Here is a 115,343-nt window from a genome sequence, read left to right as displayed (position 1 = left end):
TAGCATATGTAAAGCAGCATCCGTCAGGAAAAGTAAAACTCGCCGTTGCCGATATTGATGGCGTTTTAAGAGGCAAGTATATCTCTGCCGAAAAGTTCACTTCTTTAGCAGAAGGAAGATTAGGATTTTGTGATGTTACTTTTGGGTGGGATATGGGTGATGTAGCTTACGATAATGTGAAATTTACAGGCTGGCATACCGGCTATCCCGATGCACTGGTAAAGCTTGACCTAAGTACATTCCGTAAAATACCCTGGGAAAATGATATTCCTTTTTTCCTGGGCGACTTCGTAGATGATGATGAAATACCAGGATATACCTGTCCGCGGCAGTTACTGCGTAAGGTGTTGGCAGATACTGAACAAAGTGGCTTTTCACCCTATTTTTCACAAGAATTCGAATGGTTCAATTTTGCAGAAACACCAGAAACAGCACACCAAAAAGGCTATCAAAACCTTACACCCTTAACTCCTGGAATGTTTGGTTACTCCATTTTACGGAGTACCTTAAAAAATGAATACATGACAGATCTTTTTGATCTGCTTTGCAAATTCGGAATACCTATAGAGGGCTTACATACAGAAACCGGGCCAGGGGTTTACGAAGCAGCCATTAAATATGCGCCTGTTTTGCAGGCGGCAGATCAGGCGGTATTGTTTAAAACTGCGGTCAAGGAAATTGCCTATAAGCACGGGGTTATGGCTACCTTTATGGCAAAGATTACTGAACATCTTCCTGGTTGCAGCGGACATGTTCATCAGAGTTTGTGGGATAAGGATTCGAAACATAACCTGTTTTACGACGAAAAGGATCCGCACAAAATGAGTGAACTGATGAAAAGCTATATAGCTGGGCAATTGCATTGTTTGCCGCAAATATTGCCAATGATTGCTCCGACCATTAACAGTTATAAACGATTGGTTGAAGGGGCCTGGGCCCCAACTACCCTAACCTGGGGTATCGACAACAGAACGGTTGCCTTAAGGGCATTGCCTTGCAACGCAAAAGCAACGCGTCTGGAAACAAGGGTAGTAGGTTCCGATACTAATCCATATCTGGCTTTGGCTGCCTGCCTTGCTGCGGGTTTATATGGAGTTAAAAACAAAATGAAACTGGAAAAGGAGGCTACCGAAGGAAATGGTTACCGGGATCTTTCAAACGGAGTATTGCCGGCCAACCTTTATGAAGCTACCCAAAAAATGAAACAATCAACAGTAGCAAAAGAGCTGTTTGGCGATCAGTTTGTTGAGCATTTTACGTTAACAAGAGAGTGGGAATGGAAGCAGTACGCCAAAGTAGTAACAGATTGGGAGCTTAAACGCTACTTTGAAATTATTTAACCTCAGGTATAATTTGATTAATAGTAACCATACATATGACATTCGATAAAGTATATCAGTATAATTTCCCAACCACCATTCGTTTCGGAGCTGGGGCTATAAAGGAATTGCCCGCTTATTTGCAAAAGAATGGATTAAAACGGCCAATGATCGTTACCGATCCAACCATAGCTTCATTGCCATTTTTTAAAGCCATTGTAGCCGATTTACAAGCGCATAACATTTCAGTAGAAGTATTTAACGACATTCACAAAAACCCTGTAAAAAGCGATGTATACAAAGGGGGCGATGTGTGGGATAATACTTCCAGAGATAGCATTATTGGTATTGGTGGCGGTGCAGCATTGGATGTGGCCAGGGCAATTGTGTTAAGGGTAAATCACCGCGAGGATCTGTTTAAATACGATGACCTGATTGGTGGGGATGTTTACGTTACCAACGATGTCCCACATTTTATTACCATTCCAACCACCTCGGGAACCGGAAGCGAAGTAGGCAGAAGTGCTATTATCGCTGATGATGAAACACATCAGAAAAAGATCCTGTTCTCTCCAAAGTTAATGGCACAAATTGTATTTGCTGATCCGGTACTTACTATGGATTTACCTCCATTTATAACGGCAGCAACAGGTATGGATGCGCTTACCCACAATATGGAGGCGTTTCTGGCAAAAAATCCGCAACCGCTGTGCGATGGTATAGCACTAGAGGGCATTTCGTTAATAAAAGACGCGCTCGAAAAAGCGACAAACAAACCTGATCTGGAAAGCAGAAGTAAAATGCTGATGGCCTCTATGATGGGCGCAATTGCTTTTCAAAAAGGACTTGGTGTGGTGCATTCTCTCGCACATCCACTTTCTTCCTTACTCGATACGCATCATGGTTTGGCCAATGCGGTAAACATCCCATACGGAATGGAATTTAATATTGCCGGCTTTGAAGACAAATTCCGCAGGATAGCCCGGACGCTTGAATTAAAAGAAGAAACAGGCGAAGCGGTGGTAAAATACCTTTTTGAACTGAATACTAAAGTAAATATCCCGCATCATTTAAGAGACATCGGTGTAAAACCCGAACATATAGAAACACTAGCAGACCTCGCCCTTGCCGATTTTGCACATCCTAACAATCCTAAACCGGTAAGCCGCGAAGATTTTAAACAACTGTATTTAAAGGCGCTTTAATGATATTCTAATGAAAAAAAAGATTGGAATAAGCTATACCGAAACCAATTTTCAGAACTATTGGAATTGGTTTACCTCGCAGGAATTGGGAGATGAAATTGAACTCATAGAGCTTTCTTTTCAAAAGGATAATATTTACGATTTTCAGTTATGTGATGGCTTTGTTTTAACCGGGGGAATAGACGTAGTTCCTGAATTGTATGGTGGGGTACAAGATTATCCACATAAGCCGGATGTGTTTTTACCCGAAAGAGATCAGTTTGAACTACAGATTTATACCTATTCACAAGATCACAAAGTACCTGTTCTGGGAATCTGCCGGGGCATGCAATATGTTAATATCCTTGAGGGGGGCAAAGTATTTGAAGACAATGGCGAGCAGGTGAATCAAATCCACAAAAAAGGTGCTGAGGACAAAGTACATGGCGTAAATGTTAAAAAGGAAAGCTTGCTGTATAGCGTAACCGGTGTAGAAAAAGGAGAAGTAAACAGCGCCCACCATCAGGGAATTAATCCGAATTACCTTGGTGAGAATTTAATGGTTAGTGCGTATTCAGATACCGACGACGGTATCATTGAAGCCCTGGAATTTAAAGATAAAACCGACAAAGCTTTTATGCTAGGCGTACAATGGCATCCTGAAAGAATGAAAGAAAAGGAATCGAACCCACTCTCTCAAAAAGTTAAAGAACAGTTTATAGAAGCAGTAAAAAATCATAAAAGATGAATGTTGTAAATCCGGCTACAGAGGAAATTATTACCATATTAATAGAAAACGACAAGGCATCGTTAGATAATAAATATAACCTGCTTAAAGCTGCTCAAAAACACTGGGCAAAGCAATCATTAAAAGGACGCATTGCCGTTATCCATCGGTTTTACGATTTGCTGGATTTAGAAAAAGAAAAACTTGCGGCAATACTTACTTCTGAGGTAGGCAAGCCCTTACAGCAATCGCGCAATGAACTTAACGGGGCCAGAACAAGGATTCAATGGATGATTAGCAATGCAGAGAAATACCTTTCAGATGAGTGGGTTACTGATACCGATGAACTGAAAGAAAAGATCTCTTATGATCCGCTTGGTGTAATCTGTAACATATCGGCCTGGAACTATCCATATCTGGTTGGGGTAAACGTATTTGTGCCAGCCCTGCTTGCTGGAAATGCAGTAATGTATAAACCTTCGGAATATGCTTCTTTAACAGGACTGGAAATTGAGCGCCTACTTAAAAAAGCAGGTGTACCTGAAAATGTTTTTCAGATCGCTATCGGGGCTAAAGAAACAGGAGAACATTTATTAGATATGGATTTCGATGGTTATTTCTTTACCGGTTCCTATAAAACAGGAAAACACATTTACGAACGAGTAGCCAAAAAGATGGTTCCTTGTCAGCTGGAGCTTGGCGGTAAAGATCCGCTCTATGTTGCAGATGATGTAAAAGATATTGTTGCAGTAGCTGCGGGTACCGCTGATGGGGCCTTCTATAACAACGGACAAAGCTGTTGCGCGGTAGAGCGTATCTACGTGCATGAAAATGTATATGACGATTATGTGGCCGCCTTTGTAAAAGAAGTAAAATCATGGAAATCGGGCCCACCAACAGAAGATGGAGTTTATATAGGCGCTTTAACCAGAAAGGAACAAATTGATGTACTAAAGCATCAGGTAGAAGATGCTATAGAAAAAGGAGCTACTCTATTGCAGGGGGGTAAACGCAAAGGCCATATCGGGCATTATTTTGAACCTACTGTTCTCACCAATGTAACTAATGATATGAAGGTGATGCAGGAAGAAAGCTTTGGGCCTATAATTGGAATTATGAAAGTAGCGGATGACGATGAAGCATTGGAGATGATGAAGGATACGGCCTATGGGCTTACAGCTTCCGTTTATTCTGATAACATAGATAGGGCAGAACACATTCTTTCGCAAATTGATTCCGGTACGGGATATTGGAATTGCTGCGACAGGGTAAGTGCGGGCGTGCCATGGAGTGGCAGAAAACATTCGGGTATAGGTGCTACCTTATCCCACCAGGGTTTGCGTGCTTTTGCCAAGCCTAAAGCCTGGCACTTGAGAAGCTAGTGCCATAGTAAAAGCAGGCTGTTGTCGCTACAATTGCCTGCTTCGTCTACTCTTTATTTCGTTACATGTATGAATAAGTAGCTTTGTAATTTGTTACTAGAGGCTAATGAAAATATCTGTTAAATTCCAGCACATCAGTATTGCCCTTCATGTATTTGTCTGGGGAATGATCCTCTTGTTACCTTATTTTGTTTCCTCTGCAGAACACGATTATAAAATAGGGCCTATACCAGGGCCTTTCTTTACCCTTGCGGGTTTTATTCATCTTTTTATATTTTATTTTAATGCCTTTTACCTCATACCCCGGTTACTAAACCGGCGGTGGTGGTGGTTATACATTATTGCATCGGCAATTCTTATAATCAGTTCCTTTCAGTTAAAATACCACCTGCTTTTATGGTGGTTCCCCGATGTCCTAAACGACATGTCGGCTTATAAATTTGTCTTTGCACCTTCTATCGGAATATTTGTAATTAGTATTGTTTATCGTAAGGTAGTTGATAAGATCATATCCGACAGGAAACAGCAAAAGATCGAAGCAGAACAGCTGTCTACCGAATTAAAGTTTCTGCGCTCTCAGATCAGTCCACATTTCCTGTTCAATGTGCTTACCAACCTGGTATCGCTGGCCAGAAAGAAATCAGATCAAATGGAACCTTCTCTGATCATGCTTTCTGAACTCATGCGCTATATGTTGTACGATACACAAGGGAAAAAGGTAGCGCTGGGCAAAGAGGTTTCTTATCTTAATAACTATATAGAATTACAGAAATTGCGTTTTGGTAACGATGTTGAAATCAACTACAACGTAGATCCTGGCATAGAAAATGGAGATTATTCCATTGAGCCAATGCTGCTCATCCCTTTTGTCGAAAATGCTTTTAAACATGGTGTCGCCCACCAGGGGTATCCTAAAATAAGCATAAGTACGTCCGTAAAAAATGATGTGCTGCTATTTGAAGTAGAGAACCAGATTGATGATCAGCCCAACTCCAGTAAAGATGAAAATTCGGGCATCGGACTGGCCAATGTTAAATCCCGATTAGATCTGCTTTATAAAGGCAAGCATAACTTAAAAATTAAAACGGAAAACAATTTGTTCCATATTACCTTAACTTTAATGCTTAAATGATCAAATGTATTGCCATTGATGACGAAAAACTGGTTCGGGATCTTTTGGAAGATAACATCCGGCAGCTGCCATTTTTAGAGTTAATTAAAACCTGTAAAAATGCACTCGAAGCCTATGAAGTTTTACAAACCGAACAGGTGGACCTCATTTTTCTGGACATACAAATGCCCGGTCTAAGCGGACTGCAGTTCCTGCAATCCTTGCAGCATCCGCCAATGGTGATCCTGGTAACAGCCTATGAACAATATGCGTTGGAGGGGTTCAATCAGCAGGTAGTAGATTATCTGTTAAAGCCCTTCAGTTTCGAACGTTTTTTAAAAGCATGTAACCGCGCCAATGAATTGTTCCGTTTGCAGCATAATCAGAACAACGATGTAAATGAGATTCAGGACTTCTTTGTAAATGTAGAGTATACCCTTGTTAAAATTGTAGTAGCAGATATTGAATATATAGAAGGGTTAAAAGATTACATCAAAATTCATTTGTCGACCAGCGATAAGCCGGTGCTTACCCGCATGACCATGAAGGCAATGGAAGAAAAGCTTCCTGCAAATTCCTTTGTAAGAACCCATAAATCTTTTCTTGTAGTTGTGCAAAAGATAACCGCCGTTAAAAGGGATTTTGTCTGTATTGGCAATAAAGAAATTCCGGTAAGTGAGTTTTATAAAGAGAATCTCCGGTCTCGTCTACAAAATTTCTGATGTAGTCTACTCTCCAAAAACTGCATTGGTTTTCAGCATAAGTTTGCCTGTAAGTTATACAAAACCCGCAGGCAATGAAAACAAATTTCGCAACATACATAATCATAATTTTGTTGGTATCGGCCTTCTCTTTTGCCTTTGGCCAATACCGGATTTCAGGAACTGTAAAAAGTGATAAAGGAAATGCTATTCCACTTGCAAGTGTTTTATTAAGCCCTTCAAATAAAGGAGCTAAAACAGATAGCACAGGTAAATTCAGTATTGAAGGTTTAAAAGGAAAACAAGTGCTATCTGTATCCTCAATAGGTTATAAACTGTTCAAAAAAGACATCAGCTTAGATTCATCCCTTTATCTGGACATTGTTTTAAAGCCAGATACCAGAACGCTGAACGAAGTAACCATTAGTGCCGGGTCTTTTGAAGCAAGCGATAAGGCTAAAGGGGCCTCTCTTACCGCAATGGATGCCTTTACTGTTGCCGGGAGCATGGCTGATTTATCCTTAGCCCTGCGGTCCTTGCCGGGCGCACAACAAGTCGGCGATTTGGATGGCTTGTTTGTCCGCGGCGGAACAGGCGACGAGACTAAGCAGTTTATTGATGGTACACTGCTCAAAAATCCAAACTATCCAAGGGTGCCTGGTATGCAGCAGTATGCACGTGTTAATCCGATTCTGTTTAAGGGTATACTTTTTAGTACCGGTGGTTATTCCGCATTATATGGCCAGGCAATGAGTAGTGCCCTGATTCTCGAAAGCAATGAGCTCCCTGAAAAATCATCGGCCTATTTTGCCATTTTTCCGCCAAGTTCCAATGCAGGTATACAACAGTTATCGCGCAATAAGAAAAGCAGCTATGGTGTTACACTGCGCTATAGCAATGCAACATTTTATAATTCTATTGTTAAACAAAAACCCGATTATTTTAGGGGGCCGGAATATATTGAGGGGGATGCGAATTTTAGAATAAAAACAGGGAAAACCGGAATGCTCAAGTTTTATACCAACTGGGACATCAGTGATGTTGGTATGCGTAATGCTGATATCGATAGCACAGCACTAAGATCCAGCTATCAGGTAAAAGGAAAGAGCATCTACAATAACCTTAGCTATAAAGATTATTTAACAGATAAATGGCAGGTTGATGCAGGTTTAGTCTATAGTTATAATGAGGATCATACCATTAATGGTCTTTTAAACATCGATGGACAGCCCGTAAATCTAGAAGATGACGCACTAAATTATAAGAATGCCCAAAAATTAATCAGATCTAACTTTGCGCAGGGTAGAATAGTATTTACCAATACACTTTCAAACAATCAGGCACTGCGTTTCGGAGCAGAGCACTTTTATAACCGGGACAGGGGCTTTTCCAACGATAGTACCCTTGCCATTATCGACAACCTATCGGCAGCTTTTGTTGAGGGCGATATTTACCTGGCAAAAAATCTGGCTGCAAAAATTGGAACCCGTATAGAGTACTCTTCTTTGTTAAATAAGGCAGTTGTGGCACCACGTGCAAGTCTGGCATATCGTTTAAAAGACGGCGGACAATTCAATCTGGCTTACGGCATTTTTTACCAGGAACCATTGAACGAAATCTTGTACCGGAGCACTGACCTGAAATTTTCAAGGGCAGCACATTACATGCTAAACTATACCAAAAAAGCAAACAACCGTTTCCTCAGGATAGAGGCTTATCGTAAGCAATACAACGATCTTGTAAAAACAATCCCTGTTATTAATAATGAAGGAAGTGGATATGCACAGGGGGTAGAGTTGTTTTTCAGGGATAAAAAAACGATTAAAAATCTTGATTACTGGGTTACTTATACTTACCTGGATACCAAACGCAATTACCTCAATTACCCATTTGCTTTGCAACCTGCTTTTGCTACGCCGCATACGGCAACCATTGCAATTAAACAAAATTTTCAGGACATCAATACCTATGTGAATGTATCCTATGCAATTGCTACAGGAAGGCCGTATTATGATATCAGATACAGTGCTGATGACAATGCCTGCAAGATCTTTGATCAGGGAAAAACAAAAGCATACAGTGTAATGAACTTACAGATTGCCCACCTTTTTTCAATCTTCAGCAGCTGGAAGCAAAGGCCCGTTTCCGGATTTAGTGTAGGGGTAAATAATATACTGGGCACTAAGCAGGTATTCGGATATAATTATAGTCTGGATGGCACCAATAAAGTGCCCATAACACTGCCTGCCACCCGATTTTTCTATGCAGGCATATTCATGAGCTTCGGGATAGACCGCACCAGCGATTTCCTCGACAAAAATCTATAAATATTTTTTAACCATTAAAAATCAATAACATGAAAAAGTTAGTATTAGCTATTCTGGCCCTGGTATCATTCTATTTTACTTCAGCGGCACAGGAACAAGGAAAACCAAATGCATTACAAAATGCGGTAACTAAATTAGATCAGGCAACTAAGGCCAAAGATTTTGAACTGCTGGAGAAAGAATTTTTACAGATTGCAGCCCAGCAGAAAAAAGATTGGCTGCCCTATTATTATGCCGCATTTTGCAATGCGAAAGTAGGTTTCATCAATCAGGACGATGGCGAAAGTATAGAGCCTTTTAGCAACCGCGGAGAAGAGCAGGTGCAAATGGCCAAATCACTGCTCGATACCGTAAAGCAAAAAAAGGAGCTTTCAGAGCTGTATACCGTGCTCAGTATGGTCTACCGTACAAAGGTGTTCATCAACCCAATGACATATGGAAGAAAATACGGAGTCCTTTCTCAGCAATACCGTGTAAAAGCACAGGAACTCAATCCTGAAAACCCCAGAGCAATCTATGTAAAAGCCTGGGAAATGTATAAGACCCCAAAAATGTGGGGAGGCGATAAAGAGGCTGGCAAGCAGTTGGCAACCAGAAGCCTTGCCTTGCTTCAGAAGGAGCAATCAAGTGTTCAACCACACTGGGGTAAAACAGAGAACCAGGAATTATTAGGTAAAAACAAATAATCATTAACAATTAAAATTTAAGATCATGGGATTCGCAATTATCATGTTCATACGAATACTTTTTGGTGTTTGTATGGTATTTATCATCGGTTATATTTTTGGTGGGTTTTCTAAAAATCCAACCCTTGTTTCACTAACAAAAGTTGCCGCCATACTGGCAATTATATTGTTCATTGCAGCAAATGGATTATTGATGCGTTTTGCATTCAGCAGGCATGCCAATGGTAAAGCTGGCTGGCAGTGTACAGAACATAAAATGAAATTGCCATAGTATTAAGCGATTTTGGCAATTTCAAAATTATCTGGTATAAACTGTTTAGTTTTAATTAATTGAACCAGATAAATCAATATGCACAATAAACCATCCAATAGAAGAGATTTTATTAAAAAAGCCGGCCTGCTTACGGCTAGTCTGGCAGCGGTACAGTTCCCGGTATGGGGTAAAAGTATATTTGCGTTAGACTATCCTCTTCACAACATACCCGAAAGTAAAGGCTTAGATCCACAATGGGTCAAATCTCTTTACAACCGGGGCGAAGAGACGGCTTATTATAAAAGTAAAAATGAATTTAAATATATTGGAATGCCTGTTGGCGGCCTTCACGCCGGAACCGTATATGTAGGTGGCGATGGACGGCTCTGGTTATGGCAAATTTACAATGAAACATTCGAAGGTGCACAAGAAGGGATAGAACCTAAAACCGTGAACTGGAATGACGGAACAGAAGTAAGAAAGATCCGTGCCAGAGATGGCTCGGCTTACATTGAGCCGGCCATTGCCAACAATAAACGGGTATTAGAGCAGGGTTTTGCCGTAAAGGCCGTTGTGAATGGCAAAACCTTTATTAAAGAATTAAGTGAAGAGCATTGGGATGAGATCGAATTTAAGCCAGCCTATCCAATAGCTACCATAAAATACAGCAGTAAAGATTTCCCTGTTTCAGTATACCTAAAGGTGTATTCACCATTTATTCCTTTAGATGCGCAGAATTCGGCTTTGCCTGCAACCATTTTACGAATAGAAATAAAGAATACCACCACCAGCAATATCAATGTTTCTGTATTGGGCTGGATGGAAAATGGGGTTAACAAGTTAAGCGGAAAACCAAATACCGGAAAAAGGAAAAATGAGGTGGTAACAGCTGAAAACTCGAGCAGCATCTTCTCTTCGTTTGACGCCCTTACTGATGATCTGAAAAATGCGCAAGACAGCGGAACCATGTGTTTTACCTTGCACAAAGCAAAAGGAAAAACATATGCTGCTATTGAGCCCTGGCCGGTTACGGGCAAGCATTTCAATGCTGCGGCTACCAGTTCTGCAGCTGCAGATGCACCTGAAAAACTGGTTGGAGGAATTGAATTTGGAGAGACTGTTAGTCCCGGAAAATCTCTTAAAGCCGATTATTCAATCAGCTGGCATTTCAACAATGCAAATGTTAACCTCAAGAAAATAGTTAAGGACGCAGAACAAGGGTTTCATTACGCTACCAGATTTAAGGACGCCGGTGCAGTAAGTGCATACCTGCAATCAAATTTTGAAAAGCTAACAAATACAACCGAGTTGTGGAGTACCACATGGAATGACGCTACGCTTCCACACTGGTTCCTGGAGCGCACGTTTATTAATATTGATACACTGGCAACGGCAAATACTTATCGTTTTGCTGACGGCCGCTTCTGGAGCTGGGAGGGCGTTGGTGCTTGTGCCGGAACCTGTACGCACGTATGGCAATATGCACAAGCGGTTGCCAGGATATTTCCTGAACTGGAGCGCGACCTGAGACACCGTGTAGATCTAGGTGTTGGGTTTAAGGAAGACAGTGGCGCCATTATATTCCGTGCAGAAAACGAAAACAGACCGGCCATTGACGGGCAAGCAGGCACTGTACTCAGGTTTTACCGTGAGCATCAAATGAGTGCCAACAATACTTTTCTGCAAACCAACTGGCCAAAAATCAAAAAGGCAACCCAGTTCATGTTAGACCAGGATAAGAATGGTGATGGTATGACGGATACACCAATGGAGAATACCCTTGATGCAGTATGGGAAGGTGAAATTGCATGGATTGTTGGTCTTTGTATTGCTGCGGCAAGAGCAGGCCAGGCCATGGCAGAGGAAATGAACGACACTGCATTTGCACAGACTTGTGAAACCTATGTAACCAACGGTCGCAAGAATATGGAACAAGAACTGTTTAATGGCGAATACTTTATTCATCGGCCAGATAAGGTTCAGGGTCGTAAAAACCTGGGCTCCTATAATACCTGTCATATTGATCAGGTATACGGCCAAAGCTGGGCGTTTCAGGTAGGATTACCAAGGGTATTGAGTAAAGACAAAGCCATTGCTGCTCTAAAAGCCTTATGGAAATATAACTTTACTGCCGATGTTGGCCCATACATCAAAACCCATGTTGGTGGCAGGCCATATGCCTTGCCAGGAGAGGGTGGAATGGTCATGAATACCAATCCGCATAACGAACCTAAGCCTTTTGGAGAGAATGTAACCTGGCAACTCGGGTACTTTCACGAATGTATGAGCGGATTTGAACATCAGGTTGCAGCACACCTGATGGCCGAAGGTATGGTACAAGAGAGCCTGATTCTTACACGATTTATTCACGACAGGTATCATGCAGCTAAAAGAAACCCATTCAATGAGATAGAGTGCAGCGACCATTATGCAAGGGCTATGGCAAGTTATGGGACCTTTATTAACGCATGTGGTTTTGAGTACCATGGCCCTAAAGGTTATATCAAATTCGCGCCTGCCTGGAAAGCAGAGGATTTTAAAGCTCCCTTTACTTCAGCTAATGGATGGGGCAGCTATACACAGAAAAAAACAGGCGCTAAACAATTACACACCATACACCTGAAATATGGCGAGTTGCAGTTACAGGAACTGGCTTTTAACAAAATAGGCTCAGGCACTGTAAAATCTGTTTCCGTAATGCTGGGCGCTCAAAATATTCCTGTCCAATTTAAACAGAACGGTGCCGAATTGCAGATTACCAGCAATAAGAAGATCAGCGTTAAAACCAATGAGCGTTTAAATATTACCTTTTCATAGATAGATAAGTAGCATGAAAAAATTAGATGATATGTTTAAAAAACTGCTTACAGTTTTATTGTTTACTACAGCAGTAATCTTGTCTGGTTGCCAGGAACCTGCAAGCAAAACAAACGGAGATGTTGCGAATAAGGATCAGAACTGGAAAGAACAACTTAATCAGAAACTGCCTATGCTGGGTCACAGGAATTGGATTCTTGTTGTCGATAAAGCCTTTCCAGAGCAAAATGCTCAGGGAATGGAATACATTTATATTAATGAAGGTTTGCTGCCTGTTTTAAAACAGGTACTTACACAAATCAATTTGTCTAACCATGTTAAACCGATTATCTATCAGGATAAGGAGTTAGGTTTTATTACAGAAAGTCAGGCCAAGGGGGTTAAGCAGTTTGTACAGGAATCAAAAACAATTTTTGGCAATCAAACTGTTCAAACGATGCTTCATGATTCCGTATTCAGGAAATTGGATACGGAATCGAAACTGTTTAAAGTTCTGGTCATTAAAACAAATGAGACCATTCCCTATACTTCGGTCTTTTTACAGTTGGATTGTGCTTACTGGAATGGTGATAAAGAAAAACAGTTGCTGGATGCATTGAATACTCAATAGAGCTATCTTTATAGCTATGAATTGTAATTTCGATAAAATAAAGTCGGCAATTTCTGGATTTGTAGCGCTTACTGATGAAAAGTGGAATGCCTTTTCTTCCGGTTTACTTTTAAAAACATTCAAAAAGGGCGATTTTCTAATCAGAGAAGGACAGACTGAAAATTATATCTACTTTCTGAATGCAGGTGCAACCCGGAATTACTTTTTGAAAGATGGCCGGGATTATACCGTAGATTTCCAATTTGAAGGCGATTTTGTAACCGCTTATCTCTCTTTCATTAGCAGAGAACCAAGCCCTATTTTTATTGAGCTTTTAGAAGAGGCTGAAGTAGTTGCTATTCCTTATAGACACTTACAGGAATTCTATAAAAAAGATCATGAAGGAGAAAGAATTGGCCGCTTAATGGCTGAATTTCAATACGTAAAACGCTTGCGAAAGGAAATGGATCTTCTTGCTTTTACTGCTGAAGAACGGTATGCGTTACTTTTAAGTAAAAATCCTGAGTTGATACAGAATATTTCTGTTAAACATTTGTCCTCCTATTTAGGGATTCAGCCCGAAAGCCTTAGTCGGATCCGTAAGCTTCAAGTGCGAAACTAACATATGTCATTTTTTTCGCAGCTATCATTCTGCAACTTTGTTGAACATTAAAACAAAGAACAATGAAGCCCCTATTTATATTATTAATAACTTTTTTATTGTATTCGATTATCTCGAGATTTATAACGGGAAACTGGAATTTTACATTCGGGGGCAATCTGGCAATGCTGGCTATGCTCTGCTTCACTGCAATAGGGCATTTCATTTATGCAAAAGGAATGGCCCTAATGATACCACCCGTAATTCCATTTAAAGATTCCATCGTATTTTTAACTGGAATTATGGAAATTGTTTTGGGAATAGCCTTGTTGTTCCCTGCAGTTAGGCCTTATGCAGGGTACTTCCTAATCATTTTCTTTATACTTCTTTTGCCTGCAAACATATATGCCTCAATGCATAGCATCAACTATGAAACTGCAAAGTTTGATGGGAAAGGGATGTCTTATTTGTGGCAGCGCATCCCTCTTCAATTGTTTTTTATAGGTTGGGTGTGGTACTTTTCTGTCAAATAACCAGGCCATACTTCTTATCCTAGATCAATTAACAGCTCATCTATTTAGGATAACTTTGTGTTATACTATCAAAAGGAGAATTAAAATGAAAAAGTTAATTGAAAAAATCGTGATAAATTCTGATCGCCCGCATATGGTTGGCGATGGGTTTAGGGTATTTAATTATATCCCGGGCGCTGGCATTCCGCAGGAGAGAATAAGTCCGTTTTTACTATTGGACTTTAATCCTGAATATGATTTTGGGCCTTCAGATCACCTTAGAGGTGTTGGTGTTCACCCACATAAAGGTTTCGAAACAGTAACCATTGCTTACAAAGGAAGTGTTGCACACCACGATAGTACCGGAAGTAGCGGAATAATCAATGCTGGTGACGTACAATGGATGACTGCCGGTAATGGAATCTTGCATAAAGAATATCATGAAGAGACTTTCTCTAAAAAAGGAGGACCTTTTGAAATGGTTCAGTTATGGGTTAACCTTCCTAAAAAGGACAAATCAACAGCTCCGCATTATCAGGAGTTGACCAAAGATGGCATGGGTAAAGTGCAGCTTGCAGACAATGGCGGCGAGGTAAATGTAATTGCCGGAAACTTCAATGGTGTTGCAGGTCCTGCAGAAACATATAGTCCGGTGAACCTGTTTGACATCAAATTGAATGAAGGAGCCGAAACGACTACCAGTATTCCGGCCGGTCATAATACCGCTTTATTAGTTGTAAACGGAAGTGTTCAGGTAAACGATGAAATAGTTGGAGAACATAGCTTTGTTTTATTTGAAAATAAAGGCGAAGAGATTCACATTAAAGCAAATCAGCAAAGTGTTGTTTTGTTGTTAAGCGGGGAACCTTTGAATGAACCTATTGTAAGCTACGGACCGTTCGTAATGAATACTGAAGCAGAAATCAGAGAAGCGATCACTGATTTCAACATGGGGAAATTTGGCGTGTTGGAAGATTAGAAATAGATTACCAATGACAGATGTTTAAAGCTGTCGTCATCTCGACGATAGGAGAGGTCTCTTGCCTGTGTTATTCAGGAGATCTCTCTCTTCTTTCGAGATGACGATTGTCATTACCACTTTTTTGTATTATTGTTACTCCCTACAATTCAAAGGAGTTTTTGAACACTTCATTACTTATTTTGTCCGTTTCATCAGTTTTTTGGAGGTGATGGTATACTAATACGATAATTTTGCGGTTAATTACCAAAACACTATGAAAGTATATCTCTTTTTCCTCTTATTTTCTATTACTTCAGTACCATTCTTCTTATCTGCACAGCAGCGTTTCGCCATTAGTGGTACGGTAAGGGATGCTTCAACCGGAGAAACCTTGATTGGAGCAACGGTTAGATTGCAAAGTGCCACGCAAAATTCAGGTATTGCTACAAATGCATACGGATTTTATTCCCTAACAGCCGATGGAGGCGAGTATAGCCTCATCGTAAGCTACAGTGGCTACCAGAGCAATACTCAAAAAATCACCTTAAACAAGGCCTTAAAACTAAATATAGAACTTGCTGCCGTTTCAGATTTGCAGGAGGTAGTAATAAGTGCCAGTGAAAGGAAAAATGAAAATGTAAAGAGCCCTCAAATGGGTCTCAACAAGATCAATATGGCCGATCTTGACAATGTACCTATTCTATTCGGCGAAAAGGATGTTCTGAAAACCATACAGCTTTTACCGGGAGTAAAGGCAGGAGGAGAGGGCAATACAGGTTTTTTTGTACGCGGAGGAGCTGCCGATCAGAACCTGATCCTTTTAGACGAGGCCACAGTATATAATTCATCTCACTTGTTGGGTTTCTTTTCAACCTTTAATGCCGATGCCATAAAGGACGTAAGTTTGTACAAAGGTGGCATGCCATCGCAATATGGAGGCAGATTGTCATCAGTGCTTGATGTTAAAATGCAGGATGGTAATGATAAAGAATATGGCTTTGAAGGTGGACTAGGGCTCATCGCCTCACGCATAAAAGCAGAAGGACCAATCGTTAAGAATAAAAGCTCTTTTATGATTAGCGCCCGACGCACCTATGTAGATCTTTTGCTTAAAGCCTCGGGCGATTCGGCATTAAAGAACAATACGTTAAACTTTTACGACATTAATGCCAAGGTGAATTACAAGTTTGACGATAAGAATACGCTGTTTCTTTCAGGCTATTTTGGGCAGGATAATATTGGTATCAAAGACCTTTTTGCAAACGATTGGGGCAATACAACAGCTACTATCCGTTGGAACCATGTATTTAACAACAGGTTGTTTTCAAATACATCTTTGATCTATAACAAGTACAACTATGCCATAGAACTGCTCGATGAAAATAGCAATGCCAAGGTAAAATCCTTGATCAGAGATTTTAATTTTAAAGAAGACCTGCAATATTATACCAGTAACCACATCCTAAGATTCGGATTGCAGGCCACACACCATAGAATAGCACCATCTGACATTACCGCATCGGCCAATTCGAGCTTCAACCCTCTTTCTATAGAGAACAGGTACGGATTAGAAATGGCTGTATACGCTTCAGACGAATGGACCATTGGCGATAAATTTAATTTATTATATGGTTTAAGATTAAGCCAGTTTTCCCTTTTGGGGCCCGGTACAATAAATACATATGACAGTTCAGGAGAAGTAAGTTCCTCATCAACCTATAAAAGCGGTGAATTTGTTAAAAATTACTTCAACCTGGAACCGCGTCTTTCGGCAAGTTACACCTTAAATGAGCGAAACTCTGTAAAGGCATCATACAACCGAAATACCCAAAATATCCATATCCTTAGCAATTCAGGCACCAGCTCTCCAACAGATCAATATGTAATGAGCAGCAATAACATTAAGCCCGAGATTGCAGATCAGGTAGCTTTAGGGTTTTTCAAAAATAGCGAAAGCAATGCTTACGAATTTTCTGCCGAGGTGTATTATAAATGGTTGCAAAATCAGATAGATTATAGAGATGCTGCTGAACTAACAGCTAATAAAGATGTTGAATCTGAATTGTTGTATGGCAAGGGCAGGGCATACGGACTTGAGCTTTATGGTAAAAAAACCAAAGGCAAGCTTACCGGTTGGTTGAGCTATACCCTTTCAAAAACCGAAAGGCAGTTTGATGAAATCAATAAAGGCAAATATTATAATGCAAAGCAAGACCGTACACATGACCTGGCTTTGGTTGCCATGTACAACCTTAGTCGCCGCTGGTCGGTATCAGCTAATTACATTTACAGCACTGGTAATGCCGTAACCTATCCGGCCGGAAAATATAATGTAGGTGGTCTTACCACTTATTATTATACCGATAGAAACGCCAACAGAATGCCATATACTTCCCGTTTAGATTTAGGGGCAACATTAAAGGCTAAGGAAACCAAGAAATTCCGTTCTAGCTGGACATTCAGTGTTTACAATGCATTGAACCGCAAAAACCCTTATTCTATCCAGTTCCGCGATAAAGAAAATGATCCAACACGTACCGAAGCAGTGCAAACCAGCCTTTTTGGCATTATTCCTTCGGTAACTTACAACTTTAAATTTTAATAGTGATGTTAAGAAAAATCAAATATTTAAGTCTGTTACTTGCAGTATCCTTTAGCATATGTTCATGTGAAAAAGTGATAGACGTTGAGCTTAATACTTCTCCAAATCAGTTGGTGATAGAAGGCAACATTACCAATAAATTGGGGATGCAAACCATTAAAATAAGTCAATCGGTTGCTTATACTGAACCTAACGATTACCCGGCTGTTCAAGGTGCCGTAGTAAATGTAACTGATGATCAGGGCAGTTCATGGATCTTTACCGAAAGCACACCCGGCAGCTATACTTTTGGTGCGTTCAAAGGAGAACCGGGCCGCACATATAGCCTTAAAGTAAATATAAATAATGTGCTTTATACTGCTTCTTCAACCATGCCAGATTCTGTAGGCATTGATTCGCTTGATGTTAAAGTATTTAATTTTGGTAGCGAAAAGCAAAAGCAGGCACAGGTACATTATAAAGATCCTGCCGGAATTGCCAATCAGTACCGGTTTGTGCTAAAAGTGAATGGTTTTCAATCGAGAAGTGTGTATTCTGAAAATGATCGCTTTACCGATGGAAACAATGTTCCGAGTGTGATGTTTTTTAATGGGAAAAATGATGATGACGATGAGCTGAAAACAGGCGATAACGTAGAAGTTGAGATGCAGTGTATAGATAAAAATGTATTTACTTACTGGAATACATTAAGTCAGCAATCACAGAATGGTCCTGGTGGTGGTGTTACTCCAGGTAACCCGCCTTCAAATATTAGCAATGATGCCCTGGGGTATTTCAGCGCACATACGGTTAGCAAAAAAGAAATGGTAGTGAAGTAGGGACAGATGGATATCACCCTTGACCGTCATTACTCTTCTCCGTCATCCCGAACGAAGAGAGAGATCCCTTGTTTAGGCGTAGTCCAAGAGATCTCTCTCTTCGTTCGGGATGACGTGAGGATGAAAAAAGTCCTGTATCATAATTATGATACAGGACTTTTTTTTATTAATAAATTTTTCAATTAATCTCCTTTTGTATAGCACTCAATATGTTAATGCTAGTACCTGGGTCTCGACTGAATCAAGGCAAATTAAGGACTGCGATAGGATTCTTTCGGAAAACAGGTACCTTTTTCCGAAGGAATGTCGATGCTGCCTCGATGCTGCCTCGACGCTGTCTTCAAGCTGGCCTTAGCAATCACACTATTATGTCCGGTGTTGGTACAGTAAACGTCGTCCTTGCCCTTCCCTTCATCGCCCTGCCTCGTCATCTCCTTTGGTTAACCAAAGGAGATGACGGGAGTTTTAGGATTTTAGCGAGAAAAATCGAGCGTAAAAATTCTTTCTCATTTTATTTATAATACTAATATTTTTAGTATTATATTTGTTTGTTCATTTGCATTGCTAATACAATGATTCAAGAAAGGGGATAACATCATGAACGCAAAACAGGAATTGGTTAGTAAATTACAACAGGATATTCTGCTGTGGCAGGGCTTTAAACTGCAAGGTAAAGAAGCTGCTGAGGCGATTGGCCTTGGTGAGCTGGAAAACGTATTTCCAAACGGGGTTTTTCCGAAAAAGGCCATTCATGAATTTATTACGGTGCTGCCCGAACATGCGGCAGCGAGCGATGGTTTTATCGGTGGCTTGCTTTCGGTATTGATGAAGGATGGCGCTGCTTGTGTATGGATCAGTACTGCAAGAAAGTTATTCCCGGTTTCCCTTTGTCTGTTCAACGTAGAACCCGAGCGGATCATTTTTATGGATGTTACCAGGGAAAAAGATGTGCTCTGGATTATGGAGGAGGCTTTAAAATGTGAAGGTCTTGCTGCTGTGGTGGCGGAGTTGAATGAACTGAGTTTGATTGAATCCCGTAGACTCCAGCTTGCGGTGGAAGGTTCTGGTGTGACGGGTTTTATTTTACGTAAAGACGCCCGTAAGGCCGTAAGTACGGTGGCTTCAGCGCGCTGGAAGATCAGCCCGGTACCCAGTGTAACCGAGGATGAAATGCCTGGTGTGGGTTTCCCTCGCTGGAAGGTGGAGCTGACCAAAGTCCGTAATGGAAATCCGGGAAGCTGGATCATGGAATGGGGAGGAGATCGTTTTGTGGAAGTACTTCCAGCCTTGAAAACAGCAGCATGGTACGATCAAGAGGAAAGACAAATTGGTTAAACGGCTAAAAAATGCAAAAGCGTTATGTTTCGATATGGTTCCGTCATTTGCTGGCAGACTGGCAGCTGATCCGCCGGCCGGAACTTTGTGACATTCCTTTTGTTTTCGCAGCGCCCGATCATGGGCGCAATATGATTACTGCGACAAGTCCTTTAGCTGCTTCGCAGGGAATTGAGATAGGAATGCGTGCAGCTGATGCCAAGGCCCTTTGCCCGGGACTGGAGGTTTTGGATGATAAAGCCGGGCGCACTACCATATTGCTGAAAGGACTTGGAGAGTGGTGTGTGCGTTATTCACCCGTGGTGATGGCCGATGATTTTTCGGTAGATGGGTTGTTCCTGGATGTAAGTGGCTGTACCCACCTTTGGGGCGGGGAACGGGAATACCTGAAAGAAATCGTATCCAGGTTAAAAAGCAAGGGTTATACGGTTCGTGTGGCGATGGCTGATACTGCCGGTGCCGCATGGGCAATAGCTCGTTTTGGAAAAGTAACTCCTTTGATTGCACCCGGGACGCATACAGAAGCCCTGCTTGCGTTGCCGCCAGAAGCCTTGCGTTTACCGGAAAATACACTGGCTAAGCTGAGCAAGCTTGGTTTTTACCGGATCAGGAGTTTTATAGGTATGCCGCGCTCGGTGCTGCGCAGGCGTTTCGGAGAGGATTTTTTGGCCCGTTTGGGGCAGGCTTTGGGTACAGTTGATGAGTTGATTACTCCTTTGCAGGTGCCTGTTCTTTTTCAGGAACGCTTGCCTTGTCTGGAGCCGATTAAAACCCGCATTGGCATTGAAGTGGCGATCAGCCGATTACTGGAGCATTTGTGTCTGCGACTGCAAAATGAGGGCAAGGGCTTAAGGACAGGGGTGCTGACTTGTTATCGTATTGATGGCAAGGTGGTACAAGTTTCTATAGGAACCAGCGGGGCAACCTGTAGCGTCAGTCATTTGTTTAAACTTTTCGAGTTGAAGATCGATCAGATCCGCCCGGCCCTGGGCATTGAACTGTTTGTGTTGGAAGCGCCTAAAGTGGATGATATTTTACCCGGACAAGAAGCGCTTTGGGCGGGTAAGCCCGGACTGGATGATCAGAGTGTGATCCAGCTGCTGGACAGGGTAACCGGTAAAATGGGGCCTGATGTGATTCATCGTTATGTCCCTGCAGCTCGCTATTGGCCGGAACGATCTGCGAACCGGGCAGTTTCCATTACTGAAAAACCGATAGCCCAATGGCATATTGACAGACCGCGCCCAACAGAATTGTTGAGTAAACCTGTCCCAATCGAAGTAATGGCCTTGATACCCGATCATCCGCCAAAGTTTTTTATTTATATGGGCATCAGGCATGTTGTGGTGAAGGCCGATGGTCCTGAGCGCATAGAACGGGAGTGGTGGTTAGATGTAGGAGAGCACAGGGATTATTACCAGGTGGAAGATGAACTGGGACAGCGTTACTGGCTGTTCCGTTCGGGTCACTATGGGGGCGAGCAGCGGTACCAATGGTTTATACATGGTTTTTTTGCATGAAGAATGAGATATGGAATACAGTGAATTACAGGTGACTTCTAATTTCAGCTTTCTAAGGGGGGCTTCCCATCCCCATGAACTGGTGGATCAGGCAGCTGCTTTCGGCTATAAAAAGGTAGCCATTACTGATCGCAATACGGTGGCAGGCATTGTTCGTGCACACGCTGCAGCTAAAGAAAAAAACATTCAGATCATTCCCGCCTGTCGCCTGGATTTACTGGATGGGCCAAGTTTACTGGCTTATCCTACGGACAAAGATGCTTATTGCAGACTTTCGGCTTTATTAACGGTTGGGAATCTGCGTGCGGAAAAAGGTTCCTGCCATTTGAATAAGGCGGATGTTTATGAACACGCTGAAGGGATGTTGTTTACCGTTGTGATGCCTGGTGTGCTGAACCGTCATTTCAATTTTGAGGATTCCTTTGTTAAGGATTTTGAGGAATATGGGGAAGCTTTGGGTAAGCAGTTATACCTTTCTGCAACACGTACGTACCTGGGTAATGATGATAAGTTGATCTTTCGCATCCAGCAGTTATCTGCTAGGTTTGGAATACCTGTTGTAGCCACCGGTGATGTGCATTACCACAATCCTTCCAGAAGGGAATTACAGGATGTGCTGACCTGTGTGAGAGAAAAGTGTACCATCAAGGAGGCTGGTTTCAGGTTGCATCAGAATGCGGAACGTTATATGAAACCGATTGCCGAAATGCACCGCTTGTTCCGTAATTATCCCGAAGCGATCCGCAATACGATGCACATCACTGAGGCATGTGCTTTCGCACTGGATGAACTGAAATATGTATATCCGGAGGAGATCAACAAAAGCGGTCGTTCGCCATTGGAAGAGCTGGAATACCTGTGTTTTAAAGGCGCACATGCATTTTATGGGGAGGTTATCCCGGAAAAAGTATTGAACATGATTGCCCATGAAATGGACTTTGTGCGGAAGATGGATTATGCGAATTACTTCCTTTTTGTGGAAGACATTGTCCGCGAAGCGAGAAGCCGAGGCATTTTATGCCAGGGAAGGGGATCAGCGGCCAATTCAGCAATTTGTTTCTGTCTGGGTGTAACCTCAGTAGACCCTATGAAGTTCGACTTGCTTTTCGAGCGTTTTATTTCTTCGGACAGGAATGAACCGCCCGATATTGATGTGGACTTTGAGCATGAACGTCGGGAGGAAATCATGCAGTACATTTATACCAAGTATGGCCGTGACCGTGCAGCGATTGTGGCGACGGTAACACAGCTGCACCAGAAAGGTGCTTTGCGAGATGTGGGCAAGGCCATGGGTTTATCTGTGGATACCATTAACAGGTTATCCAGTTCAGTATGGGAGTTTACAGACGAATGGTTTGAGGGCAAGCGTGTGACTGAACAGGATTTGAATCCCCGGGATCCGCATTTGATGAAGACCTTGCAACTGACCGCGCAGATGATGGGTTTCCCCAGACAATTGGGCCAGCATACCGGTGGTTTTGTGGTGACCAATGGGAAGCTGACTGATCTCTGTCCGATCCTGAATGCGCGTATGGAAGACCGTACGAATATTGAGTGGAACAAGGACGATATTGATGCTTTGGGTTTTCTGAAAGTGGATGTATTGGCTTTGGGTATGCTGACTTGTATCCGCAAGGCTTTTGACTTGTGCAAAGCGCATTATGGTTTAGATCTGACCCTGGCCAATATCCCTCAGGATGATCCGGAGGTCTATGATATGATTAGTGCTGCGGATACACTGGGGGTATTCCAGATTGAAAGCAGGGCACAGATGTCCATGCTGCCCAGGTTAAGGCCCAAATGTTTTTATGATTTGGTGATTGAGGTTGCCATTGTCAGGCCTGGCCCCATACAGGGAGATATGGTGCATCCTTATTTGAGGAGACGTAATGGTGATGAACTTGTGGAATACCCTTCCGCTGAATTAAAAGAAATTTTAGAAAGAACCTATGGTGTGCCGCTATTTCAGGAACAGGCAATGAAAATTGCCATTGTAGCCGCAGGATTTACACCCGCCGAAGCAGATGGACTGCGTCGCAGTATGGCCACTTTTAAGTATACCGGAACGGTTAATTTGTATGAACAGAGGCTGGTCGAGGGGATGATGAAAAAGGGATATACCGAGGAGTTTGCCAAACGGATTTTCAGGCAGTTGGAGGGTTTTGGGAGTTATGGTTTCCCCGAAAGTCATGCGGCAAGTTTTGCTTTGCTGGTTTATGTGTCCTGCTGGCTGAAACACTACTATCCGGATGCCTTCGCTACAGCCTTGCTCAATAGTATGCCAATGGGCTTTTACCAGCCTGCGCAGATTGTAATTGATGCACAAAAACATGGTGTGGAGGTTCGGCCAGTTGATATCAATTATTCTACATGGGATAATTTGCTGGAAGAAAAATCAGGGAAGTATTGTGCGATCCGTTTGGGTTTCCGGCAGATTAAAGGTTTAGGGCAGGAGGAGATGGATGTTTTGGTGAATTGCAGGGGAAATGAGTACAGGACAGTTACGGCCTTACGTGATGCAGGAATAGCGATTAATACACTGGAAAGACTGGCAGATGCTGATGCTTTCCGCTCGATTGGGTTGGACCGCAGAAAAGCATTATGGGAGGTTTCTGCCTTGCAGGATATGCCAGTGGTGATTTTTAAAGGGCAACCCTCAGAAAGTATGTTGGAGGCACAGGTGGAATTGCCGTTGATGAGCAAAGGAGAACATGTGGTTCAGGATTATGCTACCGTAGGCTTATCGTTAAAAGCACACCCGGTGAGCTTTGTGCGATCACAACTGGAGATGCTGCGCATCTTGTCCTGCCATCAGATCAATAAGGAGGCGCAGAACGGACAATTGGTGAAGGTTGCCGGGCTCGTGCTGGTTCGACAACGACCGGGAACTGCCGGTGGGGTATGTTTTATTACCATTGAGGATGAGACTGGCTTTAGCAATCTGGTGGTATTTGAAAAGTTTTTTGATACCTACCGGAAAGAGATTTTGCATTCCAGGCTGTTGATGGTGGAGGGGCGTTTGCAGCGGGAAGGAGAGGTGGTTCATGTCATTGTGAGCAAATGCGTGGATTTGACTAAACTGATGGGTAAATTGGTGCAGCGGGAGCAAGAGGATTTGCCAGTACTTACAACGGTTCCCGGGGAAGTTCCAAAGGGAACCTTTTATGGGGGAAGGAATTTTAAATAATTCAATTATGTATCTTTAAACAAACAATCTCTTTGATCATTACCTTTCTGATAATCTTAAAGCAATTATAGAAGATTAAGGATTACCGGAAGGTTTATTGAGATTGAAAAATACTTGAACCGCCAATTTTGGATCATTTAACAAAAAACACTTAGCACTTGTATATTCGAATTAAAAACCTCTCTAAATGACAAAGCCAAATTTTGATAAGTCGGAAACTTGTGGTAGCATTAAATTGCCTCTATCCAGCCGCGGTGAGGATCTTGAGACTATCTCAAGAAACAAATTGTCGTTGCTTTTTGATACCCGATATTTTGAGATTAGGCATGAACTTCAGAGAGGGTTTGCTGTTCAACTCAAGTCTACTGGATCAGTTAGAGTGAACAGGAACAGTTCAATTTCCTACCCAATAGAGGTAAGCAATATCAATTACTCAGTTATTCTTTTGTTGCTTATTTTTTGTAATTAATTGATTTTAAAATAGTTAATATTTGTGTATCGAAAAATAAGTTCTGTATGTTAGATTTCTATTTATTAGCCGATAATCAGAATATGCCGAACTATCCAGAAGAAGAGGAATGTAAATTAATAGGCAGTATAGATGATCAAATTTTTGACAGACTAAAAGTAAAGAAGATCATTCCTGAAAGGTTTGACTACCATTCGGACTTTAGATGGGACACATCTTTAATACGGCAAATCAGGGTGAATATTCAAAAGCATACTGTTAATGATAGCGATATACAATCCTTATTGCTATTACTGGATACGGCCAAATCGTATGATAGCGGACTAGTCGCCTATGCTGACTGATGTCATACTTTGTTTATTTCTTAGGCTCTAAGCTGGCTCGTATTTCCTTTACTAGGGTTGCCATCTCCAAGGTTGGCCAGTATGCCAAGCATTTTTACCTCGGGGTTCCTTGACCTGAGGAAGAGCTCATAATTGACTTCGGAAATTCGGACCAGTTCATAGTTGTATTTGAAATTGAGTGCAATTGATGAGCTGAGTAAAGTGGTAACTGCCGCCCCAAAATCATCTGACGCCACAGATATTAAATAAAAAGATAAAGCCATTGCCGATGCAATTATTAACCCGGCTGTTGAGGCTGCTAAAGCCAAAGACAAAATCCCTGACTGGAAAACAATAGCCGCATCGGTAACGCAAAAGCATGATGCCACAACTGCCGACCGGACTGTTACCAGAGTGAAACTGTTTTTTTACTACGGTAAGGACTGGAAAGCTTTTGCCTCAGCAATTGTAAACTACACCGAGAAATATGAAGATACAGCCAACCTGGCTACCATAAATACCAATGCCAACTTTGTATTAGAGTATAGTGCAGACAAAGAGGAGCTTGCCAAAGCATTGGCATGGAGTAAAAAGCTTGTTGAAAAGGAATCCGATAATGCGGATTATAAAAAGACCTATGAGGCATTGAAGGAGAAACTGTAATAAAGATCCTTCCGCCACCCTTGCGGATTGTTAGTTAATAGAGGATCAGGGAATGGTTAGCCCTGATCTGGCCATACCAATTTGGTTTAACACTATTTAGGCTGAGTGCTGTGTTGATCTGGATGGATGCACAGCATTCATAAACTTAGGGAGTTTTGTGAATTAGGTTAGAACAGTCGGAAGAAATATACGGCTGTTCTTTTTTATTTTAAACTGTTTATCCATTCCCTGATCAATTTAATTCCTTCTTTATGAGGAAGGGTCCTTGCAAGCTCAGGCATAGCAGTGCCCGGCTCTGTGCTATTCATTCTGTAAGCTAAAATAGAATGGGTAGCATCGCCAGGTATAATATCATAATTAAGCCCGCCAGCTCCACCTCCGGCCGAAACCGGGGCTTTTCTGATCCCTAAATGATTGGGGTTGGTTTGCTCATATTCTAGAAACAGACCTGTATTATAGGCGTCGCCTCCTTTGGTATGACAGTGGGCACAGTTTATATCAAGGTATGCTCTTGCGCGTTGTTCCAGACTGTAATGCTTAGCATCGGCCCAGTTCGGTAATTGAGCAACCGCTCCCGTATCTGGCAATCCTTTAAGTACTCCTTTTGCTGCCCATGCCTTAAGTTGATTGGTACTTTGTCCGACAAGGGTAATGTTAAGGTTTCTGGCTTTTGGACCAATAGGGATTAACACATCATTTTTAATGTGGCAACGCTTGCAATCATTGGTGTTTGGTACCTGGTAATTTGTAAAGAGTTTATTGCCATCATTATCCAATAAGATAATCGGGATTTTTGCTCCGGTAATGTGTTTGATGGCCTCTGTTTGTTCTTTGTTCCACAGATAATTCATCACCTTCCAGTTCTTATCGGAAGGGTCTTTAACCAGTAGCCTTGTTTCGATCATTATTTTCTGATGATTGACATTGGTATAAGCAAAGTTTTTAACGATGATGGTTGAGTCAGGGAATTCAAGCGCACCCTGTGCCGTGTACTTCATTGCAGTACCTTTTGGTAAAACAATGAAGCGGTCTTTAACGGCATAATCTGTAAAGAGAGCGGTACTGATATCATAATGCAAAACCCCTTCATTGGGATCAAGATCCTTTAGTTTGTTTTTAAAGAAACCATAATCAGATAGTTTTTCTTTAAATACAAAGCCACTGTTTTGCACAGCCTGGCCGGTTTTGTTTTTACAACCCTGCTCACTTAAAATGGAAAGTGAAATACTGAAAAGGAGGAGAAACCCCAAAAGATAAGTTTTACGCATTGATACTGATTTTTACTTGCAGATATAAGGGGTAATGTTTGTGTTTGGTTTCCAGTTTTTAGGATTGCTGATGTTTAAAAAGTCGGCATTTACAAATAGGTTGTCGCCCGTTTGCTTTATGCAAATAGAATCCGGATTAACTGCTGTACCCTTGGTTAAGATATTGCTCGAGATGCCATCGTACATAATGAAAGGGATACGTTTGTTTTTTCTTGCCGGATCACTGGCATTTAACTGCTGTTCAACGGCTACTAATATTTTTCCAATACGGTGCTCATAGGCTGGCTGCGGAAAGGCGGGGCCCATTTCAATAGTATTGTTGTGAATATTGATGTTTTTTGAAATGGGAAAGTAATTGTCGTTTATTTTCTCGGCAGCTTTTTCATCAACTGCAAAGCCCGAAGCAATGGTTATTGAGGATGAATTGTTGTTAATGATCCGGTTGTTATAGATCTCAATATCTGATGCCGCCAATATAATAATACCGCTTCCGGGTGAGGCATTACCCACACCCCATGAGGTGCCAAAGCTGCCTGCCTTTGCAAAGTTTCTGAAATTATTATCGTGGATGTAATTGTTGTAGGCTTTAACATGGCCGCCTTTCTTTGAAAGATCCGGTAAGTCGAATACCAGAAAGCCCGCGGTGTTGTTATAAAATTCATTGTCGTAAACCTGGGCATTAGATGTGTTCTCGATTTCACAGCCTGCAACATTTTTTGCTGCTTTACATTTTCTTACCACTGCACTATCCGTTTGACCAACATAAATGCCTGCATCTGACGAGCCCTCTGTATAACAGTTTTCTATCAATACATTTTTGCACATTACAGGGTAAATGGCATAGCCACCGCTGGTTGAGTCGGCTTTACTCCAAACCGCATGGAGGTTGGTAATGGTAACATCCCGGCTCTTGTTAATCTTTAGCAGATCGCCTTTAGAATCGCGAATGGTCATGCCATCAATCACAAAGCCTTTTACATCTGTTACCCTGATCCCTTCGCCGCCCTGGCTTTGTTCTTTAAAGTCGAGAATAGTTTTGTCATGGCCATCGCCCTGTATCATGATGTGGTTCACCTGTGCAATGCTCAGGTTGTCGAATTTATAGGTGCCCTGCTTCAATAAAATTTGTGTGCTGTCTTTTATCGACAGGAAAGCTTCGGCAATTTTCTGTTCTTCGCCAGGTTTAAAGGTTAACCTGGTTTTGTAGTTTCCCGCTTGCGTTGATTTGTTTCCTGTGCAGGAAAACAAAGAAAGGGTAACAAGAAGGGCAATTAGTAATGATGGGATGGTTTTCATATTAAAGGATATTATATGCATAAGTTACATAATAGACCGCGCCAATATTTGGGTTGGCAACGCCGGTTGAATAGTATTTGTTGGTAATGTTTGTAGCACCCAGCCTTATGCCGGAACGTGCTTTGATAAGTTTGTAACTTACCTGGGCATCTATAACTGCTGAACTGGGAACCCTGCCCTCAGCTAAGCCACCCGAAACAACATAGAAATAGCCGGGCTTGTAACGTAGGGTAGTGCCAAACGACCATTCTTGCTTTTTGCCGAAACCGCTGTTGCCAAATTCCATGTTAACGTGGTAATGAGGCGTGTTAAAGTTGTTTACCTGGCTGTTGTTTTTGTTCTTAATGTTGTCTGAAAAGTAGTTGACCTTAGCCAAAAAGTTATGCGACAGGTCTACACTTACACTGGCAGCGTAGCCATAAGTGTTTACGGTTTGTCCGCCATTAAAAGCAATATTGTACTGTACATATGTACTATGATCTTTAAAAGCAGTTACATCATCGGTTCCCGGAGTATTTGCCACATTGGCGTAGCCGATAAAGTTTTTCCAGGTAGAGAAATAGCCCAATACATCAAACATTACTCTTTTGCCAATTAAAGCTGCATAACCAAGCTCAAAGGCATTTACAGATTGCGGTTTAATGTCATTGTATTCAAATTTCTTTAATACGGAGGCATCGCCTGATTGCTGATAAGCGGATACACTTTCAAGTGTATATGGCGGAAACTGATTGAAATGGTAATTGTCATTTAACAGCAAAGAAGAGCCTCCTGAGGAGTAGCTGTTATATCCGTTAAGTGTGTTTTGCAATGCCTGAATGTTTGATGGAAAGCTATACGCATTTTGATAAGAGAAGCGGATAAAGTTTTCTTTAACGGGCTCATACACTGCCGAAGCTCTTGAGGTTACTTTAGGAGAAGAGAAAAGCGTGTTCTTGTCGTACCGGAAAGAGGTACTTAGGCTTAACCTGTCGGCTGCCAGTTTTTTTGCCAGTTGAATGTAGGCACTGTATTCTTTTACATTGATTGGTTTATCCTTATCAGGGAATAATGTGTTTTTACTGTTCAGGCTGTATAAGCGCCAGTTAACGCCGGCAATTACACTCATGAACTTAACCTTATCGGTAAAATTGTATTGAGCTTCTGCATTGTAGAGCTTACTGCGATCCAGAAATAAGGTGCCTCCTTCGGAAATAGGTGTATTGGAAATCTTTTCTTTAAGGGCGTTGAATTCCGGGGTGCCTAATTGTGCGCGACCCTGATCTGCAAATGCGCGGGCAGCTAAATGTGCATCATTTAAGCTGGCCCCTCCGGCAAGGGAAGCGAGTAAAGCACCGGTATATTCCGGATACCATCCTCCTGTAGCACCATCATAACTCGTTTTCCATCCTTCGTTGATGTACTGAGCGGTTGGGCCGGCAATTATGGTTCTTCCGGAATTTTCTGAAGTGGTATATGCGCGGACAAACCAATTGTCGCTTTTTAATTCTGCGCGGTATTGGCCAACTTTAAAGGCCTTAAGCTGGTAGCGGGTATCGTTGGTGTATACGATGTTTCCTGTACCGTATGTGCCCGACATGATTGCCTCTAGTTTGGGATTTATTTTATACCTGAACTCGGCATTTACTTTGAATAATTTTGCCTTGTTATCCAGATATCCATACTCCGGATATCCTGTTCTGGCCACGTAGTTAGGTTTGGCCAGTAAAGGTTCAATAAGGGGAGCCAGGGAAGGATCGCCTGCTAATGCCCCCTCTAAGAACGGATTAATATCTGTACTTGTAGCTCCACCATAATAGTTTACGCCATTATAATTTGGATCTGTAAACCTGCTGCCAGGGCCATTTTTATTGGTGCTGTCGGTAGCCACCCAATCGTTTGCCTGTGTATATTGAGAGTTAATTTTAAAAGCCAGTTTCTCGTTGATCTTTGTGGCATAGCGGATTGCCCAATCATAATATGGTGATGCACCTACAGGGTCATAACTGCCGCTGTTTTTAATGTGGTTTACTCCCTGTGTGATCAGCACGCTTAAACCCTGGTATTTAAATGGGTCTTTACCGGTCATTACCATGGTGCCATTTAAGCCCCTTGAACCGTAAAGTGCAGATGATGCACCCGAGAGTACTTCAATGTTGTCAACATCAAGTTGAGTTAAGCTGATGGCCGAACCCAGAGGGAAATTGAGCCCCGGTGCCTGGTTGTCCATCCCATCCACAATTTGTGTGAAATTGGTATTTCCGCTGGTGTTAAACCCTCTTGTAGAGATGCTGGTAAAGCCAATACTGGAAACGGTTACATCAACTCCTTTTAAACCCTGGATCATATCCATGTAGTTTAGCTGAGGGGAATTGCTGATGTCTTTACTGCTGAGCTGCTCTATGGTTACCGGAGAGGAGAGCTTTTTTTGTACCACCCTACTGGCCGAAACCACTACCTCTTGCCCAAGTATAGATGTGGGGTTAATGGTGATATCGAGCGCGGCAGAGGTACTTTGCACATCAACTTCTTTAGTTTCAAAACCGATAGAAGAGATGACAAGTATGATGGGTAATTTCTTTTTAATGGTCAGTTGAAACCTGCCCCTGTCATCAGAATAAGTTCCTTCCGAAGAATTCTTTACATGAATGGATACAGCCGGTACGGCCTCCTGTGTGGCGCTGTTTTTAATCGTTCCTTTGATAACCTGAGCGTTTAGGTTGGCAAATAAAAAATGAAAAGGGATCAATAAAAATAGTCTGGTTACTTTCATTGTGTTTGGTTTTGGTTAGTGCAATATAGATTGCAAAACCATCTGCATACAATGATTAGAACGTGTTTGGGACGAAATAGGGCTATAATGGGGTGAATGGGAACGTAGAGGTAGTACTGCTGAGGTATTGCTCAAATTGTTTTTGATGTGATGCTGAAACAGGAATCTGCAAGTCGGGCAATGGATCGAACTGAAGCACATAGCCTTTATGTGTTTTCTTTGAAGAAGAAACGGTTTTTATATTGATGGTATATGACCTGTGTACCCTTATTAAACCGGAATAGCTGCAGGTTGACTCAATCTTTTTTAATGTGGTACGGATAAGCTCTGTTTTAACTTCACCACCCAATAGGTAATGAACATCTACATAGTTGTCTTCAGATTTAAAGAACAATACATTGTTCGGGTGAAGGGTTAATATGATTTTTCCGTTCTCATCTCCGATCAGCAGGTTATCTGAAAGTGCTTTGTGTTCTGTTGCTACCAATGAAAGGTTGTGTGCCAGTTTGTATTGCTGTGCGCCAAATAAAATCAGTAATGAAATTACATAAGGGGGGATGGCAATAAGTATGGTATAATTGAACGTGTCGAGATAATTGCTTACAGACAGGTCGGGATGATTGTTGAGCAGCCAGTCGCAACCCATAATGCCAAAGGTTAAGATCAGTATTTCACCAAGAAACCAGAAGAAATATTGCCCGTAGGTAAGGTATTCGATACGCAGCCATTTCCGCAATCCAAATTGGGTGAGCAGGAGTGTGAATGTTCCGGCAAGTGAAAAGATGCTAAAGATTTTGAACAAGTCAAATTTGCTTGCATCCTCATACCACCTGTTGATGTTAAAAGGCACAAAGGTGTACATGAAAAGCAAGCTGATTACAGTAACCAGGCTAATAAATATTATTTTATTAACGGATGAGTTAAGTATAAGGAAACGTTGATCCAGTGCACTCTTAAGTACAGTGTAATTGACGGAAAGCGGTGTAGTTCTTGCCATACAACGGTATGCTTAATATTTGGTAATGAAATTTAAGCATTTATTGTGGAACTTCCTTCAGGTCTGATTTTTTTAACCAACCTTTTGTAACCTGCCCATCACTGTCGGTAAGTGTAACATAGATAAAGTTGCCCTGTTCATCAATTACCTCAAATTTTGATTTGACCCATAGTCCTAAGATACCTTTTCTGGGAGCATCATTATTTGGAGAATCATGAAAATAAAGTGTGGTTTTAGGGACTCTGTATTTTTTGCCCTCACTAAATATAACAGGTTCCTCTGGTCCTTCTTTAGGTTGTGTAACAGGAGGAGGAGTAGGCTTAGATGTATTTGCCGCGGTTTGGCGTTCAAACTCTTTTTTTAAGCTATCCTGATTGGCTTGTTGTGCCGCGGTATCTAAAATAATAGGTTTGATTTCCTCGGTGGTGTCAGGAATTATTTCTTCTGCCTGATGGGTGGTGTCTTGATGGACTATACTGCTGGAATCGGTAACCAGATCTTTTTTCGGTTCAAGATTTTTAAAAAACAAAGCATATGCTGAAAGAATACCCAGCATTAAAATGGCCATGATCATTAAAACAAATACTGGCTTTGCAACACGAACTCCTGATGAGGGTGCTGCAGTAACTGCGCTTGCTACTGTGGCCGCTGGTTTTGCAGCAGTTGCAGATACATTACTATGGCTATGGTGCAATACGGCATCCTGCAATTCCATTCCATTAGAGAATCTGTTTTCAGGTCGCTTCTCTAAACATTTCCTGATCACATCAAGTAGCCATGCAGGTACATTCATTTCTCGTGCCTTCACATCGTCAGACCAGTTTTCCGGCAATTGAGCTCTTCGCAGTGCTAATATGTCGGGCACCTGCTTTTCCATATGGGCAAGCATCACTGAGTTACGCGCTGATTCTCCTTTGTTGATCAATGGGAAAGGAACTGTACCGGCCAGAAGCTCATAGAGTATTATACCATAGCTATACACGTCGGTTTGGAAGAACATTTCGCCGTCATGCTGTTCCGGAGCCATAAACTCAACTGCACCCGCATGTCGCACACTGCTGCGGCGCTGCTCGTCGGACATGATTGCCAGGCCAAAGTCGAGCAGGATGTAATTCCCTGTATCCGTATTAAATTTTACATTATTGCTTTTTATATCCCCATGCTTAACCCCAACTCTATGGCAATGCGTAAGGGCATTTGCCAGCTGTTCGGCAAGTTTAATGGTCTCTCTGATTGTAAAAATTGGAGCGTGTGGTGATTTAAGCAGTTCTTCCAAATCTGGTCCTTCGATGTATTCCATTTCAATAAATGGGAAAGAGCCACTTTCGGTTAAGCCCGAATTAAGGATCTTAACTACATTTGGATTTGGTACTTCATTTACCTTTTTTAGTTTTTCAACCTCATTCTTGAAATTCCTGAAATTTCTATCGTCCGTATTTTCAGTATGAATAGGAGTTGGCAATATCTTTACCGCAGTAATAATGGCACCCATCCTTTTACCCTTGTAAACAGAACCCTGCCCACCTGTACGTAGGGCGCCCATGTTCTCTAATCCTTCTGTTATGGTAAATACTTTGCTCATAGTGTCTTTGTTGTTTTATTAAAATTCAGGAACATCATTAATCAATCCGTCCTTTGTTTTTTTAGTCGTTTTTGGTTTGATCGTATCCTTTTTAGCCGCCGGAACAGTTTGTAAGGTATCCGGATTCACTGTTGTAACTTTCTTGCCAGGTTCAGTTTTTGAACTGCTTTTTACTGGCAGTATTGGTTTACTTACAACGTTAGTGCTGTCTGTTTCAGTACCCTTACGTTGATTTAAGACCAAATTTATTCCAAATGTAGCTAAACAAATAAATAATATAATTCCGCCAATAAGAAATGCTTTTGCTTTGCCTCCTTTTTCGTACTTCTGAACCAAATCGGTTAGTCGTTCATTCTCGGCTTTCAGTTCATTTATTATTGTTGTAACCTGTTCGTTGTTAAGGATGTCCTGATTGCTATTGCTAACCGCTTCATACAGACCAACTCCATCGTGGAATCTTTTCTCCGGATTTTTCTCTAGGCATTTTTCAATAATCTGGAGTAACCAGGCCGGAGCCATCATTTCATGGGCTTTCTTTTCTTCTGACCATTCTACCGGTAAGCGGTTTTTACGGAGCTCCATCACATCAGGGATCTGCTTTTCGATATGTGAAAGCATCACCATATTTCGGGATGTTTCTGTTTTATTGATCAACGGAAAGGGGACCGTTCCGGCTAAAAGTTCATAAAGAATAATGCCGTAACTGTAAATATCAGATTGAAAAAGCATTTTGCCATCGTGCTGCTCAGGAGCCATAAACTCTACTGCACCTGCATGACGTAAACTGGAACGACGCTGTTCATCAGACATTACCGCCAAACCAAAATCAAGCAGTATATAGTTACCAGTATCCGTATTGAATTTGATATTGTTACTTTTAATATCGCCATGTTTAACACCTACTTTATGGCAATGCGCAAGGGCATTGGCCAGGTGATCGGCCAGCTTGATGGTTTCTCTTATGGTAAATATCGGGCTATGTGGTGGTTTCAGCAAGTCTTCCAGATCCGGGCCCTCTATGTATTCCATTTCTATAAAAGGAAGAGAGCCGCTTTCGGTAAGACCTGAGTTTAATATTTTGACCACATTGGGACTTGGATCTTCATTAACTTTTTTTAGTTTTTCTACTTCGTTTTGGAAATCCCTGAAATTCTTGTCCTCAGTGCTCTCTGCGTGGATAGGTGTAGGCAATAGTTTTACAGCCGAAAGAATGGCGCCCATTCTCTTACCCTTATATACAGATCCTTGTCCGCCGGTGCGTAGTGCACCCATATTTTCCAATCCTTCTGTTATAGTAAATACTTTTGCCATTTGTTTATAATTACTGATTAGAATGATAACTGAATTCTAAAACAGCTGATTCTCCTAAAATTATCTGATCTCCTTCTTGCAGTGCGTGCCCCAGTTCTGTGAAGGTAAGTTTTACAGAATTATGCTCCTTTACAGACCTTATTTTTACTTTATTTCGGGGAGGCACACCACCATCATCAGCAAAAAGCATAAAAGCTGCAGCATCATTATTCCATTCTATATGGGCATGTTGCCTGCTTATGTATTTGTTGCATTCATTTGTGCTGGAATCTGGAAAGGCAATGTTATTAACCCTGATAAAGCCGTCGCTATCCTGTGCCTGTTTTTCCCTGCCAATATTAATCTTGCCATCAGAAGAAGAGAGGGTATATTCGGCTTTCTCGGCCTCACCACTTAAAATTCTTATGTATGCTGTTCCTGATTTTTGTACTGCTGCATGTTCAGGTGTTTTTATGTAAAGGGCCACTTCCAGATTAGGCATTTTTATGGCTTGCTGAGGTAGCTCGTCCACAAAAACAGTTTCCATTGTCCAGGTTTTGGGAAGGTCTATTGCAAAATCATCAGCTATTCTTTGTACCTCATTTTTGAAATGATGCTCCTCTTCGGCAAAAACCGCCGATTCATACATGTATTTTTCTACAGGTATACAGGCAATGTAGAGCTGGAAACCTTTAATGTGTTTTCCTTCTCCGCCTTCCATTTTTTGTAGTTCCTGCTTAATGAAAACAAGTATAGCCTCCCTGATGGCTTTAACATCCTGTGGCTTTTCTGAGGTATTTTTACTAAATAGGTTAAACATGTTTTATCCTTTCTTTAACTAGTTGATGCTATCTTTTTTTACTACTATGTTTTCTTTTATAACAGGTTTTGCAACAGGCGGTTTAAAATCTTTGATATATCCAAGATCCAATAATGCTGGTACAACGTGTTTTCCGGCAAGTTGTACCGCTTTACTTGAGCCCCTGGTAGATTCTATACGAATACAAACAACAACGTGACCGGGACCTGATTTTTTGGGCGCAAAGAACACATACCAGCCGTCATTAATTCGCTCTTTTTTCCAGATCCTTTCTGGTGTTCCTGTTTTACCTGCTACAGTAATGCCCAATGTATACCGCTTATTGGCACTCTGCTTAAGCATGTAATCTGTAAGCAAAGCCGCGTATTGCGGGTCATTGGCCAACTTAATACCTGGCTTAACTTTAGTTGTAGAATCGCTGATCTTTAAAACATAACGATTAGCAACTAATGTGCCCTTATTAGCCACCCCGGATATTAGCCTTGCAACAGAGGCGGGGGTAGCAATTAACTCGCCCTGCCCCCAGGCCATCCCGGAAATACCTTTAGCCCTGGTGCGACGTATATTTGATGGATCATATCTCGGCTTAGTATTAAACTCAGTTTTACGCCAAAGATTCATCCACTTGTTCTCTTGTTTTGCATTACTGGTGTCCTTATCAAAGTAATAACCACCAACGCCTCTAAGGAACATTCCGGTTTTCATATATAAAGCGGCCATGTTTTCCTGCAAATGCTCTTCATTAGCTAATTTAATAAAATAAACATTGTTTGAGTTTACAATTGCACGCTCCAATGTAATATTTCCTGTTTCATCCGGTTCTATACCTTTGGTTCTGATCCTTTCATAGGAACTTACTGTAAAAGATCTTTTGGCTGCATTAATGCCCAGTTTGTTAAAGGCAGCCATTGCTGTTAAAACCTTAGCGGTAGAGCCTGGCTGTGTTGCGTAGGTAAACCCAAGATCTGCATTGGTATACCAGCCGGAAAGCTTGTTCTGTTCGTTGGTAGTCATGTTTAACAGCTCCCAATCCTTAACTGGAGGTAAGGGATAAACTGATGAAGCAAGTACATCGCCCGTTGAATCTTCCATGATTACCACGGAAACCCTGCTTTTTCTTAGTGAGGTATCCAAACCAACAGAATGCTGGATGGTTGACTGTAAACGTGCATCTATGGTGAGCTTAACATCTCTGTTTCTTTTTTTGAACGATTCAACCTCATTGCTGTTGATTCCTGCCAGTAGTAAAGGAGCCAGGGCGGCATAATCTCTTTTGCTTACCGTCATCTCTTTTACCCCTCTCGGCAGAAAGCGGTCTTCACGGTATTTATTCGCTTTTGTATTGAAGGAGGTAATAGGTGTATGGAAGCCTCTAAGCTCTGCTGCATGTTCATACTCGGCAAAATACCCGTTTGTGCTACCGTTAAATACTCCCGTGTTTGCATCACCTATCCAGAAAAAGGTTTGCTCTTCGAAAGGATAATACCTGTCGACCCGTTTATGCATGGCCGAATCGAGATTATAGCTAATGCCAGATGTTCTTAACGTGTCTGCCTGTTTCCTGACAAAGTCAGGATTACTTGTTGCAAGAACCCTTCCTTTTCTGTCGTATAACTGGCCCGCTTCTAATTTGTTCATTAAAATTGCAATGCGGGGATTATAGCTAAACATGCGTAAACCACTTCTATCGGCTACAAGCGATGGCTGTACTACCCATTTTTTATTATTGGCAATATATCTTGATATGGTGATGGTTAACAGAAGAACGGCGATACTGGCAGATAAAAGTGCCGGTACAAGGTTCTTATCTTGCTGTTTGGTAATAAATGCCATCTGTACATCTGTGCCTCTGATTAAAGAAACGGAAAGCAAAATGCCGGCTGCCATCATATTTGCTACCAGTGATGACCCACCATAGCTGATAAACGGTAATGCAACACCTGATAGGGGCAATGCTCCTGTAGAACCACCGGCAATGAGCAGGAACTGCACAAACATACTTATCCCAATACCTGCGCAGAGATAAAATAGAAATGGAGTGCCCGTTTGCCGGCCTATAATTATTGACCTGTTTAAGAAAATCAGGAACAACACAAATATGCTCACTATACCTGTCCACCCGAATTCTTCGCCTATGGCTGGCAATATCATGTCGGTGTGCGCCTCTGGTATTGTTTTGGCAAAACCTTCGCCTACACCCTGACCGGTTAAGCCACCACCAGACATAGCCCAAATGCCGTTTGCTACCTGGTCTCCGCCATAGACTTCGTTATTCCATGGGTCTTGCCATATAGATTTACGTTCTGTAAGCCGGTTAACAGGCCCCGGGATGAGTTTGTCGAGATAAGGAACCTGATCTATCAATAAGAAACCCGCGATGATCATGATGACCATTATTGCCGATTCGCTGGTCTGTTTTTTATTGATCAGCATGGCCAGGCCAATCAATACAACGGTAACCAGACTGGCTATCCAGATGTTCAAAAACCAGACAGTTAATGTGTAAGTAATGATGGCAATGAGCATCATCATGAAATCGCCACGCGAGAAAGAAAACAGTATGATAAATGTAAAACACACCACCATTGCAGGGCCCAGATCGCCCAGAACCAGGTACATCAGGATAGCGATGCCCATTGCCACAAGTGCGAATGAGAAGAAATACCATCTTTTTTGCCAGCTGCGGTATTCGGTGATAAAACGCTCGTTACTGGCAAAAAAGCCTGCAAGAAATAAAATGATGGCATATTTTACGATCTCACTGGGTTGTACACCAAACAGGTTTACTTTTACACCACTGCCCTCGGGGCCATTTCCGAAAATGATGGTTAAGGCCAGTAGCGCCAGTGCCAGCCCCGCCCATTGCCACCCGTTTGCTTTTCCTGAGTTTTTATTAAGCACAAGCATCCGGTAAAACCTGGAGTCGACATTAAACTTCCGGAATTTAATGAGCATTAATATAATGATGGCGAAAACGCCCATGCCAAAAAAAACAAGGGTATCTTTTGCTAAAAAACGATCTCGTAATGGATCCTGTAAACTGAGTAAGGCTATAAACGAGAACCCCGTCATTAGCATAATGATGGGTAAAATAAGCTGATCTGCCTGAGGAAACTTAACGCTTAGCAGGAAATGTAACAGGAAAAATCCTGCAAAAAAACTTCCGGTAATGATCCAGAACCATTTATTAAATTCATCAGGAGTACGTACTATCAGCGATTTTTCTTTCTTTAAGATTTTAAAATCCCTTGCAGAAAAAAGCCGGATAGTATGTTGTGTTTGCTTAAACGTAAACGAAGCATCTTTTTGAAGTTCCTGTATGCCCTGTGATCTTCCGAATTGAAAGCCGGGTTTTAGGGGTAACAGCTCAAAGGCTTTGTCTTCAGGTAAATTTAAAAATGCAAAATTCCCGTTGGCATCTGTTCGGACATATGATATTAATCCCGCTGATTTTACTTCTACCTCATCATCAACATAAGCACTGTCCTGAGGAACTATCATTTGTAGTTTTATCAGAACGCCGGATACGGCTTTATTGGCAGTATCTATAATCTTACCCGATATGCTATGGACCCCTAGTTTAAGGTCGGTTTGAGCAGGTAACTGAGGAGGCCGGTTTCTTTCCTGGGTAAAACGCAAAGAGTCGTCGCCGGTATACCCAAGTAATGCGCGCGAGTCGCTAGCTCTTTTTTTGAAATTTTGTCCTCCAGAGGCAAAAGCATAATCCGCCTCAACAAAGAATTTGCTTTTATTCAGCTCCCCAACGTTATCAAGCGGCTCTTTAAAAGACTTAACGCCTTTTGCAACAGTTTGTTCTATTAGGTTTACGTCTTTTTTGTCTTCAAAATAGTACCCCTTTTCAAGTAAGGTTTTTATGAGTTCACCTGGATTTTTAGCATTCAGGTTCATCATGGTTCCATTGTCCAAACGGAAACCCACGTCGGCAAAATTGCGCTGTAAGGTATTGAAAAGTGTAAAGAATAATGATCCTAACACGATGGTTATCAGTATAATAAAAGCACGTTCTATTTTCCTGCTCTCCATACTAATGACTTCCAGTGGTTGGTAATGAATCTGTTTTAAAAGAACTGGCAGGTATTTTTCCCTGGATATACATGTTCTGAGGCAAATTATAAGTAGCTTCTATGGAATTAACACAGTTGTTGAACCGTACATTTTTTAGCTGCAGTACATTGTTTTGGGATAATATGGCCGTATGGAAGTTTTCAAATGTGATGTTCTCTAAAAACACATACTTACTGATTGGTTTAATAGACACAGCACTGCCTTTATATGCTGAATCACTTCTGATGATAATAGGCGTTTTAGCAATGATGAAAAGCGTATCCTTATTAAAATGTATATCCTCATTAAGTATAATTGGCGATTTGAACAGGGAATCGGAAATGATTAGCGTGTTCCCAACCAATTTGTTAATCGTGTCCTGAAGTTTTGCTTCCTGCTCATTACGGACAGGTTGCAAAGCTGTCAGCTTTTGCTGCTTGATGGCATTTGAACGGACGTTATTTTGCCATAGCAGATAAAGTGCGAATGCCAGAAAAACAATGCAGAGTACAGACAACAGTGTTACCAAACCCTTATTGTTTTTTTGTACCACAGGAATAGCAACAGGAGTAATCTCTTTTTGCACCGTAACCTCTTTAGGGGCAGCATGGGTTATTGAAGGCTGGTGATTTACAATAGATTTTGGGCTTTTTACTTTTACTGCAGGTTTTGTTGCCTCATGTACCAGTGATTGTTTACCATTTTTAACCAAAACAACAGTTATATTGTCGCGTCCACCATTATTGTTAGCTGCTTGTATAAGCTCAGCTCCTTTTTCCTGTAAAGTGGTCTTTTTGGTCAGAATGTCTGTAATGCCTTGTCTGTTAACCATGTCGGAAAGGCCATCACTACAAAGCAATAACAAATCACCAGGAAGGAAAGGGGATTGGCCGGTTTCTATATAATCGTCCTGTGCTGCTATTTTTGCACCAAAACCCAAAGCTTTATTAATCTCGTTACGTTTGGGATGGCTCATGGCCTGTTCTTCGGTAAGGCGTCCGCTATCTTCCATGAAGCCTACAAAAGATTGATCTTTTGATATTTTAACCAATGATCCGTCGCGAAGTAAGTACAGCCGCGTATCACCAACATGCGCGTAATAGAGCAGGTTTTTTTGAAGATCGATAACTGCCAGTGTAAGTACACAGGCCATGTTTTCATGTTCCTTAACTTTTTGTTTTTCGGCCATTATCTGTCCATCGGCAGCAATAATAGCATCCTTCATCAGCGAAGGCAAGTCTTTACGCTGACTGTTCAGGTGTTGTAAAATTGACTGTCTGGCAATCGCCGAAGCAATTTCGCCTCCAGAATAACCCCCAACCCCATCTATCACACAGGCAATAACCAGATCGTTAGCTGCCGTAGTTTCGGCAATAAAGGTATCTTCATTATTATCTCTTACTTTTCCTGTATCGGTTAGTCCAAAGTAATTTCTATCCATTTTATTTGGGCGAATTTTTAATGTCTCTAAAATGTGCGATCAATAAAATGATGCATATAATGAATAACGCTATAGATAAGATATGCGACATATATCAGGATTTAAATATGTTAACACCAATAATTCCGTTCAATATAAGTCGAGAGTTAACAGGTAGTTCAGACCATTTAGGTCCGGTAATGTCACTTCTTTCAATTAGATTCTCGTTTAAAATGGTCTTTTCACCAAAAGAGGCTACATAGAACTTATCTTCGGGTCTGTTGTATCTTATTTTAAGATGAGGCGTATTTACCCACTCAGACGGAATCCTGAAAATATGATTTTCTTCCCTTGTTTCCTCGTTTCCGGAAACCACTATATCGTCTGCTTTCATCAGGTATTCTAATTTTTGTCCGGAGTAAGCTTTATCTGGAATAGTAGTTTCAAAACGTGCCAACACCACTCTTTGGCTATCATTTATTGTCTTTTCTTCAGGTTTCTGTATATCTACATAAGGGATCTCATAGTATCCTTCGCTGTAAAATATAAAGTCTTTTAGAATATCATTGTTTATGTCGAATGTTTGGGCCAGCCCTGTTTGCCGTGGTATAAAGGTAACTCTAAGATTTTCTTCTTTTTGCGTGCTGTCTGGCAATAATTTTCCTATAAAACTAATATCTCCAGGTTTATAATCCGGGTGAGATACAAATCTGAATACCCATTTATTACTTGACGGTTCTACCTTTTTACCATCTGCAACCTGTTTGTTTAATATTTCATAAAAGTTGTCGACAGATTCCTGAGATATTAGACCAAGAATACCTTTTTTGTTATCTATAAACTCACGATAATCGTCGGGATTAAGGCATATAATAAACTCATGATAAAATACCACACGTTCCGCAAATGACAATTCTGATATGGATTTCCGAAATTCTTCGATGATATATTTATAAACCTGGTTAGGTGTAAGCGGTTTCGACTTGCCCGATGATGTGGATCCATTATTGGTTAAGAACCAGTCCTGGATGCCCATGCGTTGCCAAATAGAAGGTTTTGTACTCATTTATAATTGCTGTAGTAAATATTAGATCGAAAGATAAGGAAAAAAAACATTGCCAAATGGCCCTTCATAGATTTAACAATTACAACGATGATTTTGTGTTGGGAGTATGAAGGAGTTGGTTAACTTTGCGGGAACTTATGAAATTATCTATTTTCTGTTTGTTTAGCCCTTTCTTCTTTTTGTTTTCGGGGTTTCCGGTTTTTGCACAGCAAGATACAATTGATTGCGTTAAAGTACTTGATACTGAACCCTATTTTGTTAAGCATAAAACTGCAGAACAAGACGTAATGCTGAAACGTGATATAGAGATTTTAAAACACTGCGGTAATTTTGATAGCATTGACAATGAGTTTTTTAAAGGGTCGATATTAGGCGCTTTAATGCTGGATCAGGTAAGATTGGGGAAACCGGCTACCTACAGAACGCTGATTGAGATGTTGACCGTTTTTAGAGAGACGGCATCCTATAAAGATTTTGCTGAAGGCATGGTATTATACAGAAACCTAAAAAAGAAGAAGGTAAGTCTGGAAGAATGGGAAACAGATAAAGAGCTATTTGTAAGAATGGGTTTTACGGTTAATGACCTTGAAGATTTTAAGGTGTTTCTAAGCAAGCCGGAACATATTAAGCTTACCTATGGCGAGGCTTTAACTCAATACATGGCGGAAATTGAGGCCATGAGTATCGACAAATAAGAAAGCGGATAGTATGTAGCGTTTTTGATATATTTTACGTTTAGTGATGAAAAGGATGTTTATGTTTAAGAAAATAGCGATGCTTGTTTGCGCAGTAGGGGTAATACTGCTGGCAGCATGTGATAAAACAGATAATTCAAATTGCCAGGATAAAATTTGCGATGAAAGTTTTGCTACTTTGGTATTGAAGTTCGTAGATAAAAATGGAGAAGGAGTAGCTGTTGATAATTATAGTGCTGTAAATCAACGTACGGGCGATACTTTAAGTGTTGCGACAAGTGATATCAATTCTGAAACTGGTATTTATATTGTGGCTAGCGACCGCCATATCAGCAAACTTTCAGAAAGTGGAGATAGTGTTAAAGTTACCGGAACGTATACCAAAAGTGCACAGACCAAGTCGGCAATTATAAAGGTAAAAGGAGGGAATTGTGCCTGCCATATATCAAAAATTGATGGGCCTGAGCAAATTAAGTTTGATTAATTTGCTGGTTCGGCAAAATACTCCCTCCTTTTAGCAGACCTTATTTATCTGCTTTAATTTCTACTCGTCTATTTAAAATTCTTCCTTCTTCAGTAGAATTTGAAGTTACTGGCTGACTTTCGCCAAAACCTTTAACGGTAAAGTTAGATGCATTTAAACCTGCATTAACAAGATAAGACTTAACTGAATTCGCTCTGTCAACAGACAAAGACATGTTTCTTTCCGGTGTACCTTCTGCTGAAGAGTGTCCGTTTAAGACAAATTTAGCTGTAGGGTCCTTTTTAATTTCGGCAACGGCTTTATCTAAAATTGGGAATGAAGCCGTTTTTAACACGTCAGAGTTAAATTCAAACTGAATGTTTTTGAAGTTAAAATCTGGTTCAGGTGCAGGAGCTGGTTTTTCTGGCTCTGGCGCAGGAGTTGGTGCAGGTTTTTCTGGCTCTGGCGCAGGTGCTGGTTTCTCAACCGGAACCGGATTTGGTTTCGCTACTACTTTCTTTGTTTTACACGAATACATCGAGATTGACAAAAGTCCGATGACTGCAAGGAGCGAAATTGTTTTTGTAATTTTCATTTGAGTTTTATAAAATTTAGTTCATTTGTTATGTGCACAAAAGGTATTAATTATATCTTAAAATGCAAATAAAATAACATACTAATAACGCCAGTTATATTAAGAACGTGTGTTCTACTAAATTTATTTAAAAAATGAAGTGTTTGTGCTCATGTAAATCCGCTGATTAAACAAGTCGTATTGAACGAACTTTTGCCCCTTTATTGTCGGATTTTAGTTTGATGTTAATAGGTTGTTAAATTATTGCGTCAAACACATTTATTTGGGCTTTTTTGTGTTTGTTCTTTTTGTTCACTTTTGCCTTTTTGGAGGTATTGAGTCTTTATAGTTGTAATTTTGGGCATACAAGAGCGTAGGATTATTGCTTTTTATTGTGTTTTTTAAAATGTTGTTGAAATATTTAGTTGAAAGCGCATAATTTTCTTGATATAGAGCTACTTTGAATAAAATCATGGTGCTTTTCTGTATAAAAATCCTGCTTCTGTAGAATATGTTAAATGATATTCGAAGAATACTCGAAGTTGAACCCTAATCATCCCTCAACAACATGAAAACTCCCATTATTATTGGAATAACTCCATTTGAAAGGCCTGATGTAAATCTTGCCTGTGCGGTGTCAAATGCGAAGGCGTTTCCTGTACTTCACCTCGGAAGAGATAAAGCCGTAGCTGCCGATGCGTTAGAGCAGTTGTCAGAAAAATGTTCGACAGGATTTGGCGTGTGCCTGATTTCGGACGATCTTAAGGATGTTGTTTTTCCTGAACAGGTAACTATGGTTATACTGCCGTATGGAATACAAATTACCAGAAAAAAACAGGTTAAGCTGTTTTATCAGGTTTGCAATGTTGAAGATGCCAAAAAAGCCCAGGCCGAAGGAGCTGACGGGATTATAGTAAAAGGTAATGAAGGTGCCGGTAAGGTAGCCTATGAGTCATCATATATCCTATTTCAACGCATTGTTAAAGAGGTTAAAAATATAAACATATATGTACAGGGTGGTGTTGGAATACATACTGCTGCTGCTTTAATTGCGTCTGGTGCAGCAGGAGTTGTATTGGACAGTCAACTTGCATTGTTCCCTGAATGCAGCGTTCCAGACCCCATAAAACAAATCTGCGAAAAATTAAGTGGTAACGAAACCAGACTGATTGGGGATTTCAGGGTATTGGTGCGACCGAATTCACCTGTACTTGCTGAAGAGGCCACAGCCAAAGATCTTGAACCTTATTTTAATGGGTTTGATCTGGAGCGCTCGTTCCTCCCAATGGGGCAGGATATTGCGATCTCAGCAGATCTTGTAAACCGGTACAGAAAATTAGACAAGTTAATATTTGGGATTCAGGAAGCTGTTCACGGACATCTTAATCAGGCTAAATCAATCAACGTGATTAGCGTTGACAATGCATTGGCAAGAGATTTAAATATTACCTATCCGATAGCACAAGGGCCTATGACAAGGGTTAGTGATGTAGCACCTTTTGCTAATGCTGTAGCTGAAGCGGGGGCATTGCCTTTTGTTGCACTATCATTGTTAAAGGGAGATCGAGCAAAGGAACTGATCAGTGAAACTAAGAGACTTGCGGGAAATAAAACCTGGGGCGTAGGCATATTGGGTTTTGCTCCTCAGGAGTTGCGTGATGAGCAGCTGGAATATATAAAACAAGAGATGCCTCCGGTAGTGTTAATTGCGGGTGGCAGACCGTCGCAAGCTAAACCGCTTGAAAAACTGGGTATCAAAACCTTTCTTCATGTGCCATCGGTTTCACTCCTGGATATGTTTTTAAAGGAAGGCGCCAGGCGTTTTGTTTTTGAAGGGCGAGAGTGCGGCGGGCATGTTGGGCCGTTATCGAGTATGGTTCTTTGGGAGAAGCAGATTGAGCGTTTATTAAAAGAAGATCAACCGGAACAGATCAGTGTGTTTTTTGCTGGTGGCATCCATGATGCTTTATCAACCGCATTTATTGCTGTAATGGCAGCGCCCTTAGCAGCAAAAGGTGTAAAGGTTGGGGTGTTGATGGGTACTTCATATTTATATACCAGAGAGGCAGTAGCTACGGGGGCTATTCAGGATAAATTCCAGGAACAAGCAATGGTGTCTAACGATACGATATTATTGGAAACAGCACCAGGTCACGAAACCAGATGTTTAAATTCTCCGTTTGCGGCATTCTTTAATGAAGAAAAAGAAAAGCTCCAGAAAGAAGGTGTAGATAAAAAGGAAATCTGGGCAAAGCTGGAAAGCTTAAATGTTGGTCGCCTGCGCATTGCAGCAAAAGGAATTGAACGCAAAGGTGATAAACTGGTAACCATTGATGAAAAGGATCAGTTGCACCTGGGTATGTACATGATTGGGCAAATAGCGGCAATGCGTAATGAGGTTGTTTCTATTTTAGATTTGCATAAAGATGTTGCTGTAGGCAACTATAAATATATTGAAAACGCAGCATTGGCTGCACTTCCTGAGGCTAACGGAAAATCACTAAACGTAGCCATTGTAGGAATGGCCTGTATTTTTCCGGGCGCAAAAAATATTGAAGAGTATTGGCGTAATATTATTCTGGGGAACGATTCGGTAACGGAAGTTCCGGATGAACGCTGGAATAAAGAGCTATACTATAATCCGGAATCAACGGAGAATGACATGTCGCATTCTAAATGGGGTGGTTTTATCCCTAAGATTGATTTCGATCCATTGGAATATGGAATTCCCCCACAATCGTTAGCGGCAATTGAGCCAACGCAGTTATTGAGCCTTATGGTAGCCAAACAGGCAATGGAAAATGCCGGTTATAGAGAGGGTAACTTTAATGCAGAGAACGTATCTGTAATAATAGGAGCCGAAGGTGGGAATGACCTTGCCAATAGCTACAGTTTCAGAGGTTTCTTTAAACAGGTATTTGGCGAAATGCCGGCTGAACTGGACGAACTGCTGCCGAAAACAACAGAGGATTCTTTTCCTGGAATTTTAGCCAATGTAATTTCAGGACGTATTACAAACAGGTTAAATCTTGGTGGGCGCAATTATACTGTTGATGCGGCATGCGCTTCATCTTTAGCGGCTATCGATTTGGCTTGTCAGGAATTGTTCCTCGATAAGTCGGATATGGTACTTGCTGGTGGGGCGGATGTACATAACGGTATCAATGATTACCTGATGTTCTCGAGTACTCATGCTTTATCCCGCAAGGGAAGATGTGCAACGTTTGATGCTGAGGCTGACGGTATTGCCTTAGGTGAAGGTGTAGCTATGGTGGTGCTGAAAAGGTATGAAGATGCTTTGAGGGACGGTGATAGGGTTTACGCTGTAATTCAGGGTATTGGTGGTTCAAGTGACGGGAAGAGCCTTGGTTTAACAGCCCCGCGTAAATCTGGTCAGGTTAGGGCGCTTGAACGTGCATATGGGCAGGCGGGCATCTCGCCATCAGTTCTTGGACTGGTAGAGGCACATGGAACGGGTACCGTAGTTGGCGACAGAACAGAGCTTAGTGCTTTAACTGATATGTTAAATGAATCAGGCGCGAGGGCAAATCAAACCCATCTGGGATCAGTGAAAACCCAGATAGGCCATACCAAATGTGCGGCAGGTTTAGCAGGTTTAATAAAAGCTGCTTTATCTGTTTATCATGGCGTAAAACCGCCAACCATTAACTTAACAAAACCTAACAGTTATTATAACAGTAGTACAAGTCCTTTCGCTTTTCATACCGAAGCCGGGTTGTGGATGGAAGATAAACGTTATGCAGGGGTAAGTGCTTTTGGTTTTGGAGGTACTAATTTCCATGCGGTTATTGAAAGCGATCATAAAGTTTCTGAACAGGCATCTGCATTAACTTCATTGCCGTCTGAACTGTTTGTTTTTAGAGGCGATACCTATGAGGAAGCCAAAAAACAATTGAGTAATGTAAAGGCTTTACTGGATGAAAACGACAATATAGATTTAAAGGACATTGCCTTTAGCTTGGCCATGGGAAATACTAAGCAGATACAGCTGAGTATTGTAGCTGATAGAGTTGAAGACCTGATTATGAAGATTGACCTGGCTTTATCGGGCGTTGAAAGTAAAGATACCTATATCACTAAGAAGAGAGCCGGTAAGGTAGCGTTTATGTTCCCCGGACAGGGTAGTCAGCGTATCAATATGGCAAGAGATCTTTTTGTGATATTTCCCGCCATGCGGAAACTGCTAAACAACAGGAGTAAATATGAACAAGTCCTTTTCCCAAATGCGGTATTTGATGAAGCTTCTTTAAAAGCTCAAAAAGAAAGAATTAAGGATACCCGTATGGCGCAGCCGCTTTTAGGTATTGTGGATCTGGCAATTGCTAATTTTCTTAAAGATTTGGGTATTGAACCTGACATGGTTGCAGGACATAGTTATGGTGAGTTACCTGCTTTGTGTTTTGCCGGTGCTTTTGATGATGATCAACTGGTGTTTTTGAGTGAACAAAGGGCCAAAGCGATTCTCGATGCTGTAGAAGATGGAGATACGGGGGCTATGATTGCGGTAACCAGTAAGGAGGATGAGATATTTAAGGTGATTGATGGCATGAAGGATGTTTATGCAGTAAACTATAATTCGCCAACTCAATTGGTAATTGCAGGTACAACGCCTGCAATTAAAAAGCTTGCAGAAATACTTAAAACTGCTAAAATTTCTTTCAGACAATTGGAAGTTGCCTGTGCTTTCCACAGTCCGCTGGTGGCTAAATCGAAAGCGATTTATAAGGATGTGTTAGATAAGGTTGAGTTTACAGATCTCAGCTTACCTGTTTGGTCAAACACGACCGCTGGATTATATCCGACAGGGGCGGAAGCAGTAAAGGAAAGACTTACCGATCACCTGGTGAAACCTGTGAAATTTGTAGAACAGGTAAAACAGATGTACCAGGACGGAGCAAGAATCTTTATTGAAGTTGGACCTGGAAAAGTATTAACAGCTCTAGCGAAAGCATGCTTAGGCAGAGATGAGTTGCTACTTTATGCAGAGGACAATAGCCACAATAAGATAACACATTTGCTTTGTACAATTGCGACTTACATAGCCACAGGGCGTGATGTTAAATTGGAGAAATTGTTTGAAGGCCGTAATGGCAGGCATTTAAACCTGGATGAACCAGAGCAGTACAAGAAGAGTAAAACAGTTTGGTATGTAAATGGGCAGCATGCAATTCCATCGGTAGGGAAACTACCTGCAAACGGGGCTTTGCCGATAATGCAACCACTTAAACTAAAAGGAACAGAAGTGAAAACAGAATATATAAATAACCCATCGAATGGGGCAGAACAAATGATGCAGGAATACCTGAACAGTATGAAAATGATGATTCAGGCACAACGTGATGTGATGTTAACGTTTTTAGCTCAGCAATCGCCAAATATGCAAATGCCTCAGCAAATGTATGTTCCTGCACCGGTTGTAACGCAATCAGCGCCATCGGTACAGATTGCAACCAGGCAACCTGTGTCCGAGATTCAGCCAGTGGCGACCGTTGTAAAACCTGTAGCATTAAAAGTTGATGTTAAAGCGGTTTTAATGAGTATTGTAAGTGATAAAACTGGTTACCCTCAGGAGATGCTTGGGATGGAAATGGACTTAGAGGCTGATTTAAGTATTGATTCTATTAAACGTATGGAGATTATAGGTTCCTTGCGCACTGAACTGGGTGGTTTTAGTAATGCAGATAAAAATGAAGATGCTTTTATGGAGCAGCTTGCAGGTATTAAAACATTAAGTGGTTTGGTAAACTGGATCAATGAAAATACTGCTTCGGCTGTTCCGGTTACAGAGGAAGTGACTGGTGTGAAATTTACGCTTGCAGATATTAAATCTGCAATTCTTTCAGTTGTAAGTGATAAGACCGGTTATCCGCAGGATATGCTGGGGATGGATCTTGATCTCGAAGCGGATCTAAGTATAGATTCAATTAAACGCATGGAAATTATTGGCGAGTTGAAGGTAAAGATCGGTTTTAGTAAAGGTGAGGAAAGTGGCGATGATCTAATGGAAAAACTTGCTGCGATTAAGACGCTTAATGGTCTGGTAAATTGGATTTCGGAGATAGAATCTGAAGGTACCGAAACCGTTGCTGAGGCTAAAAAGATTATTGAAGAGAGCGCAGTAAATGATAATTATGGTGAGTCATTGTCAAGACTTCGGTTTGAGCTTACCCCTTCGGAACTTTTAAATAAAGATACCTCATCATTAAAAGGAGTTCGTTTTGCGGTAACTGACGATGCTGGTTTGCAGGCCATGGCCATTAAAGAACTATTTGAGGCTCAGGGAGCAATTGTAGATGTTGTTTCTGCTAAAGATAGTTTAAAAGGTTATAAAGGTTTGATCATGCTGAACATGTTCAGTACGCCAGATAAGGCTACCATTATTGACAATATTGCAATGATAAAGGAGCTGGATTTTGAGGAGATGAAATGGGTATATCTAATTTCGGATACCAAGGGTTATATGGATAATGAATCTGATGCGGCCATGTTAAGGCACTTTCAGGGATACTCAGGCTTGTTTAAAAGTTTAGATAAGGAATATGAAAATACCAAATGCAGGGTTGTAAGTTTAACCACAAAATCTGCAGCATCAGAAATTGCTAAAATCACCTTGAATGAGATCCTGAATCCGGATGAGCCTTCTGAGGTTATATATGATGGCATTAACAGACAAACGCTTGAGCTTATTCCTTCGCAGCTGGTAACCGGATTGGCTGATTCCCATATTCAGCTGGATAAAGAAGCGGTGGTGCTGGTTCTTGGCGGAGCCCAGGGTATTACCGCTAAGCTGATGACACATTTTGCAAAGGATTATCCTTGCAGATATATTTTAGTTGGCCGTTCTCCTGATCCCAGAGCCAATGGATTGGACCAGTTTACTTTTATGAAAACCAAAGAAGAGATCAGAGCTTATCTAATCAAACAGGGTAATCTTAAAAAACCGTTAGAAATAGAGCAGGAAACAAACAAAATCTATAAAAACAACCAGATTCTGGAAACTATCGGCTCACTTGAATCAGAAGGGTCTATAGTATCATATGCATCACTTGATCTGCGTGACGAAGAAGGCTTAAGCAAATTTATTGGTCAGGTTTATGAAGAATACGGAAGGATAGATGGGGTGGTTCATGGCGCAGGCTTGCTGGAGGATAAATTGTTCCATGGTAAAACGGTGGAATCTTTTAGACGGGTTTTTGAAACCAAGGTAACTCCTTTACGTGTGCTTGCAGAGCAGCTAAGACCAGAAACGCAATTCGTAATCTTCTTCTCGAGCATAGCTTCGGTTTACGGAAACCGTGGACAAACAGATTATGCGGCAGCAAATAGCGTAATGGACAGGTACGCCTGGGCATTAAAAGCCAAGATAAATGGTAAGGTGATGGCGATAAACTGGGGGCCCTGGAAAGGCGCGGGAATGGTTTCGTCTACGCTGGAAAAAGAATATGAACGCAGAGGAATTTCGATGATACCCTTGCAGGATGGTATGGAAACCTTTGTAAATGAAGTTAAATACGGAAATGAGAGTCAGGTACTCATCATGGCAGGAAGTAACTGGTAGCCAGGGGACGTTATGAAAAAAACGGATGTAGCTGTAGTAGGAATGTCTTGCATTTTTCCCGGTGCGGGTGATGTGGAGACATTCTGGCAAAATATAATTAACAAGGTAGATTCTACACAGATTGTTCCTGCCAATAGAATTGATCAGGTACATTTTGAAAAGGGTTCTGCTGGAGTCGATCGTTTTTATTGTAACCGTGGAGGTTTTATCCCTGAAGTGGAGTTTGATCCTGCCGGTTTTGGGATATTACCATTAGCTGTTGAAGGTACAGAACCTGATCATTTGTTAACACTTAACCTGGTTCAGAAAGCATTGGAAGATGCAGGGGTGTTTGAAAAGAATGTTTCGCTTGATAAAACGGGCATCATTATCGGTAAAGGGAATTATGCCGGGCCGGGAGCTACCCGCGCCATAGAAATAGTGAGAACAGGCGAGCAGATTGCCAGTGTTTTAAAAGATCTTTTACCTCATTTGGGTGAAGAAGAAATAGATAAGGTAAAGAAAGAGTTTCAGGTTCGTAAAGGTCGTTTTGGCGCTGATACTGCAATGGGGCTTATTCCTAATCTTGTGGCTTCTTTAGTTGCCAACAGGTTAAATCTTGGCGGGGTGGCTTATACTTTAGATGCGGCCTGTGCGAGCTCTCTTATTGCCATTGATCATGCGGTGCAGGAGTTGAATAGTAAGCGTTGTAATATGGTTATTGCAGGGGGTGTTCATGTTGGCCAGAATGCTGCGTTCTGGAGTATTTTTACTCAACTGGGTGCTTTATCCAGAAAAGGAAAGATTGCTCCTTTTGATGAGGGAGCCGACGGATTACTTATTGGAGAAGGTTGTGGGTTTGTAGTGTTAAAATGCCTTGAAGATGCAATTGCTGATGGCGACAGAATTTATTCCGTATTAAAAGGTATTGGTGTTAGTAGTGATGGAAGTGGCACGAGTGTAATGAGCCCTTCGGTAAAAGGACAAATCAAAGCGATTGCCCAGGCCTGGGAAAATGCTGGTGTTGATTTAAAAGATATAGGATACATTGAAGCTCATGGTACCGGTACGCCATTGGGTGATAAAACTGAGATAGAGACTTTATTGCAATTTTTTGGTAGTGATAATTCATTGCCAAAGGCAGGTATTGGAACGGTAAAATCTAATATCGGTCATGCCATGCCTGCTTCGGGTATTGCAGGACTGATAAAGACATCATTAGCATTGTATCATGGTATTATTCCGCCGACATTGCATTGTGATGTTCCTCTAGCGCAATTAAAAGAAACGAGATTTAGTGCTGTGCAAGATGCGCAGAATTGGGAAACTTCAGGTTTACCAAGGATTGCGGGTGTAAATGCCTTTGGTTTTGGAGGCATAAATGCACATGTGGTACTTGAAGGTTATGAAGCTAATAAGCCGGAGCCTGCTTCTGTTTTAAAGAGTACACAGACAGATCAGGTATTGTTAATAGCGCGCCACAGCCACGAAGCTTTGTTGGATGCTTTGGAAACCAATGACAAAGATCCTGGTGAAGGCAAATATCGCATTGCGGTGTTTGATCCAACTCCCGAGCGAATAAAGAAAGCGCTTAAAATTGCGGGGAAAAATATTCCATGGCGCAATAAACAAGATATATGGTATAATAATGAGCCTCTTTTAAGCAAGGGTGGGAAAGTAGCTTTTGTGTTTCCAGGCCTTGATGGTTTGGCAGGTGGAGAGGTACTTAGTGTTGCTGAGCATTTCAATATTGCACATAAGGAGGTATCGACAGCTGGTGGTTTATTAGATGAAGCTTTGAAAATTCTGGAGAAAAGCAGCATTCTTGATACGGCCATTAAGCAATTAGGTGTACTGCCTGATATGAATGCAGGACATAGCTTAGGGGAATGGCTCGCGGCAAGATCTTCTGAGCTGGCAGAAGAATCATCGGTAATGCAATTGCTTAACTACCTCAACCCGGAAACATTTGAGTTAAAGGATTCCAAATTTATTGCCGTAGGATGTGGAATTGATAAGCTGCAGCCTATTATCGAAAACATAGATCAACTATATCTTTCAAATGATAATTGCCCGCAACAGGTTATTCTTTGCGGAAGTAATACGGCTCTTGATGAGCTGGTGCCAATATTAAGGACCAAGCAAATCTTTCATCAGATACTTCCTTTTCAGTCTGGATTCCATTCTCCTTTTGTGGCAGATAAACTGGACGTTATGCTGGAAGGCATGAAGGATATGCAGTTTAGAAAAACGAAGTTCCCATTATGGTCGGCAACTACTTTGGAGCTTTATCCGGAAGGTTTTGAAGCAATAAGACAGTTAAGTGTAGAACACCTGATAAAGCCTGTTCGCTTTCGTGAACTTACTGAGCGACTTTATAATGAAGGTGCAAGGGTGTTTGTGCAGATCGGATCGGGTGGTTTGATTGGTTTTATTGATGATACTTTACGCGGTAAAAATTATAGTGCGGTATCGTCAAACGTACCAATCCGTTCTGGTATTGCCCAGTTGCAACGTGTACTAGCGGCATTGTTTGTTGAGGGTAAGGAAGCCGGAATGCAATTCATGGGGTATGATAAGAAAAAAGTAGCTGCCAGAAAAGGTATTGTGCTTCAGCTTGGCTTACCCATAATTAATAATATTGCAGGCATTAAAGCACTGGCGCAAAAACAAGAAAAGACTGCATATCGGAGGGAGGCAGTTCTGGAGGACTCTGCTGCCTCACATCCTCTAATGAAGGCTTTTAATGAGAATGTTGAGGAGATGATTGATATTCAATCGGAATTACTTCAGTTATTTAAGAATGGAGTTCCTGCTAATCAAACTGCAAACGCCCCCGCTCCGGTTATGAGGGCCTCTGGTCGGAGGGTTCCATTTTCTAAAAAGCTGGATGTTAGTTTAGAAAACTGTCCGTATCTGGTAGACCATTCATTGCTCAGACAACCCAAAGGATGGCACTGTCTAGATGATATGGATCCCGTAATTCCAATGACAATGATTTTTGAACTGTTCGCTGAAATTGCAGTTGATCAGTCGCCCGAAGAGCAGGTGCAAAAGATCATGAACATAAAGGTGTTCCAATGGATGAATGTTGCAAAACCATTTGTAGAAACAGTTACAGGCGAGTGGAAAGATCACCAGTTGGTATATCTGAATCTGGAGCGCTTTGCAAATGCAGAAGTATTGCTGGCCGCTAATCTTGCTGATGCTCCTTTGAGGAGTTTTGATGTGGGTAAGATTTTGAACATCGACAGAACAACTGAGCAGATATATGATGGACATATGTTTCATGGACCCGGCTATCAGGGTATAAAGAAATTAATTGCTGTTGGTGAAAAAGGCATTACCGGTATCATTGAAGGTGATACTGGCAAGGGTTCTCTTTTAGATAATGCCGGACAGCTGTTTGGTTTATGGCTGCAGCTTACACTTACAAAAGATCGCATCGCTTTCCCTGTTAAAATACAGGAAATAGAGTTCTTTGGTGATTTTAAAGATCAGAAAGGAAGTTTTGAATGTACTTGTGTGCTCACGGAGTTGAATGATGAATTTGCTACCGCAGATTTTGTGATGAAGCGGGATAATAAGATCTGGGCGGTAATATCAGGCTGGCAAAACAGAAGACTTGAAATTGATGATGCGTTGTGGAGCGTTTCTATGTCGCCATTAAATAACAGACTTTCAGAAGAGATTGCCCCGGGAGTGTTCATGTTTCACAACGCTTACAGCAGGGTGGTTTCGTGGGACTTTATTTTAAAACGCTATTTCAATCAGGATGAGAAAAAACATCATAATTCATTATTGCCAAATAAGCGAAAAGAATGGATGATCAGTAGAGTTGCAGTAAAAGATGCTGTTCGAAATTTACTGAAGAAGACTAAACAAGAAGCCTACTTTCCGATTGCTTTTGAAATCAGATCAGACGAATTCAGAAAGCCCTACCCATATGGCAATATGACTGAGGATATACATGTTTCTATTGCCCATAAAGGGACTGATGCTGTTGGAATTGCACAATACGATAGATCTGTTGGTATTGACATTGAACGGATTGAGGAGCGAAGTGAAGGGTTTGCTGATCTCGTTTTCTCTGAGGAAGAGAAGGTACTGCTAGCAGATAAAGACAAAGCGGAATGGGCAACCCGTTTTTGGGTGGCAAAGGAGGCTTACGGGAAATACCTCGGGAAAGGCCTGCAGGGAAATCCAAAAGCATATACTATACAGGAGATCAGAGGAGAAGAATTAAGGATTCACGACATATTCATAAAAACAATAAAACATAAAAATTATATAATCGGATGGACGCAGTAGTATCGACAGCAAAACTGAACAGCAACGAGATCTTTGATCTTATGAAACAATTTATTACAGAGGTGATAGGAGAAGAGTTTGTGGAAGAAATGGATATCACGATGGAAAGCTCTTTCACTAAAGACCTTGAGATGGATAGTATTGAAATTGTATCCTTTTCTGAAAAAATTAAGGCACACTTTGGTGAGCAGATAGACTTTACAGGATGGTTGTCTAACATGGATCTTGATCAGCTTATCAATCTGAATTTAGGAACGATTGTAAACTACATAGAAGAATGCCAATAATAGAAGTAAATAACAGAGGAGTGCATATACAGGAACTGAATAAAGGGGCTGCGGAAACGGTGCTGCTTGTTCACGGGATGTTTAGCAACCTTTCTATTTACTATTTTAATATTGCGCCCATTTTAGCGAAACACTTTCATGTGGTTATGTATGATCTTAAAAGCCATGGCTTAAGTGAAAGAATAGAAAATGGCTACGACCTTAATAGTATGACCGATGATCTGGTGAATTTACTGGATAGTTTGGGGATTGATAAGGTGCACCTGGCCGGATATAGTTTTGGGGGACTTATTGCTTTAAAAATGGCTGCGCGCTTTCCCCGAAAGATAAAAAAACTTGCTGTTATAGAAGCCCCAGATCCTAATGATGATAAAACGAGAGATATTATAGATGATTACAGCAGGGAGTTTCTGGAGCATTATGTAACCAATTTTACAGATACCACGAAGGTGAAAATGGGAAAGCGACAGATGGAACGTAACCACCGTATGTACGAGTATCTTTTTCACGAAACCAGTATAAAGAGTGATATGATTCTTGAGAAGGAGTTTTTTAGCGCTGCTGAGATTTCGGATATACAGCAAGATACTTTACTGCTATATGGTGCAAATTCAAATTGCCTGGGAGCGGGTAAGAAATTGAAAAATAAGATAAGAGGAGCAGCATTGCTTGAGGTTAACGGCGACCATAATATTCCTATTCAGGAGCCGGTAAGTATTGGAAATATCATGGAAACATTTTTTAACAATGGCTAAATTGGTATTCATAGTTCCGCCTTTAACAGGGCATATTAACCCAACATTAAGTATTGGTGCTGTTTTATTGCATCGCGGTCACGAAGTGGCCTGGATTAGTCTGGATAAATCTTTGGCTTTGCGCCTCCCTAAAGGGGGGCAGTTACTGCTTATTGAGTATGATGAAAATGATCAGCAAAAACAGGACAGCGAGAAATATCTTGACATCATTACAAAGAAGATCGTTTATGGTATCGATAGCATCAAATTCCTTTACGAGGAAGTTTTGATCCCTTTGAACAAACACAGTTACGAAGGTATTGTGGGTTTGTTGGATAAGTTTAAGCCAGATCTGATAATTACAGATCATCAGATGTTTGCCGGAGCTATTGCTGCAGTTAATAGAAATATTCCTTATGCAACTTCTGTTACTGCACCGGCTGCAATTAAGGTGATGGATGAACTACCTAAGATCCATGAATGGGAGGTAAACCAAATTGTGGCACTTCAAAAGGATTTGGGTGTTGAAAGTGAAAATGCTATTGCCTGCTCGGACCTGTTAACAATGGTGTTGACATCTAAAGCTTTTTTTGGTGAAATGGAATTGCCTTCTAATTATCAGTTTGTAGGTCCTGTTATCCATAAGCGAGAAGGGCAAACGCCTTTTGATTGGGAAGGATTGGAACGGAGGACCCCGCAACCAAAAATATTGGTAAGTATAGGAACTACGTTTGATCACGAACATAAGAAGAGTTTTTTTGCTAAGGTGATTGAAGCTTTTGCTGAAGAACCTTTAACTGTTGTGGTTGTTTCTGAACCTTCGTTATTTGATGAATGGCCCGGGAATTTTATCGTTCAGCGCAATGTTCCACAGCTGGAGCTGCTACCTTATCTCGATGCAGTTGTTTGTCACGGAGGTCATAATACAGTATGTGAAACTTTAACTAATGGTTTGCCAATGGTAGTTGTGCCTATTGCGTACGACCAGTCGCACGTTGCCGGAAGGGTGGTCAGAGTGGGTGCCGGGTTGAGGTTAAATTTCAATCGGTTCAAATCAAAACATCTTAAGGAAGCTGTTGAGGAAATTTTAAATAATGAATCTTTCGGTAAGGCAGCACGACAGATGAGCTTGTCTTTTGAAGAGGCTGGAGGGACGGAAACTGCTGCTGATTTGCTTGTACAGTTAAGCGCGGTAAGATATGTTGAGGTATTAAATAATTAAAAGAGAATTATGTCAAAGTTTTTGTTCGTTGTGCCACCTTTTTTTGGTCATATAAGCCCAACGTTAAGTGTAGGAGCCAGTCTTATCGCTAAAGGTCATGAGGTGAAATGGCTTGGTGTTATACCGCTTTCGGATTCTCATATTCCTGAGGGTGGTGAGTACATCTATCCGCATGATGATTTGGTTGAACATCAGGAAGAACTTCAAAAAATATTAAAGAGACAGGATGATGGCCCGGCTTGTTCTGGACCTGAGGTAATGAAACTGGCACTTGAAGAAACTTACGTTCCTATTGCCCGCATTATGATGAAAGGCCTGGGTAGGTATGTTGATGAATGGAAGCCAGATGTAATTATTAACGATTGCATCACTTTTGCGGGGGCATTATGTGCTTACATTAAAGGAATTCCTTGTGTTACGACTACACCGGTGCCACCGGATGTGATGGGAGATACGGCGAACAGCGCACCTAAAATATTTGAATGGCAGGAAAACCTGATTAAAGGATTACAGCGGGAATTTGGTGTGTATGGTGAAGAGATTGTAATTCACTCACATAAAATGAACATCGTTTTTACTTCTGAAGAGTTTGCCGGAGCTCAGGACTCCATGCCTCATATGAAATTTGTTGGGCCTGTTAAAGGTCGGCCAAATCATGCTGACTTTGATTGGGAGAGGTTAGAAAAAACAACTACTCCTAAAGTATTTGTTTCGTTAGGAACTTTGCTGGTTGACATAAGAAAAGAGTTTTTTGGTAAGTTGATCGAAGCTTTTGCAGATGCCCCGGTAACTATAGTGGCAGCCACCAATCCAGATATTTTTGAGCAATGGCCTGATAATTTTATTGTTAATGGTTTTGTACCACAGGCTGAGCTGATGCCAAAAATGGATGCTGTGATTTGTCATGGTGGTTTTAATACCGTTAACGATACCTTCATTAATGGATTGCCAATGTTGATCACTCCAATTGCCTATGATCATTTTCATACCGCTAAACTTATCGAAAATGCCGGTTGTGGGATCAAGATCCGCTATAAGCGGTTACGCATCGAGGATATGAAGAGGGCAGTATTTGAGTTGCTTGAAAATCCGGTATACAGAAACGCCTCTTTGAGAATTAAAGAAACATTTATTGCTGCCGGTGGAAATGATAAAGCAGTACAGTTATTAGAAGAATTTGTATGAAAAGAAAGCTTCTATTTGCCGAAAGAATGCTTCATGGAAATGGGGAAGCGCCCTTTAATGCCGTGATCCCTATAAAGTTAAAAGGGAGTTTTGAAATAGAGAACTTGCGCTATGCATTGCGGAGGCTTCAGGAAAAACACCCATTTTTGAATGCTTTTGTAATGGATGACCAGAAATCGAGGCCCTGGTTTGTGGTTAGTGAAAAAATTGAACTTCAAATTCCTTTAAGGATTGTAGCCCGGACTACTGATGACGACTGGAAAACAGAGTCAATGAATGAGTGGTCGACCTTGTTTGATACCAGATCAGGGCCTTTAATGAGGCTGGTGTGGATAAAAGGTGAGGAGTTTTCTGAATTTATAATGGTTATCCATCATTGCCTTTGTGACGGGGGCTCGGCTATGGCAATTTTGGCTGAACTTTTACTATTACTAGATGATGGCTCAATAGAGATAGGTAAGGAAGATCCGATTTTAAGGATTGAAGATATTATACCGGTTTCAGTTCTTAATAACAAGAAGAAGATCATTAAAGCCAAATTAATTGGAGGTGTAGCAACCCTGTTTTTATGGCTGATTCCCGTTAAAAAGAAATTGATTGAAAGAAAGCGTGATTATATGATTCACTGGAAGCTTGAAAAGGAATTAAGCGACCGGTTAATCCATAAGTGTAAAACGGAAGGAGTTACGGTTAATACAGCACTATGTGTGGCAGTATTAAATGCATTTAAGGAAGTTCGAAAAGAAAACTTTCATAACAAAATCTCACTCCCTGTTGATATTCGCAGGTTTGCCCCAAAAATTAAGAGAGATAACATTTTTGCGTTTGGTTTGATGCTGGTGGTTTCTGCAGATAAAGACCTCGGCTTTTTTGCTGACGCTAAAAGAATGCAGGAAGATATTGACAAGAAAACCACAAAGTTAGATCCGTATGAAACGATTATGATGATGGAAGAGTCGCATTCATCATTAAATAACTTTACTAATTTTCTAAAGTATGGTAAGTCCAGTAACGATTGCATGTTTTCTAATCTGGGCAGAGTAGATATTCCTTATCTGTATAAAAATTTTGCTGTGGAAACCATTTTTAGCCCCTCTGTAATAGGTCCGTTGGGGAATACGACAACACTTGTAACCTCAACCTATCTTGGGCAAATGGATTTTACATTTATTGCCAGCGAAGGGTTTATCCCGTATAATGAAGCGCAGGCTATTAAAGAAAAAATGATGGAAATACTTAATGAGCTATGAGAAGACGGCTGATCATGGGAGAAAGAATCATGTATGTGGATGCTTCTACTCCTTTAAATTGTGTATTTGCAATTACTATTCGAGGGAGTTTTACGCTTGAAAGATTACGTAATGCATTACATAAAGTGCAGCAAAAACATCCTTTATTGCGAGCAAGTATAAAGGAAGATGCTGCGGGGGTTCCTTATTTTGTTTCGAGTAATAAGCTTTCTGAAATTCCGGTTAGAATTGGGGAAAGGGTTAGTGATGACGATTGGAAAGCACAATCTAAAGCTGAATGGAGAAAACTTTTTGATGGAAAGAGTGCGCCATTGGCAAGAGTTGTATGGCTTAAGGATGCCGAAGTTTCGGATCTGATTCTAGTTTGTCCGCATTGTATTTGTGACGGTACTACTTTTGTCGCTTTGATGAGTGAGATATTAGAAGTACTGGATGAACCGGAAAAGGAGCTATCCAGCTACCTGCCATTTAATTCTATGGAAGGATTACTTTCTCAATCATTTAAAGTCAGTAAAGGGAAGGTTTTAAAAGCGAAGTTTTTTTCAGTAGTTGCAAGGTTGTTTTTTCTTTTTAAATCTACAAAAAGTAAAAAGCCTGAGGGGCAGAACTATTTTTTGCATTGGCGACTGGATGCAGAGAAAACGGCAGCACTTGCTATTGAATGTAAAACAGCAGGTGTAAGTGTGTATTCTGCTTTGTGTGTTATTTTATTAAAAGCATTTCAATCTGTTAAAGGGAGTAAGGCTCGTGGTAAGGTAATCTGTCCGGTTGATGTGAGGCGATTTATCAGCGAAATAAAAGGGGATACCATGTTTGCTTTTGCACCCATTGCCGAACTATCGGTTGATGATAAGCTTGCCGGTTTTTGGGAAAAAGCAAAGAAAGTAAAGGAAGACCTGAATACAAAAATTGCTGCTATGAATGTTCATGAACTATTGATCATGAGTGAATATTTCCATGGCTCGGTAAAGAAGATGGTGAAGTATTTATTGACCACTGAAGGTAGTCATGATGTAACTTTTTCAAATATGGGCAGACTGGGAATTCCTGAAAACTACGATTCCTTTGAAGTGGAAGCTATATATAGTCCATCGGTCGGTTTCCCATGGCGAAATCCCAATACCATAGTTGTAAGTACTTTTAAAGGAGAAATGGATTTCACATTTTGCTCAAATGATGCTTTTTTACCTGAAAGTGAGGCAATAGCAATTAAAAATAAAGCGCTGGAACTATTACAGCAAGAGTTGATGGTAAGTTATGCTTAAAGATTTAAAAAGTGATGGCATGGTATTGAAAAGGCTTGTTCTGCGGAACCTGCCGCTTTACTTTATTCCCAACGTTATCGCTAACACTATTATCCCGTATTTTAGCTTTAAAAATCTCAATGCGGTTCACTTATTTGAAGGTGAGTATTGTATTGCGCGGTTTCTGCTACCTATGGCATTGTTGCTTCCATTTATAATCACTTTCGATATTTTAAAAAAAACAATAGCACTTTCTGAAGAGGGTAAAGCAGGATTTGTGCTGCCTGATAATTTTACTAAGAATAAATTTATGTTTAAAATGGCAGGTATTAACGGCGTAACTACCTCATCTGTTATTTTGTTTTGTATGTTGGCGGTCCAACTTAGTATCCCTAAAGATTATAGTTTTAATGGGAAATTGCTTTCTATTCTTTTGGGTGCCCTGGCCGGTACATTGTCGATAGTTTTTACTCTCTGGCCCATTAAAAAAATTAAAGAGTTAAAAAGTGCTTAATTTCTGGTCTGATAGCAACTACCTGGCGGTTAACAATCATTCTTTGTCAGAAATAAATTAAAAGCTGTATTTTTGCAAGAAAAAAGCAATTGGGAACTTTACTGGATCAAGGAATAAAAGGATATAGAAATTACGGAACACACCTCAAAGAGAAATACAATGGGCAACGTGTGTTTAAAGTAATAGTTGATGGTGGATTTACTTGTCCTAACCGCGATGGGAGTAAAGGTTATGGAGGATGTACCTACTGTAATGTAGACTCTTTTACCCCTGAGCTTTCCAGAAAGCTGCCAACCATACGCGAACAATTAGAGCAGGGTATGGAAAGAGGTAAGGGTTTTTATAAAGCCGATAAGTTTATTGTTTATTTCCAGCCTAATACGAATACTTATGCTCCTGTACATTATTTAAAAATGATGTACGATGAAGCACTATCTATAAATACAGAAGATGTTGTAGGCTTTTCTGTGGGTACCCGCCCTGATTGTATTGATGCAGAAAAGGTTGCTTTACTTGAAAGCTATGCTGATCGATTTGATGTGGATTTGGAAATGGGCATGGAGTCTATATACGACGAAACGCTTAATCAGATCAATAGAGGATGTAGTCATGGCGAGTTTGTTGAGGCCGTTAAATTACTTGAAAACAGTAAGCTTGACCTTTGTGTACATACTATTTTTGGCTTCCCTTGGGAAACAGAAGAAATGATGCTGGGTTACATCCATGAGATTAACCGGTTCCCTCAAATCAAATTTGTAAAATTCCATCACCTTCACATAGTAGAAGGATCAATTATGGGAGTAAAATATAAAAAGGAACCCTTTAAGCTGTTCTCGCTAGAAGAATATACCGATCTGCTTTGTAAATTAATTCCGTTATTGAGGCCCGATATTGTTATTCAAAGATTATTTGGGATATCAGATTGGGATTTGTTAATAGCACCTAACTGGGGGTTAAATAAATCTGCAATTCAAACATATATTGATAAGGAAATTGAACGCAGAGGTGTAGTGCAAGGATCAGAATACTTAGCTAAATAGATTACCAGACATTTTATGAATAACTTTATTACTTTGAAACTTAAGATCACCTTAGTTTTGTTTCTTTGTGTGCTTACAACATTCGCACAGCAAGAAAAGGCAGGTTATGCTATTATACCACAACCTGTGAAACTCATTCCTGCTGCAGGTAATTTTGAGTGGACAACTGCTACAAAACTGCTGTTGGCTGAAAACTCGGAAAGTCTGGCACCAGCCTTAACTGAATTAAAGGCTACTTTTGCGTTGCTTAAACAAGGAAAGACAGCCGCAAATACAGTTACTTTAGGTCTTGATCCTTCCATTGCAAATGAAGGTTATACATTATCAGTTGAAAAAAATGCAATTGTAATTAAAGCTGCCACAATACAAGGTGCCTTTTGGGCTGTAACCAGCCTGAAACAGTTGATGGGAACTGCGATATTACGCCGCAAGCAGGTTTTACAAAAATCATTGCTGAGCGCAATCGCTATTCCTTGTGTAAAAATTGAAGATGCGCCACATTTCTCGTGGAGAGGTATTCATTTGGATGTTTCCCGTCATTTCTTTGATCTTGCTTATCTGCGAACAATGATAGATAGAATGTCTTACTATAAATTCAATAAGTTTCATTTGCATTTAACAGATGATCAGGGTTGGAGAATCGAAATCAAAAAATACCCTGAACTAACATCAAAAGGCGCGTGGCGAGAGATGAATGGTCAGGATTCGAGTTGTATTGCACTTGCTAAAACAAATCCTGATTATGCTATTCCTGAAAAACATTTCAAAATGATTGATGGTAAGAAGATGTACGGAGGTTTTTATACTCAAGATGAAATGCGTGGGCTAATTGCGTATGCTGATTCTAAAGGAATAGAGATTATACCTGAAATTGATATGCCGGGACATATGATGGCTGCAACAAACCTTATGCCCTGGCTAACTTCTCATGGCAAAGGTGGACAGGCAAAGGACTTCTCTGAGCCATTGTGCCCATGTAAAGAAACAACTTTTGAATTTGCCGAAAATGTATTTACTGAGATTGCTGCATTATTTCCAAGCAAATATATCCATCTGGGTGCCGATGAAGTTGAAAAAAGCAGCTGGAAAAATGTGCTTGAATGTGAAGCGCTGATGAAGAAGGAAGGACTTAAAAGTGTGGATGAGCTGCAAAGCTATTTTGTGCGGAGAATGGAGCGGTTTTTTAACAGTAAAGGTAAAAAGCTAATCGGTTGGGACGAAATTCTTGATGGAGGTGTATCGCCAACAGCTACAATGATGTATTGGAGAACATGGGTGCCTACAGCACCTAAACACGCTGCGGAAAAAGAGAATGATGTGATTATGACTCCTGGTGAGTTTTGTTATTTTGATGCTCAGCAAGATGGTGGTTCATTACAAAAGGTATATTCTTTTGATCCATATAAATTTAACATCTCAGAAAGCGAGAAGAAATTTGTAATTGGAGTACAAGCCAATATATGGACGGAATATATTCCTTCTGAGAGAAGATTGGAATATATGGTGTTTCCAAGAATGTTGGCTATGGCGGAGGTAGCGTGGTTTAAAGGAGGTGTAGACTGGAATAATTTTGAAAATCGTGTACAGAAGCACTTTTCATTGCTGGATGCTATGAATATAAATTATCGGCTTCCAGACCTGGATGGATTTACTACCCAGAGTGTATTTGTTGATAAGGGCACATTACATATAAATAAGTCACTTGCAGGTTTAACAATAAGGTATACTACTGATGGTACCTTGCCTACTTTGCAGTCGAAAATTTTTAATGGAGATTTGACCATAACTAAGCCGGTGGAATTTAAAGTGGCAGGTTTTAGACCAAATGGTAACAGAGGGGATATTTATACCATTAATTATGTACATCAGGATTATATTAAGCCTGTACAGTTATCATCACCAGCAAAGGGATTAAAGTTTTCATATTATCCGCGCTTTTATAAGACTGTAAACGCTATAGACGAAAAAGATCTTACCAACGAAGGCATTAGCGCTGCAATTGAAATTCCTGTAGCAAAAACTGCGGAAAGTTTTGCTACCCGTCATAAAGGTTACTTTTATGCAGAAGAAACGGGTATTTATTCGTTCGCATTGCGCTCAGATGATGGAAGTGTGTTGAAATTAGGTGATAAAGTATTTATTGATAGCGATGGTATGCACACATCTATTGAAAAATCTGCTGAAATAGCTCTTGAGAAAGGGTACCACCCATTTGAACTTATGTTTTTGGAAGGTGGCGGAGGTTACACATTAAAGCTACAATATAAAACACCTTCTGGTAAGCTTAAGGATGTTGATGCATCTGTTTTCTTTCATTAGGGTGTAGTTTCTTATCCGGAGGTTGTTTTTAAATCTCCGGATAATCTTTAAATAGCTCTTTTTTTTGGGTAATCTGCCTGAAAAATCTCATTGGTAATCCATAAATGGTGTAATGCCAAAATTTGTTCCCCTTAAAACCATTGCTGGGTCAGGGATTCTGTCTTTTTCTTTTCGAAATTTATAATTTCTGCTTGAAAATAAGCCGATATGCGCCTATTGTGTGTCTGAAAGTGTACTAAATTTCGGGAAATCCCTTTTTTTATCCCGTTTTATCCCGTTTTATCCTGTTTTTTGCTTTTTTCTTTGCAAATCTTGTTTTTTGTTAATTTTTATGTTTTTGTTAAAAAATAAAGGTGTTTTTGTGTTGAATGTGAGAAATATTTAAAAATTTGATAGTGATTTTATTAAATTTTAATGTTTTTGGCTATAATTTTTGAATATTTTAATGTTTTGTGTTGTTTTTGTTTGATTAAAAATATGAATAATTGAAAATTTTGTCTAGTTTTATCAAAAAATCAGATAAAGTATAATTATAAACTAGTAAAATCTAACATTTATGGCAAAAGTTTTATTTAAACAGTGGGGTCCATTTGCAGTTTTATTGATAATTGCAATTTTGGCTCTTTTTATTCCCTTACTTCCTAACTTTGACGAGGGAAAATACAGTGCGCCTGATATTGCATTTGTATTAATTGCTTCAGCTCTTGTATTTTTGATGACTCCAGGACTCGCATTTTTCTATGGCGGTATGGTTCATCGTAAAAATGTTCTCTCTACCATGATTAAAAGTGTGGTGGCTGCAGGTGTAATTACCGTGCTTTGGATTGTTGTAGGCTTTAGCCTTGCTTTTGGAGAAACAATTGGTGGATTTATAGGTAATCCAACCACATTCTTGTTCTTCCAGGGTGTAAATTCTGGTCCGGCATGGGGAACTATTCCACTTTCATTGTTTGCGGTATTCCAATTGATGTTTGCTATTATTACTCCGGGCTTAGTTGTTGGAGCGGTTGCAGAACGTATCCGTTTTACCTCTTACATTTTGTTTATTGTATTGTTTGCCCTATTTGTTTATTCTCCTTTAGCACACTGGACCTGGTCTCCTGATGGATTCCTTTTAAAAATGGGTGTACTTGATTTTGCAGGTGGTACTGTTGTACACATCTCTGCTGGTATGGCTGCCCTGGCTGGTGCTTTGGTTCTAAAACGCAGGAAATCTCATATTGAGCATCAGGAAGTTCCACCAGCTAATATTCCTTATGTACTAATTGGTACTGGCTTACTTTGGTTCGGTTGGTTCGGCTTTAATGCAGGTTCTGCTTTGGGTGCTAATGCTTTAGCAGTTTCGGCTTTCTTAACTACTAATACTGCTGCTGGTGCTGCTGGTTTAGCTTGGATGTTCTTTGATGTGGCAAGAGGTAAAAAACCTTCTGTTTTAGGCTTCTGTATAGGTGCTGTAGTGGGTTTGGTTGCCATTACTCCAGGTGCAGGTTTCGTAAGCATTCCTTCAAGTATCTTTATTGGTGTAATTGCGGCTGTTATTTCTAATCTTGTTGTTTCATGGAAACAAAAAACCAGTTTAGATGATACATTAGATGTATTCCCTTGCCACGGTGTAGGTGGTATTGTTGGTATGCTATTAACCGGTGTATTTGCTACTAAAACTGTTAACAGCGCTGGTGCAGACGGGTTGTTTTATGGAAATCCTGAGTTCTTCTTTACTCAGCTTAAAGGAGCTGTAATTGTAATCATATTCAGTTTCGTAGTTTCTTTCATCATCTTTAAATTAATCAACGTAGTTCAGCCAATCCGTGTTACTTCAGAAGAAGAAGAAGAAGGATTAGATGCTTCTCAACATAACGAGAAATATTCTCAAGGTACTTTGATTGTTGCTTCAACAGGGGCAGAAATTGAAAATACATTTTAACCAACCACAAACTATCTGAATTATCAACCTCAAACCGAAAATTATGAAATTAAAATCAATACTAACTATAGCATTACTATCTATTGTTTCGGCTACCTACGCTCAGGAAGCCGCTGAAGCTCCATTGCAAATTTCGGGTTCAGTTGATACATATTTTAAATATGATTTTGCGAAAGCTCCAAATATTAAAACCTATTTTGCTTCAGAGCAAAACTCGGTTTCTATTGGGATGATCGATTTGGCTTTAAAGAAAACTACTGGTAAAGCTTCATTTGTTGGAGAATTATCTTTTGGACCAAGAGGACAATATCAATCTATTCCAAATGGACCTGATGATAACTCTTTCCATATCCAGAATTTGTACGTTAACTATGCATTTACTGATAAATTTAGCATGACTGCAGGTTATATGGGTACGTTTATTGGTTATGAGGTGATATCGCCGGTGGCTAACTTTAACTATTCTACTTCCTACCTTTTTGGTGCCGGCCCTTTTCAAAATGCGGGTATCAAAGGAACTTATGCCTTTTCAGAAAAAGCCAGTTTAATGGTTGGTTTGTTCAATGACTGGAATGTTTATCAGGATCTTAATGGAGTATCTCATATAGGTGCTCAGTTAATGGTGGCTCCTGTTGAAGGCTGGTCTGCTTACCTGAACTTCTTGTCTGGTTATTCGGCTGGTGCTGGAGGTACGGGAACTATTTTTGATTTAACAACAGCTTATCAGGTAACTGATAAATTCAAGTTAGGCTTAAATGCTGCTGATTATTCTGTTTCTAATGATAATGGTGGTTATACAGGTGTTGCATTGTATCCGCAATATGCATTTACTCCTGCCGTTTCATTGGGTTTAAGAGGAGAGTATTTTAATTACAAGGGTATAGGTGAGCTACCTGATGCAAGTATAGCAGCCATTACTTTATCTGGTAATATTAAAGCAGGTGGATTAACTTTTATTCCTGAAGTACGTTTCGATAGCGATAAAGATTATTCTCAGGAATTTGTGAAAAAGAGCGGTGCTCTGTCTAAATCAGCCTCGCAATTCTCTCTGGCTGCTGTTTACGCATTCTAGGGATTTGTACAAAATATTTTTTAATTTTAAGCCGCCAGAATATTACTTCTGGCGGTTTTTTATTCTCTTTTCTAAGCTTTAAATCAATTATTTACCGATGAAAAAAATAATGTTTGTTCTATCCTTATTCGTATTTAGTCTCAGTGCATTCTCTCAAACAAATGTATTACCCATGGATGAGCGCGGGAAGTATACTTTTTTAGAGGTTGCAGAACTTCCGCTTGTTAAAAAAGAAGTGATGTCTGCAAATGCTAAGCGCTTTTTCAAAGGCTACTCAAAAGCTATTAAACTGAATTCTTCAGAAGGAGATACTGCTTTTTATGGAAAAGGGAAAATGGTTTTAAATAAAAGCCTTGTAGGAGTAGGTCATCCAACAGGTGAGGCTAAATATAACATCTCATTGGAACTGCGTAATGGTAAATATCGATTAATACTTACCGACTTTATGTTTACTCCTTATGAGCGGGACCGTTATGGTAATTTCGTTCCGGTGGCTGTTAGTACAGCGCTTGAGAAATCCCCAGGCAAATTAAATAATGCTGAATGGGAAAAGAATGTAGCATCTATTGCCCGAGAATCCAAAAAAATTGCGGATAAGCTAAAAGCTACTATGAGTAATACCATTAAAGATCCACAGCCCGAAACAAAGAAGCCTGCTACCATTTCCACAACAAAGTGGTAATAGGCTATTAGTTTTAAAAGATATGCCCTTATTTAATGCACCATTTTATCAGCACAGGTTGAGCTGGCAAAAGCTTCGGGTTTTGCTTTGAAAATAAAGCCCATGCTGAGGATATAGCCCATGGCTTCATTTAAAGCCTTGTTTGATTTAAACATTGGGTTGGTGTTAATATCGGCATGTACCTCCAGATCTACATCATACAGATCTAAAAGATCGCAAATTGAGTAAGCGGTTTCAATAGACTTTTGAACTTCAATAAGCATTCTTTCCTTTATGCTCATGCGCTGAGGTGTTTTCTCCTGGTGGATATACATAAAACCTCCATGGTGCTCTCTTAACAGGACTATTACAGTCGCAAAATCAGTTAAAGCTCCTTTGACCTGTGAATCTGTACCGATACAAACTTTAAGGTGATAGCCTTTTTCAGTTTCTCTGATGATGGCCTTTTCTACTTCTTCTAAGATGGGTGCGTGGATTACCTCGCCGCTAAATTTTTTCCAGATCATACGCTAATTGGTGTTATCATAAACAACCCGTATTCAGGTTTCCTAAAAATAAGGGGATTAAATTAAAATGAAGTTAATTCTTTATTGTTTAATTGCTAACAATTCGCTAGTTGTCAACACTTTAGTGTGCTGTTTTGTTGTGGGTTATGGTATCTTTAATATACGCTTGGTATACTATTGCAAAAGGAATATTCGTTAAAACAAAACGGCACTAGATAGTATTATATATATAAATGTACCAATAATAAATTAATCAGATTAAATCATTATGAAGACAGAATTGATAAATGAGTTTTATTTGATGCAAAGGAGCAGGGCATCTGTAGATTATAGTGAAATGCTTAACGACAATGTATATACCCCAATTAAGCATGCAAATCGGAAAATGACAACATGGATCTGTGAAAGAGGGCATATGCTTATGAACATGGAGGTTCGGCTAAACAGCTCAATGAAACACTTAAGAAAGAAGTATCTGAAGTTTTAATGCCTTAATTCCGCTATCTTTGCGCCATGATGGTAGAAAAGGTATTGGAAAATTTAAAAATAGCTTCACTAAATGAAATGCAGCAGGCATCTATTGCCGCATGGAAAAAGGGTGGTGATGTAGTTTTACTTGCTCCAACAGGTTCAGGTAAAACAATTGGTTTTTTATTACCTATTCTAAACAACCTAAAACCCGAAGTTAAGGGTGTTCAGGCCTTAGTGCTTGTTCCTTCCCGGGAACTTGCATTGCAAATTGAAACTGTTTTTAAACAAATGGCTACAGGTTTTAAGGTGAATTGCTGTTATGGCGGTCATCCGGTAAGAACGGAACGAAATAATCTGGAGCAACCTCCTGCAGTACTTATTGGCACCCCAGGTCGGATAGCTTACCACCTCCGTCACGAAAATTTTGATGAATCTACGATAAGTACACTTATACTGGATGAATTCGATAAAGCGCTCGAATTTGGTTTTCAGGAAGACATGTCGTACATTATTCATAAGCTACTTTCTTTAAAGCAACGTTTACTTACTTCGGCTACAGCTATGGAAGAGATTCCTGGTTTTACTGGTGTTAGTAAGCCAACAGAGATTAACTTTTTAAAGGATGTAAAAGTTGTTCCCGATTTAAAGCTTAAAAAAGTACTTACTACAGCCGAAGATAAGTTAGACACCCTATTAAAACTGATTTGCAAAATCGGGAATAAAAATACTTTGATTTTTTGTAACCATAGAGAAACGGTTGACCGTATTAGCGATTTATTGATAGACAAAGATCTGGCACATGATATATTTCATGGTGGAATGGAGCAGGATGAGAGGGAGAGGGCCTTATTGAAGTTCAGAAATGGAAGTATAAAGATCCTTATCACTACTGACCTCGCTTCACGAGGCTTAGATATTCCTGAAGTGCAATGTATCATTCACTATCAGTTGCCATATACAGAAGATGCATTTTTACATCGTAACGGGCGTACAGCCAGAATGAATGCTAAAGGTACTGCATATCTAATTGTTGCTGATGATGAAAAGTATCCATTTTTAAAAGCTGACATAGAAACTGAAAATTTAAAGGGTAATTTTGTATTGCCAGGCGATAGCGAATGGCAAACCTTATACATTGCTGCCGGTAAAAAAGACAAAGTAAATAAAATTGATATCGTTGGCTTGTTACTTAAAAAGGGTGGTTTACAAAAGGAAGATGTGGGATTGATTGAAGTTAAAGATCAGTCTTCATACGTTGCCGTGAAGCGCAATATGATTAACCGAATTCTGAAATCTTTGGCTAATGAGAAGATTAAAGGGAAAAAGGTTAAGATCGAAGTGGCAATGTAATGGAACCAAAAGCATCTAAAGGATTTACTATATAAAACTCAACATATGAGCAATAACGATATTTTTAAAAAGTTGCGTGTAGCACTTGAACTAACTAATGATGATATTATTAAGATCATGGAATTAGTAAACTTTAAGATCACCAAGAGTGAATTGGGCTCGTTCTTTAGAAGTGATGACCACCCAAATTTTAAACCTTGTGGCGATCAGATTCTTCGCAATTTCCTAAATGGGTTGGTTATCTACAAACGTGGACCAAGGCCAGTGAAATAGATAATATTTTTTGCCATCTTCAATTTATTAGCATTCTGCCACTTTTTAAGCAATAAAAAAATGTAAATAAATTTTGCTAAAACGGTTTAAATGTCTTTATTTGAGTTGTAGAATCAAAGCAATTCTATTGTTAACCAAATAGACCTAAATAAATGAATACTAAAACCTCTAAACTTCCCTTTATTGGGGTCGACATAGGTGGCTCTCATATCACAGCAGCACACGTAGATTGCTCAACATATAAAGTTATTGATAGTTCTATGCAACGTTTACGCGTGGCATCAATGGACAGTGCAGAAGTAATTATCCAGTCGTGGGTAGATGCACTTTCTTCACTAATTTTAAAATCTTCTGATGAGACAATAAGAATTGGAATAGCCATGCCCGGACCCTTCGATTATCAGGAAGGTATTTCATTGATGAAAGGTATGCAGAAATATGATTCATTATATGGATTAAATATCCGCACTATTTTATCCGAAAAATTAGGCATTCCAGGTGAGCATATTGTTTTCATAAATGATGCAGAAGCATTTTTAAGAGGTGAACTTGCATCGGGTGCTGCATCAGATTTTGAAAGAGCAATAGGAATAACATTGGGTACAGGACTTGGCTCAACAAGTAATTGCAATGGTCGGGTAACGGATATGAACTTAGCATTTGCTCCTTTTCAAGACAGTATTGCTGAAGAATACATATCAACCCGATGGTTCTTGAAACACTATAAAGAGTTAACCGGAAAGGAAGCGAAAAATGTTGAAGAATTGCTCGCTACGGCAGATGAGTCTGTAACGGAACAACTATTTGAAGAGTTTTCTACAAACCTGGCGGCTTTCTTAAATGATTTTATTGCTGATGAAAATCCACAGGTGTTGGTAATTGGTGGAAATATTGCCAAAACATGGGATCATTTTATTACTAAATTGCAGGAAAAGTTAGTTAATAAAACCGTGGTAATAAAGCAAAGCGAGATGTGGGAAGACGCTGCTCTTGTAGGTGCTGCATGTACCTGGATAAGTAATTAGAAAATGAAAAAATGGGGTTTTCTCATCGGCATCTTTGCATTTTTTAGTGCCGAATCAGTTTTTGCAGCTAAGGTTGATACGGTATCGACCTATAGCGCTGCAATGAAGAAAAATATTAAGGCTGTTGTAATTACTCCTGAGGGTTACAATGAAGGCAAGACATATCCAACAGTTTATTTACTGCACGGAGCCGGAGATGCTTATTCTGGTTGGGTAAATAAGGTGCCATCAATTAAGGAATATGCAGATCATTATCAGATGATCATTGTATGCCCCGATGGAAATGTTACCAGTTGGTATTTTGATAGTCCTGAAGACCCCGCCTGGAAATATGAAACTTATGTAGCTACTGAACTGGTTAATTGGATAGATCAAAAATATAAGACCATAAAAGATAGAAAAGGTCGTGCAATTACAGGTTTAAGTATGGGCGGCCATGGTGCACTATATTTGGCCTTTAAACATCAGGACATATTTGGCGCTGCTGGTAGTATGAGTGGTGGTGTAGACATTAAACCTTTCCCGTTGAACTGGGACATCGCCAAGCGCCTTGGACCTGAAGATAAATATCCTGAGCGTTGGAAAGCAAATTCTGTTATCGATTTAACCTATCTACTTGTTCCTAACAAACTTGCTTTAACTATCGATTGTGGCTCTGAAGATTTTTTTTACAATGTGAATATCAAATTGCACGAGAAACTGCAATACAATAACATTCCGCATGATTTTACCATCAGACCGGGATCTCATAACTGGGATTATTGGAAAAACGCGATCGGATTTCAACTGATGTTCTTTAATAATCAATTCATCAAAAAATAATACGTTTTCATAAATAACTAGAGAAATCTGCTGGAATTATTCCTATTTTAGAAGGACAAAACCGATAGTTACCCTTTATAAATAAGAACATGAATACAACAGATCGCAGAAGTTTTCTCAAAGATTTAGGAATGTTATCTGCAGCTGCAGGACTTTCTTCTTTAATTCCGTTTGACGCACTGGCACTCCCTAAAAAAGAATTTTTCAGTATATCTTTAGCTCAGTGGTCATTGCATAAATCATTGTTTGGCGGTAAGTTAACAAACCTTGAGTTCCCTATAAAAGCTAAAAAAGATTTCGGTATTGATATAGTTGAGTATGTAAGTCCATTTTTTAATAAAAAAGAAACTGATCCGGCATACCTGAAAGAACTAAAAAGCATAACTCAAAATGAGGGAATTCAAAATCACTTAATCATGATTGACGGAGAAGGTGAATTGGGAAATCTTGATGAAAAAGCGCGTTCAAAGGCTATTGAAAATCACCATAAGTGGGTGGATGCGGCCAAAGTGCTTGGTTGTAAAACGATTCGGGTAAATGCAGCAGGAAATGGATCTGAACAGGATGTGAAAACTGCAGTGGTGGATGGTTTAGGCAGACTTACTGAATATGGTAAGCAAAATAAAATCAACATTATAGTTGAAAATCATGGAGGGTATTCTTCTGATGGAAAATGGTTGTCGGATGTTATGAAACAGGTTAATAGCCCTTATTGTGGCACCTTGCCTGATTTTGGTAATTTTAGAGTGAGTGCAGATAGAGTGTACGATATGTACCAGGGAGTAACTGATCTGGTTCCATTTGCAAAAGGAATTAGCGCGAAAACCTTTAATTTCAATGAAAAGGGTGATGAAAAAGATATCGACTACGATCGCATGTTTAAAATTATTAAGGATGCAAAATGGAGTGGTATTGTGGGTATTGAATATGAAGGCGAAGGTTTGTCGGAAGATGAGGGAATCAAAAAAACGAAAGAGCTGTTGTTAAGAATACAAAAGCAATATAAATAAAACAAAACAGGCCGGTATTACCGGCCTGTTTTGTTAAAGAGTACTATACTAATTTTTTGTACCTAATGCGATGAGGAGTTACATCGCCCAGGCGTTTTTTACGGTTTTCCTCGTAATCACTGTAGTTGCCTTCAAAGAAGTAAACCTGAGAGTTTCCTTCAAAGGCTAAAATGTGTGTACAAATACGGTCTAGGAACCAACGATCGTGACTGATTACAACTGCACAGCCACCGAAGTTTTCCAAGGCTTCTTCTAGTGCACGTAAAGTATTTACGTCGATATCATTGGTTGGCTCATCCAGTAACAATACGTTTGCACCTTTCTTTAAAGTGATGGCTAAATGCACCCGATTACGCTCTCCGCCAGATAAAATGCCAACTTTCTTTTGCTGATCACCACCATTAAAGTTGAATTTAGAAACATATGCACGCCCATTTACCGCTTTGTTACCCAATTGGATATTATCTAAGCCATCAGTAATATTTTCATATACCGTTTTGGCAGGGTCAAGGTCATTGTGCATCTGATCTACATAACCAAGTGAAACAGTTTCTCCAACACGGAATGTCCCGGTATCTGGAGTTTCCTGTTCAGTAATTAGGCGGAATAATGTTGTTTTACCTGCACCATTAGGGCCAATAATACCTACTATACCGGCAGGTGGTAAAGAGAAACTCAGATTCTCAAATAACAATTTATCGCCATAAGCTTTGGTAACATTGTTTGCCTCAATAACTACATTCCCCAATCTTGGTCCAGGCGGAATAAACAATTCCAATTTGTCTTCTCTTTCTCTCGAATCCTCTGATGCCAGCTTGTCATAGTTTGATAGACGAGCTTTAGATTTAGCATGACGCGCTTTCGGTGCCATACGTACCCACTCAAGCTCTCTTTCAAGAGTTTTCTGACGTTTGCTCTCCGTTTTTTCTTCCTGTGCCAAACGTTTAGCCTTTTGATCTAACCATGATGAATAGTTTCCTTTCCATGGAATACCTTCACCTCGGTCTAACTCAAGAATCCATCCGGCAACATTATCAAGGAAATACCTATCGTGGGTTACTGCAATTACAGTTCCTTTGTATTCTTTTAAAAACTGCTCTAACCAATCAATACTTTCAGCATCAAGGTGATTCGTAGGTTCATCTAGTAATAAAACATCTGGTTCCTGCAGTAGTAAACGACACATCGCCACACGTCTTCTTTCTCCACCCGATAGTACTGAAATTTTTGTATCCGGATCTGGGCAGCGAAGCGCATCCATTGCACGTTCTAATTTGTTATCCAGCTCCCATGCATTTACAGCATCAATTTTGTCCTGAAGCTCACCTTGTTTGGCCATTAGTTTATCCATTGCATCAGCATCTTCGTAAACTTCCGGCAAACCAAACTGTTCATTAATAGACTCGTATTCTTTAAGGATAGCGGTAATTTCAGCTACGCCCTCTTCAACAACCTCTCTAACTGTTTTGTTTTCATCTAGTTCCGGCTCCTGTGCAAGATAACCTACAGTGTAGCCCGGAGAGAAAACAACTTCGCCTTGAAAAGCTTTGTCAATACCAGCAATGATCTTCAAAACCGATGATTTTCCCGATCCATTTAAACCAATAACACCTATTTTTGCACCATAAAAAAAGGAAAGGTATATGTTCTTTAAAACCTGTTTCTGAGGGGGGTAAATCTTATTTACCCCGGCCATTGAAAATATTATTTTCTCGTCGGACATCGTTATTTCGTATATTAGAGTTGTTTTTATTAAAACGGGGACAAAACGGGGACAATTTTTTTGTTAACTAAAAAGAAAACTATGTCAAACTTCACACATTCTGAACCCTATATTTATAGCAAAGATAAGAAAGGAAAGCCAGTAAAAAAGTGGTGTATCAGATATTCGATTCAATATCCAAATGAAGGGAAAGAATACCCCAAGGAATATGGTAATTCCTATAAAAAGGATCTTAATAGAATCCGTAATCCAAAAACTAAACAGTATGAGGCAGAAATAATCCTGGGATGGGTAGAAGCTGATTTAAAGAATGGAATAGATCCTAGATTTCGGGAGAAACAGGTAGAAGATCGGATAATGGAGGAAATTAAAGCATCGGAACAATACAAGTATGCTGATGTATTTAAGCTATGGTTCGCCTCGATGAATTATGTTAACCCTATCCCCAGTAAGGAAATTTCTGCAAAAATCTATAAGAGATTTCATGAAAATCAATTTATTCCATACTTAAAGAGTATCGGTAAAGAACATGATATCCGACTAATAGATGACAACGTGTATATTTCGCAGATAGTAGACACTTCATTTCGGGCCAAACTGTGCACCCGAACTTCTACCCTTCATATCCGGAGGAATCTTAGTCTTTGAGGCCAATATATTCAAATCCCGAAAATTCACCCTTATCCATTTTTTAGTGGAGCTCTTTTATTTTTAGCGCCGTGACTGATGACGGATAGTTTCAAAGGCTATTTTTGAGACCTGAGAGGAGATCGTGACCTCAGTTTTTGATAAATCTATGTATCTGAAGAAGTCTTCATGGATTGGCCTCAGAATTTTGCAATGAAACGCAATTAGAGGCATGCTAATTAATTTTTATGACCGAAATGAGTTATCATCCCATGGTGCTTTTCTTGAGGCTAAAAACGGCTTAAAATAAGCCGACTGACCATTTTTCAACGAAATCAACTGATCATTTTGGGCCGTAATATGAGGCCACGTTCCGCGAAAGAGGTGGCCACATACGGAATAATCCCCATTTGGACGACTGGCTCAGGTGTAGCTTCAGTCTGCACATTAATTTTATCTGGCCAACACTACTTTTGCAATCATTCCTCGTTAAGTTATTTGATTGCCTCCGAAATGGAATAGCCAATTTTTATGGACTGTGCAACCAACAGTTCAATATCAGATGTTTTGGTTCGGTGGTTTAATATGCATACCCTGATGCAGTAAGCCCCTCCCAGAATTGTGGATGAAGGAGATGCTATTCCGCTCACCTGTAACTTAATGAGCAACTCGCGATTGAGTGCATTTGCCTCAGATTGGCTTATACCCTGTCTTATGAACCGGTAACACACTATACTCAGGCTAATCGGTGCCATCAGTTCAAGCTCCGGATTACGAGTAATCAACAGCCCTAGGTGCTTTGCCTGCCGTAGATTTTGGACAATTTGCCGGGTAATTTTTTTAATACCATGTTCTTTAAAAGACATCCATACTTTTAGGGCTTTAAAACCCCTGGAAAGCTCGAAACCGTAATTGGTGATGGGATCGAGGCCGCCTGCCAGTCCTTCCATTTCGTTCATCAAATATTTTGGAGTGAATGAAAATGCCGCCCGGTGAACTTCCTGATCTTTGATCAACACACAGCCCGCCTCATAAGGTGCTTGAAACCATTTATGCAAGTCAAAAGCGACACTGTCTGCATCTTCAATGTATCTGAGCCTCTGTTTGTGAGATCCAGTCAGTTTTGCTGGTGCTCCGTAAGCACCATCTATATGAAACCAAAGCTGATAAGTCCTGCAAATATCCCGGATTGACTTAAGCGGGTCTATTGCGCCGGTATTGACCGTTCCCACGGTAGCTACAACACAAAACGGGCTAAATCCGGTTTTCAGATCAGTTTGAATCTGTTTTTCCAGATCTTTTATTTTAATCCGGTACTGTTTGTCAACTCCGATCAGGCGAACGGAATTTTTCCCAAGACCAAGAATCTCAGCTGCTTTTAACACACAGCTATGGGTTTCAACTGAGCAATATAATACTAATGCGGCAGGCGAACCGTATAAACCATTGGTTCTTACATCGTAGCCTGCTTTATGATTTCTGGCAACGGTCAGTGCAGTAATGTTAGCCATTGAACCGCCGCTAACCAGCAGACCCGATGATGTTTCTGGAAAACCCATTAGCTGCTTACACCATTTCACTACTTGCTGGTCGACATACATTGCCGAATGTTCACCGATCGTGACATTGGGATTCATCGCCGATGCGAGTAGGTCCGCAAATGCACCCAGTGGGGTTCCGCCGCCCTGTACCCAGGCGAAAAATCTTGGATGGATATTTCCTTTTGGGTATGGCAGTATCGTTCGTAAAAATTCAACGTATACATCGTTTGCTGTAGTGGGAAATTGGGGGAGGTCCGTGGAAAGGGTGTTTTTGACTTCCTGTGGCACCTCATTCCATACGGGCACGTGCCCAATGTTACACAATAGGTCAATCACATCATCAATTACCTGATGTCCGAGTTTGCGCATTTGATGCCAGTTTTCCGGATCTAGGCTTTGTTCTTTCATTATTCTGCTTTTATGCGTCATCATTGGGATTTGGGAAGGCTTTTTGCGAGTATAAGCGCCTGTCTAAGCACCACATCCTCCCCGGTTAAAATCTGTTGTATAGTTGGATTTATATTTAGCTCAACGGGAACTCCTTTCGCGGTTGCAGTCGGGTTCTTCAAGTGCATGTAATAGCCAAGCAAGGGAACGTCTAGCCCAAGTTTGGTATTTGGCAAGGTGACCATTGCAAAGCCGCCGCTTGAATTTCCAGTATACCCGCCGCCAGTTTCTTCGCCAACCAGCATCGCTCGCCGGTTATCTTTTACAATTGCTGCAAATTCGCTGGTCACCGAGAAACTTCTGCCGTTGACCAATACGATTAATTTGCCCGTATACGGATTTGGCTGCGGAGTTTGCAGTCCAAGACCCTCTTTTTGCGTAAATAGATACTCGTTGCCTTTTTTAACAATAAATTGTTTAAGGTAGGCTAACTCCGGCGGAAGCCATGCGTACTCAGAAAATGAGTAATCTGGTTTTCCCGCCACCGTAAAACGGTCATAATATCTAAACGGCATAGCTGTGAGGTAAGCGTAGAGTTTGAACCCAAAGGCGTCGGTGCCGCCTTCATTATCCCGGAGATCAATAATGAGCGAATTGATCGACTTGTCTTTAATATTTTTAAACGCGCTTGCTAAAAAATCCTCATATTTCTGTAAACCTTCTTTTTCCTGAAAGACCGGGATACGCATTAATGCGACTTTTGCACTTGGGTAGATAAGTGAATATATGGGCTCCAGAGGAATGAACCTGGGAAAAGCAGTGGCCGCCGCCGATCTTACTGATATCCCTTTCGGTTTGCCCGTCTTATCAATCAACTGGATATCAAATACATTTTTGTCGCCTAAGACTTCTGCATAATAACCCGAAAATGTTTGATTCAGCTCCTGATATTTGAACGTTTCTCCATCAGCATCTGAAAAAATATTTTGGAAAAGAAGGGACTTGATTTCACTAATGGCTTTCCCGTTAATTGACTTTAGTTCGCATCCCGCATACGGAAACGACGGATCTGAAAATGACTTAAGAATATAAGCTTTATCTTTTCTAAAGTGCAATTTCAATGGAAAGTAACCTTGTTCAAAAAAGGCAAAATGATCATCTGGCCTTTTTTGACGGTGAAATTTGGTATGGCCGTCGGCAAGGTAGGCAATCATTGGGTTCACTATCCGGTAAAATTCCAATTCTGTCATATCTTTATTCAGGCGGCTCTCCGTTTGCTCAAAGGCGGTCGTGATCTGTTGTTTTGTTCTGTACCTGTAAAGCCCGGGATGCGCCTCCTGCAACGCGGCACGAATGATTGAGAAATCTTTTTTTAACTCGGACTTGGTAAAAATTTTTTGGGCAATGCTTGCCTGACCGAGGCAGAGCAACACTGTAATAAATTGAATTATCTTCATTTGATTTGGTATAAGTAAAATTTGAATAGAATCAATTTAACCAGTGTGCAGACCCAAATTGTCCGGGGTCAAAAATCTCAGGGTCTAAGTGTAGATTAAACCGCACCCTTTCATATTGAACTACCTGGTGCAATTTCTTGTTCACATATTCCTTTCTTTGAGCCGGGAACCAGACACCATCAATTTTTTTGTAACCGGAATATTGTATGTCCACCGGACCTGATCTGCTGTCGTATCGCCACCTCACCGGATACTTTTCAATGGCATCATACCATACCTGATCTGTATCTTCATCCAAGGGATGACTTGCACCAAAAATTAAAGTTGTCCTGCCATTCCAAACTTGCTGCCTTCCCTTAGCGAGGTCAATTCCTATTTTTTTAAAGTCGGATTTGACACTGTCGAAGGATTGGATAGACATTTTTATAAATACCAGGTCTTCGAAATGCACAATCGGCCAGCCGCTATATGCCTGCTTATATTTTTTAAAGGTATAAGTGGCTTTCCCAACTTGTATTAGGGCATTGCCATCATCAATGCTCCCGATATCTTCGCGAAACAGCTCTGGAAGAATGCCCGCCTTGTACCTTGCCCATGTACTACTGGTTTGATTATATTGTTCGGTCGTACCCTGCTCGGACCAGGTATAGGACTTCAATGAAATTTGCTGTCCTGCAGCCCAGACTGCCTTAAAGTCTGGAATGGTACTTTGCGCCGATACGATTTCCCGTGAATAAGAACAGATCAGCAGTAAGGCGATGATAAAATAATTTTTCATGCTCAAAAGTAGAGATGCGGCTCACACGCTAATATGGCTGTCGAAATGGAACATGTTTTCATCGACATACAACTCAATGGAGCCCTTTAACAACACTTAAACATCAAACTCCCAAACACCTATTTAAAAAAGTAGTCTTCAATGCCAGGCCGGCAAATCAGACAGAAACTATGGGCCAGTTAGGCGACAGATCATCCCGGAAGAATTGCAACATGGTTTCCGAGGCTTCCGTTAGGGAAAGTCAGCACAGGCAAAGCATTAATGTTAAGAAGAGGTTGTTTAAATGTTAAAAACGGCATTTCGGCGACAACGTAGTTACTTTTGTCTACGATATTTTACACTTTTTCTGTCGAGGCTGATCTTTGGAGCCGCAGTATTGTCCCGGCATATTAAGATTGACAATTATGTTATCATTCATTTTCAATAAAAATCCTTGGCAAGGCGCTTCCAATTGGAAAAAACTATAAATCAGATTGCCAAAAACGACTGAGCGCACTTACCGTGAAACTACCCGGGCGCATGACATCGGATAAGGTAGCTGTGAACTTTTAACGTAAAGAAACCCTATGTACTCATTGATTATAAAAATTATATACAGAACCATTGGAGAATTTTGGTTGTCCAGTATTAGCAACCTGTCAGCAGAGATCTGGCCGTTTGGCCGTATTCGAGGAAACAAAGTCCTTGTAACTTTGCTGATCAGCCTGCAATGTTTAAGCAGCACCGGCATGGCCCAGCAAAAAAAACAACCAAATGCCTCTCAAATCCAAAAGATGATTGCGGAAATGAAAAAGAAAGCAGGTTCCGGAGGTAAGATTGATCCTGCAGTACTTGCAGGGCTTGCCAGTCAGCTGGGTGTAAACAGAACAGGCACAAAGGGAGCATTTCAAAAGGCCAGACCAGCCAATGATTTCCCCAGATTGTACATTGGCGACCTGCCGAAAAATCCGTTGGCCGGAAAAAAGCTCAATGACTACATCGTTAACCTGGAAAGTAAAGCGATATCCCGAATGTCAGCAGCAGATCTTGCGGCTGTGGATACCGCTATTGTTCTGGCGGCAGACACGCTATCCAAAATGGCAGAACTTTCCATTTATGCGTTTTATAATGGTGGTACAGCGTCTGGACTTCTGCTGGCAATGAAAGTAGCATTAAAAGATGTAAACCATGATTTGAATCTCAACAATCTGAGTGGCATGCTCATCACTGCTGGTGCACCTGCTCAGGCAATACCCATTTTAAGAGGACTGGTGTTGCGAAACCCAAACAACCCGATGGTGCTTAACAATATGGGACAATCTTTTGCCGGAGTTGGGCTAAAAGACAGCGCCATGTTCTACTTCGCCAAATGCCTCAAGGAGAATCCCAGGCATGCCCAGGCAAACAATACTGCCGCACGCATCGCCAAATCCAATGGTAATACCGCCAAGGCATTGGAGCTGGCTAAGGCTTCGGTTCAAAGCGAGTTAACTACCGAAGCCATGGATTTGATTAGTCAGTATGATAAAAGCGGCGACGCTTATGATTTCCTAGCCAGAGCAAAACACATTCCCGATTATTTTAATCTCTATAAATTCAAAAAGCCGGCGCATCAAACCAGTGTTAACGACGCAGAACAAGTCAAAGTCCAGCAGTTGGAGTTTTCAGACCAGATTGACAACATGATCTCCGAACTGGGCGTACTTGCCGGCAAGGCCTCTAAACTGGGGAATTCGGAACTGCAAAAGACCGTGCGAGATGCTTATACCCATACACTGGCCACCGGCCAAAGCCCGACTCCATTAATGTCCCCAATCGTTATTAAAGCCACCCGCGTACTGCCTAACAGGTATATCCAGCGAGAGCTTTTGCAGAAAATGCAGCAGGCGGAGCAGTCATACCGGTGGACCATCGCACAGGAAAAAAAAGCATTAGATCAGGACCTGCAGAAAATCCAGGAAAAATTTATCCAGATGATGTCCGGTTACGAATGCCGTGAAGGCAAAGGTGCTGGCTGTCTTATGATAGAAAAGCTTAGCAGACAAAGTTGCCAGGAAAAGGACGAGCGGATTGGCGTCTATCTTGAAAGCTGCGCACTTGCAGCAGATGGCTTTGACAAAGTGCAACTCCAAGCGGCCAGGGAAAGATTCCATTTCAATTCCAAATGGCAATACCTGACAGGTGTGAATGAGTACCTTTCCAACTTTCAGTACTACAGTGCCGCGATTCAATACCTTAAAGAGATCAAAAAAGTAGTGGGTTATCCCGTGGTCGAGCCGGCCTGTGGCAATCTTGATCGCCAGCCAAGACAGAAAAGTAGACTCGCCGATTTTGAATATGCCTGCCCGGTCAACCTAAATATGGAACTTGGAATAGCATCGCTGAAAGCAAACTGTAAGGAGTTGAGCTGGACAATCAAAGCGCCGGAATTTGTCAAGTTCAACTTCAAGAAGAACTTTGAAACAGGAGAGTCGACTTTAAGCCTGATTGCCTTCTTGGAAGCTGGCGGGGGTATCGGCGATGTAAAGGGGAGCCAAATTGGGATTCGGGGCGGTATTAAGGCTGAAGCTTACGAAGCCTTCTTTATCAGTTTTGATAAGAACAATTCCTTTGCCGACGCCGGTATTCGTACTGGTGCAAATGTGGTCATCTCTGCCTCAAGCGGCGTTAAAGGGGAGGGAGCAGCCACAACGATTGAAAAAGGATTTGAAGCTAGTTTTGGCATCAATTCGGGTTTTACAGGAGGGCCTAAGGGTATGGACGGAATTGGAAACAGCGTGGCTGGCAGCGCAGATGCGGCGATCAGTTCCTGGTTCAAATAAGGAACACAGTATGCGACACAGGCTTTATCGTTGGATTTTTCGTTTTCCGTTTGGCGAGCCTCTTTTTCTCAGAATTCCATTGTCTCCGATTTATGAAGCGGTCTAACGCTATAATTGCGTTACTGATCTTAGGTATTTGGTTGTATGTCGACAAACATTTTAGACCTTCCTTCCTCTTGGCAACTTTATGCTTTAACAGACCATAGGTTTCACAACAGGATTTTAACTGTATAATTATGAAAACCATTACAACGATGCTTCCTGTTGCTCTGATTTGCGTTTTTTTTAGCTGCAAAAAGAGGCGGGATAAACCAGAAGGTGCCGACCTGATGGCCTCTCGTGCGTCATTTGCAAGAACGTTCTACTACCCTGGGGGTGGGAATACGGTAAGTACAAAGTACTCAACCACCGCAATTACAGCTGCCGCAAATATTCTGACAGATGGCAGCTTATCGGTAGCGCTAAAGACCGCCTATCCCGCTGGAAGAGATAACATCACTATAGTAATCCCTGCAGCAGCGCTAAAGCCCGGTTATACGGGTCTTTATCCTGTCAGAATCTCTTCGTCACCCGCCTACTATGTGAATTATCAATATCGGCGCGCCTCCGGTTCCACTGCTGATTTCTTACCTGGCAATACCGTAGGTACGATAGAGCTTAGTTATAAAAAAGAAACAAAAATGCTGGGCGGTACTTTTTCTCATACTATCGTTTCCAGTTGGGATCCGGATAAAGAAGATCCGGTTCAGCCTAGAAACACGCACATTAATTTGGATGGAAGGTTCTTTCTGCCGCTGGTAAAGCAATAATAGTCCGCGATCATCCTGCTGCTATTAATGCAGCGGTAACGTTGATAATTTTAACACCCATGCGGCGATGTTAGGCTGCCTTATGTCTACTATATCAGGACGTTGGTCGATTATGGTTGAGGGCCAATAGATAAGTATGGATTTTTGCATTCATCGTTTACCTCCCCATGGCAGGGCATATTCGAAGCGTTTAGCCAAGGGGGTTTATTTAACAGCTATGATTAAGAAACATCACTTATTAGTACTAATGGCCATCGGCCTAACAAGCCCTTGCTTTAGTCAGGGTTTTCTAAAAAAACTGCAGAAAAAGGCGGAAGCGGCTGCAACAGATCTGATTATAAAAAAAAGTACGCAAAAGGCTGAAAAAGCAATGGAAGAAAAAAAACAAGAGGAAAGTACATCAACCTCTTCTTCGCTCAAACAAACAGAAGAGCCTGCAAGTGGCAGTACCCGCGAGGTAAAATCCTATTCTAAATATGATTTTGTTCCGGGGGCCTCGATTCTCTTTACAGAAAACTTTGAGCAAGATCAAATTGGTGAGTTTCCTCTTAAGTGGTTTACCAATGGTAGCGGAGAGGTGGTTACCCTGGAAGGTTTCGCCGGAAAATGGGTTAAGATGAGTTCCGGAGCGCTACTTTCGCCGACTTTCAAGTTCCCCGAAAATTTCACCTATGAATTTGATGTATTTATGGATATAGATCCGGCGACCCGCTATGTGCGGCCAGCTCTGGGCTTTGAGCTCTTTGATCGGGGGAATAAAGCAACCAAAGTAGGTTACAACGCTTATACCATTAAAAATATGTTAAAGTTTTCTGCTGGTCTGCATGCCGACAATGCCATAGTTACCCTCGATTCCCGCCAAAACGCGCTAGTGAAGCTGCAGAGTGAAAAAGTGAAGCTTCCTGGTTTCCAGACGAACTACAGAAATGTAGTTCACGTGGCCATAGCAGTACAAAAAGAAAGGCTCAGGCTGTGGATGAATGCCGATAAGATTTTTGACCTGCCGATCGCTGTCGCAAGTCCCCATAATTTTAACCAGTTGTTGGTATGGGGCGCTAAAACCAAAGAGGGAAGCCCGGCATTTTATTATACAAATTTCAGAGTTGCGGCAGGTTTAGCTGATACCCGTACTAAGTTGCTCAGTGAAGGCAGGTACAGTACCAGTGGAATTCTCTTCGATTCTAACTCCGATCAAATTAAACCTGAGTCAACTGGCTTAATGCGGGAAATCGCCGCTGCGCTCAAAGAAAATGGCAACGTGAAATTCACCATCATTGGACATACTGATAATCAGGGGAATGATGCTGACAATCTAGTCTTGTCAAAAAAACGTGCGGAGGCGGTAAAAAAAAGTTTAATAGAGGAATATGGAGTTGAGGCATCCTTGCTGCAAACCCAAGGCAAAGGTGCTGTTCAGCCCATTGCGGAAAATAATACCCTCACCGGCAGGATGCAAAACAGACGAGTGGAGTTCATCAAGATATCGCAATAGTCAAAAAGGTGCGGCCCAGCATCTCAAAAATGTTTGTATTAAGATCTTTAACGTGAGAGGTCGCGTTCAAGTAAATCGATAATCACTTTGATCAGAAGGATTATAGGTTAGCTAATAATCGTATCAGCAAACTTCCAGGATTGGGGTTTGCTGATTTCAAATTTAACAACCAGCAGCTACTTTCTAAGCAATTAAATTAAATATTATATGAAACAAAAATCAGCAGCCGCAAAAGGCTTATTCAGGCAGGCGATAGTCCTTGCTATTCAAACCAGTATTGCAGTCGTTGTCCTTACCGGATATGGATGTAAAAAAAGTTCAGCAGCTGGGCCATCAGATGGTTACGCTACTGGCAAAGTGAAGGATTCCAAGGGCGGCCCCATGGCGGGGATTGAAGTCATTGTTGAAAATACACTAGTTGGCAATCATACATACGCGGCTGGTACTTCCGACGCTAATGGTAACTATAAAATCAAACTGCCGAATGTGGGTACTTTTCACGCCTCTGCATACGTTAAGAAGGTATTTAACGGTAAAAACTATGAACTTCCGCTTGATCCTGATAATAATGAATCCTTCAGCAATAAGGGTGCAGTAGTCAACTTTCAATGGAAGTTATCCGGCCCCAAACCGACGGAAATGGAAGGATTCTACGGAGGTAGCGTGTATATTTATAATCATCCGGGCCGGTATATATTAGATGAACACAATATTGAATTCAAGTTGACGCCGGTAGGTAATTTAATTGATGGTTCAAACGGACAAGCATTAACTAGAAAAAGTGGTGAATCACAAACGATCTCATACGGAAGGTTGCTAGACATCCCTATCGGACGATATGTGGTCACTGCAACGTATTTAACTGGGGGAACAAGGGTTCCCTTGACTTTGAGAGTGTTAGACTCTACCAGTCCATACACCGCGCAAATGACTATAGATTTTGAGCCCAGTACTTCGGCTGGTAAGAATACGGCGAACATCCAGTATTACTATTGATGAATACCAACCAAGACAGCTCCCATCGATGAGACGGAAGCTGTCTCGGTTATAATTGAGGGATCTATTTCCTGATGTCAGAGGCATATCCAGAGCCTACACCATTGTGTTTCAGTCTCACCAGCTTCTTGTTTTTCCAATAGCATGGCAGGTCACCTTCACCGCCCATCACATACACGTCGTTTCCTTCGATAAAAACCTGATCAGCATGAAAGGTGGTTCCAGCTACTGTCTCCAATTGCACTTTGTCAACAGTAGGTGTGCCTGCTTCGCTTAAAGCAAGAGAAATATAAAAACATTCTCCCGTAGCGTTCGCAGTTACCGGGATATAAGGCTTCCCTTGGCTTACAAAGACACTTCCAACAGTTGAATTGGCCGGAATATGACTGGTCGTATAAATCCTAGTCACCTTAGTCTGAAGATTGATGGTGATGAATAAATATTGGATTGATTCGTCCGAATCCCTTCTTGCGGAACTGTTGAAGAAAAGCGTCTGGTCATTTATAAGTTGCATATCCAATAAACTAATAAAACTGTATCCATTTTTTTCTAGTTTGAAATTATTGATCTTGTTCTTATCCCGGTAAATGTCAAGCTCGGTCCAGAGCAGCCGGGGCTCGGCTTTCGCAAGTACAGCACCATTGTTACTTCCGGCTATTAAGTTATAGTCTATGTTGGGTGTAAGCTCATGGACCGAGAATTCTCCTTTTTCACTAATCCTATAGTAATATTGCATCGTTGAAGCACCAAAGGATTCTGCGAGCATGTAAAGATTTTTTTGGAAGTGAGCATACGCAACAAAAGCCTCGGTAAAATTGTTGGAAATGGGTACCTTAAGCTCCTCGGCCAGGTGATAATATTTGTCCTTGCTGAAGTAACTGATACGGTACTTATTCTGGCTGATCATGTGAGAACCGAAAAAGTTAACGGATTTGCTGGCGTTAAGCTTATTTCCTTGGATGAAGAGGCCCTCAATAGCCATTGGACTCAGATCATAATTTAGAAAATTGTCAAACTTGGCATCTGCCGTCCACAATACGTAATTGGAACTAGGTAAACCATTTTTTCCAAATAAATAAATGTCAGAAGTGGCTGGAATACTGCCGCCTTTGCCATCAGGACCGGTTGGGATTTCGTTTTGTCCTTGGGGAGTTGGAGTCGCGGGTTCGTCCTTCTTGGTTTTTTTGCACGCGCTAATCGCGAAAATGGCCGCCAGGCCATAGAGAAAGAATTTATTCATGTTGATTTGATTAATTTAATCCGCAAATACACATCAAAACAATTCGAAGTCTAAATTTCGAAGACGGAAGGTTGGGACATGCCGCCATAAAGCGCATATAGAAAGCTGAGCTACAAATTTAAATGCCTTCCTTCAGCCAATGATGCCATTGCGAAATGAGACTGTTGAAAATAGAAGAATCATTTAGCCGTCTAAGCAGGTTCAGTGGCGATTGGTCGACGAATTGCAGCTATCCATCAACGGAGCTTCGAAACTGTTTTCGGTTTGCGGATGTTAGTGGCAAAGTCTGGTGCGTAACTAGGCGTCCATATTAGATAATTTACAATGAAAAAAACAACAAAACTGATCTTTATGCTCTTGTTGGGTATGATGGTCCTTTCCTGCAAGAAGAAGCCTGCGGCTCCCTTTGAGGAAGAAAAGCCTGGTGGTGTCAAGCCGGTGGCCCATGGTACGGTGGTTGGACTTGCCACCGAGCAAACGATAGGTCCGGGCGGCGGACAGTTGACAATCGTTGGCACCAAGCTAAAACTAAGTGTCCCTGCAGGCGCGTTGGATGGCGAGGTGAAGGTCACCGTTAGTGAAGTCACCAATACGCTACCCAATGGGGCCGTTGGCAAGGCCTACCGGTTTCTGCCGGAGAATGTGCAGTTTAAGAAAGACGTGGAAATAACCCTGCCATACGAACCACTTACCAATACCTCCCCGCAAGCGCTTCATTTAGCATACCAGGATGGAAAGGGCTATTGGCACATGGTAAAGGAGGCCTTGGTTGATGAAAATAACCGAACGGTAACGGCAAAAACAAGGCATTTTAGCGATTGGGGGGCGGTTGCCAACCTCTATATCAAGAACAATGGTAAAAACGCGCTTGATAAATCCCAGAGTACTGAGCTGGAAATCGCCTTTCTGCCATCAGTGTCGGATGATGACCTTTTGGCACCTGATGTACCACTGGACGCGAGCAAGGTGAAACAATGGCGGATTGCCTATGGTGCGACTGGATACGGGACGGTAACCGGCGGGCAATCGACCAAGGCGACCTACACCGCTCCTGCGACATTGACAGTTGTCAAGACTGCAACCGTGGAAGTGGAACTCCAGGGGGTTGGTGAAAAGCCGCTGCAACCTGTCATTTTGCAATACAAGGTAAAGTTACGTCCCGATGAGTATTGCCTTTGGACCTTCAATAATGAGTATCTTTTCTATTCCGATCGTACCGATGTGTGGTACAGCGATAAGATGTACGTGAATTTCTATGGGAACAAGGACAGCTATAGGTTTCACATAGAGGCACCGACCCAGACGTTCGGGGTAAAGCCGTTTGGCGAGAATAAGGCCTTTGTTTCCTCTTTTGTTGATGGGCATGATTATTATGCTTCTACCTATAACGAATGTGGGTCATCGGAAGCCTTGTTTACCGACGGTCAGATCCTGGTCACGGGAGTAGAGAATGGCTTGGTCTCGGGCGAGGTGAGTGGTCAGATACGCTTTCGTGACCCATCGGGTAATTGCTATAAGAAGTCCTTTGTTATCTGGGCCGAATTTCGGTACCGGAAGAAATAACTTTCATTCTCTGGCAGGCCCCATCACAAGTTGGGGCTTTTTTTGTGGATATGCGTAGCGGTCGTTTTTACTGCTATAAACCGTATCGGCAAGTATCTCCTTTATTTCTAACCCATTTTCTTTCAGATTATCAATCATGCTGCTCAGAACTTCAAGGAGGCACTGCCCATCCTTTATCTGCATGAAATGCATGTATATGGGTAAATACATGGTTTTGTGTATCGACATCAATTTGTGTCGAAAAATTCAATCTCGTGATTTTTCCTGGTTTTGTGGATATCCGGGCATCAGGATCTGATGGGCTATAATGGCGATTATTGACCGCACTAGCTAATCTAATTTGATTGGACGCCTGGTCATTTCGGTCGCGGTTGATATGCCAATGGATGGTTAAATTTATCCACCTTGGACACGGTGCAAAGAAGTTCGCGATAGACACGTCACTTCGCCACTCTTACGCCATCGCATTGCCAATTGGTGTTCTGGGAATGTTTTGTGAGCTTTCTTTCAGGTAGCTTTGGCTATTGGTTCTGTATGCGGGACTTTGTCTAGGGTCCAGGAAACCAGTTAATGTCATTGGTATTGATCGGGGCGATTGGATCTAAGGGCACGTGGGATAGTGATTTCCGACCACCGAGGCTTCAATTTCCCAACAACCCTTGTATGATGTGGTTAAAAAAAATCATTACTCCGTTGCTTGCCTTACCGCTCTTGTTTCTTTTCCCGTCATGTGAAAAAGAAAGGATCGATGCCGATGGTAGGCAAGTCACTGAGGTAAGGAAACAAATTCCTTTCACCTAAGGGCTTTAATCGATTTTTACGAATTAAATGCTTTTGTTGTTATTTCGCTCAACTCAATATATAATTACCTCCAGTCTTTGTTGCAAAGCATATCTATTCCAAAATGTTTTTTAGTCGATGATTAAATGTTATTGGTAGGCAGTTTCATTGCGTATGGCAATTCCTTTTGCTCACTTAACGAAACACCATGATTTTTACATCCCGAAGAGGGGTAAAAAATAAAAATTTGTGTATTATGAAAAAAATAAAGAACTACCTATGCTTGCTAGTTTTAGTCGTGGCGATTATCTCCTGCAAAAAGAAACCTCACATTGAGCCAGAGCCGGATCCAGAGGTGGTTATACCAGGTGCAGTAAAAACTCCGCATGCGGAATTAGTTGGAACAGCGGTGAGCCAAACCATTGGGGCGGCTGGTGGTACACTTACCGTACCGAATAGCCAGCTTAAATTAGTAATTCCCCCAGGAGCAGTTGATAAGGATATTAATTTTAGTGTTCAAGAGGTAAAAACAACGTTGCCGAATGGAGGTGTTTCTAGTGACACCTATCGTTTCTTGCCTGAAGATGTACAATTCCAAAAAGACGTCCAGATTGTGATGCCTTTCAAGTATGAGAACCACATGGCTATTGGTACCATTCGTCCCATTTACCAAGATAAGCATGGATATTGGCATGTAGTTAAAAATGGCATCCTTAACCGGAGCGAAGAAACCATAACCGCTAATACGCGACATTTTAGCGATTGGTCTTCCATTCCACTTTACTACATAGAAATAACAGGAAAAAAACGATTGGAAAAAGGAGAAAGTACAACGTTAACGGTTAAGCACTGGCCGACGCTTCCATCTGGAAATCCTGGTGACGATGATGATATGTTGGCTCCAGAGGGAGAAATTAGTTCCAAGTTAGTTAAGGAATGGCGCCTCTATGGTACTGGTGGGACCGAAAATCGTGGGACGGTAACTAGGGGCGAATCTACTTCGGCAACTTTCACAGCCCCTTCTACCTATCCTCCATACCAACGGGTTACAGGTATCGAAGCTGTAGTAAAAGGAGTAGATGGATGGCAAGATCAAAATTTGCAAATTTATGTAGACCGCTTGGCTGAAAATTATTGTTATGCACTTGTTGATGGTACATCGACAGACTCCTTTGGTGTCGGCGGAATCAATGTAGCCCCCGGGGATGGCATGTCAGTTACCTTTACTAGCCATAACTCTACCAGAATTTCTATTAATGCGCCCAAAAATACTTTTGGAAAATATGATTTTAATGAAGGTACATGGGTGAGCTTTTCCTACTTCCTTGGAAACTATTTTTCTACTACTTACACAGACTGTATTCCAGCTGGAAATTTATTCACAAAAGGAGATATTGTGGTCATTGAAAATAAAAATGGGCTGATTACCGGAAATATTGAAGGAGTTATTCGAATGCGGGAAAAAACATCTTCGGGTAATTATTGTTGGATAAAATCAGTTCCAATTGAGGTAGATTTCAGGTACAAAGCAAAGTAACCACATTAGGTTAAACGAAGCTTTAAGACATGTTACCTGAACATTAGTTCAAGATTTCACCAGGTTTCTGCAAGGGGTTGTCAAATTTGGCGATCCCTTTTTGTATTTGAAATTACTTTAAGCCATATAACAAGTGAGGTCAAGATAAGATTGAGGTGTTGGAGGGTAGCAGGGATGAAGCAGTGGTAATAGCATAGAGCAAAATATTGACATAGTTATTCTAAATAAGCCCCATTGGTGCAAGCCTATTGCTCTTGCCAGTTAGAACACTTTATTTCTTCACCATATAGGACATATAGGGACATGTAAGTAATTCCAGGACGAACAGACGCTTTGCGTTTGTCGATGAAATGCCTTGGAGATCATTTTGGTAGGGAATAATCCCTTCTTTAGCAATAGTTCATCTCGCTTATGCCATCGCATTGCCAATTGGTGTTCTGGGAATATTTTGGGGCCTTTCTTTCGGGTAGCTTTGGGGCTTGGTTTGCAGCTTAGACTTTGTCAAAGGCATTTGGGCTAGGGTCGGATTGGGATGATTTCCCGATCGACGTTGCTACGATGTCCAGGATCCTCAGGCCCAGGAAATCAGTTGTTAATGTTGTTGGTATAGATAGGGGCGATTGGAGCTAAGGGGAGGTGGGATGGTGATTTCCGACCGCCGCGGCTTCAATTTCCCAAAAACCCTTGTATGATGTGTTTAAAAAAAATCGTTACTCCGTTGCTTGCCTTACCGCTCTTGTTTCTTTTTCCGTCATGTGAAAAAGAAAGGATCGATGCTGATGGTAGGCAGGTCACTGAGGTAAGGAAACAAGTTCCTTTCACCCATGTACATACCAGTGGGTCCACGCCCGTTTTCATTACCTATGGAACCGAATACAAAGTTGAGTTGGAGGGGTCTGCGAATTTGGTTTCCAGATATCAGGCCGTCGTGTCTGGCAATGAAATTTCCCTGGGTTACGGGGATTTTAGGCTTGGCAGGGATGATCTGGAGATCCATGTCACCTTGCCCTTGCTTGCCAAGGTCTCACTTAGCGGAAGTGCCAAGATTGAAATAGATGGTATCTTCCCTAATCAATCTTCCTTGCATGCTGATGTCAGCGGTTCGGGTGCGATTGAATTGACTGGGAAAATGGTGGTCGACCGGGTCAACGTCAACATATCGGGCAAGGGTGATGTGCGGTTCGGAAACCTCTCAGGCAGAAATGCCTTTTTGAATATTTCCGGTAACGGTAACATCATTAACGGTGTTACCGATAACCTCCAGGCGGTGATCAGCGGAAGTGGCAATGTCTATTATACTGGTAATCCTCATGTTGAGGCTAGGCTGAGCGGTACGGGACGCGTTATCAGGTACTAGCATAAGCCGGGTCTCTTTGTTCAAGGCAATAATCATTGTAAGGCCTGGCAGTATTGCCGAAATCACTTTTAACTTGCTTTTGGCCCCATGGCGATATAGTGTTCAACCGTAGGGAATGGCTCATAGAAATGATGCAGCAACGATTTCCAGGTTTGGTAACCCGTTGATCCCCTAAAACCAATGGTATGGTGCTCAAGGGTTTTCCATTCCACCAGCAAGATATATCTATGGTCATTCTCGAGGCAGGGTAACAACTGGTGGCAAAGATAGCCTTCCATGGTAGAGATGATTTGTCCTGCCTCAACAAAGGCTTGCTCGAATTCCCTGGTTTGACCCTTGACGATGTTAAGTATGGCAACTTCTAATATCATGTGAATTTATTGGGTTAGCGTTGTTGATCAATAATGCCCCGATTCCAACAGGGATCAGTCCTGTGGGATTGAAGCTTCTGAGGTGAGCCTGAAGGACTGCCGGTAGTCCCGGTGGTTTGCCCGCTGGTGTCGTCTTTTGCCATGGTGTTTTTGTTGGTTCTCGTTAGCTTATGTCCCGAGGCGCAGGTCTGGTAGGGTTCAGCAGCTAAGCCCCCAAACCCAGTCACCAAAGTGTGTGGGTCTGTTAATTGCCCCTGAGGATCTTGAATGAACCCTCTGTTTTACGGTTGGTTTGGGTGCAATTGGTGTAATTATAGGGCGTAGCACTAAAATGGCCTTCGATGATCCCGTTTGGTTTATCTTCGAACTTGGTTATCGTGATGCTGCCGTTTGCGTAGATCCTCTTGCCAGTTGAGCATTCGGTATAGCTGCTGATGTAATTCTTGTTGTCCTGGGTCAGGGTTATTGCGGCCTTTGAGGGTTTCTGCATGTCGCCAAGGTCATAGGTTCCTTCCTTTGCCCCATTTAAGTGTATACTTAGCCCGCCACTTGTAGAGGTGGTGGCGATTATGGTTTCCCCGTTAAACACGCCCGCGGAGTAAAAGATGGAGTTGTGCTCAATGCCAGATGCGGTCCACTTGATGAACTCGTTTGGTAAGAGCGTCAGTTCCTTCCGGATAATCACCATGCCACTTTTGCCAGGGCGCGACGGATTACTCTTGCTTACCAGATTTTGCAAGGTCAGTTCTATGATTGCGGTAGCACTTTTATCTATTGAGGCTGGAGCCTTATAGGTAACGCTGGCATTGTTGCCCCCGGTAATGCTCCCAACCCCGTTGATGACCTTCCAGCTTACCACTTGATTTGACCTTACCGGTTTGTTCTCACCCAGAAGGTCGTTCATCGAGTAATCATGGATGTAGGTAGACAAAGTGCATTCCTCCCCTGCGGCCAGCTCTTTTTTGCTGGATGAAAGATGTACTTCCCTGATTAGCGACCAATCACTGAAATGCGTCGTTGTTACCTTTAAGCTTCTTGAGGAAGGGTTTACCGTTGAGTTTATTAAAGGGTGCCAAAAACCTTGGTTATCTTGGTAAACTAAGTAAAGGAAATCTGAAGTTGTGCCATCCGTATCACTGTCGCTATATTTAAGTACTACATCCACCGGTTTCTTGAAAGTAAGATTTTCTGGAAGAAAACGATACACACGACCTGTAGAAATTGCAAGATTCTTTTCTATCTCCTGGATGGAAAATTCGGTGTTATTAGTTAATGCTCCGGCCGGGATATTAATTGTAATTGAGCCATCAGGTAACGAAAAGCTACCACCCTCGGCACCTATTGTTTTTTTTATAGCATCACCGATTGTAGCGCCTTTTATGGTTTTTACTGCCGTAAAAGCTTCTTGGTCTGGTTTCTTTGGTGATTTCTTGCAGGAAGGTAGGCTGATGGTCACGATTAACAGCAACAATAAACAAAGATTGTCTGAATTATTGATTTTCATATTAGATAGAATTATTTATACAAATCGAGCGATTATGAGTTGGAATATAAAGTAGTATAGATAAATACCATTGAAAAGACTCCCATCAGCCTTTTATAAAAGACAAACTGCAATTGTCGGACTTTAATAAATAAATGAGAGTATGTCTGTATTTTAAATTTCGTATAGATCGTGTTTTAAGTTAGAAAGACGCAGATTATTTACTTGTATGCCGATCGGACAGAGTTAGGTGAGTCTGTTTTACTTATGACGTTTGTATGCATCATTTGGGAGGACATCGGAAACTTTCGCGTTTGAATACAATAAAGGTTGGATGATCTCTGTTTCTGCATTTTTTATTGCTCAACACTCGAAGAAAAATAAGATTGCTTCCTGATAATTCAATGTGCTTTTCGGAAACAGAAGGAACTTACAAATAGAATTGGTTTCCTCACTAGCCTCGTGTTTCCTGCTTAGTTGATAAAGCCAAAGGATTAGATTATACTTTGGCTTTATAGCTGTTTTATTTACTGGCTTCTACATATTTAGCTGAGTCTTCATAGAAATGATAAGTTGAAATTTTACCATCTTTAATTTCGCACATTAAAGACCAATCACTAGTAAATGTTTTACCAGTAACCTTCACAACATGTGTAAACTTACCGTTTGCAAATGCAATATTTCCTTCACCAACTAAGTGTTCTACTGAAAAAGCTTTGGTGTCAAATGCATTGCCAAGATTGGTGAGGAATGCCTTTGCACCATCCTTACCATTGTATGCCCCATAGATTTGTTGATCTTCCCGTTTACCGTCTCTAACTGCGGTAATTTTACAGTCATCGCTAAAGGAATTGATAACGCCTTCAAAATCGCCTTTGCCAAATGCGGAAAAAAATGTTTGTACAGGTGCTGTACTTTTATTTACTGTGGTCATAGTTGTACTGTTTTTATTGTTTGTTGTTTTTTGTGTGGTGTGTTGAGCTTTCGCGCCTAAGGCAAGTAAGCAAGTGGTCGAAATGACTAATACTGTTCTTTTCATTTTTAAGGGTTATTTAATTGTTACGAATTTGGATTGAGCCATTTCTTGAAAATTCTGTTATAAATTGGAAGTATGGCATAAAATACGATGGGTACTGCTATCAGTGTAAGAATAAGCGTTCGTAATGCCAAGGGCAAAGGCACGAGCCAATCTCCTAAAAGAAAGAATAATATCGTAATCAATGGGTAAATGGCGAGCCAGATTAAAAATGCCCGTTTATGCTGTTGATTTTTATCCATATAGTAAGGTTAAAAGTGAATTGATATTTATTTGCAGCAAAACTATATTATACATATACTTGTGTCAAGTATGTACTATTTTGTACTCTACATACCATTTGTATACTATTGTTGATTATCAGTATATTAAATTTTATTATTATGGCGAAAAAAATAAAAAGCGCTCCTGCTTGTTCTGTTGATTATGCTTTTAGAAGGATTGGAGGGAAATATAAAGGAAGAATTTTATGGCACTTACATCTGTATCAAATTCTGCGATATGGTGAGTTGAAACGTAGCTTGCCGGATATTACCACAAAAATGCTTACGCAGACATTAAGAGAGCTTGAAGATGATCAATTGGTAAATCGTAATGTATTTCATGAGGTGCCGCCGAAAGTTGAATATACACTCACCAGTATTGGAGAAGAGTTGATACCTTTTATTGGCTATTTAAAAGACTGGGGAGATCGACAAATTAAAAATAAAAACACTCAAAAATCCAACTTAAGTGTGAGTTTATAAATTTTTAATAAAAAATAAAGCGGGCTTTTAAGGCCCGCTCAGGTTTCGTGAGAAACCATCACAAAACACACTCCCAACTATCTTAATTACCGAAAAGATTTGTACTGCAAGATTAACATCCTAATACCATTCTCGTAAAAACAATAGACATACTACTTGAAATAGGGTATGAATAGCTTAAAAAATGAAATCAATAGTAAATTGACTTGCAAGAACTAGATACGAACGCTTTGACCTGAATAAACATTGATATAAATACCTGTATCTTTTTCCTTTTTAATAGCCATTATAATACCTTTTGCTGCTTCATCAGGCAATACGGGTGCTAGTGCTCCTCCCAATTTTGTTCGTACCCACCCGGGGTGTATAGCGAATACTTTTATTCCTGTACCTTCGTATGACTGCGCAAGTAATTTAGTATAAACATTCAGACCGGACTTAGAAATACGATAAGCATAAGCATTTGATTGCAAGTGTTCAAAAAGACCCATTTCGCTAGAAATGTTTACAACAACTGCCTCCTGACTTAATAAGGGTAAAAGGGCTTCAGTAAAGAAAATCGTACCTGTTAAGTTAGTGTCTATGGTATCTTTAAAAGAATCCAACGTTGGTCTCAACAAGTGAATGTCGTCAGCTATGCCTGCATTATTGATCAGTAAATCAATTTTTGACACTAAGTTTTCAATGATAATTTTTGAGTTTGCAATGGACGCTTCATCCTTGAGGTCTAATTTAACTACGGATAATTTAGGATGTGATAGTGTTACCTCTCCAGATCTGGAAGTAATGAGCACACAGAAACCTTCCCTTAATAGGTTCTCAGCAAGTGCTAGACCAATTCCACTATTACCACCTGTAATTACGGCTACTTTATTTCTTGTATTATTCATTTTGTTTGAATTTTTATTTGATCCGAAGTGACTTTAAATCATCTAAAAAATAAATTCTCGTAGACAAAAAACATAGCAATGCGTATGAAAATAGCTTAATCAAGCTTAAATAACTTAAAGCAATGTGTTTGTTGGAATTATCTTATCTGCTCAATATTAGTGATGCAACTTATCCACGAAATAGCGCAGATGCGGAGCTCAAATTATGGGACAACCGATTATATGGAAATGCGGATGCTAGCTTTGCTTTATCAACAAGAAGAGCATAAGCACCAAAAAAAAGTTTGGAGGATTATTGTAGCATAAAAAGTTCTTCATTATAAACTGATGGAAAATGACCAGCACAGTCCATAGCTGAAAATACAAGTGTAATCGGTAAAGCCCAGAATAGAAGGGTTGAATTTGTGAAAATTTGATGTTTAATTATTTGCCTATGTTTCTATGACTAATCGATAATGGGTTAGTTCAATTTATTTTTACTCCAATCTCTATTTTATATTTTAGTTGTTCATAGGCTTAGTTGTGTTTTTTGTCTACGAAAGTGTCTCTTCTGTAATAATTGGTAGAGTACATGTATTGACTTCCCCAATTTTGCATTAAAATTTTTCATTGCCTGACACCGCGATCTTAATGATGATCATATTTGTGATTAATTGTATCTTTATGTGTTGAGCCAGTGCCATTTTTTTCCTATGGGAGTTAGAACGTTTCTTGTATTTTTTCTTGTTTTCAGTATAAATACTGTTTGGGCTACTGTTCAGAAACCCAACTTACTTGACACTGCAATAGTTTCTGGATATTTAAAGCTTGCAAAAGAAAAGTTAAAAAACGGTGATTTAAATGAAGTAGCAATATCGCTTAAGAAAGCAAGTGTATTTAAAGATACGTCGTCAATTCAGCAATATAATTTTAACTATCTTAACCTCTACCGCAAACTCTTAAACAGAAGAGGTTCGCATCAGGAAGCATTTCAGCTTGCTAAGCGATTAATGGCTATTAGTATACAAACAAAGAATAAATTCCAATCGGCAGAAGCTTATCAAGCGATGGCAGAACAGCAACGAGCAGTTGGTAAACTTCAGCTCGCTACCGAAAATATAATTAAAGCGATTACCATAGCAGAAAAATACGGTTTTAAAAGATCACAAGCTGAGTATTATTACTTTCTAGCTAATATTTTTTTTGAACTCAGAGAACCTAAAAAGTTATTGTTTTATTCAAATAAAGGCTATCAGCTGGCTTTACAGCTTAAGGACAGTACACTTATCGCCAGAAGTTTGCTCAACATCTCTATAGATGAAATGTTGAATGACCAAACGGATCTTGCCCTGCGTCACCTACGTGAAATAGAGCCAATATTTAGTAGAAATAAAGAAATGAATTTTCTGGCAACTACCTACTTATTTCTGGGGCACGTCTATTATAGACAAAAGAAATATGAACTGGCCTTGGTTAATCTGAATAAAATTGAGCCATTATATGCAAAAGTCCAAAATGGGAAAAGTATCCAGCTGCATACGGAAGGAGCCTTGATGGAGACTTACCTGAAACTTGGAGAATATGATAAAGCAAAATTCTATTTCGACAAGAATTTACAGCAAGCTGTTAAAGAAATGGATGCCGAAGACGTAAGGGAGTTTTATTTATTGGGTTCAGAAATATATGAGCACAAGGGAGAATACAGAAAATCACTATCTCTGCTAAAGCAGCATAAGCTGATGACTGATTCGGTAAATAATTTGGTAATGAAAAAAGCTATTCATGAGACAGAAATCAAATACCAAACGACGATTAAGGAGAAAGCATTATCGGACCAGAAGCTACAGTTAATTCACAAGGATTTTGAACTGCAAAAGAAGAATAAATACATTTTATACGGCATTGCTGCTATAGTTTTACTCTTGCTTGGCTCGGTAATCATCTATTTAATATACCGCAATAAAAATCAAGCTATTGAACTGAGCTTGTTGAAAGCTCAGATACATCCCCATTTTTTATTCAATACCTTAAATAATCTTTATGCACTTACCATAACCAAGGCCGATGAAGCACCGGACGTGGTGCTGGGATTATCGAGTATTTTACGGTATATACTATATGAGTGCAACACACTAAATGTAGATTTAAAGAAAGAAATGCATATCATCTCGGCTTATATTTCGCTTGAAAAAATAAGATATACTCAAAACTTGGAGGTGAATATGGATGTGAAACAGGATTTTGGGGATATACAAATTGCTCCATTGCTTATCTTGCCTTTGGTTGAAAATGCATTTAAGCATGGCGTGGAAAAGCTTATTAATGAAGCCTGGATTAATATGGAGGCTTATATAAAGGGAAACACATTTGTATTTAAAATTTCGAATAACAAACCATTAGAAATGGAAAATGAGAAGAGCACCGCAAAATATGGCAATATCGGTTTACCAAATATCAAAAAAAGACTCAACATACTATATCCTAAACGTCATAAATTTAAGATCACCAATATCGAGGACGTATTTATTGTTACCATGGAATTGACAATTTCTAATTGAGCTTGCAGATCAATCTGTCCCCCCCCCTTCAGGTCAGCATAAATAGACTTTTTTCAGCTAAGTCGTAAAACAAAATTAAATAGTGTTTTTGAAATATTTTTGGCTATCCACTAATGGTAGCTTTGGCAGTGGTAGCTGGTAATTTTTAGGGATCCGCTGTTCGTCTAAGGTCAAAATCATCGGATATGCCCAGCAAACTATTTGGGTATTGACGATGGATTTGGAGCAATAGCATTTATCCTTTTATCTATTAATAAACAGTGTTTCATTTAAATCTATAGGTTATGATTTTAACAATCTTTCGGTCAGTATTTTTAATCTTGGTAACTGTGCTGAGTTCTCAAGGCATTTTTTATATGCTAGGCAATGCCACAGCACTTCAACAGGTGAACACAGCTACGTTTGCTGAACAGCGTAACCTATTAGATGGAGTCATCGGCTCAAGGCTCATGTCTTTATATGCTATGTCTTTGATTTTTGGTATCGGATCTTTAGTTTTTATGAGGGCGCGCTATAAAAGTTTTGCATTTCTGGCCACTACAATTGCCTTGATAACTATTGTCGTCGATTTGATCATTGCTGTTCAAATCAATATCCCGATCAATACTGCCTTTAAAAACTATCCAATTGGAAGCAACTCTTGGAGCTCACTCCAATCAGAATGGATAAACGCAATTGTGCTGCGTGGCTGCTTTTTATCCGCGGGTCTGTTCGGCTTAATTATCTCAATTTTTCATTCTGATAAAACTTATAAGCAGTAGTTGCATTTAATTGCCTTAAGGCTCATGTCTTTCTGTAGATATATCATACTATTCTATAGATGTACAACATGGTTTTACCTAATAATGGCTGGCTTTTGATGACAGATGTCTTTTATGACTATCTTTTTGTCTTTGGTCTGTTTTCCAATAGCACATATCTCTATTCCTATTCTTTTTTTATCGAAGGCAGTAATTTCATCTAATAAAATACTTCGTTGCTTAAAGAACGTAGTTGTTTAAATAGATCATAAAATGGAATTGAGTGTTAAATACGTTTTTATTTATGTAAGCAAATTAGAAGAAGGAAGTGTATTCTATCGAGATGTACTTGGTTTTGAACAAGCCTATCCCATTATTGATTTAATGCAAAACCATGTGGCATTTTGTAATGTGGCAATTGGTATGGGGATCATTCTCATCGAATCGGAACAGGTTGTCAAGGGCATGAATCTGGTATTAAACACAACAGATTGTATTAAAGATTATTTGCAGTTAAAAGCAAATGGTGTTGTATTTGCAAAAGTGCCTGATTACAATGACAAAGGTTTGGAAGCTGAATTTATAGACCCTTATGGTAACGTATTCACTTTGCTGGAAGAGCGTATTTATGAGAAAAAAATACTGTAACAAGGATGAAAATACATAAAGAGTTTGCCAATAAAAATTCAATTGATATTAGAAGTATGTCAAGTAACAGCTGGCAAAAGAAGGAAGAGCATTTTACAATTAAGGCGGTTTTAAGTGGGCAGCAGTACTTCAAGTTTAGAAGAAAGGAGATTATGCTTTTTCCGGATAATTTTATGCTATTGGCACCTGATACTGACTATACAAGTGCTGTTGAATCTGATGAAATGGTGAAAGTTTTGTCGATATCAATTACAAAGGAGTTTTTAAGTGCTTTTAAAACAGAAAACGGAGTTGATGATGACTTTTTTGTTGGCACTATGCTACCGCAGGAGGCCTTTCCTTACCAATCGATTTATCCCCTTGCTGGTGATATGCAGTATAACCTCCTAAATATGTATAAACAGATTCAGGCGAAAAATGAAGATGAAACCTTGATGAATGAATATATCCGTCATTTTCTCAAGATTTACTATTCAGCATATTATAAAAATTACAAGGCATCTGTAGATGCATTAGATTGTGTGCGTGCAGATACAAAAAAAGAGATTTTTAAACGAGTTTGTCTGGCCAAGGAATTTATTAGTAATAATTATAACAGAAATTTCAATTTGGAGGATGTCGCAAGCGCATCATTTTTGTCCGTTAACCATTTGTTGCGAACTTTTAAGCAGGTATTCGGCATGTCGCCTTATCAGTACTTAATGCTAACGAGATTAAACCGAGCTAAGAATTTATTGAGTACTGAAAATGGTCCCATTAATGAAATTGCATTTGCTGTTGGTTATGAATCTACCAGCTCATTTATAAGAGTTTTCAAGGCACAATTTAAATTATCACCTCTTAAATATAGAAAGGCTTTGTTTCAAGTTGAGTGATAAAGAATTCAAGGGTGACTTAATTGAATTTCTGATATTGAATATTATTGTTAACTAGCTGTATGGTGTTCATAGGGTAATATCCTTAAGTATTGCCCTAGTGTTCGTTCAAAGGCCTTTGGTATTGTTGGATGTTTTTTATCCTCTCTTTTGATATTGCCATACCCGAACAAATAGTCCTTGGTTTTTTCTTGCTGCTAAATCTGCAAATCCTAATTTTGTCTGAGCGATAGTTGTAATTTATGATCTACATCTCGCAAGGAGATAAAGTGTAAAACTGTTCATTCTCGCTATTAAAAGCTCACTATACTTATCTGTTTTACTTTTATCGTGGTGTACGTGTGCAGCTGTAACACATTATTCTATTCTATTGTAATTGGTAAGAGTTATAGTGCCGCTTTCTTCAAATGGGTTCACATGACCAACTTCCCAGCCTTAACTAGCTAATACGGTTGGTACAATGGTCCCGAATCTTTTGTGCACATCGAAACTTTCAGCCGTAAATCCATAGAGATTTACAAGTATTTTAGGGCTGCTTTGATCTTCTGGAATTTCAGATAAAGCCATGTATAGGAATTTTTCCCAAACAATAATTTCATCAAGGTTAAGGAGTCCAGTTTAAGAATGCTATGATTAGATGTTGACCGCTGTATTCAAACTCCGCTCTCAGAGCGGTTTTTCTATTCATTTGGTATAGATTGCAAAATAACTTTGATTGGTCTTTTGATGTTTTAAAGTGCTGCATCAAGAACAATCAGTTAGATAATGCATTTTGGCGACAAGAATTGGCATTTCGGAGTTTAGTTTATCGTTTATGTCATTTTTTGTTGATATAGATTTCCACAATATGAAAATTTGAAAAACTAATTAACTAATTCAACTGCAATTTATGTCGGCAAATTATCAGATTACAAACCAAGCAACAGGTCAGGTCATTAAGTTTATTAAAAGTAATAAAGACGCAAATAATGGGCTATTAGAAATGGAAGCGGTATATGCTGCTTTTTCTGATGAGCCGCCACTGCATTACCACCCTATACAAAAAGAAGTATTTAACGTTTTAGCCGGAGAGTTAACCGTAAGAATGAATGCAGAGATAAAGATTTACAAAAAAGGAGAGGAATTTTGTATTGAGCCTGGTGTTCATCATAGCATGTGGAATTCGGGCTATTTAGATACAATGGTAAGTTGGAAGATTTTTCCGCCGTTACAAACAGAGGCATTTTTGAATACATTGACTAATTTGGCCAATGAGGGCAAAACCAATAAGGCAGGTATACCACCATTGCCACTCATGCTTTATTTATTAAATAGGTATAGAAATAGTTTCAGGCTGAGTAAATTAAGTAAAATAACACTGTCTGTGTTGTACTTGTTTTTCTACCCCTTTTTTTTGCTAATGCGTTATCGAAGTAAAATAGCAACTATGCAATCTTGTTCCGTTTCTGAATAAGCTAAAATTTGATCTCAAATCACTAAGTGAAATTAACCAGGATGAAGAGAATTTTATTTTTGATATGTTGGGTAAACAAAATCAAGCCTTAGGATCCGTAACTTATCCGTAGTTCAAACGATGCAAAATGATGCTGTATTTCTTTTGAAAGGATCCTTGGAAAGGAGCGCATCAGGCAAGTTAACACTTCGGCCAATGAACAATATTGTACGCTTCCCTTAAAGTATCGAAATTCAAGAAAATCACTAATAGATGGAAGAAACTACTTGATGGATAGTAATGACCAGATAAAAATAAAGGCGAACAGAAATGTGATTTTTAAGATGGGCTAATTTTTACAATTCTCTCAATCTTTTATGGCATGCTGCTTTATAGTTTCTGCCAATTGGAATTTCTTTACCCAAAAGTTCTACAGAATAGGAATGGAAACTTTCAACTTTTGATAAGGAAACAATAAATGAACGATGGATTCGTACAAATTTATCTTCAGGCAAAAGATCTTCTATTACACTGATCATTTGTTTTGAGATTAAGACTTTATCTTTGAGCACAACTTTGATGTAGTCTTTTAAGCTCTCAATCCAATAGATGTCACTTACATTCACTTTTACCATTTTTCGTTCTACTCTTAGATAAAGAAAAGTATCTGTTTTTTGTTCTGCAGGTTTTTCAACCAAGCTTATTTTTTGGTAATTGGCTTTTTGTAAGGTGAATAACTTTTCAATAGCTTTAAGAAACCGATCAAATCCAATGGGTTTTAATAAATAGTCGATAGCATTTAAGTCGAAACCTTCGAGTGCATAATTTTCAAAGGCAGTCGTGAAGATTACTTTTGGCGGATTTTTAAGATTCCTGATAAAATCAGTTCCTGTTAGACCCGGCATTTTTATGTCTAAAAAAATAAGATCTACTTTTGTTTGCTGCAAAATTTTAAAAGCTTCAATGGCATTACTACATTTTGCAACAATATCAAGTTCTGAGAAGTTTGATATATGGCTCTCAATTACTTCAATGGCATGTGGCTCATCATCCACAATTAATGTTTTGATCTTCATCTTAATACTGTTTTGTGAGGTCTAATTGCATAATTGCTATCGACATTTCTTCTCCTTCATGCATCTTCAATTCATAACCGCCAGAAAATTGTGCCTCTAATTTTTTATGTAGGTTTTTAAGCCCATTGAGCTCAAAGGTGTCTGTTTGACTTAAGGGTTTAAATTTGGGTAAACTATGAGATACCTTAAATTTAATATTACAGCCTTTGATTTCCAAGTTAATATTTATCCAGGGATCTTCGATAGTCTCGCTTATACCTTCCCTAAAAGCATTCTCTACTAGGGGGAACATTAAAAGAGGGGGGATTCTTTGTTCTAGAATTTCTCCATTAATACTAAAAGAAAGATCTAATCGATCGTCGTACCTAATTTTTTCAAGTTCAACATAGCTGTTTAAAATTTCGATATCCCTTTTTAACGGTACACTTGAGTGATGACATTCATTAAGCATATATCTTAAAATACTGGACAAGCCAAGTACTATTTTAGGAGATTCTGGAGATTTAATCAAGGTCAATGCATATAGATTATTAAGCGTATTGAACAGGAAATGAGGATTAAGTTTTGCTTTTAGAAAATCGACCTCCGATTGAAGTACAACCTGCCTTCTTTCAAACCAGATTTTAAAATATTTAATAGATATGGCAATCCAAATTACCGTATTGCTTTGTTCTAGTGCATTGATTAAATAAATGGGGTTGATCAGCTGTTCTATAAAAGTACCATTCAGCTTTTTCCATTTGAAACCTGGAGATTGTGCCTGCATCTTCTTTAAGATGTAAGGATCTACTATGGTGATTTCCATAATTCGAAATAGCAGCGTACAGAAGATGCAACAGGCTAATATACCTAGGATTAAGACGCTGCATTTCTTCTTGTTCAAGTTTTGGGGTATCAGCCAAATCGTTACACTATAATAGTAAATGATATGGACCGGCAGCAATAGCAGAATGACAATTGCCGCTACATAAAAACTAGGTAGGCCAATTGAGTATATTCCGGTTAGGATCAATGCGCAGAAAAACCATAGTAAAAGATGGTTTGATATTTTATTCTCCATTAAATTAGACCACAAATTTGGCCGAATTTACTATAATCGAAAAATTTAACGCTATAACATAGATATAAGGCTGTGTTCTGTCGACGGATTACTAATTGTTCAACGATTTTTGTGATATAATTTTTCAGTCGTCGTTTAACTTGTAAAGCAATAAGGGTACGTCATTTGCCACTATTTTTTCTTTAAGCCCAAATCCTAGCTTTTCTAACAATCGAATTGAATTTTCATTCGCTGGCACCGTTGTAGCCAAAAGCTCAGGATGGTTTTCAATTGTCTTGAAATCGTTTAACACCGCTGTTGCAGCTTCAAAAGCGAAACCCTGTTTTTCATATTGTGGTAAAAAGGCGAAACCAAAATCTTGAAGTGGTAGATAGTCACGTTGAATGATGGTTATGATCCCAATAGGTATATCGTTGTACCGTACAGTCCAGTAATATAAAATTGGGTTTTGGATAATTTTATCTACATACTCAATTGCCATAGCTATTGATTTCACATTTCTTTCGCCTATAAATTTTAACCAGCCAGGCGTATTAACTAATTGTTGTATGAACTCACTGTCTGATAGGGAAAGTCTACTTAATTCTAGTCGTTGGCTCGTGTACTTCTGTTTCATCTATTTTAATTTTGGGTGTTACATCATTAAGGTTGTTTGTCTTATCAGCTAGTTAGCTCTTCTCTTTTCATCTTCTGCACCTCCAGTTTGTTTTTTAGTATTTGAAGATTTATTACTCCCAAATTTATAGCTAAATGAAAACGTGCCTACTCTGGAGTCTCCTTTTTGCCGGAAAAATTCGGTGTAACCAGTTAGTATGTTACTGGCATTGGTTTTTCTGGTATAAAAAACGTCAGTAATGTTTAATTTTAAACTGGCTTTTTTTGCTAAAATTTGTCTTTGAATTGCTAGGCCAGTATACCAAGTCGGTTTAATATCCATGATACCATAGTATCGTCTGCTGTCATATTTACCATTAATTTCCAAACTGGTATTGGAATTGAAAGTAATCATGTTCGTACTAGTTAAGCTAAAAGTAACCCTATTGTTTCCTATGTCGGTATTTGCAATATTGCCGCTGTACTTTCCATAATACACCAACGCATTGACATTGCTGGTTAACCATTTGCCAATTGTAATCGGTGCACTAAAGCTTAAAGTATAATAGTCATACCGGGCTAAGTTTCTACCTGTTTGTATGATTGAGCTGGGCTTAACATCAGGAGAAAGTATAGAAAGAATTTTATCTGTGGTTATGCTGTACCCAAATTTGGTAAGATATTTCCCTCCCCATGTATGACTTAGTTCAAATGAGGTGGTGATTTCGGGGTTGAGTAATGGATTTCCGGTAGAAGACGTGAGTGGATCTAAAAACACTTTAAATGGATTTAACTGTTGGTAAGTTGGCCTATTGATCCTTCGGGTAAGGGCTATATTTAGCTCATGGACTTTGCTTAAATTATAACCAAACTGTATACTTGGAAATAGTTGAAGGTATTTACGTTCAAATTGAGAGAGATTGGTTAACTGTATACCTTCTGCCTGAGTTCGTTCTAACCTCAATCCGAATTGAGCATTTATTTTTTCCCATTTTTTGGAAGCGTTAATGTAGATGGCATTTATCCATTCTTTATAATTGAAATTATTGCTCTTATCTACATCTAAAGTGCTGGTTTTATTAACCAGATTATAAAAAGCAATATTGTCTTTGGTCGTAACGAAGCTACTTTTTAAGCCAAGATCTAATTTTATATCAAGGGATTTTAATTTTTTGCTATAATCACTTTTAAAGGATTTAATTTTAAGGTCACCATTCAGATCGCCATGTAAAATATAATCGTCTTTATTTTTAATTCCGTTGTTGTCCGAGTAAGTGGTAAGGTAATCTTGTAGGCCTATTGCTCCATAATCAGCATAATCTAAATCTAAACTAATAGACTGACCTTCTTTATCCAGTGTGTGCTTGTAGTTGAAATTGATACTTTCGTTATTACGTACAGGCTGTAATATACCTGTGGTATTAAAATAGCCGGTGCTATTTTGATTCGCATCAAAAGATTGTGCTTTACTATTGCTGCCCAGCTCTCCAGCTATAAAAATACCATTGGCTATAAATCCGACAATTACGTTTTCGCTAATGTTTAAATCCCCACCTAACCGGACGTTATGGTTGTTCATATTCATCTTGAAATAATTTTGATAAGAATTACCTCCAGTAATGGTTCCTGCAGCTGAAAAAAATCGTTGCATGGCTAAATCTACAAAGTCATTGTTGAGTGAATAGGTATAAGAACCAAATAAGTTTAATTTTCCAATTTTTAGATTAACATTAGCAGATGGATTTACTTTGTTATATACACCTTGGCCGAAACTAACTGCTAAATTACCATTGAGACCCTCTTTAAGGCCCTTTTTCAATCTAATGTCAATAATCCCTGAGTTTCCTGACGCATCATATTTAGCAGATGGACTAGTAATTAATTCTATTCTATCAATTTGATCCCCAGAGATACTTTTTAATATAGTTGATAGCTCTTGTCCAGATATAGGGAGTAATTTTCCATCGACCATCACCAAAACACCCGGTTTTCCTCTCATCGATATATTTTCGCTGGGATCTACATTAACACCGGGTGCTTTACTAAGTAGGTCTAGTGCATTGCTTCCTGTGGCGGCAATGGAACTTGCGACATTCAATACTGTTTTATCATGTTGTTGTTGGATGAAAGGCTTATTACCAACGATATTTACTTCATCTAATGCATGTACCTTGGCAACAAGGTGAAGATCACCGAGATTAAAATTTTGAGTCAAAACAATGAGGTTAGATTCATAATTCTTGAAAGCAAGACTTTTAACGACAACATGGTAATTTCCTTTTTCTATTTGATTAAAAATGAATTTTCCGGCAGTATCTGGAAACTCAATTTTTACCAGCTTTTTCGTCTCAGCTTTTATTAAATTTACACTAATGCCGCTGAGCTGATCTGGTTTGAGGTTGGATAATTGTCCAGTAATCTCGAACATTGATAGTTGTTGTGCAGAAACATGGTGATATGTTAGGGCAAGAAAAAATGCAAAACAGATAGTTTTAATAGTTCTCATATTCAACTTCAATGCAGTTACATTCACCAATTTGCTTGTAAAGCCGCATTCGGGCGCAAATTTCTATTTTCGTTAATTGGTTTTAATTAATGGTCGTCTGAATCGTGGTTTTTGTAGACATATTGCTGATTTAAGTAGCTGAAAAGTAAGACTACAGGGATATCTAAGTTTCACTGTTTTTGCAATTCCTCAAGTTGATTTCGTAAAACTGCTTAAATCACCTATCTCTCAGGTATTACTGGGATAAGCACATACCGTTAATGTCTAATGATACGGTTTTAGCAGAAAAAGATATAGCGTTAAAGGAGCAGCTCGCAGCAACTGTAAAGCGAAACTCGTATCTGACTAAGCGATGATTTCCAGTATTAGCGTAGTTGGATTCCGTAAGCCATATTGTACAAAGTTTTTCTGGGCAATTCGTTTGTTAACTTCTGCGGTTTTCAAAATAGTAAGAAAGTCAATAGGACACACGGAAATTAACAAGATGACTGCGGTCCATTCTGCTTGAGATGCAAAAATGATATGGCAACTTTCATCGCCAGCGCAATAGGTGTTTTTTGGATACTTTGTTTTTCTGCAAGCAGCTAATTTGCCTGCCTGGCCTGAGGTATGGTGGGCCTAACTAAATATTATTTATTCAAAAACTAAAGCATGAAACAAAGATTACTATTGAAAATGATCTTCCTATTGCTTTTCTGTTATGGTGCAGTTGCCCAAGACAAGAAAATATCAGGAAAAGTGACTGACTCCGATGGCGGTGGACCGCTACCGGGTGTCAGTGTAAAAGTCAGAGGAAAACAGCAGGGGACGGTAACGGGACCCGATGGGAAATATATTCTTGAAGCTGCAAGTAGTGCTATCCTTGAGTTTGCTTACGTTGGATATGTTGGACAAACTAAAACTGTCGGTAATGAACTGGTCATTAATGTGATACTAAGCAGTGAAAATAAATCGCTAACAGAAGTGGTCGTAACAGCATTTGGTATCAACAGGGCTAGCCGGACAAATGGCTATTCCGTTGCACAGGTAGGTGGGGACGAAATCAATAGGGCTTCCCCGGTAAATTTAATGTCGGGTCTACAAGGTAAGGTTGCCGGTGTAGATATCTCCGCTACTTCAGGCTCACCCGGCGGATCCAGCAAGACGGTAATTCGGGGATTCTCTTCTATCGCTGGTAACAATCAGCCCTTATATGTTATTGATGGTGTTCCAGTAAACAATTCGAGGCCCGGAGATGCCTCCCCGGTCAATAGTCTTGGAGATTTAAAAGAGAATTATGATTTTGGTAATGCTGCCAATGACATCAATCCCGGAGATATTGAGACGATTAGTATTCTAAAAGGGGCTGCGGCAAGTTCCTTATATGGATCGCGGGCATCCAATGGTGTCATTTTAATTACTACTAAAAAAGGAAAAGCAGGTGCTTTCAAGGTAGACCTCACTTCAGCTGCAGCCTTTTCGCAGGTAACAAATGTACCTAAGCTACAGGATAAATATGGACAGGGTTTTGCGTATGAAAGTTGGATTGCTGAAAATGGTAGCTGGGGAGCAAGATTTGATGGGCAAACGCGGGATTGGGGATCTAAAGTTGATGGAAAGCGTTTGTCTCAGACCTTTGCCGCAGCTAAAAATAGTTTCAGAGATGCTTTTGATACCAGTCAGGAGTACAATAATACAATCTCTTTTAGCGGGGGTACAGATCAGTCGACATTTAGACTTTCTTACGGAAATGTAAACAGCAACGGCATTTTGCCAGGCTCCAGTGATGTATATAAAAGAAATACAATAAGTTTGAATGGTTCTACTAAGTTTAAAGACCTATCCATTACTGCAGGTTTAAACTATCTTGGAAAGAACACCAGGACAGTACAGACTGGTCAGGCGAATTCAGGGGTGGGCTCTTCTTTTTATGAGGATATTCTACAGATTCCGGTTAATTTCGAAATCTCAAAATTTAAAGACTACAACAATAAATACTTTGATGTAGATGGCTTCTATAGTCCTTTTACACAAAATCCATATTATTCAGTTTTTGAGAATGGTGCGACATTTAAAAGCGACAGGTTCTATGGCAACCTTGATCTGAAAATAAAACCATTAGAATGGCTGACGCTTCAATTTCAGCAAGGCGTTGATGTGAGTAATATCGTCGATAAGATTTGGAATGCTAAGAATTCACCAACTCAGGGTTCATGGTCTGGAGGTGGTAACGATGAGCAAATCGTTAGGCAGGCAAGTGTTGGAAATGTTGTTGATGGTTCAGAAAAATATTTTGAGTTTGATTCCAAGCTCAATGCGCTATTTGATCAGAAATTCTCCGATCAATTTAATGTAACGGGATTGATCGGCTTAAACTTCAATGACAGGGGTTCAAGAGTTTTATATACCGGTATTGAAGATCTGTTGATCCCTGGCTTATATCAGATTGATAACTCAGGGAACGCCCCAACGAGCAGTCAGACCAGTAAGCAGCGCAGGCTTTTCGGTGCTTATGCCTCTGCCACTTTGGGATATAATTCTTTTGCTTATTTGACTTTGAATGCAAGAAACGATTGGAGTTCAACCCTGCCAAGCGCGCAAAGAAGCTATTTTTATCCTGGTGCCAATTTTTCTTTGATCCTGTCTCAGATGATCGATATGAGCAATGCTAAACTGTCTTTATTCAAATTAAGAGCAGCTTATGGTAAAACGGGAAGTGATACCGATCCTTATAGTGTGTTAAATACGCTGACTAAAACCAATGTTTTTTTGGGTGGAGGTGCTTATACTTCATTCCCATTTGGAGGAGTAGGTGGGTATAGTATTTCTAATACTTTAAATAATACCAAACTGAGACCGGAGATCAGCACAGAAACTGAATTTGGGACGGAGATAAAGTTTTTCGATAACCGTCTAGGACTGGATTTCTCATATTACAACCGCGTTACCAATGATCAGATTCTACCCATTGTCTCTGCGCCATCTACTGGTGTAAACCTCAGAGTCGTAAATTTCGGAAAGGTGCGTAATAGAGGTATTGAGATCACATTGAGCGGGGTTCCGATAAGAACTGATGATATGAGTTGGAATATTGGATATACCTTTACAAGAAATAGAAACGTTGTTCTCGAATTGCCGGATGGACTGAGCAAGGTAATCTTAAATGCTGTATTTGATGCGCAATTTGTGGCTAAGGTTGGTCAGCCTTTAGGCGTATTTGAGGCTCCTGTGCCAGTTTATGATCCAGAAGGACGTATTGTGGTAAGTTCAAATGGATTTCCCGCTTCTGCACCTAATCTGGGAACCTATGGCTCCTCTCAGCGCGATTTCGTAATGGGCTTTACCAATACTTTCACTTATAAGGATTTTATGTTCGGCTTCACGCTGGATTTTAAAAAGGGAGGCCTATTCTATTCCGGCACAGCAGATTTGCTAAATTTTGTGGGTAATGCTGCAAATACAGTTTTTAACGACCGACGTACGTTTATTGTGCCTAATTCAGTGGTAAAAGTTGTGGATAATGCGGGCAAAGTGACTTATGTAGAGAATACAAATCCGATTACCGAAAACAATGTTTATTCCTATTATTATACCAACCTGGGAAGGGCAATTTCTTATAAGGATAGGATTATTGACAAAACATACCTAAAGCTCAGAGACGTTACGCTTGCGTATTCCCTGCCTAAGAACATTGCAAGAAGGATAGGAACTGACAAGGCGATGATCACCCTTTACGGTAGGAATTTGCTTACCTGGTTGCCCAAACAGAATATAACCATAGATCCTGAGGTTTCAAATTTTGGTAACGACCTTTCCAGTGAATTCGGAGAGTTTAGAACTGGTCCATCCACAAGGAATTTCGGCGTTTCTTTAAATCTAACCTTTTAATCTTCAATTAATTGTTTATACAAATGAAAAATTTAAATAAAGTCATTATGGTGTGCTCACTTGCTGGACTCATAAGTAGTGGTGGATGCAGTAAGTTAGACATAAACATAGATCCCAATAAGCCATTGCTGGAGAAGGCAAATCCTGAATCACTAATCCCTTCAGGAGTGATTTCAACTGCAGGAAGAGTAGGGGGGGACTTAGCGATTGTTGGCGGGATCTGGTCTCAGCATTGGACACAAAATAACTCTTCAAGTCAATACATTAGTCTCGACACTTATGATGTTCCAAATTCATCGTCCTTTATAAACAGCCCTTATCAGGAACTTTATTCAGGAGCATTGGCGGACTATCAGCTTGCAATTGAGAAAGCTGTTGTGGCAAAGGATTGGCGTTATAATCTCATGGCTACAGTGATGCGGGCCTATACCTACCAGGTTCTTGTGGATCTGTTTGACAAAGTTCCCTATACTGAAGCCCTGAAGGTTGGTACATTTTTGCAACCCAAATTTGATGATGGATATACCATCTACAAATCATTGATTGAAGGAATCGATGCAGCCTTAGCAAAAGACTTTCATAATACACCACATCTAGATACGGACAGTAGAATAGACTTAGTTTTTGGAGATAATGGCAATGCATCCTTTGAGGATCAGATGGAGAACTGGGAGCGTTTTGCAAACACCTTAAAGCTTAAAATGTACTTAAGAATGGCCTATGTAAAACCTACGGAGGCTGAGGCGGGTATCAAGGCAATGTATGATGGAGATGCTAAATTTTTGACCACCAATGCAGGTGTGGCCGGGTATGAGAATGTTCCTAATAAAAGTAATCCTTTGTTTGAGTACAACTTCAGAAGGCTGAATACAACAGATAACCTAAAAGCGAGTGCAACGCTGGTAAGCTGGCTGGAACAAAACGCGGATCCTCGGGCCCAGGTTTATTTCGGTGTGGATAGCCCTGTGCCTACAATTAATCAAGGTGATTTTTGGAATCAAAGTAGTCACCCAGAATATTTTGATGCGGTAGTTCCTGTTATTGCTCCTACAGCACCGGTTTGGTTCATCACTAAAGCCGAGTCTTGCTTCATGCAGGCAGAATTTTTGGAACGTTACTATGGAGGTTCAGGAGCGGAATTGAAGTACAATGAAGGAGTAACAGCAGCGTTTACAAATCTTGGCTTGCCTGGCCCTACAACTTTATTGGCTGGTCCGTAC

At 40.3% G+C, this 115,343-nt stretch carries 88 protein-coding genes (2 of these 88 cut by a window edge); 61 read left to right on the top strand and 27 right to left on the bottom strand.

Going from position 1 to position 115,343, the window contains the following annotated elements:
• From AC1DDK_RS15560 to AC1DDK_RS15465, 20 genes are all read left to right on the top strand, one after another.
• Positions 1–1,340, top strand: the 3' portion of a protein-coding gene (locus AC1DDK_RS15560; RefSeq protein WP_337717366.1) for a glutamine synthetase family protein. It extends 19 nt beyond the left edge of the window; only the last 1,340 of its 1,359 coding nucleotides appear in the window; its start codon lies off the left edge, out of view; it ends in the stop codon at positions 1,338–1,340.
• 35 nt (positions 1,341–1,375) lie between these two features.
• The gene (locus AC1DDK_RS15555; RefSeq protein WP_172661163.1) at positions 1,376–2,524 is read left to right on the top strand and encodes an iron-containing alcohol dehydrogenase; all 1,149 of its coding nucleotides are present in this window, start codon (positions 1,376–1,378) and stop codon (positions 2,522–2,524) included.
• Positions 2,525–2,534: 10 nt separating this feature from the next.
• The gene (locus AC1DDK_RS15550; protein WP_288883964.1) at positions 2,535–3,251 is read left to right on the top strand and encodes a gamma-glutamyl-gamma-aminobutyrate hydrolase family protein; all 717 of its coding nucleotides are present in this window, start codon (positions 2,535–2,537) and stop codon (positions 3,249–3,251) included.
• Positions 3,248–4,612, top strand: a complete 1,365-nt coding sequence (locus AC1DDK_RS15545; RefSeq protein WP_172661161.1) for an aldehyde dehydrogenase family protein — start codon at positions 3,248–3,250, stop codon at positions 4,610–4,612. The genes AC1DDK_RS15550 and AC1DDK_RS15545 overlap by 4 nt, the downstream gene beginning before the upstream one ends.
• Positions 4,613–4,718: 106 nt before the next feature.
• Positions 4,719–5,744, top strand: a complete 1,026-nt coding sequence (locus AC1DDK_RS15540; RefSeq protein ID WP_172661160.1) for a sensor histidine kinase — start codon at positions 4,719–4,721, stop codon at positions 5,742–5,744.
• Positions 5,741–6,445 (top strand): LytR/AlgR family response regulator transcription factor, encoded by a 705-nt coding sequence (locus AC1DDK_RS15535; RefSeq protein ID WP_172661159.1) that lies wholly within the window; start codon positions 5,741–5,743, stop codon positions 6,443–6,445. The genes AC1DDK_RS15540 and AC1DDK_RS15535 overlap by 4 nt, the downstream gene beginning before the upstream one ends.
• Before the next feature lie 74 nt (positions 6,446–6,519).
• A complete protein-coding gene (locus AC1DDK_RS15530; protein ID WP_337717368.1) occupies positions 6,520–8,751 on the top strand; it encodes a TonB-dependent receptor in 2,232 nt (743 codons plus the stop codon).
• A 29-nt stretch (positions 8,752–8,780) separates the two neighbouring features.
• Positions 8,781–9,437: a hypothetical protein gene (locus AC1DDK_RS15525; RefSeq protein ID WP_288883962.1), complete on the top strand. Its 657-nt coding sequence runs from the start codon at positions 8,781–8,783 to the stop codon at positions 9,435–9,437.
• Between the two features lie 25 nt (positions 9,438–9,462).
• Positions 9,463–9,708 carry a hypothetical protein gene (locus AC1DDK_RS15520; protein ID WP_288883961.1) on the top strand — a complete coding sequence of 82 codons (246 nt, stop codon included), beginning with the start codon at positions 9,463–9,465 and terminating at the stop codon, positions 9,706–9,708.
• Positions 9,709–9,786: 78 nt separating this feature from the next.
• A complete protein-coding gene (locus AC1DDK_RS15515; RefSeq protein ID WP_288883960.1) occupies positions 9,787–12,507 on the top strand; it encodes a GH116 family glycosyl hydrolase in 2,721 nt (906 codons plus the stop codon).
• Positions 12,508–12,520: 13 nt separating this feature from the next.
• On the top strand, positions 12,521–13,117 hold the full coding sequence (locus AC1DDK_RS15510) for an RbsD/FucU domain-containing protein (RefSeq protein ID WP_337717372.1): 597 nt from the start codon (positions 12,521–12,523) through the stop codon (positions 13,115–13,117).
• A 16-nt stretch (positions 13,118–13,133) separates the two neighbouring features.
• Entirely contained in the window at positions 13,134–13,718 is a 585-nt protein-coding gene (locus AC1DDK_RS15505) for a Crp/Fnr family transcriptional regulator (RefSeq protein WP_172661150.1), read from the top strand.
• A gap of 62 nt (positions 13,719–13,780) precedes the next feature.
• Positions 13,781–14,230: a DoxX family protein gene (locus AC1DDK_RS15500; RefSeq protein ID WP_337717375.1), complete on the top strand. Its 450-nt coding sequence runs from the start codon at positions 13,781–13,783 to the stop codon at positions 14,228–14,230.
• Between the two features lie 85 nt (positions 14,231–14,315).
• Positions 14,316–15,188 carry a pirin family protein gene (locus tag AC1DDK_RS15495; protein ID WP_337717377.1) on the top strand — a complete coding sequence of 291 codons (873 nt, stop codon included), beginning with the start codon at positions 14,316–14,318 and terminating at the stop codon, positions 15,186–15,188.
• Between the two features lie 256 nt (positions 15,189–15,444).
• On the top strand, positions 15,445–17,772 hold the full coding sequence (locus tag AC1DDK_RS15490; protein WP_288883959.1) for a TonB-dependent receptor: 2,328 nt from the start codon (positions 15,445–15,447) through the stop codon (positions 17,770–17,772).
• Between the two features lie 5 nt (positions 17,773–17,777).
• A complete protein-coding gene (locus AC1DDK_RS15485) occupies positions 17,778–18,590 on the top strand; it encodes a DUF4249 domain-containing protein (RefSeq protein WP_172661146.1) in 813 nt (270 codons plus the stop codon).
• A 597-nt stretch (positions 18,591–19,187) separates the two neighbouring features.
• Positions 19,188–19,925: an ImuA family protein gene (locus AC1DDK_RS15480; protein WP_337717380.1), complete on the top strand. Its 738-nt coding sequence runs from the start codon at positions 19,188–19,190 to the stop codon at positions 19,923–19,925.
• An 11-nt stretch (positions 19,926–19,936) separates the two neighbouring features.
• A complete protein-coding gene (locus AC1DDK_RS15475) occupies positions 19,937–21,445 on the top strand; it encodes a Y-family DNA polymerase (protein ID WP_172661145.1) in 1,509 nt (502 codons plus the stop codon).
• 10 nt (positions 21,446–21,455) lie between these two features.
• Positions 21,456–24,632 (top strand): error-prone DNA polymerase, encoded by a 3,177-nt coding sequence (locus tag AC1DDK_RS15470; protein WP_288883956.1) that lies wholly within the window; start codon positions 21,456–21,458, stop codon positions 24,630–24,632.
• Between the two features lie 516 nt (positions 24,633–25,148).
• On the top strand, positions 25,149–25,445 hold the full coding sequence (locus AC1DDK_RS15465) for a hypothetical protein (RefSeq protein ID WP_172661143.1): 297 nt from the start codon (positions 25,149–25,151) through the stop codon (positions 25,443–25,445).
• A gap of 20 nt (positions 25,446–25,465) precedes the next feature.
• Here AC1DDK_RS15465 and AC1DDK_RS15460 read toward each other — a convergent pair whose 3' ends face one another.
• On the bottom strand, positions 25,466–25,708 hold the full coding sequence (locus AC1DDK_RS15460; RefSeq protein WP_288883955.1) for a hypothetical protein: 243 nt from the start codon (positions 25,706–25,708) through the stop codon (positions 25,466–25,468).
• A gap of 130 nt (positions 25,709–25,838) precedes the next feature.
• Here AC1DDK_RS15460 and AC1DDK_RS15455 point away from each other — a divergent pair, with 130 nt between their 5' ends.
• The gene (locus tag AC1DDK_RS15455; RefSeq protein WP_337717382.1) at positions 25,839–26,087 is read left to right on the top strand and encodes a hypothetical protein; all 249 of its coding nucleotides are present in this window, start codon (positions 25,839–25,841) and stop codon (positions 26,085–26,087) included.
• Positions 26,088–26,290: 203 nt separating this feature from the next.
• Here AC1DDK_RS15455 and AC1DDK_RS15450 read toward each other — a convergent pair whose 3' ends face one another.
• From AC1DDK_RS15450 to AC1DDK_RS15405, 10 genes are all read right to left on the bottom strand, one after another.
• A complete protein-coding gene (locus AC1DDK_RS15450; RefSeq protein WP_288883953.1) occupies positions 26,291–27,355 on the bottom strand; it encodes an SO2930 family diheme c-type cytochrome in 1,065 nt (354 codons plus the stop codon).
• Positions 27,356–27,367: 12 nt separating this feature from the next.
• On the bottom strand, positions 27,368–28,651 hold the full coding sequence (locus tag AC1DDK_RS15445; protein ID WP_288883952.1) for a parallel beta-helix domain-containing protein: 1,284 nt from the start codon (positions 28,649–28,651) through the stop codon (positions 27,368–27,370).
• A gap of 1 nt (position 28,652) precedes the next feature.
• Positions 28,653–31,403: a carboxypeptidase-like regulatory domain-containing protein gene (locus AC1DDK_RS15440; protein ID WP_288883951.1), complete on the bottom strand. Its 2,751-nt coding sequence runs from the start codon at positions 31,401–31,403 to the stop codon at positions 28,653–28,655.
• A gap of 82 nt (positions 31,404–31,485) precedes the next feature.
• Positions 31,486–32,400, bottom strand: coding sequence for a LytTR family DNA-binding domain-containing protein (locus tag AC1DDK_RS15435; protein ID WP_048907188.1), 915 nt, complete (start codon positions 32,398–32,400; stop codon positions 31,486–31,488).
• A 40-nt stretch (positions 32,401–32,440) separates the two neighbouring features.
• Positions 32,441–33,982 carry a serine/threonine protein kinase gene (locus AC1DDK_RS15430; protein WP_288883950.1) on the bottom strand — a complete coding sequence of 514 codons (1,542 nt, stop codon included), beginning with the start codon at positions 33,980–33,982 and terminating at the stop codon, positions 32,441–32,443.
• 18 nt (positions 33,983–34,000) lie between these two features.
• Positions 34,001–35,293, bottom strand: a complete 1,293-nt coding sequence (locus AC1DDK_RS15425) for a serine/threonine protein kinase (RefSeq protein ID WP_337717384.1) — start codon at positions 35,291–35,293, stop codon at positions 34,001–34,003.
• A gap of 10 nt (positions 35,294–35,303) precedes the next feature.
• Complete coding sequence (locus tag AC1DDK_RS15420; protein WP_288884199.1) at positions 35,304–36,092, bottom strand: FHA domain-containing protein; 789 nt, start codon at positions 36,090–36,092, stop codon at positions 35,304–35,306.
• Between the two features lie 18 nt (positions 36,093–36,110).
• The gene (locus AC1DDK_RS15415) at positions 36,111–40,136 is read right to left on the bottom strand and encodes an FtsW/RodA/SpoVE family cell cycle protein (protein WP_337717386.1); all 4,026 of its coding nucleotides are present in this window, start codon (positions 40,134–40,136) and stop codon (positions 36,111–36,113) included.
• A 1-nt stretch (position 40,137) separates the two neighbouring features.
• Positions 40,138–41,598, bottom strand: coding sequence for a PP2C family protein-serine/threonine phosphatase (locus AC1DDK_RS15410; protein WP_337717388.1), 1,461 nt, complete (start codon positions 41,596–41,598; stop codon positions 40,138–40,140).
• A 94-nt stretch (positions 41,599–41,692) separates the two neighbouring features.
• Entirely contained in the window at positions 41,693–42,643 is a 951-nt protein-coding gene (locus AC1DDK_RS15405; RefSeq protein ID WP_172661133.1) for a hypothetical protein, read from the bottom strand.
• A gap of 137 nt (positions 42,644–42,780) precedes the next feature.
• On the opposite strand from AC1DDK_RS15405, the gene AC1DDK_RS15400 reads away from it, so the two are divergent.
• Positions 42,781–43,338, top strand: coding sequence for a hypothetical protein (locus AC1DDK_RS15400; protein WP_288884194.1), 558 nt, complete (start codon positions 42,781–42,783; stop codon positions 43,336–43,338).
• A 61-nt stretch (positions 43,339–43,399) separates the two neighbouring features.
• On the top strand, positions 43,400–43,822 hold the full coding sequence (locus AC1DDK_RS15395) for a hypothetical protein (RefSeq protein WP_337717390.1): 423 nt from the start codon (positions 43,400–43,402) through the stop codon (positions 43,820–43,822).
• Positions 43,823–43,862: 40 nt separating this feature from the next.
• Here AC1DDK_RS15395 and AC1DDK_RS15390 read toward each other — a convergent pair whose 3' ends face one another.
• Positions 43,863–44,396 (bottom strand): OmpA family protein, encoded by a 534-nt coding sequence (locus tag AC1DDK_RS15390; RefSeq protein ID WP_172661130.1) that lies wholly within the window; start codon positions 44,394–44,396, stop codon positions 43,863–43,865.
• Between the two features lie 547 nt (positions 44,397–44,943).
• On the opposite strand from AC1DDK_RS15390, the gene AC1DDK_RS15385 reads away from it, so the two are divergent.
• The 14 genes from AC1DDK_RS15385 to AC1DDK_RS15320 all read left to right on the top strand — a co-directional run bounded on the left by AC1DDK_RS15385 (position 44,944) and on the right by AC1DDK_RS15320 (position 69,717).
• A complete protein-coding gene (locus tag AC1DDK_RS15385; RefSeq protein WP_337717392.1) occupies positions 44,944–51,954 on the top strand; it encodes an SDR family NAD(P)-dependent oxidoreductase in 7,011 nt (2,336 codons plus the stop codon).
• Between the two features lie 12 nt (positions 51,955–51,966).
• Positions 51,967–56,244, top strand: a complete 4,278-nt coding sequence (locus AC1DDK_RS15380) for a type I polyketide synthase (RefSeq protein WP_337717394.1) — start codon at positions 51,967–51,969, stop codon at positions 56,242–56,244.
• Positions 56,232–56,531 carry an acyl carrier protein gene (locus AC1DDK_RS15375; protein WP_048907178.1) on the top strand — a complete coding sequence of 100 codons (300 nt, stop codon included), beginning with the start codon at positions 56,232–56,234 and terminating at the stop codon, positions 56,529–56,531. Before AC1DDK_RS15380 ends, AC1DDK_RS15375 begins: the two co-directional genes overlap by 13 nt.
• Positions 56,522–57,286: an alpha/beta fold hydrolase gene (locus tag AC1DDK_RS15370; RefSeq protein ID WP_172661127.1), complete on the top strand. Its 765-nt coding sequence runs from the start codon at positions 56,522–56,524 to the stop codon at positions 57,284–57,286. Before AC1DDK_RS15375 ends, AC1DDK_RS15370 begins: the two co-directional genes overlap by 10 nt.
• The gene (locus AC1DDK_RS15365; RefSeq protein WP_337717396.1) at positions 57,279–58,487 is read left to right on the top strand and encodes a glycosyltransferase; all 1,209 of its coding nucleotides are present in this window, start codon (positions 57,279–57,281) and stop codon (positions 58,485–58,487) included. Before AC1DDK_RS15370 ends, AC1DDK_RS15365 begins: the two co-directional genes overlap by 8 nt.
• Before the next feature lie 9 nt (positions 58,488–58,496).
• The gene (locus tag AC1DDK_RS15360) at positions 58,497–59,672 is read left to right on the top strand and encodes a glycosyltransferase (RefSeq protein ID WP_337717398.1); all 1,176 of its coding nucleotides are present in this window, start codon (positions 58,497–58,499) and stop codon (positions 59,670–59,672) included.
• Positions 59,669–60,922 carry a condensation domain-containing protein gene (locus AC1DDK_RS15355; RefSeq protein WP_288882690.1) on the top strand — a complete coding sequence of 418 codons (1,254 nt, stop codon included), beginning with the start codon at positions 59,669–59,671 and terminating at the stop codon, positions 60,920–60,922. Before AC1DDK_RS15360 ends, AC1DDK_RS15355 begins: the two co-directional genes overlap by 4 nt.
• Positions 60,919–62,187 carry a condensation domain-containing protein gene (locus AC1DDK_RS15350; RefSeq protein ID WP_477612064.1) on the top strand — a complete coding sequence of 423 codons (1,269 nt, stop codon included), beginning with the start codon at positions 60,919–60,921 and terminating at the stop codon, positions 62,185–62,187. The genes AC1DDK_RS15355 and AC1DDK_RS15350 overlap by 4 nt, the downstream gene beginning before the upstream one ends.
• Positions 62,180–62,680, top strand: coding sequence for a hypothetical protein (locus AC1DDK_RS15345; protein WP_172661124.1), 501 nt, complete (start codon positions 62,180–62,182; stop codon positions 62,678–62,680). Before AC1DDK_RS15350 ends, AC1DDK_RS15345 begins: the two co-directional genes overlap by 8 nt.
• 89 nt (positions 62,681–62,769) lie before the next feature.
• Positions 62,770–63,720: a tRNA modification radical SAM protein MnmL/YtqA gene (gene mnmL / locus AC1DDK_RS15340; RefSeq protein WP_172661123.1), complete on the top strand. Its 951-nt coding sequence runs from the start codon at positions 62,770–62,772 to the stop codon at positions 63,718–63,720.
• Positions 63,721–63,735: 15 nt separating this feature from the next.
• Entirely contained in the window at positions 63,736–66,039 is a 2,304-nt protein-coding gene (locus AC1DDK_RS15335) for a family 20 glycosylhydrolase (RefSeq protein ID WP_337717402.1), read from the top strand.
• A 556-nt stretch (positions 66,040–66,595) separates the two neighbouring features.
• Positions 66,596–67,963 carry an ammonium transporter gene (locus tag AC1DDK_RS15330; RefSeq protein ID WP_172661121.1) on the top strand — a complete coding sequence of 456 codons (1,368 nt, stop codon included), beginning with the start codon at positions 66,596–66,598 and terminating at the stop codon, positions 67,961–67,963.
• A gap of 43 nt (positions 67,964–68,006) precedes the next feature.
• Complete coding sequence (locus AC1DDK_RS15325) at positions 68,007–69,035, top strand: porin (RefSeq protein WP_172661120.1); 1,029 nt, start codon at positions 68,007–68,009, stop codon at positions 69,033–69,035.
• Positions 69,036–69,132: 97 nt separating this feature from the next.
• Entirely contained in the window at positions 69,133–69,717 is a 585-nt protein-coding gene (locus AC1DDK_RS15320) for a DUF4468 domain-containing protein (protein ID WP_288882687.1), read from the top strand.
• Positions 69,718–69,749: 32 nt separating this feature from the next.
• On the opposite strand, the gene AC1DDK_RS15315 is transcribed toward AC1DDK_RS15320, so the two are convergent.
• Positions 69,750–70,223, bottom strand: coding sequence for a ribonuclease H-like YkuK family protein (locus tag AC1DDK_RS15315; RefSeq protein WP_099436931.1), 474 nt, complete (start codon positions 70,221–70,223; stop codon positions 69,750–69,752).
• Positions 70,224–70,491: 268 nt separating this feature from the next.
• Here AC1DDK_RS15315 and AC1DDK_RS15310 point away from each other — a divergent pair, with 268 nt between their 5' ends.
• The 6 genes from AC1DDK_RS15310 (at position 70,492) to AC1DDK_RS15285 (ending at position 75,174) form a co-directional block, all read left to right on the top strand.
• Positions 70,492–70,710: a hypothetical protein gene (locus AC1DDK_RS15310; protein ID WP_172661118.1), complete on the top strand. Its 219-nt coding sequence runs from the start codon at positions 70,492–70,494 to the stop codon at positions 70,708–70,710.
• A 26-nt stretch (positions 70,711–70,736) separates the two neighbouring features.
• A complete protein-coding gene (locus AC1DDK_RS15305) occupies positions 70,737–72,044 on the top strand; it encodes a DEAD/DEAH box helicase (protein ID WP_172661117.1) in 1,308 nt (435 codons plus the stop codon).
• Positions 72,045–72,089: 45 nt separating this feature from the next.
• Positions 72,090–72,317, top strand: a complete 228-nt coding sequence (locus tag AC1DDK_RS15300) for a DUF1456 family protein (RefSeq protein WP_048907167.1) — start codon at positions 72,090–72,092, stop codon at positions 72,315–72,317.
• Between the two features lie 152 nt (positions 72,318–72,469).
• Positions 72,470–73,342, top strand: a complete 873-nt coding sequence (locus tag AC1DDK_RS15295) for an ROK family protein (protein WP_172661116.1) — start codon at positions 72,470–72,472, stop codon at positions 73,340–73,342.
• A 3-nt stretch (positions 73,343–73,345) separates the two neighbouring features.
• Positions 73,346–74,164: an alpha/beta hydrolase gene (locus AC1DDK_RS15290; RefSeq protein ID WP_172661115.1), complete on the top strand. Its 819-nt coding sequence runs from the start codon at positions 73,346–73,348 to the stop codon at positions 74,162–74,164.
• A gap of 89 nt (positions 74,165–74,253) precedes the next feature.
• Positions 74,254–75,174: a TIM barrel protein gene (locus AC1DDK_RS15285; protein ID WP_172661114.1), complete on the top strand. Its 921-nt coding sequence runs from the start codon at positions 74,254–74,256 to the stop codon at positions 75,172–75,174.
• 43 nt (positions 75,175–75,217) lie between these two features.
• Here the strand turns inward: AC1DDK_RS15285 and ettA are convergent, their stop codons facing one another.
• Complete coding sequence (gene ettA, locus AC1DDK_RS15280) at positions 75,218–76,897, bottom strand: energy-dependent translational throttle protein EttA (protein WP_172661113.1); 1,680 nt, start codon at positions 76,895–76,897, stop codon at positions 75,218–75,220.
• An 81-nt stretch (positions 76,898–76,978) separates the two neighbouring features.
• On the opposite strand from ettA, the gene AC1DDK_RS15275 reads away from it, so the two are divergent.
• On the top strand, positions 76,979–77,545 hold the full coding sequence (locus AC1DDK_RS15275) for a hypothetical protein (RefSeq protein ID WP_288882686.1): 567 nt from the start codon (positions 76,979–76,981) through the stop codon (positions 77,543–77,545).
• 473 nt (positions 77,546–78,018) lie between these two features.
• Here AC1DDK_RS15275 and AC1DDK_RS15270 read toward each other — a convergent pair whose 3' ends face one another.
• The 3 genes from AC1DDK_RS15270 to AC1DDK_RS15260 are packed head-to-tail and all read right to left on the bottom strand — an operon-like array spanning position 78,019 to position 81,687.
• Positions 78,019–79,473: a pyridoxal phosphate-dependent decarboxylase family protein gene (locus AC1DDK_RS15270; RefSeq protein WP_288882684.1), complete on the bottom strand. Its 1,455-nt coding sequence runs from the start codon at positions 79,471–79,473 to the stop codon at positions 78,019–78,021.
• A 20-nt stretch (positions 79,474–79,493) separates the two neighbouring features.
• The gene (locus AC1DDK_RS15265) at positions 79,494–80,909 is read right to left on the bottom strand and encodes a S41 family peptidase (RefSeq protein ID WP_288882683.1); all 1,416 of its coding nucleotides are present in this window, start codon (positions 80,907–80,909) and stop codon (positions 79,494–79,496) included.
• A gap of 31 nt (positions 80,910–80,940) precedes the next feature.
• Positions 80,941–81,687, bottom strand: coding sequence for a hypothetical protein (locus AC1DDK_RS15260; RefSeq protein WP_288882681.1), 747 nt, complete (start codon positions 81,685–81,687; stop codon positions 80,941–80,943).
• A gap of 566 nt (positions 81,688–82,253) precedes the next feature.
• Here AC1DDK_RS15260 and AC1DDK_RS15255 point away from each other — a divergent pair.
• The 4 genes from AC1DDK_RS15255 (at position 82,254) to AC1DDK_RS15240 (ending at position 87,785) form a co-directional block, all read left to right on the top strand.
• Positions 82,254–84,488, top strand: coding sequence for a tetratricopeptide repeat protein (locus AC1DDK_RS15255; RefSeq protein WP_288882680.1), 2,235 nt, complete (start codon positions 82,254–82,256; stop codon positions 84,486–84,488).
• A 236-nt stretch (positions 84,489–84,724) separates the two neighbouring features.
• A complete protein-coding gene (locus tag AC1DDK_RS15250) occupies positions 84,725–85,297 on the top strand; it encodes a hypothetical protein (RefSeq protein ID WP_288882678.1) in 573 nt (190 codons plus the stop codon).
• Positions 85,298–85,544: 247 nt separating this feature from the next.
• On the top strand, positions 85,545–86,789 hold the full coding sequence (locus AC1DDK_RS15245) for an OmpA family protein (protein WP_337717404.1): 1,245 nt from the start codon (positions 85,545–85,547) through the stop codon (positions 86,787–86,789).
• Between the two features lie 207 nt (positions 86,790–86,996).
• Positions 86,997–87,785, top strand: a complete 789-nt coding sequence (locus AC1DDK_RS15240) for a peptidase associated/transthyretin-like domain-containing protein (RefSeq protein WP_288882676.1) — start codon at positions 86,997–86,999, stop codon at positions 87,783–87,785.
• Positions 87,786–87,849: 64 nt separating this feature from the next.
• On the opposite strand, the gene AC1DDK_RS15235 is transcribed toward AC1DDK_RS15240, so the two are convergent.
• Positions 87,850–89,025, bottom strand: coding sequence for a hypothetical protein (locus AC1DDK_RS15235; protein ID WP_288882674.1), 1,176 nt, complete (start codon positions 89,023–89,025; stop codon positions 87,850–87,852).
• 324 nt (positions 89,026–89,349) lie between these two features.
• On the opposite strand from AC1DDK_RS15235, the gene AC1DDK_RS15230 reads away from it, so the two are divergent.
• Complete coding sequence (locus tag AC1DDK_RS15230) at positions 89,350–90,588, top strand: hypothetical protein (protein WP_288882672.1); 1,239 nt, start codon at positions 89,350–89,352, stop codon at positions 90,586–90,588.
• 3 nt (positions 90,589–90,591) lie between these two features.
• Here the strand turns inward: AC1DDK_RS15230 and AC1DDK_RS15225 are convergent, their stop codons facing one another.
• Positions 90,592–90,816 (bottom strand): hypothetical protein, encoded by a 225-nt coding sequence (locus tag AC1DDK_RS15225; protein WP_288882670.1) that lies wholly within the window; start codon positions 90,814–90,816, stop codon positions 90,592–90,594.
• Between the two features lie 158 nt (positions 90,817–90,974).
• Between AC1DDK_RS15225 and AC1DDK_RS15220 the strand changes: the two genes are divergently transcribed.
• The 4 genes from AC1DDK_RS15220 (at position 90,975) to AC1DDK_RS15205 (ending at position 94,262) form a co-directional block, all read left to right on the top strand.
• Entirely contained in the window at positions 90,975–91,103 is a 129-nt protein-coding gene (locus AC1DDK_RS15220; protein WP_288882669.1) for a hypothetical protein, read from the top strand.
• A 148-nt stretch (positions 91,104–91,251) separates the two neighbouring features.
• Positions 91,252–91,389 carry a hypothetical protein gene (locus AC1DDK_RS15215; RefSeq protein ID WP_288882668.1) on the top strand — a complete coding sequence of 46 codons (138 nt, stop codon included), beginning with the start codon at positions 91,252–91,254 and terminating at the stop codon, positions 91,387–91,389.
• Positions 91,390–91,651: 262 nt separating this feature from the next.
• A complete protein-coding gene (locus AC1DDK_RS15210; RefSeq protein ID WP_288882667.1) occupies positions 91,652–92,905 on the top strand; it encodes a hypothetical protein in 1,254 nt (417 codons plus the stop codon).
• A 688-nt stretch (positions 92,906–93,593) separates the two neighbouring features.
• Complete coding sequence (locus tag AC1DDK_RS15205) at positions 93,594–94,262, top strand: GIN domain-containing protein (RefSeq protein WP_288882666.1); 669 nt, start codon at positions 93,594–93,596, stop codon at positions 94,260–94,262.
• A gap of 68 nt (positions 94,263–94,330) precedes the next feature.
• On the opposite strand, the gene AC1DDK_RS15200 is transcribed toward AC1DDK_RS15205, so the two are convergent.
• The 3 genes from AC1DDK_RS15200 to AC1DDK_RS15190 all read right to left on the bottom strand — a co-directional run bounded on the left by AC1DDK_RS15200 (position 94,331) and on the right by AC1DDK_RS15190 (position 97,155).
• The gene (locus AC1DDK_RS15200; protein ID WP_288882665.1) at positions 94,331–94,633 is read right to left on the bottom strand and encodes an antibiotic biosynthesis monooxygenase family protein; all 303 of its coding nucleotides are present in this window, start codon (positions 94,631–94,633) and stop codon (positions 94,331–94,333) included.
• Between the two features lie 244 nt (positions 94,634–94,877).
• Positions 94,878–96,137, bottom strand: coding sequence for a DUF6252 domain-containing protein (locus AC1DDK_RS15195; protein WP_337717406.1), 1,260 nt, complete (start codon positions 96,135–96,137; stop codon positions 94,878–94,880).
• A gap of 502 nt (positions 96,138–96,639) precedes the next feature.
• Positions 96,640–97,155 (bottom strand): nuclear transport factor 2 family protein, encoded by a 516-nt coding sequence (locus tag AC1DDK_RS15190; protein WP_288882661.1) that lies wholly within the window; start codon positions 97,153–97,155, stop codon positions 96,640–96,642.
• Positions 97,156–97,535: 380 nt separating this feature from the next.
• Between AC1DDK_RS15190 and AC1DDK_RS15185 the strand changes: the two genes are divergently transcribed.
• Positions 97,536–97,898, top strand: coding sequence for a winged helix-turn-helix transcriptional regulator (locus AC1DDK_RS15185; RefSeq protein ID WP_288882659.1), 363 nt, complete (start codon positions 97,536–97,538; stop codon positions 97,896–97,898).
• Positions 97,899–98,113: 215 nt separating this feature from the next.
• Here the strand turns inward: AC1DDK_RS15185 and AC1DDK_RS15180 are convergent, their stop codons facing one another.
• Positions 98,114–98,788 (bottom strand): SDR family NAD(P)-dependent oxidoreductase, encoded by a 675-nt coding sequence (locus AC1DDK_RS15180; RefSeq protein ID WP_288882658.1) that lies wholly within the window; start codon positions 98,786–98,788, stop codon positions 98,114–98,116.
• A gap of 692 nt (positions 98,789–99,480) precedes the next feature.
• Here AC1DDK_RS15180 and AC1DDK_RS15175 point away from each other — a divergent pair.
• The 5 genes from AC1DDK_RS15175 (at position 99,481) to AC1DDK_RS15155 (ending at position 105,041) form a co-directional block, all read left to right on the top strand.
• Positions 99,481–101,325 (top strand): tetratricopeptide repeat-containing sensor histidine kinase, encoded by a 1,845-nt coding sequence (locus tag AC1DDK_RS15175; protein ID WP_288882657.1) that lies wholly within the window; start codon positions 99,481–99,483, stop codon positions 101,323–101,325.
• Positions 101,326–101,609: 284 nt separating this feature from the next.
• On the top strand, positions 101,610–102,086 hold the full coding sequence (locus AC1DDK_RS15170) for a hypothetical protein (RefSeq protein WP_288882655.1): 477 nt from the start codon (positions 101,610–101,612) through the stop codon (positions 102,084–102,086).
• A 252-nt stretch (positions 102,087–102,338) separates the two neighbouring features.
• Positions 102,339–102,713, top strand: a complete 375-nt coding sequence (locus AC1DDK_RS15165) for a VOC family protein (RefSeq protein WP_288882653.1) — start codon at positions 102,339–102,341, stop codon at positions 102,711–102,713.
• A 5-nt stretch (positions 102,714–102,718) separates the two neighbouring features.
• Positions 102,719–103,588, top strand: coding sequence for a helix-turn-helix transcriptional regulator (locus AC1DDK_RS15160; RefSeq protein ID WP_288882651.1), 870 nt, complete (start codon positions 102,719–102,721; stop codon positions 103,586–103,588).
• 889 nt (positions 103,589–104,477) lie between these two features.
• Positions 104,478–105,041 carry a cupin domain-containing protein gene (locus tag AC1DDK_RS15155; protein WP_288882649.1) on the top strand — a complete coding sequence of 188 codons (564 nt, stop codon included), beginning with the start codon at positions 104,478–104,480 and terminating at the stop codon, positions 105,039–105,041.
• A 335-nt stretch (positions 105,042–105,376) separates the two neighbouring features.
• Here the strand turns inward: AC1DDK_RS15155 and AC1DDK_RS15150 are convergent, their stop codons facing one another.
• The 4 genes from AC1DDK_RS15150 to AC1DDK_RS15135 all read right to left on the bottom strand — a co-directional run bounded on the left by AC1DDK_RS15150 (position 105,377) and on the right by AC1DDK_RS15135 (position 110,178).
• The gene (locus AC1DDK_RS15150) at positions 105,377–106,096 is read right to left on the bottom strand and encodes a LytR/AlgR family response regulator transcription factor (protein ID WP_288882647.1); all 720 of its coding nucleotides are present in this window, start codon (positions 106,094–106,096) and stop codon (positions 105,377–105,379) included.
• A gap of 1 nt (position 106,097) precedes the next feature.
• Positions 106,098–106,901 (bottom strand): sensor histidine kinase, encoded by an 804-nt coding sequence (locus tag AC1DDK_RS15145; RefSeq protein WP_337717408.1) that lies wholly within the window; start codon positions 106,899–106,901, stop codon positions 106,098–106,100.
• Between the two features lie 379 nt (positions 106,902–107,280).
• Positions 107,281–107,772 carry a GNAT family N-acetyltransferase gene (locus tag AC1DDK_RS15140; protein WP_288882643.1) on the bottom strand — a complete coding sequence of 164 codons (492 nt, stop codon included), beginning with the start codon at positions 107,770–107,772 and terminating at the stop codon, positions 107,281–107,283.
• 48 nt (positions 107,773–107,820) lie between these two features.
• Entirely contained in the window at positions 107,821–110,178 is a 2,358-nt protein-coding gene (locus AC1DDK_RS15135; protein WP_288882642.1) for an outer membrane beta-barrel family protein, read from the bottom strand.
• A gap of 729 nt (positions 110,179–110,907) precedes the next feature.
• Between AC1DDK_RS15135 and AC1DDK_RS15130 the strand changes: the two genes are divergently transcribed.
• Together AC1DDK_RS15130 and AC1DDK_RS15125 are read left to right on the top strand one after the other, a co-directional pair.
• Positions 110,908–114,123 carry a SusC/RagA family TonB-linked outer membrane protein gene (locus AC1DDK_RS15130; protein WP_337717410.1) on the top strand — a complete coding sequence of 1,072 codons (3,216 nt, stop codon included), beginning with the start codon at positions 110,908–110,910 and terminating at the stop codon, positions 114,121–114,123.
• Positions 114,124–114,146: 23 nt separating this feature from the next.
• A protein-coding gene (locus AC1DDK_RS15125) for a SusD/RagB family nutrient-binding outer membrane lipoprotein (protein WP_288882639.1) crosses the window boundary here: on the top strand, positions 114,147–115,343 show its 5' portion. It continues 309 nt past the right edge of the window; the window shows 1,197 of its 1,506 coding nt (coding positions 1–1,197); the start codon lies at positions 114,147–114,149; its stop codon lies off the right edge, out of view.

The sequence above is a fragment of the Pedobacter sp. 05T44 genome, from assembly GCF_056395985.1.
This window is presented reverse-complemented; position numbering and strand designations above follow the sequence as displayed.

Bases quoted from the DNA above. Each gene is read 5' to 3' on its own strand.
- AC1DDK_RS15220 (WP_288882669.1), top strand. From the start codon at position 90,975: ATGGTTAAATTTATCCACCTTGGACACGGTGCAAAGAAGTTCGCGATA.
- AC1DDK_RS15170 (WP_288882655.1), top strand. From the start codon at position 101,610: ATGATTTTAACAATCTTTCGGTCAGTATTTTTAATCTTGGTAACTGTG.
- AC1DDK_RS15315 (WP_099436931.1), bottom strand. From the start codon at position 70,223: ATGATCTGGAAAAAATTTAGCGGCGAGGTAATCCACGCACCCATCTTA.
- AC1DDK_RS15250 (WP_288882678.1), top strand. From the start codon at position 84,725: ATGAAAACCATTACAACGATGCTTCCTGTTGCTCTGATTTGCGTTTTT.
- AC1DDK_RS15545 (WP_172661161.1), top strand. From the start codon at position 3,248: ATGAATGTTGTAAATCCGGCTACAGAGGAAATTATTACCATATTAATA.
- AC1DDK_RS15440 (WP_288883951.1), bottom strand. From the start codon at position 31,403: ATGAAAGTAACCAGACTATTTTTATTGATCCCTTTTCATTTTTTATTT.
- AC1DDK_RS15330 (WP_172661121.1), top strand. From the start codon at position 66,596: ATGGCAAAAGTTTTATTTAAACAGTGGGGTCCATTTGCAGTTTTATTG.
- AC1DDK_RS15185 (WP_288882659.1), top strand. From the start codon at position 97,536: ATGGCGAAAAAAATAAAAAGCGCTCCTGCTTGTTCTGTTGATTATGCT.
- AC1DDK_RS15350 (WP_477612064.1), top strand. From the start codon at position 60,919: ATGAGAAGACGGCTGATCATGGGAGAAAGAATCATGTATGTGGATGCT.
- AC1DDK_RS15430 (WP_288883950.1), bottom strand. From the start codon at position 33,982: ATGAGCAAAGTATTTACCATAACAGAAGGATTAGAGAACATGGGCGCC.
- AC1DDK_RS15505 (WP_172661150.1), top strand. From the start codon at position 13,134: ATGAATTGTAATTTCGATAAAATAAAGTCGGCAATTTCTGGATTTGTA.
- AC1DDK_RS15225 (WP_288882670.1), bottom strand. From the start codon at position 90,816: ATGTCGATACACAAAACCATGTATTTACCCATATACATGCATTTCATG.
- AC1DDK_RS15445 (WP_288883952.1), bottom strand. From the start codon at position 28,651: ATGAAAACCATCCCATCATTACTAATTGCCCTTCTTGTTACCCTTTCT.
- AC1DDK_RS15490 (WP_288883959.1), top strand. From the start codon at position 15,445: ATGAAAGTATATCTCTTTTTCCTCTTATTTTCTATTACTTCAGTACCA.
- AC1DDK_RS15525 (WP_288883962.1), top strand. From the start codon at position 8,781: ATGAAAAAGTTAGTATTAGCTATTCTGGCCCTGGTATCATTCTATTTT.
- AC1DDK_RS15150 (WP_288882647.1), bottom strand. From the start codon at position 106,096: ATGAAGATCAAAACATTAATTGTGGATGATGAGCCACATGCCATTGAA.
- AC1DDK_RS15135 (WP_288882642.1), bottom strand. From the start codon at position 110,178: ATGTTCGAGATTACTGGACAATTATCCAACCTCAAACCAGATCAGCTC.
- AC1DDK_RS15385 (WP_337717392.1), top strand. From the start codon at position 44,944: ATGAAAACTCCCATTATTATTGGAATAACTCCATTTGAAAGGCCTGAT.
- AC1DDK_RS15285 (WP_172661114.1), top strand. From the start codon at position 74,254: ATGAATACAACAGATCGCAGAAGTTTTCTCAAAGATTTAGGAATGTTA.
- AC1DDK_RS15295 (WP_172661116.1), top strand. From the start codon at position 72,470: ATGAATACTAAAACCTCTAAACTTCCCTTTATTGGGGTCGACATAGGT.
- AC1DDK_RS15410 (WP_337717388.1), bottom strand. From the start codon at position 41,598: ATGGATAGAAATTACTTTGGACTAACCGATACAGGAAAAGTAAGAGAT.
- AC1DDK_RS15360 (WP_337717398.1), top strand. From the start codon at position 58,497: ATGTCAAAGTTTTTGTTCGTTGTGCCACCTTTTTTTGGTCATATAAGC.
- AC1DDK_RS15240 (WP_288882676.1), top strand. From the start codon at position 86,997: ATGAAACAAAAATCAGCAGCCGCAAAAGGCTTATTCAGGCAGGCGATA.
- AC1DDK_RS15290 (WP_172661115.1), top strand. From the start codon at position 73,346: ATGAAAAAATGGGGTTTTCTCATCGGCATCTTTGCATTTTTTAGTGCC.
- AC1DDK_RS15335 (WP_337717402.1), top strand. From the start codon at position 63,736: ATGAATAACTTTATTACTTTGAAACTTAAGATCACCTTAGTTTTGTTT.
- AC1DDK_RS15230 (WP_288882672.1), top strand. From the start codon at position 89,350: ATGAAAAAAACAACAAAACTGATCTTTATGCTCTTGTTGGGTATGATG.
- AC1DDK_RS15215 (WP_288882668.1), top strand. From the start codon at position 91,252: ATGATGTGGTTAAAAAAAATCATTACTCCGTTGCTTGCCTTACCGCTC.
- AC1DDK_RS15310 (WP_172661118.1), top strand. From the start codon at position 70,492: ATGAAGACAGAATTGATAAATGAGTTTTATTTGATGCAAAGGAGCAGG.
- AC1DDK_RS15320 (WP_288882687.1), top strand. From the start codon at position 69,133: ATGAAAAAAATAATGTTTGTTCTATCCTTATTCGTATTTAGTCTCAGT.
- AC1DDK_RS15355 (WP_288882690.1), top strand. From the start codon at position 59,669: ATGAAAAGAAAGCTTCTATTTGCCGAAAGAATGCTTCATGGAAATGGG.
- ettA (WP_172661113.1), bottom strand. From the start codon at position 76,897: ATGTCCGACGAGAAAATAATATTTTCAATGGCCGGGGTAAATAAGATT.
- AC1DDK_RS15435 (WP_048907188.1), bottom strand. From the start codon at position 32,400: ATGGCAAGAACTACACCGCTTTCCGTCAATTACACTGTACTTAAGAGT.
- AC1DDK_RS15275 (WP_288882686.1), top strand. From the start codon at position 76,979: ATGTCAAACTTCACACATTCTGAACCCTATATTTATAGCAAAGATAAG.
- AC1DDK_RS15535 (WP_172661159.1), top strand. From the start codon at position 5,741: ATGATCAAATGTATTGCCATTGATGACGAAAAACTGGTTCGGGATCTT.
- AC1DDK_RS15235 (WP_288882674.1), bottom strand. From the start codon at position 89,025: ATGAATAAATTCTTTCTCTATGGCCTGGCGGCCATTTTCGCGATTAGC.
- AC1DDK_RS15270 (WP_288882684.1), bottom strand. From the start codon at position 79,473: ATGAAAGAACAAAGCCTAGATCCGGAAAACTGGCATCAAATGCGCAAA.
- AC1DDK_RS15370 (WP_172661127.1), top strand. From the start codon at position 56,522: ATGCCAATAATAGAAGTAAATAACAGAGGAGTGCATATACAGGAACTG.
- AC1DDK_RS15165 (WP_288882653.1), top strand. From the start codon at position 102,339: ATGGAATTGAGTGTTAAATACGTTTTTATTTATGTAAGCAAATTAGAA.
- AC1DDK_RS15180 (WP_288882658.1), bottom strand. From the start codon at position 98,788: ATGAATAATACAAGAAATAAAGTAGCCGTAATTACAGGTGGTAATAGT.
- AC1DDK_RS15175 (WP_288882657.1), top strand. From the start codon at position 99,481: ATGGGAGTTAGAACGTTTCTTGTATTTTTTCTTGTTTTCAGTATAAAT.
- AC1DDK_RS15405 (WP_172661133.1), bottom strand. From the start codon at position 42,643: ATGAGTACAAAACCTTCTATTTGGCAACGCATGGGCATCCAGGACTGG.
- AC1DDK_RS15460 (WP_288883955.1), bottom strand. From the start codon at position 25,708: ATGGCTTTATCTTTTTATTTAATATCTGTGGCGTCAGATGATTTTGGG.
- AC1DDK_RS15500 (WP_337717375.1), top strand. From the start codon at position 13,781: ATGAAGCCCCTATTTATATTATTAATAACTTTTTTATTGTATTCGATT.
- AC1DDK_RS15195 (WP_337717406.1), bottom strand. From the start codon at position 96,137: ATGAAAATCAATAATTCAGACAATCTTTGTTTATTGTTGCTGTTAATC.
- AC1DDK_RS15550 (WP_288883964.1), top strand. From the start codon at position 2,535: ATGAAAAAAAAGATTGGAATAAGCTATACCGAAACCAATTTTCAGAAC.
- AC1DDK_RS15465 (WP_172661143.1), top strand. From the start codon at position 25,149: ATGTTAGATTTCTATTTATTAGCCGATAATCAGAATATGCCGAACTAT.
- AC1DDK_RS15300 (WP_048907167.1), top strand. From the start codon at position 72,090: ATGAGCAATAACGATATTTTTAAAAAGTTGCGTGTAGCACTTGAACTA.
- AC1DDK_RS15200 (WP_288882665.1), bottom strand. From the start codon at position 94,633: ATGATATTAGAAGTTGCCATACTTAACATCGTCAAGGGTCAAACCAGG.
- AC1DDK_RS15485 (WP_172661146.1), top strand. From the start codon at position 17,778: ATGTTAAGAAAAATCAAATATTTAAGTCTGTTACTTGCAGTATCCTTT.
- AC1DDK_RS15395 (WP_337717390.1), top strand. From the start codon at position 43,400: ATGTTTAAGAAAATAGCGATGCTTGTTTGCGCAGTAGGGGTAATACTG.
- AC1DDK_RS15380 (WP_337717394.1), top strand. From the start codon at position 51,967: ATGAAAAAAACGGATGTAGCTGTAGTAGGAATGTCTTGCATTTTTCCC.
- AC1DDK_RS15420 (WP_288884199.1), bottom strand. From the start codon at position 36,092: ATGTTTAACCTATTTAGTAAAAATACCTCAGAAAAGCCACAGGATGTT.
- AC1DDK_RS15470 (WP_288883956.1), top strand. From the start codon at position 21,456: ATGGAATACAGTGAATTACAGGTGACTTCTAATTTCAGCTTTCTAAGG.
- AC1DDK_RS15390 (WP_172661130.1), bottom strand. From the start codon at position 44,396: ATGAAAATTACAAAAACAATTTCGCTCCTTGCAGTCATCGGACTTTTG.
- AC1DDK_RS15555 (WP_172661163.1), top strand. From the start codon at position 1,376: ATGACATTCGATAAAGTATATCAGTATAATTTCCCAACCACCATTCGT.
- AC1DDK_RS15495 (WP_337717377.1), top strand. From the start codon at position 14,316: ATGAAAAAGTTAATTGAAAAAATCGTGATAAATTCTGATCGCCCGCAT.
- AC1DDK_RS15520 (WP_288883961.1), top strand. From the start codon at position 9,463: ATGGGATTCGCAATTATCATGTTCATACGAATACTTTTTGGTGTTTGT.
- AC1DDK_RS15365 (WP_337717396.1), top strand. From the start codon at position 57,279: ATGGCTAAATTGGTATTCATAGTTCCGCCTTTAACAGGGCATATTAAC.
- AC1DDK_RS15245 (WP_337717404.1), top strand. From the start codon at position 85,545: ATGGCCATCGGCCTAACAAGCCCTTGCTTTAGTCAGGGTTTTCTAAAA.
- AC1DDK_RS15540 (WP_172661160.1), top strand. From the start codon at position 4,719: ATGAAAATATCTGTTAAATTCCAGCACATCAGTATTGCCCTTCATGTA.
- AC1DDK_RS15425 (WP_337717384.1), bottom strand. From the start codon at position 35,293: ATGGCAAAAGTATTTACTATAACAGAAGGATTGGAAAATATGGGTGCA.
- AC1DDK_RS15305 (WP_172661117.1), top strand. From the start codon at position 70,737: ATGATGGTAGAAAAGGTATTGGAAAATTTAAAAATAGCTTCACTAAAT.
- AC1DDK_RS15515 (WP_288883960.1), top strand. From the start codon at position 9,787: ATGCACAATAAACCATCCAATAGAAGAGATTTTATTAAAAAAGCCGGC.
- AC1DDK_RS15205 (WP_288882666.1), top strand. From the start codon at position 93,594: ATGATGTGTTTAAAAAAAATCGTTACTCCGTTGCTTGCCTTACCGCTC.
- AC1DDK_RS15130 (WP_337717410.1), top strand. From the start codon at position 110,908: ATGAAACAAAGATTACTATTGAAAATGATCTTCCTATTGCTTTTCTGT.
- AC1DDK_RS15265 (WP_288882683.1), bottom strand. From the start codon at position 80,909: ATGAAGATAATTCAATTTATTACAGTGTTGCTCTGCCTCGGTCAGGCA.
- AC1DDK_RS15145 (WP_337717408.1), bottom strand. From the start codon at position 106,901: ATGGAAATCACCATAGTAGATCCTTACATCTTAAAGAAGATGCAGGCA.
- AC1DDK_RS15255 (WP_288882680.1), top strand. From the start codon at position 82,254: ATGTACTCATTGATTATAAAAATTATATACAGAACCATTGGAGAATTT.
- AC1DDK_RS15510 (WP_337717372.1), top strand. From the start codon at position 12,521: ATGAAAAAATTAGATGATATGTTTAAAAAACTGCTTACAGTTTTATTG.
- AC1DDK_RS15480 (WP_337717380.1), top strand. From the start codon at position 19,188: ATGAACGCAAAACAGGAATTGGTTAGTAAATTACAACAGGATATTCTG.
- AC1DDK_RS15155 (WP_288882649.1), top strand. From the start codon at position 104,478: ATGTCGGCAAATTATCAGATTACAAACCAAGCAACAGGTCAGGTCATT.
- AC1DDK_RS15415 (WP_337717386.1), bottom strand. From the start codon at position 40,136: ATGGAGAGCAGGAAAATAGAACGTGCTTTTATTATACTGATAACCATC.
- AC1DDK_RS15325 (WP_172661120.1), top strand. From the start codon at position 68,007: ATGAAATTAAAATCAATACTAACTATAGCATTACTATCTATTGTTTCG.
- AC1DDK_RS15190 (WP_288882661.1), bottom strand. From the start codon at position 97,155: ATGAAAAGAACAGTATTAGTCATTTCGACCACTTGCTTACTTGCCTTA.
- AC1DDK_RS15260 (WP_288882681.1), bottom strand. From the start codon at position 81,687: ATGAAAAATTATTTTATCATCGCCTTACTGCTGATCTGTTCTTATTCA.
- AC1DDK_RS15345 (WP_172661124.1), top strand. From the start codon at position 62,180: ATGCTTAAAGATTTAAAAAGTGATGGCATGGTATTGAAAAGGCTTGTT.
- AC1DDK_RS15140 (WP_288882643.1), bottom strand. From the start codon at position 107,772: ATGAAACAGAAGTACACGAGCCAACGACTAGAATTAAGTAGACTTTCC.
- AC1DDK_RS15450 (WP_288883953.1), bottom strand. From the start codon at position 27,355: ATGCGTAAAACTTATCTTTTGGGGTTTCTCCTCCTTTTCAGTATTTCA.
- AC1DDK_RS15475 (WP_172661145.1), top strand. From the start codon at position 19,937: ATGCAAAAGCGTTATGTTTCGATATGGTTCCGTCATTTGCTGGCAGAC.
- AC1DDK_RS15160 (WP_288882651.1), top strand. From the start codon at position 102,719: ATGAAAATACATAAAGAGTTTGCCAATAAAAATTCAATTGATATTAGA.
- AC1DDK_RS15375 (WP_048907178.1), top strand. From the start codon at position 56,232: ATGGACGCAGTAGTATCGACAGCAAAACTGAACAGCAACGAGATCTTT.
- AC1DDK_RS15530 (WP_337717368.1), top strand. From the start codon at position 6,520: ATGAAAACAAATTTCGCAACATACATAATCATAATTTTGTTGGTATCG.
- AC1DDK_RS15400 (WP_288884194.1), top strand. From the start codon at position 42,781: ATGAAATTATCTATTTTCTGTTTGTTTAGCCCTTTCTTCTTTTTGTTT.